Raw genomic sequence first — 96790 nt, 5'->3', positions numbered from 1 at the left:
GCAAGCTGATCGACCTTTCCATGCCGGTCGAGCGCGTCATCGGCGCAGTCAGCAAGCTCGAAGAAGTAGCCGGTTATGTGCTCGCGTGGGAACGCTATGTGCTCGTGGTATCCGACTGTGCCATCGAGCAGGAAGTGATCCGCGAATGACCCGGAAGGCGATGTCCGCCCCCGTGCGGACATCGCCACCAGCCTCTCCTTGCCAAGGATCGTCATGCAGCGCCCGCCTAGAGGAGACGTCCATGCCCGCCACTTTTGCCGCTGCTGAAAGCGAACCGCTCCCCGCTGTCATCGCACGCCTGCACGCGCAAGCATTTTCCTGGCTTGCCGACGCCCTCGATTGTTTCTCGCCGCTGACTGCACCGCAGTCGGAACGCATGTTCGCGCACAAGGCGCTGCTGGAACTGGCGCTGCTGGCGGCCTATCAGCGCCGGCTCGACCCCGCCGGCCAAGCGGCACACACCGATGCCCTCCTTGAGCACATCGATGCCATCGCCACCCAGCCCGCCTATTTCGAACTGGCCGCGCGCGACCATGCCGCCTTGCTGCTCTACGGGCTGACCTATGCCGCCTTGAAGGCCTGCGGGCGGGACCACCCCAGCTACCGCCACGTGCTGGCGCAGAGCCTGCGCACCCGTCATGCACTCAATGCTGAGCGCATTCCCTACCGCCAACTCGACCTGCTGCATTTCCTCACGCTGGCCGAGCTCGACCACGATCTGCCCTCGTTCGCACAGACCTTTCGCTTCACGCTGCTCGCTGGCCGCCCTAACCTCGTCGAACTCTCCGACAGCGACGTCTATGCCATCACTCACGCACTGTTCTATATGACCGATTTCGGCTTGCGGCAGGCCGACTGGGGCATGCCGTTCGATGTCGCCGATGCCGCGCAGCGGATCGAGGCGCTGCTGCGGCACTACATTCAGCTTGGCAACGCTGACCTCGTCGCCGAACTGATCATCTCGCTGGCTTGCCTGGGCATCACCACTTCGCCCCAGATCGAGGCGGGCTGGCGCTGGCTGGCGACGCAGCAGGAGCCGGAAGGTCGCATTGACGGACCTGCCGGCATCATCGATGAAGCACGCTGCGAAGCCGAGCATGGTCTGCCCTATACACGCTGGAAGACGGCCTATCACACCACCATCGTCGCTGCGTTGGCCGCCGCTATGGCCCAACGCGCCCAGAACGCCGACTATCCGCAGAGACAGGCAAGCACAGCGCGCCCCGACACCGCGCCTGATGAGGCACCTTGCCGCGCGGCGCTCGCTTTTCTTTGCGGCAACCTTAACCACGAGGATCTGGCACTGGCCGCGCGTGCCGGTGCCGGGCTCGCCCTCGGCCACGACTTGCCGGCACACCTCCAGCCCGAGCCGCGCATCGCACAGCCAGCACTGCAACAGCTGGCCCGGCGCATCGACGCGGTAGAGGCGCCGCAGCAACTCTGGCAGGACATCGGTGCCGATTCCTGCCTGTTGCTCGCGCTGGTGTTCCAGGCTCATGAGATCGAGTGCGTTGCATTGAACGCCATGCTGTCGGCGGTGGCCGGGCAGATCGGCGACGCGGACCTCGAGGCCTATCCTCAGGCCTGGCCCGCTTGTGCCTTTCTGCAGGGCTTAGGCTGGATCGACCTGCCGCGTACAGCCGCGCCAGCGATCACGGCGGCAGCCGAAACAGACGAATCAGCGCTTGCCTGCGCGCAGCGCCTGCTCGCGCTCACCGGCGGCGATCCCGAGCGCTTGAGCGGCCCGCCCGCCGCGGGCCTCGTCGCACAACTGGCCAGCGGACTCATCGCCAGTTGCAAGGAATATCGCCTTATCGATGCCGCGCAGCTGGTCCGCTCGCTGGTGCTACTGGGTCACGCCAAAGACCCGGTCCTGCGTGACGCCGTTGAGTATTTGCTGAGCCAGCAAACGCCGGCTGGCGCATTCGGCTACTTCGCCAGCAGCGAACAAGAGGCCACGATCGCGGCCATCCGCCTCAACTGGACGCTGGCCGTGCTGTGGGCGCTGGTCGATGCCGATTACCCGCAACACAGCATCAGTCGTCGGTTTGCGCTGACTTGACGCGCCTCGCAGCGGCAACGGGCCTACACCAGCCACCCTGCGCGCGAATACGGCTCAGCCCTTCCAGGTGAAGGGGAAGCGCAATTGCTTGAGGAAGCCGTTGGGCACGTAGTCGCCCAATACACCATAGTTGGACGGCCACAGGCGATCGGACTTCACCGCCGTGCCAAACAGGTAGTCAAGAAAGGAGAAGTGCGCCGAGTAGTTGCGATCGAGCGCTTCCTGGTCCTGGCTGTGATGCCAGTGGTGAAAATTGGGTGTCACGATCAAATAGCGCAAGGGACCCAGGCGCACATTGACGTTGGTGTGGTTGAACACCGCCTGGAAGCCGACGATGACGATATAGACATCGATCACTTCCTTGGAAAAACCGAGAACGAAGATTGGTGCCAGCACCAGCGTGCGAGTGATCACCAGCTCCAGGATGTGCTGACGCGAGCCGGCCAGCCAATCCATGCTCTTGGCGCTATGGTGTACCGCGTGCAGGCGCCATAGCGCCGGGATCTCGTGGTAGGCGCGATGCGTCCAGTACTGCATCAGATCGGCCACCAGCACGATACAGAACAGCGCAGCGAGGAAGGGCATATCGCGTACCCAGGTCTGGATGTCGCCCTGCACCGCCCAGCCGAAGAAGCGATGCACCAGCTGGTTGGTCACCAGCAGGATCAGGCCGACCACCAGATGGTTGACGATGAAATGATGGAAATCGGTCTGCCATTCCGCGCGGAACACCGGCTGCTCGCGGCGCAGCGGAAACAGCTTTTCCAGGAAGATGAAGATCAGGCTGGAGCCGAGCAGATCAAGGATGAACCAGTCGAGCCCGATATAGGCGGAATGCTGCGCGTAGTTGCCCACCGGTACCTTGTGGCCGCCCATCAAGGCGCTGACCGCGACGATGATGAAAGCCGACGCTGACAACCAGCGCACCCGGCCCAACAGGATATTGGCCAGCGCGACGCCGCCGCTGGCGACCATGGACCAGAACAGAAGCTGGCGCATCACGCCGGTGTCGTAGACTTCGCGCAGTTCCGGCGTGGTCAGATACGCCGGAAAGTGAAAGGCCAGCACCCCCAGAAAACACAGGATGCCCAGCATCAGCGCAAACACCCCGGAAGCCACGCCCTTACCCAGATGGATACGGCCGTGCGATTCAGACAGCTTATTGAGTTTTTCGTACATTTTGAGCCCCCTGCTTTATGCCGGGAAACTATCACGAACCCCCATCTCCGTCAGCCCCCGCCCGGCATGGGGCACGGGCCTATCGAACGGAAACCGGCTCCGACCCTTCGTGAAAGTCAGGCTCGCACATTGACTCTGCCCGCGAGGGCCGGATCGCCCCGGCGACAGAAACAGTAGACCGCGGCCATCCCCCCGCCACCGCTCAGCAAGTTGCCTCACTCACGTCTCAGGCGATCTGTTTTGTCATTTCCGAGACGACGGTATGCAAGATGGCTCTGAGACAACGGGACTCGCCCGCCACGGTGGCGGACAAAACCGGGCGCTCATTGGCGATCTGGGCATTTTCAACCTCGACCTCGGTGTACAGAACTTCCGCCTCTTGGAGAATCCGGCTGCGCAGATTTTCCAGCAAGCGTTCGGCCGTGCCTTTTGCCAGATTCAGTGCCGCACCGGCCTCCAGCAGCAGACCGCGGTTGATGTCTCCGAAGTACTGTACACCCAAAATCGGCCAGGCCAATCGGGTTTGCGCGGGCCAGCCCGTTTTGTCGAAGGCCGCAGTGTCATAGCTGGCCACGCTGAGCAGGTCGTAGAACGGCGCCAGTTGCACGCCCTCGTGGGACACCAGAAAGCTTAGATTTTTCAGGTGAGCATCGCTATTGCCAACAAGCACATTGAATACCAGCCAGATAAAGAGCCGAGAGCGCGCCACCGCCGGGCTGCGACAAGCCCGAGCCAGCACCGCCAGATTTTCCATGCTGCCTTGGCTGTATTTGAAGCTGCGGTCCAGCCCCAGCAGCTGGCAGGCGTCGATCACATGCCTGCGTTGCCAGCCCTGCGCGTCGGGTACCCGATCAAAGCGATCAATCAGATAAACCGGCTCGGGCACATAGCGACGGTGAACATCGGGCACGTCCAAGCCCAGTCGCTTGGCCAGGCGCATCACGAACCATTCATTGATTACGGAATGCGGGTAGTCCTCATCCGGGTGATCGGGTTTCAGAATATGCGTGGAAGGCGTAGCGCCAGCGGGTTCAAACAGTGCGCCGTCTTGCAGGACGACGGCCAACTTATGCTGCGCGCCAGCCAGCGACATGCGCTTGATGGCCGCATGCGTCAGTGGTGCCTTGGGCAACTGACGGATGCGTGCTGCCAGGGCCTCATCCGGTAACGGGCGCAGTGGCTCGGCGGCGTGATCCCCCGCATCCGGCGGCAGCAAGGTCACCGACCCCGCCGACTCCGCGCCGTACCAGGCCAGCAAGCCAAAGGCATCTGCCGCATCCAGCTTGGCGTCTTTGGCCAGCAGAAGACGTTGCCCTTCTTCCGGCAGCAGGTTATCGAAATACCATTGCACGGGACGCCGGCTTGCGCCGTCCACCAAGGACGCTGACGCCAACGGAAGATGCGGGCTGAGCGCAAAACCCAGCGGGTTGTTCCGCCAGTCCTCGTCGTATTGGAACTGCCAGAGCCCCGCCACTTCCTGCAAGGTGCCGACCTCTGTCTGATTGATGGACGCCCGTAAAGACCGGCCGTTCATGGCTTGTCCTGGCGGCTGGAGAGGTCGTTCAAATAGGCGGCCACACTATCGGGCACATCCACCACGACTCGGACGCCCAGCCCCTCAAGCACCTGAAAGAGCTTCCCCCATTGCACGGAATCGCTGCCGCGCTCGATCTTGCCAAGGAAGTTCTCGCTGACGCCGATGCTGCCTGCTGCATCGTCCTGGCGGATCTTCTGCGCCTTACGAGTGGCGCGCACCACCTTGCCGATGGCTGCGGCATTGTCGATGGGTATCTTCATGTCAAATCCTCATGCACATGCGGATTCTGCTCCTAAACCGAGTACAGGACAACAAATCCACTCGATCGTGAGGATTTTTATATGGAACTGTTTCCCACTACCAAAATCCTTTCAATTGTGAGGATTTTATGAGGACCACGATAGACTGCCCACCGTGCGCGGAAGGACGATACGTGAGTGACGTAGCGATATGGCTTGGCGCCTGCGCGCAGCAGTGCCTTGCTGTTCCGGGTTGTTGAACACGAAAAATCGCTGCATGCGCGCTCGGCCGGTAGCGACGATCCAGCCCCGCGCAGCCGTGCTATCCCGTGGAGCTTACGCGCTGCCCCGGCAAGGTCCTCCCCTGAGGCTAGGGCGCGTCATCCGCACAATCGCCATTTCTCCCTATTGGAGAATGCGCTCCCAGGACCGAAAACAGGTATTCACAAGATCCCGACGTCCGCGTTCCAGCAAGCATCGGGGCAAACGCTTGCCCGGCGTTCAGGAGAAATGCGATGGCGCTCGATCCCAGCTTCGTCGGTTCCGTGCTCAATGCGTTGCCGCTCGACAAGATGATAGGCGGACCGCTGCAGGCGATGATCACCGCCCAGGTCCAGGCATCCAAGGCCTACGCCGATTTCCTGCTGTCCGTGTGCATACGCGACGGCAAGGCGGTGGCCGTCCAGTTCGACTACGAGGAAACCGTGCTCGACGAAGCGGGCAACGCCCAAGGCGTGCTGCAAAAGACGATGCGCGTGCCCTTGATGGCAGCCGTGGTCCACCCGGTGATCTGTATCGAGGAAGGCACGGTGGATTTTGAATTGACGGTATCGCAGAGCGCAATGGAAAGCCACAGCACCGACGCAGAGGCCGGAATCGAGGCCAAGCTGGGCTGGGGGCCTTTCAACGTGGCGATTCACGGCCGGGTTTCCCACAAGGCGGAGCAGACGCGCAAGACCGATACCAGCGCCAAGTATTCGATCCATACGCGCCTGGCGCGCCAGCCTGCGCCTGAGGCATTGCAACGCGTGATCGACTTTCTCACCGATGCCGCGACCAAGCCCGCGCTGCTGCCGAACAACAAGGATAGGATGCTGCCGCTGCCGGCCACTGTTCTTGGCACCGACAGCCAGACCAGCTCGGCCTCCTGAGCGATGTGGCAGATCTTCCGCAAGCGCCGCGTGCCCGAGCGCGCAAACGCGCCCCTCCAGAGCGCAACGCCTGGCAGCGCGGCGCCTCCGCCGGGCTCGCCCACCGACAGCGATGACGATGGCGGCGACGTCGCCTTCAACGGCATGTCGCTGAGCGATATCACGCGAGGTCTACAACATGCCGCCGCAGCGGCGAACCAGATCGTTGCCCACCAGTACACGGCGGTGTTGCAGCAGTTCTTCGACACGCGCCCGGACGGCTCACTGCAACCCAAGCTCGTGACCATGGCCATGGCAGACGGCCAGGTCCTGATGCTGCCGCTGATTGCACTGATGACGCCGCGCGGCATGGCCATGGAACGGATGCGAGTCGAGCTTTCGGTGCGCACCGACGATACCGCCTGGATCGACGAGGCCCACCATTTCGACGACGCCAGCCACGGTCGCAGCCGCTTCACCGTCTCCATGGCGCCCCGCGGCGGTACGCCGCCTGGTAGCGAGCGTGAACACCGCACCATGGATATCACGCTCGATTTCGTTGCCCTGACGCCGCCGGAAGGGCTGATGCGCATCATCGACGAATATACCAGTGGCATCGTCCCCGCCAACGCGGCCCGCGGCAAACCGGACGGCGACCCGGAGTCCTAGTCGGCCCCCTCCCCCGCGTCTTCACCGTCTTCAACCCAGCACCCACCTGTTTCCACCCCGCTCGCAGCGGTCAGGCGGATGACAAAAGACAGGCATGTATGACTGTCGCCAGGGAAGGAATATCGATTGAACCTGAACAGCGTCGCGGCTCACAAAGGTGCCACCCAATCAGGCAAGCCGCAGCCACGGTGCCCCTTGCGCCATATTCCGCTGCTGGCCGGGCTACCGGACGAGTTCGTCGATTATGTATCGGGCAACGGCCAGATCTGGCAAGGCCAGACGGGGCGGGTGCTGTATCAGCAAGGGGAGCCCGAACAGTTCATCGCCCTGGTGCTCAGTGGCTGCGTCCATCATGTGCTGCAAGGGCCCGATGGCCGGGAAGTGATCCACCGCTGCAGCGGCTACGGCGATCTGCTGGGAGAAACCGCGCTGTTCGATCCCCAAGCCCACAGCAGCTCCGCGTTCGCCGCCGAGCCGTCCCAGTTGCTGCTGCTCCATGCACGCCACTTCGACAGGCTCAATGGCGAAGCGCACTTCCGGCTCAGGGTGCAGCAGCTGTTGTGCAATCGCTTGCGACATGCGCACGAATTCATCGAATCGATCTCGCTGCATCGGCTGGAAGCGAGACTGGCGCGGCACTTCCTGCTGGAAATCGATTGTAAGGGCTGCCTTCAGGATAACGGAGTAGCCATTCCACTCCCCACCAGCCAGAGCATCCTGGCGGCCAGGATCAACGTCAGCAGACCCAAGCTCAATGCCCAGCTCCAGCTCTGGCAGCGACAAGGGCTGATGCTTCGTCGACCGCCTTTGCTGATATTTCACGATCTTGCGCAACTACAGCAGATTGCTCAGCGCGGATAAGCTTTCAATCAGCAAAAGAAAATGCAGAAAAACCTTTACAAGAAAATTGGTAGCAATGTCACCTGAGTAACAGACCACACGATATGACAATTTCATTCTGTGCCTCCCTATGCACGTTTCGTGGAGCGCCAGATGACTCTTCCTCCTGTTGTTCTTCCTTCGACCCTTGCCGATCACGACCATTGCTTTGACCGAGCCTGGCGCAACGTCCACGCCGCGCTGTTGCGACGTGCCCGCCGCCTCAGCATGGGCGACGTCTATCTGGCGGATGAATTGCTCGCCAATACCGCGCTCAAGGTCTTTCTTTATCTGCGCAACGGCCCCGAACGGGTCCGTGATCCGGAAGGCTTCATGTTTCTGGTACTCGACCATGTGTTTCTCGACTGCGTGCGCAAACGGGGCCGGGAGGATCGAGTGCTCGATCGCGAGACGATGATCGATTCCGATTGGGTGATCGATCTGGCGGGCCCCGGCCTGGATCCGGCACAGGCGGTAGCGCTGCAGCAGGAACTCGACCAGCTGGATGCGGCACTGGCTCGCCTCAACCCGATGCAGCGGCAACTGTTCGAAATGCGCTTCGAACAGGAGCTGCCCTATCCCGATATCGCCAGTGCACTCCAGGTCAGCGAGGCACTGGCCAGAAAGCGCGTGGAGCTGCTGCGCAAGCGGCTGCACGGCTTGATGCGGCACGCGTGAGGCCATCGTCGTTCACAGGCAGCGATCCACGGCGTTCCTGTCTGCATGTGCGGCGCCCTCGCCACCGGGCCCGCACCAGTCGTTCAACCGGCCGCAACCACCGAGGAGAGAGGTTCATGGCAGACAACACGCCCGTCAACGCACAGATCACCGATGCAGTCACCCAGACCAATGTGAAGGTCGTGGCAGAGGCGCCGGCCCAGGCCATGGCTGCGCTGTATCAGATCGCCAGCCACTCGGCCGGCCTGTCGCTACAGAACGCGATACACAGCCAACAGGCGCTGAACCAGATTTCCAGCGCCGTCGTTTCCAAGGCCGTGACCATGATTCTCTCGGTCGGCGACAAGACCTGAGCCCTGACTGACCCGCCGCAGCCCGGCGCTCCCTAGGACATCGAGCCATGAGCCTGAAAGACATGCTGTTCGGCAAGCAAGCCGCCCGGGAGCCCGCCAGCCCGGTGGCGCCCGTAGCCACTACGGCCGGCGCGCCGGCATCCGCAGACGCTCCGGCGGCCGAGGCGGCGACACCGGATGCCACGCCCACCCCGGCCACCCCGGCCACCCCGGCCACCTCGCCACCCGCGGCGGCGCCTGCCAGCAAGCCGCCCCCGACCTTGCTCAGCAGCCTCAATCAGCAGCTGGTCCAGGGCCCCGGTGGCTTACCCCCGTCCACCGATGCACTGAACGATCAAATCGTGCAGGCGGTACAGATCAGCAATGCCGAGACGGCGGCCTACGCCGCCAGCCAGATCGCCGTGGCACCCAACATGATGATCACGCAGGCAAGCGGCCTTGTCGCCCAGTCCGCGGCGGCCTACTTCGACGGCGCCAGCAAGATGGCGCTCGCCAGCAAAAGCGTGCTGTTGAAGAACATGACCGAGAAGTTCGCCAAGGAAGACCTCAAGGGCGCGGCCGAGGATGCCCTCGGGGTGCTGCTGACCGATCTGCTGATGGGCACGGCGGCCGCCGTCGCCGCAGCAGCGGGCGCAATCGAGGCGGAATCGGCGCATTTCGCGCTCGATAAGATCGACCAGAGCATCGACAAATATCACAACCTGCTCGATCGCAAGGGCTGAAGGGCGCGCCGTTTGCTTGCGAATGCCGTGTTTCACAACTTGATTTTCGTTTCGTTGTAATGAGGGGCGCCCGGTCATTGCGTCGGCACCCACCCTTACCCCCATAGCCCTTTGGAGAGCACCATGAATGTCGGTGATATCGTATTCAGCGTCGCAACCATCAACGATGAGCGTTCGACCAAACTGCCCCGCGTATTCATCCGCGCCGGCCAATGGCTGAAAATGAAAGTCTTCTCGGGAGGCGAAGCGCCACGCGTCCCCATTGTCCATGCCGCCATCGCGGTGGGAAACAATACCGTGATCGAAAGTGTGGGCGATGGCATCGTGGCCACCAATCTCGCCGACGAGCGCCCGCCCCGTTCCGGGCTGATCTTCACGCCGACCAACACGGCCCTTGGCGACGCGGCGGCTTTCGCGGCGTCGCAATTCTTCAACGACCGGGAAAACAGCAATATCTGCGGTGAATACAGCTGCACCAAGGCCATGCTGTCGGTCATTCGCTCCGGCCCCGGCGGCAATGACCTGATTCAGCGCATCAACGATTCGGTCGCAATTGGGCACCAGTCTTTTTGCTCCCAATTCGTGGTCAATTGCTATGAAATCGGCAACCTCTATATCAGCGCCAATCTCAATCCGCCACCACCGTCGATCTTCAATCAACGCCCAGCCGCGATGACCCCCTATGAGCTGGCCGAGTTCTGCGACAGCCTGGGCAGCGGTTTTCGCTTTGCCGGATTCTGGCAAGACGGCGTGCAGTGCCAGCTTTAGCAGTGGTTCATCTGTGCAAGCCCTGATACACCGGAGCCACCGATGGCATTCACCACGCAAGAACTCGCACAGCAAATGAATCACCCCAATCTTGCCAATTGGGCCAATTCCTCACCGCGCTATCAGCAGCCCTATTTGGCGGGTTTTGCAATGTATTTCAGCAATTTGCAAGACTGGATCACGCAACATGGCGGCGCAAATCCGTTTGGCTGGGAGGACGTAAGCGGATTGACGACCCCGAGCGGCGTGGCGGTCGTGCTGCATGGGCCTGCACAGCGCGCGCCATTTAACGCCGCCTTCGACGATGTGAGGGCCTATCAGAATACGCCCGGCTTTCGCTTGTTCCAGGCCGCCGAAGCGATTCAACGCCTGATTCGCGTATTGCATCTCCTGTAAACCCCGATACCGGCACGACAACGCGGCTGCGGCGCATCCGCTTGCACGTGCCGGCCTTAGTGAAAGGAAGATCATGCAAACCAGCTCCAATGGCATTGCGCTGATCGAGCGCTTCGAAGGCCTGCGCCTCACCGCATACCAGGATGTGGTCGGCATCTGGACCATAGGCTACGGCCATACCGGCAGCGATGTGCATCCCGGCCTCAGCATCAGCCAGATCCAGGCCGCCGCGCTGCTGCAGGGCGACCTGACCCGCTTCGAGGCCGGTGTAGGCCGCGCGGTGACGGTGCCGCTCAACCAGAACCAGTTTGATGCCCTCGTGAGCTTTTCCTACAACCTGGGCCTGGCCAACCTGCAGCATTCAACGCTGCTACGCCGATTGAACGCCGGCCACTACGATGAGGCCGCGCAGGAATTCCCGAAGTGGTGTCGGGCAGGCGGCAAGGTGCTGCCAGGGCTGGTGAAGCGGCGGTCCATGGAGCAGACCTTGTTCCTGACACAGGAACACTGAACCTGCGGCGTACCTCACGCCGATGACGCCCCGCCCCAATCCTGACCACCGCCGGCTTGGAACTCGCGCTCGCGGCAGTTTCAGGCTGGCTGGTACCGCTGCCGCCGACAGCCCTCTGCCGGTACCCCTACAGATACCGGCCATGCCACCCAAGCAGGACGACGGGCCGGGCGTCATCACCCCCACGCGCCCGGAGTGCAGCGTCCCCCATTTGGACACGGCCGTCGACGTTGCTGAAAATGCGGCCGGCGCCGATCTCCGCCGCTGACACGGGCCCTCTTCACAAATGGGCCGCCGCCACGTCCAGACAATGTCCCTGCCTTGCGCAGGATTCCCCGACATCCATCAGGAGCGTGTCCATGCAAGACGATCTGGTTTCCCTTTATGCCGGCCTGCAGCAGCTGCTGGCGCAGTGCCTGAACGAGTGGTCCCATGCACTGGGCCAGTCGGAGCCTGACGGCAGCGACGCCGAGTACGCCCGTCTCGCCCAGGCGCTGGCAACGGCACGCAGCGCGCTGGCACCCATCGTGGCTGAACTGCCGCACGACAACGCAGCCACGAGCGGAGCGCAGCATGTCTGAAGCCGGCCCCGCCCCGATATTGCATCCGGACCTGCAACAGCTGGCCGAGGCTTGGCTGCAGCGGCCGCTGGAAGGCGCGGAGGCGCAGCGCCTGCTCGCCTTCCAGCAAGGCTTGACGCAGCAGGACGCCGGGGCGCAACTGAAGCAACAGGCGGCCCAGACCGTCGATGCCAGCCGCGCCCGGGCGACAGCCAGCGTGCGCGACACCCTGCAAACGATACAGGCCAGCACCGGCCAGGCACTGCAACAGCAGGCCCAGGAGGAAGCGGCGATCCTGAAGCTGGTGGACGGCGCGCGCACGCTGGCCGATCTGCGCCCATCCACGCTGCAACCCGGCGCGCAGCCGGGTGGCGCGCAGATGGTGCTATCGCAGATCGCCGACCGGCTTGCCGGCCTTGCCAAGCAGGAGGTTGAAGCGTGCTTCAACCAGTATTTCGGGCCGCTGTCGCAGGAGCTGCAGGCGGTGATCGCCCGCCTGGCCAAGCAGCAGGACGCTGCCACACCGCCCGCGTCGACCGATCCGGGCCCCGCATCCTGACGTTCACAGCCGGCTTACGGCAGCGTCCCTATCAGCAGCACGGCAACTGCCGTGCCTACCTTCCAGGAGAAACGAGATGGCTTTCCCGACTTCCGTCAACGACCAGATCACCGATGCAGTCACGCAGTCCAACGTCAAGGTGCTGGGCGAAGCGCCGGCCGTGGCGCTGGGCTCGCTGTACCAATCGATGGCCCATTCCACCGGCATTTTGTTCGAGAACGCGGTCTCGGCCCAGCAGCAACAGAACACGCTGACCCAGGCCGCGACCAATATGGGCGTGATCCAGATCTACAGCGTGGACACCATGGCCGGTGCTGCCGGCACCGAAAAGGTGTCGCAGGCCGGCGTCGCCGACAATCTGACCAGCCTGCTCACCGTGCTGAACTCGTTCCGCCGCTAATCGCAACCGGCGGTATGTCTTCCCCCGATCGTATCGCCGCTTGAACTTGGAGATTTCCCATGGCTTACCCCACCGCAGTCAACAACCAGATCACCGATGCCGTCACCCAGACCAACGTCAAGGTACTGGCGGAAGCACCGGCCGTCGCCATCGCCTCGTTGTTCCAGACCATGGCGCATTCGACCGGCATTCTGTTCGAGAACGCCACCTCGGCCCAACAACAACAGAACACGCTGTCGCAAGCCGCTGCCAATACCGGCGTGATGCAGATCTACAGCGTCGACACCATGGCCGATGCAGCCGCGACCGAAAAGGTGTCGCAAGGCGGCGTGGCGGACAACCTGACCAGCCTGCTCTCCGTCATGAACAGCTTCCCGCGCGGCTGATCATTCCTTCCTCCATCTGATCCAGGAGCTCCACCATGAGTTTTCCCACCGCAGTGAACAACCAGATCACCGATGCCGTCACCCAGAGCAACGTGAAGGTATTGGCCGAAGCGCCGGCCATGGCCATGAGCTCGATCTATCAGACCATGGCCCACTCCACGGGCATCTTGTTCGAGAATGCCGTGTCGGCCCAGCAACAGCAGAACACCCTGGCGCAGGCCGCGGCCAATATGGGCGTGATGCAGATCTACAGCATGAACACCATGGCCGGCGCGGCAGCGACCGAGAAGGTGGCTCAGGGCGGCGTTGCCGACAACCTGACGAGCCTGCTCACCGTGCTGAATTCGTTCGGCAACCGCAGCGGCCTGTAACCCATCGGGGTCGAGGCCGCGCGCCCCGGCCCCGCTGTCATCGTGACGCCGCCCTCCGACTCCACCCCACCGCCGCCAGACCCCATACCGGACAACGCATCCGTCCCTGCGGATGCTGGCCTGCGCAAGAGCCCGATCCATCTGCTGTCTGCGCTGGTGATGCTGGCTACCGACCACGCCTGGCAGGAGCTGCTGCCGCAACTGCTCCAGCCCTTGCCCAGGGCCGCCCACATCGGCGTAATACTCGGAGCCAGCGCGCTGGTGTTTGCCATCACCGCCCTGAGCGTGCTGCTGGTACAGCGCTGCATCGAACGCGATGCCTACGGTATTGCACTTGCCAAGGCGGTCGCCATGGGCGTACTTGCCGGCTTGCCCTACGCGGTGGGCACCACCGAGATCGGCCTGGCTTTCGTCGCCTGGGCCGGCATCACCGAGCTGCTGCAACGCGGTAACAAACCCTGAAGGAAATGACCATGACGTATGTAATTTACCTGCTGCGGCTTACCACCACCCTATTGATGCTGGTGGCGACCCTGCCTGGCCTGGCGGCCGAGCGCCTACCCCACCTTGGCACCGATCTCGCCCAGACCTCCGTCTCCGGCCTGTCGTCCGGCGCCTTTATGGCGGCGCAATTCAACGTCGCCTATTCCGGCACGTTGGTCGGCGCGGGCATCGTCGCTGGCGGGCCGTTCTATTGCGCGGGCCTGGGCAATCGCAGCGGCGGCGACCCTTACCTCATCACCGCCACCACCCTTTGCATGAACCCACTGGGCCCGGGCCCCGATGCCAAGCAAGCGCTCGCCTTCGCCCGGCAATTCGCCGCGGCCGGGCAGATCGATGATCCGGTCAACCTGAAGAAACAGCGCATCTACGTGTTCAGCGGCACCGCCGACACCATCGTCAGGACCAAGGTGGTCGATCAGACCCATCGCTTCTACCAGGAAGCCGGCGTGCCTGCGGCACAGCTCAAATACGTCAACAACCTGGCCGCCGGCCACGCCTTGCTGACCAACAACAGCACCGATCCGGCCTGCCCGGCAAATGTCGCGCCCAATATCAACAACTGCAACTTCATGCAGTCGCACGATATCCTGCGACATATCTACGGCGCCCTGAAACCACCAGCAGCGCATGCCGGCGGCCAGGTGCTCGAGTTCGACCAGCGCGAATTCCAGCAAGGCACCGCCAGCAACGGCCTCGCCCCGACTGGCTTTGCCTACGTGCCCAAGGTCTGCGCCCGCGAAACCTGCCGCGTCCACGTAGTGTTCCACGGCTGCACCCAGGAAGCGTCACGGCTCGGCGACCGCTTCTTTCGCACCACCGGCTATAACGAGCTCGCCGACAGCAACCGCATTGTCGTGCTCTACCCGCAGATCCAGAGCAACCCACGGCGTAATCCGAACGGCTGCTGGGATTTCTGGGGCTACACCAGCGCCAGCCCGGCTCAACCCGATTACTACCGCAAAACCGCGCCGCAGATGGCCGCGGTGATGGCCATGCTGCAACGCCTGTCCACCCCCCGCTAGGAGCAGCCACCATGAATGCAAACACACGCAACCCCTATCTGCGCGCCCAACAAGCCACGACGCAATGGTGGCAGGGCTGGCTCGGCCCCCATGCGGCCCCCGCCATTTGGGATGCCGAAGCGTGGAAACAGCTGTTGCGGCAAGGCATCGCCGCCCGTCAGGCCTGGGATGGCGAGCAGGAAGCCCAGTTCGATGCGAACTGGCGCGCGCTGGCCCAACATACCGATCTGGATGGTTTGAGCAATGCCACCGCGCAATGGCGTGACTTGCAGCAGAGTATCTTCGGCGCGTGGTGCCAGCTCTGGCAGACCAGCTTGGCGCTGGCGCAGACCCAGCAGAGCCGCGTGCTGGGCAACCTCGCGCAGTCGGGAAAGTCTTCCGAGCTTGCACTCACGCTGTTCTCGCACCTGGAAGCAAGCCAGCGCGAATGGAAGGAACATGCGAACCAGTGGGGCGAGTTGCTGAACGGCATGGGACCTGCGTATCAGCAATGGCTGCAACAAGCGCTGCAACCCGCCCAGCAATCCGATGCAGCAGATGGCGATCGATGATTGCGCCCAGGCGCAAAAAAACGGCGGGATGATCTCCCGCCGGTTTTTCTTCGACCTGTCAGCGTGAAACGGCTACGCGCTTATTTCAGCGCCGCGACGAAGGATTCATCCTCGAGCAACAAGCTGATGAACTTGCGGAACAGCCCTTCGTAGTTGTTGGCCGCCAGCGGAATGGCCACTGCGCCGACAAAGGACGAGTCCCAGGTGGATTGCGCGGTAAAGTCCTTGGCAAAGCGCTGCTCGCCATCCTTGCTCACCACCACTCGCGCGGAAAGCTTGGCCGAACCGGTACCTATGGCCGGATCAAGATCCGTATCCAGCAAGGTACCGGTGATCGTCGTTGTCGAAGCGGGATCGAAGGAATTGGCCGCCTTCAGCTCTTCAACCAGCGATGCGCGCAGGTATTGGGTGAACGAGCCATCGGTCGGCGCTTTCAGGCTGTTCGCCCCACGCAGCGCAAAGGATTGGTCCCTGCCGGCCGGCAGGTTGGCGTCGGGCGTGAATTCACCGACATTGACCGGGCTGATTTTTGCCGCGCGAAGTCGCATTGTATTGTCGAGGCTGGACTGTGGCGGGCCCATGACGAGTTGGGCACAACCGGTCGTAAGCAAAAGTGAAGCCAATGCCAGCAGCAGCGACAGTTTATTTTTAATGTTCATATGCTTTTTCATTTGAAATTCGGATCTTGAGAAAGGTCTTTAAGGGCGTTGTCGACGACTTGACGCGTCATGGTGCGAGCCGCCGCCTCGAAACTTTCCGAAGGCACTGCATTCTCGGGCGGATTTGCGTTGCCTATCGTGGTATGAATGGCGTGCAGCACTTCCTTGTTGACTGGCTGGCCATCGCCTGCTGGCAAATAGGTCAATTTACAAACATATCCATCCGTCACCACGCTGCCGGCAACACCGAAGGTCAATCCGGTGACAAAGCCCTTGCCTTCCGGGTTGTCAGTCAACGGGATGTTGTTCAATACGATATTCAGCAGCGCACCACCAGCTTGGCCCTCAATGCTGGAAAAAAGCCCGCTGTTCTTGACCTGCTCGGCAACCTGGTCCTTGAGAAAGGACGTTGCCGCAGCATTTGGCGCACCCTTGGTTTGGAACTCAAACTTCAGCTGAACCGGCTGCGGTTGAGCTGCGGGCTTGATATCGCCTGGCTGAATGTCCTGCGTCGCTGTATCGACATAGACGCTTGCACAACCACTCATCAGCACCGTCGCGGCAAGTGCCCCGACGAGCAATGCTCGCTTAAGCATCTGATTTTGAAGAAATTGATTTTTACTCATTGGCCCCCCTTAAATTTTTGAGTAAATTATTTATATGTCATATCGGCTGTCCTTCCGACAGCGTCCGGGATTCTAATACCAAAAACCCGGCATGTCTTTTCCATCAAAGGGGTATTTGGATCCGCTAACAAAAGCCTGTTGCCGGATTGCGCTCACTGGCGGTACACGCGTACTGCCTGCGACCGAAGGGAGTCCGATTTACCGCCTTTCAGGTTGTTTCGCGCGCCTTGCCAGCACCATTGCACTGGGTTTTGTGAACGGCACTTTAGCCATCTTGGAATATCGCGGAAGCCGCCGATCGGGCATCCATAGAGATGTCGATGGATTCGGGCATCAGGCTGGATCCGTCCGCACCGATCTCGCAATGTATTGTGGCGGCCGATTGGCCGGTGACGACGGGCTCACAACCGCTTCACCACCCATTTCAGCCCATCATCCTCCGGGTGCGTATGGATTTCGAAGCCCAGGCGCTTCATGAAATTGAGCATGGTCTTGTTGCTGGCCAGTACCTCGCCTTCGACCAGATCGAGGCTCATGTCGCGCGCTGCGGCGAATAGCGCTTCCATCAGCCGGCCGCCCAGGCCCTTGCCCTGCATATGGTCGGCGATAACGATGGCGAATTCGCAGCTGTCGTAGTCCGGGTTCACCGTAAAGCGCGCGACGCCGAGGATACGTTCGTCGTCCCCCTCGCCCAGCGTGCCCACGAGCGCGACCTCGCGGGCGTAGTCCATCTGGGTGAAACGCGCCAACATCGATTGCGGCAGCGTCTTCAACGTATTCATGTAACGGTTGTAGCGCGTTTCGTCCGAGAGTTCGCGCACGAAGGTCGCCATCATCTCGGCATCTTCCGGCCGTACCGGGCGAATGGTGAGCGGCACGCCGCTCTTCAGTTGGGTGAGCTGCACCATCTGCGACGGATACGGGTGGATGGCCATGTGCTGGTAGCGACGCGCCTTCTCATCGACCGGCGCCACCACGATGCGCGCATCGACCGCGATCACACCCTGCTCGTCCGCCACCAGCGGATTCATGTCGAGCTGCAGTACTTGCGGCAACTCGCATACCAGCTCTGACAGCCGCAGCAGTACGTTTTCAACCGCCTCCAGATTGACTGCCGGCTGGTTGCGGAATGCTTCGAGCATGGTCTTCACCTTGGTGCGACGGATCAGGTTTCGCGCCAGGTATTCGTTCAGCGGTGGCAAGGCTACCGCCACGTCGTTGAACACTTCGACCGCGATGCCGCCGGCACCAAAGGTGATCACCGGGCCGAAGGCGCGGTCGCGCGCCACGCCTAGCATCAGTTCGCGGCCGAAGCGCCGCTGATGCATGGGCTGCACGGTCAGGCCGCGCACCGCGTCACCGAAGCGCTCGCGGGCGCGGGTCAACAGCCGGTTGGCTTCGGCAGCGACAGCGACGAGGCTCTGCAGGTTGAGCACCACGCCGTCGATATCGGTCTTGTGGGTGACGCCCTCGACATCGAGCTTGAGCACGATCGGCAACCCCAGGCCCATGGCTACCGTCACCGCATCGTCCGCGCTGGCGGCGCGCAGCGTCGGCGTCACGGGAATATGGAAGGCGCGCAACACCGCCTTGGATTCGATCTCGTCGAGCGCGCTGCGGCCCTGTGCCAGCACGGTATCGATGATGGTCCGCGCGGTTTCGAGATCCGGCGCTTCCCATTCGCCCAGCGGCGCTGCGGTCTGCAGCAGCAATTGCTGGTTGTACTGCCAGGAGGCCAGCGAATAGAACACCTCGACGCCGTGCTCGGGGGCGTTGAAGCAAGCAGTGTTGGATTTGGCGAGGAGCTTGCGGCTAGCCTCGACCTTGCGCCCGCCAATCCAGGCCAGCAGGATGGGCTTGTCGTTGTCTGCACGCAGCGCGATCATCGTCTCGGCCGTGGCCATATGGTCGGTACCGACCTGGGGCGTGAACACCACGACCACGCCGTCGACCTGCGGGTCATCGAGCACCGCCTGCGTGGCGAGGCGGAAGCGCTCGGCCGACGCATCGCCCAGGATATCGACCGGGTTCACCGTCACCGCCTGCGGCGGCAACAAGGCCTGCAGCCGGGCCTGGGTTTCCGGCGCCAGCGTCGGCAGCTGGATATGCAGATCATGCGCACGATCGACCGCCATCATGCCCGCGCCCATGCCGTTGGTGATGATGGCCAGCCGCCGGCCCTTGGTGCGGTAATTGCCGTTCACCACCCTGGCGGCGATGAACAGCTGGTTGATCGAGCGGATGCGCAACACGCCGGCGCGACGCAGCGCGGCCTCGAACACGTCGTCGCGGCCGATCAGCCGCTCGCTGTGGGTGCGGCCCAGCGCAACCCGGTCGTCATAGCGCCCCACCTTGAGCACCATCACCGGCTTGGTCCGCGAGGCCGCGCGCAGTGCCGACATCAGCATGCGCGCATCGGCCACGTCTTCCAGATAGAGCAGTATGGATTGGGTCTTGGGATCGGAAACCAGGTAATCCAGTGTTTCGCCGACATCGACGTCGGCCTCGGTCCCCAGCGATACCACGCTGGAAAAGCCCACATCGTGCGATTCGGCCCAGTCGAGGATGGCGGAGGCCACCGCCGACGATTGCGACACCAGCGCGAGATTGCCGCCCTTGAGCTCGCCCTGGTAGTGCGCGCCCACCATGCGCGATATCGGCCGAGCCAGACCAAACACGGTGGGGCCGAAAATGCGCAGCCCGTACTGGCGCGCGGTGGCGTGCAGCTGATCGAGCAGCACGCGCGATTTCTCGTCGGTGCCAACGAAATCGCACGACATGATCACCACCGCCGCCACGCCATGCTTGCCGCATTCCTCCACCAGCGCCTTCAAGGTGCGGGTGGGGGTGGTGATGATGGCCAACTCGGGCGCGGGCTTCACCTGGTGCACGTGCTTGACCGCCTTGGCCCCCATGACCACGTCGTGCCGCAGATTCACCGCAGCGAGCTTGCCCGCGTAGCCGCCTTGCAGCAGGTTGGCGAACACGGTCTTGCCGACCGCGCCCTCGGTTTCTGTCGCGCCGATGACCACGATGGACTTGGGATCGAACAGCGGGGTGAGATAGTGCTGTTTCATGGGCGGGCTCGGCGCGGCATACCGCCGCTTCAGGTTTGCATCGATTGTAGCGGGTGCGTGTATCCGATTGGGGCATACGCGCCACGCCATTGCGGCCGATCAAAATCGCACGGCGGATTGCACCAGGCCTTGGCGTCGCCCGTCGTGCACCGACAGCAACGTCGTGGCAAGCAGGACATAAGCACATGGCGTGCCACGACCACCGGACTTATCATCGCCGCCTTCCAGTCTGATCCGACATTGCGGGTTTCACCATGCGCTATCTCGCCGTTATCACCGTTGTCTGGGCGCTGTCGTTCAATCTGATCGGCGCGTTCCTCGCCGGCCGCGTCGACAGCGACTTTGCCGTGCTCACCCGGGTGCTGATCGCGGGCGTCGTGTTCTGGCCCCTGCTACGGCCCGCCGGCACTGCCTGGCAGCGCATGCTGGGCACCGTGGTCTGCGGTGCGCTGCAGTTCGGCCTCACCTACCTGCTCCTGTATCGCTCATTCGGCTACCTGACCGTGCCCGAGGTGTTGCTATTCACCATCTTCACGCCGATCTACATCACGCTGCTGGACGACGCCTTCGCGCGCCGTTTCACCCCGCGTGCCTCGCTTGCCGCGCTGATCGCCATCGCAGGCTCGGCCATCATCCGTTTTGACGGCATCAGCGCGCATTTCCTCGCCGGATTCTTGATGCTGCAGGCGGCCAATCTCTCGTTCGCGTTGGGTCAGATCGGCTACAAGTGGCTGCTGCTGCGCTACCCCAGCACGCGCCCCGCGCACGAGAGCTTCGGCTGGTTCTTTGTCGGCGCCCTCCTGGTCGCGCTGCCCTCGTTCCTGATCTTTGGCAATCCCGCCCGATTGCCCGCCACGGCCACACAATGGAGCATACTGGTCTACATGGGCCTCGTGGCCTCGGCGCTCGGCTTCTTCTGGTGGAACAAGGGTGCGAGCCAGGTCGATGCCGGCACGCTGGGCACCATGAACAATATGCACATCCCGGTCGGCATCCTGCTGCATGTGCTGATCTGGGGCCAGGATGAGAACCTGTGGCGGCTGACCGCGGGAGGCGCGGTGATGGCACTGGCGCTGTGGTTGAACGAGCATTGGCGGCGCAACGTGGCAATGCGCAGAACATAAGCACTTTCTTACAAATTAGAAGATGCAGGATCATGTTTTTGGCAAGCATGGCGCTAGCTTGCCGTTTGTCAGTGTCAAGCTGCGACTAGCGGTTTAGGCTCGCCGCAGTGGCATCGAGTGGCTTTGATTCTTTTTTTCCGCCGCTGCTCGCAATCACGCCACGGATTCCCTCCCCCCCGATGATGCGCTGCTCTGTCCCAGCTTTGCTCGTTGTTTGCCGCTGCCCTGCTGGTCGGATGTGGAGGAGGCAGTGGCGCCAGCGACGAGGTCGGCGCCTCGTCCGCGCCGGCCCCGGGCGAGGGTCTCGTTACCCATTCGGGTTCCTTCACCGAGATTGAAAGCGTGCGCCCAACCCACCGTCACCGCCGCCAACGGCACCCTCACTGTGACCGTGGCCGGGAAGGCATTCCGCTTCGCAGCGGGCGCCCTGCCCGCCTATACCCCGTAAGACACGACGACGGCGGTCCGGCAGGGTTTGTCGGGCCGCGGATCGCCGATATACTTGCCGCCGTTGCCAACGTCACGCTTCGAGGAAGAGATGGATATCAGCAAGATTCCCGCCGGCAAGAACCTGCCGGAAGACTTCAACGTCATCATCGAAATCCCGGCCAATGCGCCGCCGATCAAGTACGAGTTCGACAAGGAAGCCGGCGCCATCGTCGTCGACCGCTTCGTCGGCACCTCGATGTCCTACCCGATGAACTACGGCTTTGTGCCGCACACGCTGTCGCTGGACGGAGATCCGGTGGACGTGCTGGTGTACACCCCGTTCCCGCTGGCCCCCGGCATGGTCATCAAGTGCCGCGCCATCGGCGTGCTGGGCATGGAAGACGAAGCCGGCCAGGATGCCAAGGTGATCGCGCTGCCGGTGGAAAAGATCTGCCCGATGTACAAGCACATCCAGAAGCTGGAAGACCTGCCCGAACTGCTGCTGGCCCAGGTCAAGCACTACTTCGAGCACTACAAGGATCTGGAGAAGGGCAAGTGGGTGAAGGTGACCGGTTGGGGCGACAAGGCCGCCGCCGAGGCCGAGATCGTGGCCAGCTTCGAGCGCGCCAAAAACGCCTGATCGCTGAGCCACGAGAACAAAAAACCCGCGAACAATCGCGGGTTTTTTGTTAGTGGCTCGAGCGAGCCCACGCAGCGTCAATCGATCCCGAATCCCGCCGTCCTTTGCAAAATCGGACCCCGCGTCGCCATTCTGGGAGGCGAACACCGCCAAGTGGGGGAGATGCCCGGAGAACGGGCAACAAAAAGCCCCGAAGATTCAATATCTACGGGGCTTGGAGGGCAATATCGAAGTATTGCGATTTATCCGGTGGTGCGAGCGGAGAGACTCGAACTCTCACGCCTTGCGGCGCTGGAACCTAAATCCAGTGCGTCTACCAATTCCGCCACGCTCGCACAGCGCCGCCACGGGAGGCGTCGCAAAGGAGAGCGATTATAGGGGAAAGGGCTGGCAGCGCCAAACCCTTGTGTGTGAGCGCCGTGGATCCGGGCGTCCTGCTCGCCTGGCACGCACAGCAGCCCTCCATGCTGCGCCCTGACCCCAAGCTTTATGCGATACTGCCAACCTCCTTTCAGGCCTGCCTAGACCTTCCGTGAGCGCCTCTGCACCGCACCCGACCCTGCGCATCCTGCTCGATGGCCAACCCACCGAAACCACGGAACTCGCGTGGTTCGCCCCGACAGGCAGCGCCCTCGATTCCGGCCGGGGACCCGTGGCCGCGCTCCCCGCGGTTGCCCATCTGGTTCTGCTGCTTCCCCCTACCCGCCTCAGCCTGCATCTGGTCACGCTGCCCAAGCAGCCGCCTGCCAAGCTGCGCGCCTTGTTGCCCATGGCACTGGAAGACCGCCTGCTCGCGCCGCCGTCCAAGCTGTGGTTCGGCCTGCACCCGCTGGGTGATGGGCTATGGCAGGTCCAGGTGGTCGAACGCGATTGGTTGTCGGGCTGGCTGAATCTGCTGCGCGGCCACGGCCATACCGTCGACGCCGCTTACGCACTCGCAGACCTGATCGCCGATGATCTATCCGGCTGGCAGCAAGTGGACCTGCCGGGTACCTCCCAGCTGCTGAAGAGCCCCACTGGCGAGGTGATATCTCTGGACGACGCAGCCATAGGCGCTGCATTGACCTCGGGCAGCACCGTGACCCCGCTCCCGCTGGAAGCGGTGTGCGAGCGGCCCTTGCCGCCACGCAACCTGCTGCAGGCGGAGTTCTCACCGCGCCCTGCCTGGCAACCGGACTGGAAGCCGTGGCGCCGGCCTGCCGTGCTGCTCGCGGTGCTGCTGCTGTTGCTCACCGCGCTCAATATCGGCGAGTGGTGGCAATTGTCCCGCCGCGCCGACGCTTTGAAACGTGAAATGCGCCAGACCTTTGCCGCCGCGCTGCCCGGCGTGCCGGTGGTGGACCCGGTGCTGCAATTGCAAAGCCGCTTGCGCGAGGCCGGGGTCAATGAAGGCACCGCTGGTGGCAATACGTTGCAAGACACGCTGCGCCGGATCGACCAGGCCGGTGGCGCCTTGCAACTGGACGCACTGCGCTATGCGGACGGCACACTGGAACTGGTGGTCAAGGGCGATGCCGCCGCGACCCGGGCCCAGCTTAACGCGGCGGGCTTGCCCTTTGAGCAGGTTCAAGGCAACGAAGGACGTGCGCTGTTGCGCCTGCAGGCCCCTCAATGAACGCGATCCAACTCAAGCTCCTCACCTTCTGGCGCGAGCGCAACGCGCGTGAACGACTGTTTCTGACGGTCTGCGGCGCGGTGCTCGCGGCGGCCTTCTGCTACGCCGTGCTCTGGGCGCCGGCGAGCGCCGGCCGCGACAAGCTTGCCCGCCAGGTACCGCAGCTCGAAGCGCAGCTGGCCCAGATGCAGCGCCAGATCGCCCAGCTCAAGGGTGCCAGCGCCCCGCGGGGTAATGGCGATCTACGCGGCAGCGTGCAAGGCGCGATCGCCCAGTCCGGCATCACCGCCGAATTGCGCCCGCTCTCTGCGGATGCACTGCAGATCGTGGCGCCCACCTCATCGTTCGAGCAAGTACTGCTGTTGCTGGACGCGCTGCAAGGCGCCGGCCGGATCGCCAAGCTGGAGGTCAAATCAGCCGGCGCGCCCGGCCAGGTGACCGCCACGCTGGAGTTGCAGCGATGAAATGGCGCATGTCCAAGCTGCGCTGGCTCCTGATCAGCCTCGTGTTGCTGTTTGCCATCGTGCGCCTGCCGGTATCGCTGTTCAGCGGCCTCGTTCCCAAGCCGTGGCAGCTCGGTCTCGTCGAAGGCACGCTGTGGCAGGGCCGGATCGGTCAGGTGGGGGTCAACGGCATGCAGCTGCTATCCGACGTGCGCTGGCACTGGCAGCCCTTGGCGCTCTTGCGCGGCCAGCTGAGCTGGCAGCTCACCACGCGCGATCGGGATCAACCAGGCGCGGCGCGCATCGCGCTGGGCTTCAATGGCATCGAAGCGGAACAGATCGCGATACGCCTGCCCGCGGCACCGCTGTTCACGCTGGACAAGCGCCTGGCTTCGGTGCAGCTTGGTGGCGATCTGCAGATCGATGCGCAGCACCTCTCCGCCAACGACTGGTCCGGTGCACAGCTGCAGCTCTTGCGCGCGCATGCGCTCGTCACGCCACAGGTCAACCCCTTTGGCGACTACCGCGTGACGTTGGGCCGCGACGGTCAGACCCCGACCTGGCAGATCACGCCGATTTCCGGCGTGCTCGCCATCTCGGGCAATGGCCGTATCGATCCGCAACGAGGCCCGCAAGGCGCGCTGACCTTTACCCCGGGGCAAGCCCAGGCTGCGCAGTTCGCGCCGCTGATGAACCTGATCGGCGGCAGCGGCCCATCACGCACGCTGCGGCTCGGTAGCCGGTAACGCATGTTTTTACCCGAGGAGGGATAAGCGATGAAAAAAATCGAAGCCATCATCAAACCGTTCAAGCTCGACGAAGTGCGTGAAGCGCTGTCCGACCTGGGCATTTCCGGTCTGACCGTCTGCGATGTCAAAGGCTTTGGCCGCCAGAAGGGTCACACCGAGCTCTACCGCGGCGCCGAGTATGTGGTGGACTTCCTGCCCAAGACCAAGGTCGAAGTGGTGATCAGCGACGACAAGGTCGATGCCGCCATCGAGGCCATCGTCAAGGCCGCGCACACCGGCAAGATCGGCGATGGCAAGATCTTCGTCACCCCGGTCGAGCACGTGGTACGCATCCGCACTGGCGAGATCAACGAAGAAGCAATCTGAGGTCATCACCACGCGTGAAAAGCCCGGCATCTGCCGGGCTTTTTCTTGTCTACATACCGCCGGCCACGCTCAATGCGTGTCCATCGCCGGCACCGGAATATCGCCCACCGTGCCCCAATTCACCGTCGCATCGGGTTTGCCGCTGCTGTAGTGGAACGACCAGTCCCCACTGTTGATGTTCCAGATCGCCAGATCGACCTTGCGATCACCATTGAAGTCGAAGTAGCCGGATGCCACCGGATTACCATGAAATTCAATTTCCTTAAACCTCAGGTGCCACCAAGCAGCAACGTCAATTTAATTGGCGAATTTAGTTGCACGAGCACGACCCGCTATTTCGAACTTGCGAAGCTGAGCGCTCAGCTTGTCTGCCATAAGCACAATATCTCCGATATAATCCCGAACAAAATCAACTCTAACCATAAGAGTTTGTGTCAAGGGAAACATCAGATAACACGTTTGAAAGAGACCACCTCGCTCATCGCCACAAGAAATAAATACTTAACGCGACCACTCTCTATCGATTCGTAATAAACTGTGTTTAATTTAGGCGACCCATGCTTCGCCACAAGCTGATCGACCACATCGGCACCAAATTCCTTCCGGAGCTCATCAAGCTCTGCGGGCTTCGGCTTGTAAGTCCACAACATCCGAAACCGCCTCAACCCCTGCCCAGCTTGATCAGAAGGCTCTTCGACGAATTCATCTTCTGAATAGATGCTACTCGGAGCATGCGAAAACAGTCGAATTTGACTAGCATTATTTCCCTTAATAGCAATCTCCAACTTCTTCCCCGGACCGACCTGCCAATACATCTCATCATTGCGCGCCTCACTCCAAGGCTGCACATCGGGTATGGTTGCATGCAAGGCAATGGAGCTAACCAAGCCGTCGGTTGAATTGCGAGCATAGCCTTTCAGCCAGGTTTTTTCGGGGATTAGGAGGGCGGTATTGTCGATAGGAATATAAGCAACTCCATTTTTCCTTTTAACAGGATCGGAAAAACGGGGCGCCGCAGAGCGCTCGCACCCGACAACACTCATTATGATCAAGAGCATCGCTACCACGCGGGACACATCACCGCAGAGGCGAGCGATACCATGCCGAGCAGGAAGTTCGTTGACTTTCATGTTTTCCGCAAATAGATAATACATCAATGTCCATTGCACATACGGATAAACCACTGCGGCTCTATCCGTCGATAAACACACTCGAAGTCCTTCCAGCTTTCTGGAATTCGATTGAGCGAAGGAAGTACACGCGCTTTGTATTGAGACGTCGCCACTCCCTCTTTTTCGTGAAATTGATGCTCTCCGGAAAACCCTTTACCTACAATACTTAATGGACCGAACAACACCCCGCTCTCGATGCGGGGCACTTCCGGAAAGAAAATATATTGCTTCCATATCACCCCAAAGCGCAAAGTATTACGGTAATGCCGTCTTTGATCAGTACGATTGGGATGATCGATCAACGGCGTCGTTGCAGCCTGAATACGAAGAGCTCCATATTTATGAAGCAGTTCAAACCCCACCATTGTCGCAACAATTTTCTGTTTCTTGATTGCAGTTTCCACGGAATATGGATTTGGAAGCCAGGGCGTCGAACCTTCGTAATCGACACTATCGATTCCTGCTCGCCTATATAGCTCCAACGTATCGCCATCCTTAAACCAGAACGAGGAGTCCTTGTTTAACTGGCGCGGGTACGTCCGGTAGCGGCGTACGATTTCGACAAAGTCTGCCCGATTCGCCTGGAAATTTTCGATCATTTCCTCATCACTCGGCAATGGATTAAAATAATTAATCCAATAAAACAAACCCAATACCGCCAGCACACTCCACGTGCAAATCCACACCCATTTTTTCCATACGAATTTCGCCATCGATCCTCCTTCTGAATTTCAAGAAATACAATCTCAACAGCCTCGAAAGAGGTCAAGTACAGCCACCATATCGCCGATTAGTTGCCGGCTTATTACCTTTCTTGAAGCTCTGAAATTTTTCCAATCACATGCAAATGCAATCTGCGAAAATCATTGAGATAACGAAACTGAAATCTGTAAAATCCCTGTAACTCCGCGCTTATCGAAAAAGCGGCCGCACACTGATCGTCGGGCTTATGGGCGGAGCTACAGATAACGACCGGCCAAGCAACAAACCCCACTGGAGGCTCCGTCGCGTCATCAATTGTATAGGCGCTATCGTCCCCACGGATCACGAAGCCATCATCGCGCTGTATTTCGAAAGGGTAGTAATACTCAATCAATCCAAGATCCTTTCGAAAGCGAATCCCTGAACGAGAGTGAGAAAGGAAAAATTTCTCCAGGTAGCGCTTTTTGTGAGCAACGTCATTATATATGTAAGGCGGATTAGGGCTACCAAAAAATATTTCGACCATGTTCCGATATGGGTCGCCGTGCCCTTGCATATTTTTCATCAATGGCCATTGTGAGTTTCTCGGGGGCCATGGCAAATGTACGACTATATGATCCCCTACGCCTGCACCACCGTATAGATAGGCAGGAATTTGATATAAATTCCTTGCGGCGCACATCTCTATCACCTGATTCAATGCAACCTCCCAAATCTGCCCTGGTGTCGGCGGGTGTTTTCTGCACTCCGCTGGCCGGAAGCGTTTCCGCTCAGGGCTAGCATTGGTTTGCGGTAGTTCGGGCCCACACCCAGACAGCGCCATGGCAGCCAACAACAAACACAGTCTTACCATTGATATTTTCATCTCAGCCAATTTGCAACAATTAAAAAATACCAATCAACCTCAGTTACGCCTACAAAGATAGACACATCCTGATTTCACGACACCTATTTATCACTCACCAACAACGAAGGCACCTCTCCTTGCCCAAAGATAAATAGATTTGTTATTTGTTCAGCGGCCAGTAAATTACTCAGACCACACAAAAAAAATCAATCATCAACACGAACCCACCCATCACCACAATTGCGCATAATAAAATCATCCCCATTCCCCACCTGCTGCATTGGAAATTTTATATAAACAAGCACGGATCGACATGCTTGAATAGACACGTAGGGAAATCCATCCAATTCACGCAGTTCATTCGCAAAATTCCAATACCCTGGCGGCAAATAGCGCAAGGTGCTACAGCACCCCCGATCCCCCCGAACAAACTCACCTCCATTTGCATACTCATGGAGGTATTTTTTAAATACAGGCTTCAAATATCCGGACTCATCTGCTGCGCGCATAGAGTCAAACATCGCATTAGCCGCCGCCACGACGGCGTCTTCATCCTTCCCGGGATACCCAAAAGGCACAAACAGAAATAATAAGACAACAACAAAAACTGTCAGAGCGAACTTCAAAAATTTCTTAATCATGCTTTACCCGAGAAAGTAGCAATTTGGCTACACGCGAGTATACGCAACCCCGAAAAAACTGAATGCCTTGTAAGAATATCCTCAGTGCGAAGGCAGCGTGCCAAGCAGCGGGCAACCGAGCGGCAAGCAGCAGCGGATCGCCCCGGCTTCGACCTCTATCCGGAAGCAGGTGCCGGCCAGCGGTTCGCCATCGAGGTTCAGGTGAATTTCGTTGGGCGTTTCCAGCATCAGCCAGGGCAGGCGCGCCTGGATGACGCTCTCGCCCTCCTCGCCCTCGATCAGGCGGGACAATAGCGCTGGCAACAGCTCGTCGCCCGCGAGGATGCGCAGGTCGAGCAGGCCGTTGTTCAGCCGTGCCTGCGGGCATAGGCGGTGTCCGCCGCCAGCCTGGCAGCCGTTGCCGATCGCCAGCACTAGGAACTGCCCCTCCCAGACAAAGCCGGGGCCGGTGATGCGGCCGTGGTCGGGCTGGATGGTGCCAAAGCGGCGCAGCCCGGTGAGCAGATAGGCGAGCCCGCCGAGGAGGGCCTTCTGCTCCTCCGGCGTTTCCACCGTCAATTGCGTGCCAAAACCGCCGGTCGCCATATTGAGAAAGGCGCGATCGTTGACGCGCACGGCGTCGATAGCGTGCGGCGGCGCGGTAAGCGCCAGATCAAGCGCCGCGGGGATCTCCAGCGGAATGCCGCAACCGCGGGCGAAATCGTTGGCCGTGCCCATGGGCAGAATGCCGAGTGCCGGCCGCTGCTCGATGGGGAGCTCAAGCAAAGCAGTGGTGAGCTCGTTGGCCGTGCCATCGCCGCCGCCCGCGATCACCGTCGTGGCGCTGGCCCCGCTGGCCTCGGCCAGGTAGCGGGCAGCGTCGCCCGCCTCCCAGGTCACACGCACGGCCAGATCGGCGCCGTGCGCTCGTGCGGACTCGACCGCGGCGCGCAGCGCCGGGTTGTCCGCGGCCTTGCCATTGACGATGAGAAACGCGGTATCGGGCATGACGATCCAGCGGGCGAGACGGGACAATCAGCCTAGCATGGGCCATCCGCCGCGCTTGCGGCAGAAATGCTCAGAACTCCTGCGGATCGACATCCAGCGCCCAGCGCACGCCACGCGGTGCGGCCTCGGCGTAATGCGCTGCAAGCAGCCGCAGGGCCGCTTGCAGCGGCGGGCGGGCGTCGGCACTGATCACCGCATGTGCACGCTCCCAGCCAGCCTTGCGCGCCATGGCCGCCGGCACGGGCGTGGCGACGTGCACCGGGTAGCCCGCCAGCAAGCTGGCCGCCTCACGCAGAAAATCGAGCGCACTCGCCAGTTGCTTGGCTTCGGCACGCAACACGGCCCACGCTGCATACGGCGGCAAGGCGAGCGAGCGGCGCTCGGTCAGCTGGGCATCGGCGAATTCGGCGTAATCGCCAGCAACAAGAGCGTGGTAGAACGGGTGCTCGGCATACATGCTCTGGATCAGCACCCGTCCAGGCTTGCCAGCGCGCCCGGCCCGGCCGGCCACCTGCAGCAATTGTGCGAACAGCCGCTCCTCGGCGCGAAAATCGACGCTGAAGAGCCCCGTGTCGGCGTTCAGCACCACCACCAGCTGCAAGCCGGGGAAATCATGGCCCTTGGCCATCATCTGCGTGCCGACCAGGATATCGGCCTCGCCCGCGTGTACCTGGCGCAGCATCTCGCCCAGTGCGCCACGGCGCCGCGTGCTGTCCCGATCGATGCGCAACACGTTGGCGTCGGGAAACAGCTCGGCCAGGACGGCCTCGACCCGCTGTGTGCCATGCCCCAGCGGCTTGAGATCGTGATTGCCGCAGTCCGGGCAGGCCAGCGGCACGCGGATGTCGTAGCCGCAGTGATGGCAGCGCAGCCGTCGTTCGGCAAGATGCAGCACCAGCTTGGCCGAACAGTGCTTGCAGCTCGAGATCCAGCCGCATTCGTGGCAGGACAGTACGGGGGCATAGCCGCGCCGGTTGATGAACACCAGCACCTGCCCGCTTGCCGCCAGCGTGCTGCGCATTGCCGCCAGCACGTACTCGGAAAAGCCGTCGACCATGCGGGCGCGCTGGATGGGCACCAGCTCGATCTTGGGCGGCATGGCGCCACTGACCGCGCGCTGGCGCAGTGTCAGCAGCCGATAGCGCCCTTCCTGCGCGTTCCGCCAGCTTTCCAGGCTGGGCGTGGCCGAGCCCAGCAGCACCGGCACATCGCGCAAGCGCGCGCGGTAGACCGCGGCATCGCGTGCCGAATAGCGAAATCCTTCCGCCTGGCGATAGGACGGGTCGTGCTCCTCGTCCACCACCACCAGCCCCAGCCGCGGCAATGGCGTGAACACGGCCAGCCGTGTGCCGAGCACGATGCCGGCACGGCCTTCACCCGCAGCCAGCCAGCCGCGTACGCGCTCACCGTCGGCAAGACCGCTGTGCAGGCTGACAATATGCTCGCCGGGAAAGCGGGCGCGAAACCGCGCTTCCAGCTGCGGCGTGAGATTGATCTCGGGCACCAGCACCAAGGCCTGGTGTCCAGCAGCACGGGTGGCGGCTATGGCCTGCAGGTAGACCTCGGTCTTGCCGCTGCCGGTGATGCCATACAGCAGCATGGGACTGTAGCCCTGCGCCGCGTTGACGGCGGCAACGGCAGCCGCCTGTTCATCATTCAGCGCGGGGCTTGCGCTCGGCGCGCATTGCAACGCGACGGCGCTCTGGCGCGTCTGGACGACAAGGCCGCTTTCCTGCCAGTCGCGCACCCAGCGCATCGCGTCGCCTGCCACCGCACGTATCGCCTCGACAGCCAGCGGCTGCGCCAGCTGCAGCGCCAGCGCGCGCTGCTTGTGGGCACGGGGCGACAGCGCGGCCAGCAATGCTTCGACATCCGGCGCCACATAGGCCATCGCGGCTTCAAAGCCCGGCCAGGGCTGGGCCTGGCGGAACGCACCGGGTATTGCGGCAGCGAATACCGCGCCGATCGGGTAGGCATAGTAGTCGGCGCAGAAGCGGCAGAGCGCGATCACATCGCTGGGCAGCGCCGGCATATCACCAGGAATGGACTCGACCGCGCGCAGCTTGGCCACTTGTGGCGTTTCGCCATGCACCGCGAGCACGACGCCAGACAGGGTCTGCCGGCCGAAGGGCACGACCACCCGTTCGCCGACCGCTACCTCGCCCTGCAGCAGCAGGTAGTCGAAGCACTGCGGCAACGGCACATCGAGCGCCACGGTCACGTAGCGCTCGGTCAGCATCGCGCTGCCCTGCGAGGCGCATACGGGCCGGAAAAACAGGGGCGGATCGGTGCAAAAACAGGCATGGGTGGCGGCTACATCAGCGTATCAACAACTACCCACAACTCTTGTGGATAAGTTTGTGAGCAATCTGGCGATATGTGCCCCCATGCCCTGTGTTTTCAAGGTAGGGGCTAGATTGCCTATTTTTTAAACCAAGATTTTTATCTTTTAAAAATCAATAACTTACAAAAAACACACCATTGCTGTGCTTTTTTGCGCTGATCGCTTGACAAGCCAAAAAAGCGCCATTCGGTGTTGTGCATAACTTACAAGACACATCGATAGCCACACACTAACTCCGGCCGCTAAGCGCTTGTTTTGCAGCGTTTTAGCGTTTTCTGCTGTTTTAGCGCTGGTAAGACTTCGATTGCGCGTGCACGGCGGCAACGAGGGCTGCCACATGCTCCGGCGGCGTGTACTGGTTGATGCCATGACCCAGGTTGAACACGTGGCCGCTGCCATGACCGAAGCTGGCCAACAGGCGCGCCACTTCCGCCTCGATCGCGACAGGCCGGGCAAACAACGCGTTGGGGTCGAAGTTGCCCTGCAACGCCACCCGATCCCCCACCCGGGCGCGCGCCTGGGCAAGATCAACGGTCCAGTCGAGGCCCACCGCATCGCAGCCGGTGTCGGCGATATCCTCCAGCCATAGCCCGCCGCCCTTGGTGAACACGATCACCGGCACGCGCCGGCCATCCGCCTCGCGCGTCAGGCCCGCCACGATGCGGCGCATATAGGCCAGCGAGAATTCCTGGTATTTGCCATAGGGCAGCGCACCACCCCAGGTATCGAAGATCTGCACCGCCTGCGCGCCCGCGGCAATCTGCGCGTTCAGGTACTGGGTGACGGCGATGGCGTTGATTTCAAGCACCCGGTGCAACAGCTCGGGCCGATCGTACATCAGCGTCTTCACCCGGCGAAAATCGCTGGAACTGCCGCCCTCGATCATGTAGCAGGCGAGCGTGTACGGGCTGCCGGAGAAGCCGATCAGCGGCACCCGGCCGTTCAGCGCGCGGCGGATGCTGGCCACCGCATCGAACACATACTGCAACTCGGCCATGTCCGGCACCGCCAGCGCCTGGATCGCCGCCTCGTCGTGCAAGGGGCGCTCGAACCTCGGGCCCTCGCCCTCGGCGAAATAAAGCCCCAGGCCCATCGCGTCGGGCACGGTGAGGATGTCGGAAAACAGGATGGCCGCGTCGAGCGGGAAGCGCTCCAGCGGTTGCAGCGTCACCTCGGTGGCAAGCTCGGTGTTCTTGCACAGCTGCAGGAAGGAGCCGGCCTGTTTGCGCGTGGCGCAGTACTCGGGCAGGTAGCGCCCGGCCTGGCGCATCAGCCAGACGGGGGTGTAGTCGGTAGGCTCACGCAGCAGCGCGCGCAGGAAGGTATCGTTTTGCAGAGTAGTCATGGTATTTCCAAGCCGCCGGCTAGGCCGGCGGCACAGTTGGATCAGGCCAGCGCCCAGCGCCCGTCGCCAAGGCAATCGAATTGACGGTTATGGAAGGCACGCAGCGTGGAGCGGTGTCCGACGCTGATCACGATGCTGTCCGGTAGCTGCTCGACCAGCGCCTGATACAGTGCGGCCTCGGTCGCCTCATCCAGCGCTGAGGTCGCCTCGTCCAGCACCAGCAGCTGCGGACGCAACAGCAAGGCGCGGGCCATGGCGATCCGCTGCTGCTCGCCCAGGCTCAGCGTATGCGACCAGTTGTCCGCCTCGTCCAGCCGGCCAGTCAGCCCGGCCAGCCGCACGGTATCGAGCAGCACGGCCAACCGAGCGGTATCCGCCACCGGTGCGCCCGGATAGCACAGCGCATCGCGCAGCGTTCCGAGCGGCAAGTAAGGTTTTTGCGACAGGAACAGCACCTGCTGCGGATAGGCCAGCGCCCCCCGAGCATAGGGCCAGATGCCGGCCAGCGCGCGCAGCAGCGTGCTCTTGCCCACGCCAGAGGGGCCCTGCACCAGCAAACGCTCGCCCGGTTGCAACTGCAAGGTCACGTCGTCCAGCAACAACGTCTCATCGGGCTTGGCAATACGCAGCCCGCTGACGCGCAGCGTCGTCGCATCCGGCGCGGGCACCAGCACCGGCAAGGTTGCAGCCCGGGCCAGACCTCGCTCGAACAAGGAGAGCCGGTCGATCACCGCCTTCCACACAGCCAGCGTGTTGAAACTGGAAATGATGAACTCGAGTGCGTCGTACACCTTGCCAAAGGCGTTGACGATCTGCATCAGACCGCCAAGCTGGATTTCCTTGGCGAAGTATCGTGGTGCGGCCACCAACATCGGGAAAATGATGGCCAGTTGCCCCCAAAACGAAGTGAACCAGGCCAGCCGTTTTTTCATCCCGATCAGCAGCAGGAAGTTGTCGACCACGGCGGCAAAGCGACCGCCCAACGTCACCGCCTCCTGCGGCTCGCCGCGATAGAAGGCGATCGATTCGGCGTTCTCGCGTACGCGGATCAGCGCAAAGCGGAAATTGGCCTCGCGCCGCTGCTGTTCGAAATTGAGGCCAACGAGCGGCTTGCCGATCCAGATAGTGAAGCCGGTGCCGACGATGGCATAAACAATTGCCACCCACACCATGTAGCCTGGAATCACCACCTCGTTACCCGCCAGCGTAAAGCGCAAGGGACCGGATAGTGCCCACAGAATGGTGACAAAGGAAACCAGTGTGACCACCGAACGCAGGAGCCCGAGCGACAGCCCCAGCGACAGGCCGACGAACTGGTCGACGTCCTCGGCAATCCGCTGGTCCGGGTTGTCGGTTTCGCGATCGGTCAGTTGCAGCCGGTAATAGCTTTGTCCGGCCAGCCAGCGCCGGTTGAAATCGGCAGTGAGCCAGCGCCGCCAACGAATTTCCAGCAGCTGCTGCAGATAGCTGGCGTAAACGGCTATCACGATGTAGATCGCAGCCAGCCACGTAAACTTGTTGATCGCACCCCAAAACCCCTGGGTATCACGGTTCTGCAAGGTGTTGTAAAACACGTTGTACCAAGCATTGAACTGCACGTTCATGTAGACAATGCCCAGGCTGAGCGCCACCACGGCGGCCAGCAGCGCCCACGCCCGCCACTTTTCTTCGGATACCCAGAACGGTTTGGCAATCCGCCAGAAATTTCGGAACAGCTCACGCTTGCTGATGCCTTGTGCGTCGTCCATGCGTCTCCCCTATTCAGAACAACGGGCGATCTCGTCGCCCGTTGCGTCTTATCGCCATCCGATGTGGCTTACTTGCACGGCTTCTGTGTCCAGCCCTTGCCACCGCGCCGGCACTTCCAATCCTGGCTCACGCTGTCGACCACCCAGGCCTTGCCCTCGAACGACAGCGTGAACTTGAAGCGCTGGCTGGCCATGGCGTCGTCCTTCAGACCCTTCATCTCGACATCCAGCTTCACATGCTGGAAATCGTCGCCCTTGGCCTGCTGCTGGATCGCCAGTTGCTGGTAGGAAGCGATGCCACGCTCGTCGGCAACATGATCCTTCAGGTAGCGAAACGCCACCTCGACCGGCGTCTGACCGATTTCACCACGATGGATCACGGGTCGCGGCTTGCTGGCCACGGCTTCGGCGGTTGCAACGTCTTCAGCGCATGCCCCACCCGCCAACAGCGCGGCAAACAATACGACGGCGTAACGGTTCATGCCTGCTCCTTGGCCCAGGAATCCTTGAGCGTGACGGTACGGTTGAATACCGGCTTGGCGCCGGGCTGGTGATCATGGCGGTCGGTGACGAAGTAACCGAGGCGTTCGAACTGGAAGCGCGATTCGACGGCGGCATCCCGCACGCAGGGTTCGACGTAGGCGGTGATGGTCATGAGCGATTCGGCGTTGATGAACTGCTTGAAATCGACGTACTGGCCATCGTCGCCGCGCACTGCATCCGGGCGCGCCACAGTGAACAGTCGATCATACAGCCGCACTTCGGCCTCGATCGCGTGCACGGCCGAGATCCAGTGGATCACGCCCTTGACCTTGCGGCCGACCGGGTTCTGACCCAGTGTGGCCGGATCAATCGAGCACTTGAGTTCGATCACGCGGCCTTCGGCATCCTTCACCACGTCGTCGCACTTGATCACGTAGGAGTAACGCAGCCGCACCTCGCCACCCGGCGTCAGCCGCTGCCAACCCGGCGGCGGCACTTCGGCGAAATCTTCGCGCTCGATGTAGATCGTCGGCGCGATCGGCACGTCACGCTCGCCGAATTCCGGATGATGCGGATGAAACGGCGCGGAGCGCGAGCCGGTCACGCCCGGCTCGAAGTTGGTCAGCGTCACCTTGATCGGATCGAGCACCGCGATCACGCGCGGACTGGCCGCTTCCAGCGTCTCGCGCACCGCGCCTTCCAGCGACGAGAAGTCGACCACGTTCGGCGTCTTGGAAACGCCGGCGCGCTCTGCAAACAGGCGGATGCCTTCCGGGCTGTAGCCGCGGCGGCGCATGCCGCTGATGGTGGGCATGCGCGGGTCGTCCCAGCCGGACACCAGCTGCTCATCAACCAGTTGTTTCAACTTGCGCTTGGAGGTGACAACGTACAGCGTTTCCAGCCGCGAGAATTCGATCTGCTGCGGGTGGTGGCCGAGGCTGATGTTGTCGAGCACCCAGTCATACAGCGGGCGATGATCCTCGAACTCCAGCGTGCACAGGCTATGGGTGATGTCTTCCAGCGCATCGGAAATGCAGTGGGTGTAGTCGTACATCGGGTAGATGCACCAAGTGTCGCCGGTCTTGATGTGGTGCGCGCGCTTGATGCGGTAGATCACCGGATCGCGCAGGTTGAGGTTGGGCGAAGCCATATCGATCTTCAGGCGCAACGTCCTGCTGCCATCGGCGAATTCGCCGGCCTTCATCCGGCGGAACAGATCGAGGTTCTCCGCCACCGTGCGATCGCGATACGGGCTGTTCTTGCCCGGTTTCTGGAAGTCGCCGCGGTAGTCGCGCATTTCTTCGGCATTGAGCTCGCAAACGAAGGCCTTGCCGGCGCTGATCAGCTCTTCGGCGTAGTCGTAGAGTTGCTGGAAATAATCGGACGCATGGCGCACCTCGCCGTCCCAGGCAAAACCCAGCCAGCGCACGTCGGCCTCGATGGCGGCAGCGTATTCGTCCTCTTCCTTTTCCGGATTGGTATCGTCCATGCGCAGGTTGCAACGCCCCTGGTAATCGAGCGCGATACCGAAATTGAGGCAGATCGACTTGGCGTGGCCCACATGCAGATAGCCATTGGGCTCAGGCGGGAAGCGCGTGACAACGCTGGCGCGTTTGCCCGACGCGAGATCGCCGTCGATGATGTTGCGGATGAAATTGGACACGACCGGAGCGTGGTCAGCGGAAGGGTTCTTTGCCATGCGTGCGAGTATGGATGGAAAGCCAAACCGCGATTGTAGCGGAAACCCCCACGCGCTTGGGCGCAGGGGCAGGATGTCCGCCTGTCATGCCGCAGGAATTCACCAACGGGGGCGGGTCTAAGCTCACAGCACACCCGAGCCGACTGGAGGCTGACCATGAAACTCGTTGACTACGGACACCTGTTCACCTCGACCCATCAAGGCTGGGACACGCTGCGCGCGGCCCACCCGGACCGCCAATCCGTGCTCTACAGGCTGGTACTGCCGCTTTCCCTGCTGCCCGCCTTGATGATTCTCTACGCCGGCTTCGTCAACGGCGTGATGTACGCGCCCACGCTATCCCTCACGGGCTGGATGCTGATCGCTGCGGTGTTTCTTGCCGCGGAACTGGGCACCGTCACGCTGATGGGCTGGATCATCCATCAACTCACCGCGCGCCATATGAGCGAGGGTGATTACGACGGCAGCTTCCTCCTGGCCGCCGTCGCCGCCGTGCCGATGTGGCTGTCCTCGCTGACGCTGTTCGTACCGAACCTGCCGTTCAATATCGCCTGCGCGGTGCTGGGCCTGATCGCTGCGTGCGCGCTGGTCTACCACGGCTTGCCGACCATGGTAGGCGAACATGATCAAGCAGAGCTGCGCGACACCACCTACCTCGTAATGTGGATGGGGGCAGGCGCCTGGGCGGTGCTCAGCATGCTGATCCTGCTGTTGATGCTGGCGGGCTGAGGCAAGCGGCCCATCAAACCAATGAGGCGACCAACTGGTCGCCTTTTTTTTGCCGTGGGCTCCGCCTAAATATCCTGCCCTTCCGGAATGCCATCGTGCGATCTGGCCGGCGGCAGGATCAGGTTGAGCACGATGGCCAGCACGCTGACGAGCCCCACGCCGGCAAGGCTGAAATCGCCCAGCTTCAGCGTCAGCCCGCCGATGCCGCAGGTGAGCACCACCGAGACAATCACCAGGTTGCGCGGCGCCATCAGGTCCACCCTGGCATCGATCAGCGTCTTGAGACCGATGCTGGCGATGGTGCCGAACAGCAACACCATGATCCCCCCCATCACCGGCAGCGGAATCGAGGTGAGGATGGCATTGAACTTGCCGAAAAAGGCCAGGGTCACCGCCAGCACAGCCGCCCAGCTCATGATCACCGCGTTGAAATTGCGGGTGATCATCAGCGCGCCGGTCACTTCGGAATAAGTGGTGATCGGTGGGCCGCCGACGAGGCCGGCGAAACAGACCCCGATGCCATCGCCCGACAGCGTGCGGTGCAGGCCAGGCTGCACCGTGTAGTCCTGGCCGGTTACCTTGCCCACTGCCATCACCGCGCCGATATGCTCGATGGTCGGCGCGATCGCCACCGGCAGCATAAAGAGCGCGGCGGCCCAGTTGACCTGCGGCGCCACCCAGTGTGGGAAAGCAAACCATGGCGCAGCCATCACGCCGCTCACGTCGACCACGCCCAGCGCCGCAGCGGCAATGTAGCCGACGATCACACCGGACAGGATGGGCACCAGCCGCAGCATGCCACCGGCGAATACCGCCACGATGATCGTGGTGGCCAGCGAGATCGCAGCCAGCAACAACGACGTTTCATAAGGCACCAGCTGCTTGCCGCCGCCCTGCCCCATCGCCATGCCCGATGCCGCCACGGCGACCGACAGGCCGATCACCATGATCACCGGCCCGATCACCACCGGCGGCAACAGCTTGGTGATAAAGCCCATGCCGCGCCACTTGATCAGCCCAGCCACGATGAAATACATCAGCCCGGCCACAATCAGCCCGAACTGCGTCGCACCCTGCCCCCAGGCCTGCATGGCGACGATGATGGGGCCGATGAAGGCAAACGACGAGCCAAGAAAGATCGGCACCTGCCGCCCGGTCAACCACTGGAACACCAAGGTGCCCACCCCCGCCCCCAACAGCGCCATCGCCGGATTGAGCCCGGTGAGCAGCGGCACCAGCACCAGCGCGCCGAAAGCGACGAACAGGATCTGCGCCCCCGAGATCGCCTGCTTCAGGATTCCGAACATTTCAATTCCTTTATTATTTGCTCAGGCGCGCCGATCAAGGCCGGTGCGAGCGCAGTCAGGAAGGAGCAGCAGCGCAGTCCTCCGGAATGGACATGCGGTCCATGAGGACCGAGCAGCACACGACGCCGCCATGACCACGCGCAGCCCGGAGCTTCATTTGGTGCCGAAGATTTTGTCACCCGCGTCGCCCAGCCCGGGAATAATGTAGCCATGCTCGTTCAGATGACTATCGAGCGAAGCGGCGTAGAGCTGGACATCGGGATGCGTCTCGGTCACACGCTGCACGCCCTCGGGTGCAGCCACCATCACGACGGCCTTGATATGCAGGCAACCCTTGCGCTTGAGCATGTCTATGGTCGCCACCATCGAGCCGCCAGTGGCCAGCATCGGATCGATGATCAGCGCGAGCCTGTCGTCGAGACGATCGACGAATTTCTCGAAATACGGCTCGGGCTGCAGCGTTTCTTCGTTGCGCGCAAGGCCCACCACGCTGATCTTGGCCGATGGCACCAGATCGAGCACGCCGTTGAGCATGCCCAGGCCCGCGCGCAGGATGGGCACCACGGTCAGCTTCCTGCCCTTGATCTTCTGCACCTCAACCGGGCCACACCACCCGTCTATCGTCCTGCTCTCCAGCGCCAGATCGCGCGTGGCCTCATAAGCCAGCAACCGCGCCAGCTCCTCGGTCAGCAGGCGGAACTTGTTGGTGCTGATATCGGCCTCGCGCAGCAACGCGAGCTTGTGCTGAACCAGGGGATGGTCGACAACGGTGACGGTCATGGCGGCTCTCTTGCATTCAGGCTAAACCCTCGCATTCTAGTCGCCGCAATCTGCCGCGCCATTGGCGAAAATCAGTAACTGCCCAGATCAGTGCGGTCGTGGACGCGGGCGCAACCTCGGCCTGCGGTCGGGCTCACCGTAGACATTGTTCAGATTGCCGGGCCGACAGAACTCGGGATCGCGATCCGGGTTGTCGGCGCTGCAATTCTCGGTCATGGGTGCATCGGGATCGACCCGTTTTTGCGCGCTGGCGGGCGGCGGCTCGGGCAGCGGCGTCGCCGTCGGCTCGGGCTGCGCCATCCCTTGCGGCGTTGGCGTTGGCCGATAGCCGGTGGCTTCAGATACCGAGCCCGGTTGGAACTGCAAGCGTGAACCGGAACAAGGCTGGTCGGAATAGCTGACCTTGCCGTCGGCCTCGCGGCATTTGTAGACCTCGGCGACGGCATCGGTCGTCGCCACGATCAGCAGCAGTACGAAGAGCAGCTTCATGATTTTCTCCACCGTACATTCGGCATATTCCACCTTCCAGTCAGCCGAGTTTGGCGCGGCGCGCACATCGCCATAGCATCCCTTACAAACAAAGCTGACGAGATCAGATCGCGCGCCGCGCCCCATGGCTGCCGACAAGTCAGCGCACCAGCGAAGAAACATATGAACCCACTGCCGCTGCTCGACCCGCAACGCGTCGCAACGCTGGAGAACGACGCTCACGCCCGCCCCACGCTGTATCGCACACGAACCGCACTGGTGGCGGCGGCCGGTTACGCCTCGGTGGCGCTGCTGCTCGTCGTCGGACTCACCGTATTTAGCATAGGCACTTCCGAGAGCCGCATCGTGCTTGCGCTCGCAGGCCTCGCCTTTATGCTGGGCGGAATCTACGTGGTGCTGAGCTGCTTGAGCCAGCAGGCTGCGGCACCGGAAGGTCGCCCGATCCGCGAGGGCGAAGCACCGGAGCTGTTTCGCACGCTGGAGAAACTGCGGCGCAAGACCGGCGCGCCAGCGCCTATCGCCGTGCTCGTGGACAACGGCTATCGCGCCACGCTGATCGAACGGGCGCGTTTCGGCCCATTTGGCGGCTACCACCACTATCTGATCATCGGGCTGCCACTCTTGCTGTCGCTCTCATCCAGCGAACTCGCGGCCGTGCTCACCATGGAACACGGCCGCTTCTGCGCGCGCCAGGGCAGGCTGGCGCTCTGGGTATGCAGACTACGCCACCTGTGGAACCAGCTCTACGCGCGGCTGCAGGAGGAAAACGGCGTACTCGGCGAATTCGTCGCCCGCTTCTACCTGTGGTACATCCCGCACTTTCAGGCCTATGCCCTCGCCTTTGCCCGTGAACAGGAAACCAGCGCCACCGAGCGCGCCGCAGCAGTGATCGGCAGTCAGGCCACCGCCAGCGCGCTGACCAAGCTCACGCTGTTCGGCCGCTTCTACGAGGAGCACTACTGGCCGGCATTCTGGCGCCAGGCCGATCATCGTACCGACCCGCCCTGTGGCCCGTATGCCGGGCTGGCGGAAGGATTCCGCCAGGGCGAGCGAGTATGGCGCAGCCGGCGCTGGCTGAAGGAAGCGCTGGCGCGCAAGCCCGAATACGACGACCCCGATCCCGGCCTGCGCCAGCGACTGGCACAACTGGCGCAGGACGCGCGCCCGTCCGCGTGGCCGCGGCAAAGCGCTGGCGCAAAATGGCTGGGCTCCACCTTACCCAAGCTCGTTGCCGAGTTCGACCGTGAATGGCTGGCGCTCAATCGCCAGCACTGGCAGGCGCGCTACCGCACCGCGAGACAGGAAGACAGCGAACTGGCGACGCTGCGCCTCATGAGTCCCGATACGCTGGAAGATACGCAACTGTGGCGCCTGGCCGAGCTCACTCATACCCGCCACGGCAGCGCCCAGGCGCGGCCGCTCGTCGAACGCACGCTCACTCGCCAGCCCGAACACGACAAGGCACGCTTCCTCTACGGCCGCATTCTGCTTGAAGCCGGTGAGGAGCGCGGCTTGGCAATGCTGGAAGAATCGATGCGACAAAACCAGCAACGCGTCGACGAAGGCATGGGCTACTGCGAACGCTATCTGGAAAAACGTAGCCGTCGTCATGACCTCGATGCGCTATGGGCAAGACTGGGTCACTACCACGGCTGGCTGGACGCGATCTGAAGCCATCTTTCCGTTCGGCCACAGCACGCGATAAAAGCAGCACTGGCGCAATGGCGCCGGTGCCGTATAATGCCCTCACAAACGCGATCCGAAGCAATGATCCTGCCCCAACCAGGGTGGGCATGAGATCGCAAACCTACGTCTCCAGTCCGTAATTCAAACATTGATCGTCGCCAGACTGGCGCTCGCTATCGAGCATGCGACGATACAGACGGAATATTTATGTCCTTTTCTTCTCTCGGCTTAAGCGAGGCGCTGGTCCGCGCTGTCACCGAAATCGGTTATACCGAACCCACCCCCATCCAGACTCAAGCCATTCCGGCCATCCTGGGTGGTGGTGACCTGCTCGCTGGTGCCCAAACCGGTACCGGCAAGACAGCCGGCTTCACCCTGCCCTTGCTGCAACGCCTCTCCGAGCACCCCCGCGAGGGCGAGCCCAAGATCCGCGCCCTGATCCTCACCCCGACGCGCGAGCTCGCAGCCCAGGTCGAGGAAAGCGTGCGCAACTACGGCAAGCACGTGAAGCTCAAATCGATGGTGATGTTTGGCGGCGTATCGATCAATCCGCAGATCGAAAAGCTGAAGAAGCGCATCGATATCCTGGTCGCAACGCCGGGCCGCCTGCTCGATCATGTGTCGCAAGGCACGATCGATCTCTCCGCCATCGAGATCCTGGTGCTCGACGAAGCCGACCGCATGCTGGACATGGGCTTCATCCACGACATCAAGAAGGTGCTGGCGCTGTTGCCGCAAAAACGCCAGAACCTGTTGTTCTCCGCTACGTTCTCCGACGAGATCAAGGAGCTGGCCGACCGCCTGCTGGACAACCCGGCGCTGATCGAAGTCGCGCGCCGCAATGCGACGGCCGATTCCATCGCGCAGAAGGTCTACCTGGTCGACCGTGACAAGAAGCGTCAGCTCCTGGCCCACCTGATCAAGCAGCACAACTGGTTCCAGGTGCTGGTGTTCACCCGCACCAAGCACGGTGCCAACCGTCTGGCCGAGCAACTGGCCAAGGACGAGATCCCGGCACTCGCCATCCACGGCAACAAGAGCCAGGGCGCGCGCACCCGTGCCCTCTCCGAATTCAAGACCGGCACGCTGCAGGTACTGGTGGCCACCGATATCGCCGCACGCGGCATCGACATCGACGAGCTGCCGCACGTGGTCAACTACGAGTTGCCCAATGTGTCGGAAGACTACGTGCACCGCATCGGCCGTACCGGTCGTGCCGGCGCCGAGGGCGAGGCGATCTCGCTGGTCTGCGTCGACGAATTCAAGCTGCTGTCCGACATCGAAAAGCTGATCAAGCGCGAATTGCCCCGCGTCACCCTCGAGAGTTTCGAGCCTGATCTCACCGTCAAGCCGGAACCGATCCAGAATGGTCGCAACAGCGGCGGCCAACGCCAGGGTCGTGGGCAGCCACGCCAAGGCGGCGGCCAGGCACGTCAACAGGGCCAGGCGCGCCAGGGCGAGCCGCGTCAGAGCAACGACAACGGCCAGCAGAATGGTCAACGCCAACAGGACGGCCAGCGTCGCCAAGGTCAAGGTCAAGGTCAGGGCCAGAAACAAGGCGGCAAGCCACGCCAGGGGCAAGGTGGCCAAGGCCAACAAGGTCAAGGCCAGCCGGGCAACAAGCCGCGCCAAGGGCAAGGCCAGAGCAAACGCCGTGACCAAGGGCAAGGCGGCGCCCAGGGCCAGCAGCAACCCAAGGGCAATGTCGCACCGCGCCAGCACGACAGCTCGGTCTGGGACGAGCGCCAGCCTTCCAGTAACGAGAATACGCCGGTCGCCGCGCTGTTCTCCGTGCCCCCGCGCCGCAGCGGCGGTCGCCACCACTGAGCCCAGGGCAGTTCTCACGAGCCTATTCGTCCAACCGCGCCCGGCCTGTTCCGGGCGCAGTCCCTCGTACAGGAGCGTCGAGTGCGTTACGAACATCTCATCCAGATCAATGACCTGAGCGACCCGCTCGCCATTCCGCTGAGCCTTGAGTCCTTGTGGCAGGGACTGCTGCACCGCGCGCGCCAGCCGCAAGACTTCCTGCATCACATCGAGGGTGTGAGCATCCGGGATGAGCGCGACGGCTATTTCGAGCGCGAGATCGATTTTGGCACCATGCGCGTGATCGACCATGTGACGTTCACGCCGCAACAGCGGATTCATTTCGCGACGCAGGCCAGTGCCCACCACGGCGCCAGCAGCCTGACCGTCACGATAGAACAGCCGCAAGCCGGGGCCTTGTTCGTGCGCTTCGCCTATGACACGGCCCTGCCCGAGCAGGGAATGAATGAACGCGACGATGGCTATTACGCCGACTACGTGAAATCGGCCTATCGCGAGGCCGATATCGACGCCATCCGCCGCATCCGCGAACTATTCCAGCAGGGATCGCTGCACTAGCCGGACTGCCGCGCAAGCGGACCAGCCGCATCCAGCGGCGGCGATCCGATCTGCCAGTGTGGCCACCATCCATCGTCACCGGCCAGATCCGCATTCATAGCAATGCCAAGCCAGGCCACCAGCACCCCCTCAAGGTAGAGCAGCGGTGTAGCAATGCGCTGCCAGGGCGGCACCCCAGCCTCCTGGCACAATTGCTTCAACGCCCGGCTCGGACCACCCGCCACCACGCGCATCCGCTCGCCCCCACGACGCGGCCGCAGTTCCAGTGTGGCACCGGCGAGCACCTCTTCCCGTACCCCAGCGCCACGACGCCAAGTCAGTGTGCCACCCCATTCCGGCACCCAGTGCGCTTGTGCTTGCTCGAAGCCCAACACCACCGTCCCGCCGGACACCCCGTGCGGTGGAACCACATACAAGGCGCGCCGATAGCCACGCAAGGTGAGATCGCGCCAGGACCAGCTCAGGGTGTCTGCCTTGGCCTGGTGCAGCAACGCGTCAAAAGCCCGCTCATCGGGCTGGGCACCGAGCTGCCGCAGCCAGCTGCGCAGCGCGTGACGGGCACGCAGCTCGCCCAGCGTCGCTGCGGTTGCCAGCTCAAACCCACCCAGGCGATTCAGACAGGTGGCGACGTCGACCCTGCCAAGCTCGGCCAGCAACGCCTCGGCCTCCGCAGCATGTCGCGCCACCCGCGCAAGCCCCGCATCGAGTGCGGGAAAGCGGGCCCGCAACGCCGGCATGCCGGCAAGGCGCAGGTAGTTGCGATCGTAAACCGGATCGGTATTGCTCTCGTCTTCGACCCAGCTCAGTTGGTGGTCCGCCGCGTAGGCGGCCAGTTCGGCGCGCGACGTATCGAGTAGCGGCCGCAGCAGCGTCAACCCGGGGCGCAGCAGGCGCGATTCGGGCATCGCGGCAAGACCCGCCAGGCCCGCACCACGCGCGGCGTTAAAGAGTACCGTCTCGGCCTGGTCGTCGCGGTGGTGGGCCAGCAGCAGCGCATCGGCGTCGCAATGGGCAAACTCTGCGTAGCGCGCGGTGCGGGCGCCCGCTTCAACGCCGCCCCCCGCCCGATCGACCTGAACCCGGGCAATCCGGCAGGGCACGCCCAGCGAGGCGGTAAACGACGCGGCGAAATCGGCCCATGCGTCGGCACGGGGCGACAGGCCGTGGTGCACATGGAGCGCGCTGAGCGCTAGCCCAAGGCGCGGGGTGAGCCCGGCGAGCAGATGCAGCAGGACCATCGAATCGAGCCCGCCGGAAAAGCCGACGCAGATGCGCCGGGCGGCCGGCTGGCGGGCAAGGCAAGCCTCGATACGCGCCGCGAGATCAGACGGCGGCAACTTCCTTGAACTTGCCATAGCTCATCAGCCGTTCGAAGCGCGTGTCGAGCAGCTCGTCGATCGATTTTTCCTGCAGGGGCTTCAAGGCATCGGTGATGGCCTTCTTCATCGAGGCCATCATCTGTGCGTGATTGCGGTGGGCCCCGCCGACCGGCTCGCTGATCACCTTGTCGATCAGGCTCAGCGTTTTCAGACGCGACGCGGTAATGCCCATGGCCTCGGCTGCGTCCGGCGCCTTCTCGGCGGTCTTCCACAGAATGGAGGCACACCCTTCCGGCGAGATCACCGAATAGGTTGAATACTGCAGCATCATCACGGTGTCGGCGACGGCAATCGCCAGCGCCCCGCCCGAGCCGCCCTCGCCGATCACCGTGGCGATGATGGGCACGCGCAGCTTGGCCATCTCAAAAAGATTGCGGCCGATCGCCTCGGATTGGCCGCGCTCTTCGGCGCCAATCCCCGGATAGGCACCCGGGGTGTCGATAAAGGTCAGCACCGGCAGATTGAACTTCTCGGCCAGCTTCATCAGCCGCAGCGCCTTGCGATAGCCCTCGGGGCGCGGCATGCCGAAGTTGCGGTACTGGCGATCCTTGGTGTCGCGGCCCTTCTGATGGCCGATCACCATCACGCTCTGACCGTTGAAACGGGCCAGGCCACCGACTATCGCAGCGTCATCGGCATAAGCGCGATCCCCGTGCAATTCCTCGAAATCGGTGCACAGCGCGTTGACGTAATCAAGCGTGTAGGGCCGCTGCGGATGGCGCGCCACTTGCGAGATTTGCGCGGAGGTCAGCTTGCCGTAGATGGTCTTGGTCAGCTCCTGGCTTTTCTTTTCCAGGTGGCCGATCTCGACCGAGATATCGACAGCCGAATCATCCTGAACGAAGCGCAGTTCTTCGATCTTGTTCTCGAGCTCAGCAATGGGCTGCTCGAAATCCAGAAATGTGGTCTTCATGCCTCTGTTCCCTGCCCGGCGGCAAAAATTGAACCGCAACGGCATCGGCGAAAAATCAGCGCATCATACAGCAAGCCCCGAAGCGCCCCAAGACCGCCGGCCGCCGTCTGCACGGCTCGAGTGCGCCGAGCGATCAAGCGACGTTGCGGAACACGATGTCCGCCTGCAGGCCCGTCTTTTGCAAACCCAGGCGCGAGCGCGCATTGAGCACCAGCGGGGAAACGGTGTTGGCACGGATACCCCCATCGGCTTCCGGCCGGGCCAGGATCAGCAGCAGCGTGACCTCATCGCCCGCTTGCAGATCGATCAGCGCACATTCGTCGTCCGTGAGCTGAATCTGGTAATTGACGCCGAGCAATTCGCTCGATACCACGCTCAGTACCAGATCCGCCTCGTCCAGCGACTGCAACCACAGTACCTTGGGATCGGGCTTGTCTTCATGCAGCAGCTTGAAACGCTGGCAATGCTCGAACCCGGGCAAGCCGCGCGGAAAGGTGAGTACGGTGTTGGGATCAATCTGGATTTCGCCGAAGCGGGTGTGTACGGTTTGCATGCATGCTCCTCGCTCGCGAGCCGGCAGGCCGCGCATTAGAATACGCTAAGGATAGCGAATGCCTCGCCCGAGCCAAAGTGCCGCAGCGTCGACTGTATTAGTCTGAACTGATAAAACACTGATTCATTAAAGTTTTCGCGACGCTTGCCGATAGTAGGCATAATTTCGTTTCAACAGGCTCAGGCGCCCCACCCGCGACCAGAGGTAGTCCCATGAAAATCGATCCATCCTCAGGCAAGAGCACGCTGGCACCGGCCCCGCGCAGCGGCGAGCGCGTCACTGCGCCCGCCAGCACGCCGACCTCTGGCGTTCCCAGCGATAACGTCACGCTGAATCCACTCGCCGCGCAAATGGGCGAAGGGAGCGAAGGCGCAGGCTCGTTCGATGCGGCGCGCGTGCAATCGATACGCCAGGCCATCGCCGACGGCCGCTTCCAGATCCGCCCCGAGGCCATTGCCGACAAGCTGATCGCCAGCGTCGAGGAACTGCTGCGTGATTGACACCGTGGCACCGGGTCGCCCGCAGCTGGCGGCCTTGCTCGCCGATCTCGAGCAGGCGCTGAACCGCTTTAACGCGCTGCTCGAAGAAGAAGAACAGGTACTCACCCTGGCGCGCATCGATGCGCTGTCGCAACTGACGCAGGACAAACTCACCGCCAGCGGCCAGCTCGAAGCCCGTTTCCAGGCCTTTCGCGCCTTTGCCGAATTTTCCGGCATGCCACTCACCCCGCCCCACCTGCTCGACGAAGCGCTGGCTGCCTACGATGCCGAGATCGCCGCGCAGTGGCAACGCATCCGCGCACAAAGCCAGGCCGCCAAGGTACGCAATGCCAGCAACGGCCGGCTGATCGATACCCGGCGCAATCTCAATGACCGGCTGATCGCAGAACTTGCGCAGACGCGCGAGACGCCGCAGCTCTATGGCGAAGACGGCCGCGTGCGCTCGCTCGGTGGCGGCTCCGCCTTCGACAAGGCCTGACGCTCGTCACCTAGTTCGCCACGAACAGCGTGCGTCCGCCCTCGAAGCGATCGGCGAAATAGCGTTTCTCCAGCGTCTCCACCTTGATCTTGCCGCCGCTCGATGGCGCGTGGACGAAACGCCCGTCACCCAGATAGATGCCGACATGCGAGAACGGCCGCCCCTGCGTGTTGAAGAACACCAGGTCGCCCGCCGCCAGTTCGGCGCGCGCAATCGGCCGTGCCAGCCTGGCGATCTGCGCCGCGTTGTGCGGCAGGTTCACCCCCACCGCGTTCTGGTAGATGAAACGCACCATACCGCTGCAATCGAGCCCCGCTTCCGGATTCTTGCCACCGAACTGGTAACCCACGTCCAGGAGGCCCAGTGCATACAGCAACACTTCCTGGCGCTGCGCCGAATCGACGGTGATCTGGCTGATACTGGGCGTAGTGGTAGATGGCTTGGGCTTGTTGGCGGTACGGACAGGCTGACTGCTGCATGCGGCAAGCAGCAATGCCGACAACAACCAGAGCAGGCGTGGATGCATACGATCTCCTGTGCACGATCACCGTGAGATCGGCCGGATCTTGCGGGACTTGAGCCCAAGCGGCAACCCGACAAGCGGTGCCAACCCGCTTGCCCTAGGCTGCGTTGATGATGGCGGATTCCAAGGAGATACCGATGAAGACCCTGCTCAGCCTCTTCCTGCTGCTCGCCGCCGTGCCAGCGCTGGCCGACGACAACCTGCGCTGCGGCAATCTGCTGGTGCAGGTGGGCGACAGCACCAGCCGCGTGCTCGAGCGCTGCGGCACGCCGCAGGCACGCAGCACCAGCATCGAGCCGGTGTTCGCGACCAACCGCCGTGGCGAGACTGACCAGGTCGGCAGCGTCGAGGTGCAACGCTGGAACTACGATCGCGGTAGCAACCAGTTCGCCGCGCGGCTGCGCTTCGAGGATGGCGAACTCAGGCGCATCGATTTCGACGACTAGCCGGCTCCAAACGGGGCGGGCACACCGCCCCGCCCTTGGTCAGCGCTTGAGCTTGAGACCGGCCAGCGCAGAAGCCATGGCGCCCTGCGCCTGCGGCTCGCGCGACACCGCCTTCTGCTGCGCCTTGCTGGCCGGCGCGCGCGCCATATCGCCACTGCCACCATGCTCGCGTGCGCTGTCGGTCAGCCGCATGGTCAACGCCACGCGGCGGCGCTTGATGTCCACTTCCAGCACCTTGACCTTGACCACGTCGCCCGCCTTCACCACCTCGCGCGGATCTTTCACAAAGCGGTTGGACAGCGCCGAGATATGGACAAGGCCATCCTGGTGCACGCCGATGTCGACGAAGGCGCCGAAGTTGGTCACGTTGGTGACCACGCCTTCGAGCACCATGTCCGGCTGCAGGTCCTTCAGATCCTCGACGCCATCGGCAAAGCTAGCCGTCTTGAACTCGGGGCGCGGATCGCGACCGGGTTTTTCCAGCTCGGCAAGGATGTCCTTCACCGTCGGCAGGCCGAAGCGCTCGTCGGTGAAATCGGCCGGCTTCAGTTGTTTGAGAAAGCCGGCGTCGCCGATCAGCGCCTTCACGTCGCGCTGTACCTTGGCGATGATCTTCTCGACCACCGGATAGGCTTCCGGGTGCACGCTGGAGGCATCGAGCGGATTCTTGCCGTTCATCACGCGCAGAAAGCCCGCTGCCAGCTCGAAGGTCTTGTCGCCCAGGCGCGGCACCTTGAGCAGTGCCTTGCGATCGGCAAAAGCGCCGTTGGCGTCGCGATACTGCACGATATTGGCAGCCAGCGTGCTGGTCAGCCCCGACACGCGCGCCAGGAGCGCGGCGGATGCGGTATTGAGATCGACGCCGACCGCGTTCACGCAATCCTCGACCACCGTATCGAGCGAGCGCGCCAGCTCGCCCTGGTTCACGTCGTGCTGGTACTGGCCGACGCCAATGGCCTTGGGCTCGATCTTGACGAGCTCGGCCAGTGGATCCTGCAAGCGGCGGGCGATCGATACCGCTCCGCGCAGGCTCACATCGAGCTCGGGGAATTCACGTGCCGCCAGCTCGGACGCCGAATACACCGATGCACCAGCCTCCGAGACGACAAGCTTGGTCAGCTTGAGCTCGGCGTACTTCTTCATCAGCTCGGCGGCGAGCTTGTCGGTCTCGCGGCTGGCGGTACCGTTGCCGATGGCGATCAGCTCGACCTTGTGCTTGGCGCACAGCGCCGCCAGCACGGCAATCGATCGATCCCAGTCATTGCGCGGCTCGTGCGGATAGATGGTTGCGGTATCGACGAGCTTGCCGGTGGCATCGACCACCGCCACCTTCACGCCGGTACGCAGGCCAGGATCGAGCCCCAGGGTCGCCCGCGGCCCAGCCGGTGCGGCCAGCAGCAGATCCTTGAGGTTGGACGCGAACACCTTGATCGCGTCGAGCTCGGCGCGCTCGCGCACGCCGGTGACGAGCTCGGTTTCCAGGCTGAGGAAGATCTTGGCGCGCCAGGCCAGGCGTACCGTGTCGGCCAGCCAACGATCTGCCGGGCGCCCCTGATTCTCGATGCCGAAGCGCTTGGCTATCCTCAGTTCGCACACATTGGGGCCAACGGGCTTGGTCGCCGGGTCGAGCTCATCCGGCAACAGCAGCGCCAGATTGAGCACGCCTTCGTTGCGACCACGCAATACCGCCAGTGCGCGGTGCGATGGCATCTGGGAGAGCAGTTCGTCGTAATCGAAATAGTCGGAGAACTTGGCACCCTCTTCCGCCTTGCCCTCGACCACCGTCGTCTTCACCACACCGTGCTTGCCGAGATAGTCGCGCAGGCTGCCGATCAGTTCGGCATCTTCACCAAACTGCTCCATCAGGATGGCGCGCGCGCCATCGAGTGCGACCTTGGTGTCCGCCACCTGCTCGTTCAGGTAAGCACTGGCGGCCTCTTCCGGCACCCGGTGCGGATCCGCGAGCAGACTCTCAGCCAGCGGCTGCAGGCCGGCCTCGCGCGCGATCTGGGCGCGGGTGCGGCGCTTTTGCTTGTACGGCAGATAAAGGTCTTCCAGCCGCTGCTTGTTGTCGGCGGCCAGCAGCTCGGCGCGCAGTTCGGGCGTAAGCTTGCCTTGTTCGTCGACGCTGGCGATCACCGAGGCACGGCGGTCTTCCAGCTCGCGCAAATAGCGCAGCCGCTCCTCCAGGTTACGCAGCTGGGTGTCGTCGAGCCCGCCGGTCACTTCCTTGCGATAGCGTGCGATAAAGGGCACGGTTGCCCCCTCGTCGAGCAGGGAGATGGCGGCGGTCACTTGCGCCGCGCTGGCGGCGATTTCGGTCGCGATACGTTGAGCAATCGGGGGCAACATGGGCTCAGTGTCCTTGCTTGGCAGCGATCAGCGTCAACAGTTGCAGCACCGCCAGCGCTGGTAGCCGCGTGTTGTCGGCCACGCTCCACAGCGATACGCCACGGCCATCGTCGGCGAAGCGCAGGCGGCTCACCCAGACCTTGTCGCCGCCGACCGCATCCTGGCTCGCCGCGATACCGGCCTCGCCGGCCACCTGCAACAGAAACACGCGCTCGGCAGCCTTGAGCGCCTCAACGATGGCATCGGGCGCCACTGCGGCGGCAAAGCGCAGCGACACCGCCGCGCCGTGGCCGAAGAAATGCGGCGTACGCACGCAGGTGACGTCGACCGCACAATCACCGGGCAGTTGCTTCTTCAACAGCGCCAGCGCAGCCCGTTCTTCCGGGGTGTTGCCGGCCTCATCCGGCGTGCCGTAACCGCCCAGCAGGTTGTAGGCGATGCGCTTGCTGTAGAGCTGGCTCGGGTGTTCGGTCTGCGCGAACAGCGCGCGGGTCTGGCCGGAGAGCTCGTCGACCCCCGCCGGCCCCTCGGTCGAGACCGCCAGCATGCCAGTCGCGGCCACACTGACCACCGCACCGAGCTCGGCCAGCGGCGCAATCACCGTAGCGAGTTGCTGCGCGAATGGATCGGGCAAGGACAGCACCTGGCCGCGTGCCAGCTTGCCGCCCGCGGGCACCGCGCCCGTCAGGTCGATCACCAGCACGCCAGCGTCGGCGGCGGCCTTGAGCACGTTGCCCGCATCGGGTACGCAATTGACCAGCACCGGCGCCAGCGTCCAGTCGTAGCCGTCGACTTCCAGCTCGGGATAGTCGTCACCGCGGAACTCGATCAGGCCGGGTTCCTCGGACAAGGTGAGCGGGTAAAAGGCAGGCAGACGCAAGGGGCTGTCGGCGATCACGTCGAGCAGCGCCTGGGCCAATGCGGTATCGCCCCCCAGGAGGGCGAGGTTCAATGCGGACATACGGCGACTCCAAAATGCGAACAGGGCGCGATCGGCACCCTGGAATGGTGCAATTGTAATGGATGTTGCCGCGGATAGGCCGCACTACAATCAATGCACGCTGATCCCAGGCTGCTGCCATGATCGAGCTCGATCCCCCTACCCGCCGCATGCTCCCCTGGCTCGTCGCCATCGGCTTCTTCATGCAGACGCTCGATTCGACCATCCTCAACACCGCGCTACCGGCCATGGCGCGCGGCCTGGGCGAGAGCCCGTTGCGCATGCAATCGGTGATCATCGCCTACATGCTCACCGTGGCGCTGTTGATCCCGGCCTCAGGCTGGCTGGCCGATCGTTTGGGCACGCGCCGGGTGTTCATGAGCGCCATCGTGCTATTCAGCGGCGGCTCCTTGCTGTGTGCGGCCTCGCAGACGCTGGGGCAGCTGGTGGCCGCGCGCGTGGTGCAAGGCATGGGCGGCGCGCTGCTGCTGCCGGTGGGGCGGCTCGCCATCCTCAAGGCCTTTCCCAAGGACCAGCTGCTGCGCGCGCTCTCTTTTGTCACCGTACCCGGCCTGATCGGTCCATTGGTCGGTCCGACGCTGGGCGGCTGGCTGGTCGAGGTGGCCAGCTGGCACTGGGTATTCCTGATCAACATTCCGGTCGGCGTCGTCGGCTGCTTCGTCACCGCCCGCTTCATGCCCGAGTTGATCGGTGGCGAGGGCCGCTTCGACTGGCCCGGCTTTCTGCTGTTTGGCGCCGGCATGGTGCTGGTTTCGCTGTCGCTGCAAGGCCTGGGCGAGCACGCGTTGCCGCTCGCCACCTCGATGGTGCTGCTGTTCGCCGGGCTCGCCGCCATGGCCGGCTACTGGCTGCATGCGGCACGCGCGCCCACGCCGCTCTTTTCCATGCAGCTTTTTCAGATCCGCACCTATGCCGTCGGGGCGCTTGGCAACCTGTTTGCCCGCTTGGGCAGCGGCGCGATGCCGTTCATGACGCCCTTGTTCCTGCAGGTGGGTCTGGGCTTTGCGCCGACCAAGGCGGGCCTCTTCATGGTGCCGACCGTGCTGGGGGCCATGCTGTCCAAGGCCTTGGTCGAGCCACTGGTGCGGCGCCTGGGTTATCGCCGGGTGCTGGTCGGCAATACCTTGCTGCTGGGGGTGATGATCGCCAGCTTCGCGCTGATTGGCCACCAGACCCCGGCGTGGCTGCTGATCGCGCAGCTCTCGGTGTTCGGCGTGGTCAATTCGCTGCAGTTCACCGCGATGAACACCCTGACGCTGGGTGATCTCGGGCCTGATACCGCCAGCAGCGGCAATGGCCTGCTGTCGGTGATCATGCAGCTGTCGATGAGCCTGGGCGTCGCGGCGGCGGCGGCGCTGCTCGCCGGGTTCAGTGACCACGGTATCGCGCCGAACCCGGACAAGGTTCTCGGCGCGTTCCAGGCCACCTATATTTGCGTCGGCGTGCTCTCCATGCTCGCCGCGCTGATCTTCCTGCAATTGGCGCACGGCGAAGGGGATCACGCGCGCGTCGCCCCCGTCGCCACCGACTGACCACCGCAAAACGCGGCCACGCTTCGAAAGGAGGACTTCATGCCCCAGGTCTACGTTTATCTCGCCCCCGGCTTCGAGGAAGTTGAGGCGATCACCATCGTCGACGTGCTGCGCCGCGCCGATGTCACCGTCCGGCTCGTCTCGCTGACCGAGGAGCTCGCCGTCAAGGGCGCGCACGACATCGTGGTCCAGGCCGACCTGCCGTTCACCAGGGCGGACCAGGTGGTCGACGCGGCTATCCTGCCCGGCGGTGGCCCCGGCACCCAGTACATGCTCAAGAGCCAGCCACTGATCGACGCACTCAGGCAGTTCCGCCGCGCCGACAAATCGGTGGCGGCGATCTGCGCCGCACCCATGGTGCTCGCCAAGGCCGGTATCCTCGCCGAAGTGCACTCGACCTGCTTCCCGGGCTGCGAGCCGCAGCTGACCGAAGGCGGTGCCATCGTCACCGCCTACAACGTGGTCAAGGATGGCGCGATCACCACCAGCCGCGGTCCGGCCACGGCCGGCCAGTTCGCGCTCGAACTCGCGCGCCAGCTGGTCGGCGGGGACAAGGCCACCGAAGTCGGCCGCGCCATGCTCTACCTGTAAGGGCAGTGTGATGACGCTCGACGCCTACGCGACCTTCGTCGCCGCCTCGCTGGTCCTGCTGCTGGGACGGCGGCTGGTCGCCGCCACGCCACCATTGCGCACCTACAGCATTCCCGAACCCGTTGCAGGTGGGCTGATCGTCGCGCTCAGCTTGCTGGCGTTGCGGCAATGGGGCGGGGTGGTCGTCGAATTCGATACCGGCATGCAGGGCACGCTGATGCTGGCGTTCTTCGCCACCATCGGTCTCTCGGCCAACCTGGCGCTGCTGGTACAGGGCGGCCGGGCGCTGGGGCTGTTCCTCGCGGTGGTGGTGGGCCTGCTACTGGTACAGAACACGATAGGCGTCGCCCTCGCCACCCTACTGGGGCTCGACCCCTTGATCGGCTTGATTGCCGGCTCGATCACGCTCTCTGGCGGGCACGGCACCGGCGCCGCCTGGGGCGCCGTATTCAGCGAACGCTATGGCCTCACTGGCGCCACCGAGCTGGCATTGGCTTGCGCCACCTTCGGCCTGGTGCTGGGCGGGCTGATCGGCGGACCGGTGGCCCGCCACTTGGTCAAGCGCACACGTGGCCCTGAGGCGGTGCTCAGCGCCGAGGAAGCACCGACCGGCTTCGAGCAGCCCGATGCGGTGCGTCTGATCACGGCGCCGGCCATGATCGAAACCCTGGCGCTGATCGCCGTCAGCCTTTCCGTCGGCAAGGCCCTGGCCGATCTGCTGCACGGCTCGCCGCTGGAGCTGCCCGCCTTCGTCTGCGTGCTGTTCGTCGGCGTGCTGCTGCGCAACGGACTGCAGGCGCTGGGCTGGTACTCGGTGTTCGACCGGGCGGTCTCGGTGGTCGGCAACGTTGCCCTCTCACTGTTCCTCGCCATGGCGCTGATGTCGCTGCGCTTGTGGGAGCTGGCCGAGCTGGCGTTGCCCATGCTGGTGCTGCTCACGGCCCAGGCTGCGGCCATGGCCGCCTACGCGATCTGGATCACCTTTCGCGCCATGGGCAGCAACTACGACGCGGCCGTGCTCGCCGCCGGCCACTGCGGCTTCGGCCTCGGTGCCACCCCGACAGCGATCGCCAACATGCAGGCCATCACCGAGCACTTCGGACCTTCGCACCTCGCCTTTATGCTGGTCCCCATCGTCGGCGCCTTCTTCATCGATATTGCCAATGCGGTGGTGATCAAGCTGTTTCTGGCGGTGGTGGGGTAACGCTGGGCAGATTCAAGCCTGCCAATGAATCCGCTCTACGCTCTTTGCCATGAAGGTGATGGCGCCCGCTCCCCCCTCGAAATCAGCAACTTCAACACCGATATGCTCCAACCCGTCGGCAGAGAGATCGTAAAAGACCATACCCCCAGTTGAATACGGGAAACCCGATTCGATTTGCAGATTGACCGGTCGCCAAAATCGCAAAGCAACTGGTTCATAACCAACTCGTTCCAAACGCAAATCCAGGTATGAGTCGTTCGGCTCAAAGAGATCAACGTGGTATCTCAGGTCCACCAGCACATAGAGGTGTGGTGACTCCAGAACGGGGTGTGGTTTCGGCATTGGAGGTCGTTAAGTCAAATAGGCGCTCTGATGGCAGGTCACGTTCAGCGCTTCACCAGCTCATACACCGTCTTGCCCCGCAGCTTGAAATGCTCGGCCGCGTGATAGAGGTTCTCCGAGTGGCCGACGAACAGCAGGCCGTCCGGCTTCAGCAGCGGGGCGAAGCGCTGCAGGATTTTCAGCTGGGTGGGCTTGTCGAAATAGATCATCACATTGCGGCAGAAAATCCCATCGAATGGGCCGCGCACGCTCCAAGTGGTTTCTACCAGGTTGAGCCGGCGCAAAGAGATCATGTCGCGCAGCTCCTGCTTCACCTGATAGCGGCCGTCGAGCTGCTTGTCGAAGAAGCGACGCACGCGGGCCGGATCGAGCTTCTGGACTTCATCGCCGCTGTAAATACCGCTCTTGGCGATGTCGAGCACATGGGTATCGAGATCGGTGGCAATGATCTTCACCGGCGGGCGCAGGCTGTCGAACGCCTCGCAGGCCGTGATCGCCATGCTGTAGGGCTCCTCGCCGGTACTGGAAGCCGAGCACCACAGATTGAGCGTGCCGGTGCCGCGGTTTGCCTTGAGCAAGTCCTGCAGGATGGGAAAGTGATGCGCCTCGCGAAAAAACGACGTGAGATTGGTCGTCAGCGAATTGGTAAACAGCTCGAATTCACGGTGATCGCCCCGCTCCAATACCTGCAGGTACTCATTGAAGGTTCGCAGGTTGAGCGCCCGCAAGCGCTTGGCCAGCCTTCCGTACACCATGTCGTGCTTGGTCGGCGCCAGCGAGATGCCGGCGTAGTCGTAGATTTTCTTGCGTATCTTTTCGAAATCCTGCTCCGTGAACTCGAACTCGCGGAAAGAGGGATTGAGCATGACGTGGGCCTCGACGGTAGGCTTACAGCATAGCCGCTATTGATGACGCCGGGCAGAGCCCCACTCGGCCAGCCTCGTCGCGTAGTCCACCGGCACGGCCAGCGCGCGGTGGCCCCCGTGTTCCAGCAGCCGGTTGAGCCGCGCCAGCCGCTCCAGCAACGCCGGCCTGGTGTCAGCTTCAGCCGTGGCCAGCTGCAAGGCCAGCTCGACCGCATCGCGGTGGGTTTCCAGCTCCGGAGGCAGATAGCCGCTGTTCTTCAGCACCCGATAGGCGATGCGCTGGTGTTCAGGCACCAAGAGGTCGATCTCGTCGGCAGGCAGCGGCTGGCCGATGCCGGGCAAGTTGTCGAAGGCCCCGTCGCGCTGGGCTTCGGCGATACGCCGTTCAGCCAGTTCGGTGACCCACCACATGGCGGCCTCCCATGCTACAAGCCCAATTCCTGCCAGATCGCATCGACGCGCGCCGTCACGGCCGCATCACGCGTGATCACCCTGCCCCACTCGCGATTCGTTTCGCCGGGCCACTTGTTGGTGGCATCGAGCCCCATCTTGCCGCCCAGGCCCGAAATGGGGCTGGCGAAATCGAGGTAGTCGATCGGCGTGTTCTCCACCAGCACCGTATCGCGCACCGGATCCATGCGCGTGGTGATCGCCCAGATCACCTCCTGCCAGCTGCGGGTGTCGACATCGTCGTCGACCACCACGATGTACTTGGTGTACATGAACTGGCGCAGAAAGGACCAGACGCCGAACAGCACCCGCTTGGCGTGGCCCGGGTACTGCTTCTTGATCGAGACGATGGCCATGCGGTAGCTGCAGCCTTCCGCCGGCAGATAGAAATCGACGATCTCGGGAAATTGCTTTTGCAGGATGGGCACGAACACCTCGTTCAGCGCCACGCCCAGCATGGCGGGCTCATCCGGCGGCTTGCCAGTGTAGGTGCTGTGGTAGACCGGATTATCGCGGTGCGTGATGCGCTGAATTTCGAAGACCGGGAACCAGTCCTGCTCGTTGTAGTAGCCGGTATGGTCGCCATACGGGCCTTCGAGCGCGTGCAGGTAGCCGTTGACTTCCTTCAGCGGCACCCCGTGCTCGGAAACGCCGCTGAAACCGAGCTCACACGGGGCGATCACGCCCTCCAGCACGATCTCGGCAGTGGCCGGCACCTGCAGATCGCTGCCGATGCAGCGGGTCAACTCGGTCTTGCCGCCGCGCAGCAGGCCGGCGAACTGGTATTCGGACAGCGTATCGGGCACCGGCGTGACCGCACCGAGGATGGTGGCCGGATCGCAGCCGAGCACGACGGCGATCGGGAATACTGTGCTGGGGTGCTGCTTGGCATGCTCGCGAAAATCGAGCGCGCCGCCGCGATGCGCCAGCCAGCGCATGATCACCTGGTTCTTGGCTATCACCTGTTGGCGATAGATGCCGAGGTTCTGCCGGCGCTTAGCTGGCCCGCGCGTGACCACCAGGCCCCAGGTGATCAGCGGCGCCACATCACCCGGCCAGCAGTGCTGCACCGGGATGGTCGCCAGATCGACATCCGGCCCTTCGATCACGTTCTGCTGCACCACGCCCTTCTTCACTTCCTTGGGCGCCATGGCGAGCACCTGCTTCAAGAGCGGCAGTTTGTCCCAGGCATCCTTGAAACCCTTGGGTGGCTCGGGCTCCTTGAGGTAGGCCAGCGTCTGGCCGATCTCCCGGAGGGCGCTTACCTCCTGCGCGCCCATGCCCAGCGCAACGCGACGCGGCGTGCCAAAGAGGTTGCCGAGCACCGGCATGGTGTAGCCACGAACGCTGTCGAACCAGATCGCCGGGCCCTGCGCGCGCAGCGTGCGATCGCAAATTTCGGTCATCTCCAGCACCGGAGAGACGGGTGTCGCCACGTGCTTGAGTTCGCCCAGCGTTTCGAGTTGCGCACAGAAGTCGCGCAGGTCGCGGTATTTCATCGCGGATCACTTGTACGGGAAGGCCGCCAGTTTAACGCGGCACCAATGAAAACGCCCGCTAGAGCGGGCGTTGCTGAGCGTGACCGAATCAGGCCGACAAGGTCATAGAGACGCGATAGCTTGCGCCCGGCGCGAGTTCGATCGCGTTGTCGAACACGTCGCCACGCTCGACGCAGACAAAGCCAACATGGTTGCCCTCGCCCACATCCGCCATCTTGGCAGCGTGATCCCACGGGTTCCAGACCACGGCACTCCTGGTATCGCTGTCGATGCGGATGGTGTTCTGCTCATTGGCGATGGTCTGTACCGCCGGTACGTCGAGATAGACGCGATCGGTGGGGCCGTCCAGCACCAGCACACCGTCTTGCTGGTGACGGCTATTGGCGCCGCCGATGGTATTGATATAGGTGGCGCCTTCCAGGCCACCGATGCGCGCAGTGGCGACATCGGGAACGGCGAAATAAGTGTGGAATGCGCTGGCGAACCTGATGGACACATCGCCCTTATGCTGGCAATCGAGCGCCAGCGTCAGCGCGCGGCCCACGGTCACGGTCAGCGTGTAGGCGAAATCATGCTCCCACAGCGCACGCGTGGCGTCGCTCGGCACCAGGGTGAGCGTGAGGCGGGTGCTGCCGTCATCCAGCGTTTCGGCTGCGCCAAGCTGCCAGTCGTTACTGCGGGCGAAGCCGTGCGCCGGCTTGCCATCCGGGTGACCGCCGAACCACGGCAGGCACAACGGGATGCCGCCACGGACGGCCTTACCTGGGTTGAATGTAGCCTTGGGCGACAGCCACAACAGATCGGCACCGCCCTTGGGCACGAACGACACAAGATGCGCACCTTGCAACGTCAGCACCGCACGGCCCAGCGCATTGTCGACGACGATCAGCGGCAGCCCCACGCCTTCGCCACCATATAAAGCACCGCTGTTGACGATCGAGACGCCGGTCACGTCGCTCAGACGGGAATCAAATGCGGATAGCTGGGTCACGGCGAAACTCCTTGTTGCGGGCAAAAACGTTATTGTAGAGCAAACCTTACAAATGGGCGCACGCCCCGGTCGCTAAACAATATGAGCAAAGCCTTCACACGCGCTCATTCACGTTCTTGCCAGCGCGAAAACCATTTGAACAGCCGGCGATAGGCATCGGCGGCGGCTTCCGGGTTGGGCCCCAGCGTCACGCCCTGGCCCGGATAGCGCCCCGCGGGCACGTCGTGGCGAACGCGCAGCTCGCTGCCTGGCACGTCGAACTCGTGGTAGGTGAGCGGATAGCCGACCAGATGCAGCATACCCTCGTTCTCACGCTCCGCCAGCTCGCGGCAAGGCTCGATCTGGCTCCAGTCATCCGATTCACCCGACAGCATCAACGTGGGCACCTTGGCGCGGTAATTGCTATCGCGCAGCAGCGCGTCGCAACCGGGGTAGAACGCCGCGGCGACGACCAGGCCCTCGGTACTACGCCCGGCCAGTACCAGCGCCGCCGAGCCGCCATGCGCCCAGCCCACCACGCCGACGCGCTCGCCGTCGACTTCGGGCCGCGCGCGCAACCAGGCGATCGCCCATTGGGCGTCGTCGGCGCGCCGGGCGACGGTCACCTTTTGCCTTGCCGGCGCCACCGTGCATTGCTCGCTCAGGCCGCGGGCGGAAAAGCTGTCCGGAATCAGCACCGCGTAACCCAGTTCCTGAAACAGGCCCGCCATATGCGCGTAGCGCGGATTGAGCTGGCCGCGACGGCGCATGCCGTCGCAACTATGCAGCAGCACCACGGCCGGCGCGGCGACAGCACTGTCAGGGGGAGCCAGATACTCGGCACGCAACTTCGCGCCGCGCGGACCCGCAATGGAAACCGGTTCGGCCTGGGCGGAGAGACTGGCCAGCAGCAAAAGCCCCCAGGAGCAGGAGCGGGAAAACAGGCGCATGTGGAAAATCAGAGAAAACTGAATGAGGGGGCAGGCCGCACTTTAGCACAGCCCATGTACTCGGGCTTGGCAGCGCGCGCTGCCTCGGCTAAATCGTAGAATACCGGACCGGGGCACACACCATGAGCGACACGCTACGCTGCGAGATCAGTCACGATGTCGCCACGGTGACGCTGGCACGAGCCGAGCGCAGCAATGCCTTCAACGACGTGATGATCGCCGAGCTGACCTCGACGTTGGCGGCGCTGGCCCAGAACGGCAAGCTGCGTGCGCTGGTGCTGCAGGCCGACGGCACCCACTTTTGCGCGGGGCTCGACTACGGCTGGTTGTTGCGCGCCTCGGAAGCCGACCAGCACCGCAATTTCGAGGACGCCCTCTCCCTCTCGCGCCTGCTGCAGCTGCTCGATCGCATGACCATTCCGACCATCGCCTGCGTGCAAGGCTGCGTGCTCGGCATTGGCGTCGGCCTCGTCGCCTGCTGCGATCTGGTGGTGGCGCAGCGCGACAGCCATTTCCAACTCGCCGAAGTCCGCTTCGGGCTGGTGCCTGCGGTGACTGCGCCCTATATCCAGGCACGGCTAGGACGCTCGGCGATGCGGCGTTATGTGCTCACCGCCGAAACCCTGCACTGCGACACCGCGCAGCAACTGGGGCTGATCCACGAGCTGGTCGACGATGCGACAGGGCTGGCGCAACAACGCGACGCTTGGCTGAACGTGCTGGCCCGCAATGGCCCGCAAGCGATGGCGGCGGCCAAACGGCTGCTGGCCGCCATCGAGCACCGCCCGATCGACGATACGCTGATGTCGGACATCGCCCATCGCATTGCGCGCCTGCGCACGCGACCCGAAGCGCAGGAAGGCATCGCGGCCCATCTGCAGGGCCGCAGGCCAGGGTGGATGAGTGGCGAGTAGGATTCAGCGCAGCGGCGGGTGAGCCCCGGCGCCGAAGCGCTCACGCTGCTCCTGCCACTGGGCCTCGGCCACGGTCAGTAATCGCAACGCTGGCACCGGAGTGCAAACGGGGGATTTCGGAGCAAGCTTGGCTTGACCGTCGATATTGGCCCGCATCGTGTTCGGGCCGGAGGACATGTCGTAGACGTATTGCATGGTGAGCCCCCCGAGTCGCTCCTAACGGAGCTGAATGCTTACGACTCGAATATCGGCCGGGTCCGACATAAATTCAATCCCGTTCGTCACCATGAAAAAAGCGACAGTCAAGCTGTCGCTTTTTTGGTCACAGATGCCGCGTTTTATTCGGTGGCAGGCTGGGTACGGTATTCGACCTTGATGTTCTTCTTCAGGTCCTCGATGTACCTGGCCACTTCGACCTGCCCATACATCTGGCCCAGTTGATCACCCATGCGCTTGGCGGCATCGCCCACCAGCGCGGGCGCCGGCTTGGCCGCAACCACCTTGTAGATCACGTAGCCATTGCCCGACACCACCGCGCCGACGTAGGCCGGCAGCTTGGCCGCATCGGCGCGAAACAGCGCCTTCAGCGTATCGGGCGCGACGCCCGGTTCACCCAGACGCCCCAGGGTCTTGGGCTCTGCCCAGGTCAGCGCAGGAGCTTGGCCGGCCTGCAGTGCGGCCAGCTGCTTGGCGCCCTCGGTGGCGGCGACCTTCTCGGCCTTCTCGCGCTTGAGCTTGGCCTCGATATCCGGTGTGACGGTGGCAAGCGGCGTCTGCGCCGCCGGCTTGTATTCCAGCACCCGCACCGAAACCAGCACGCCTGGAGCGACCTCGACCGGTTCGGAGTTGTGCTTGGCTTTGAGGACATCCTCGCTGAATGCAGCCTCGGCCAGCCGTGGATTGTTCAGCTGCGGATCCTGCGCACCCTGGCGCGTGATCCAGCCGCTTTGCTGCACCTGCAGCTTGAACTGATCGGCGGCGGGCTTGAGGCTGTCCGCGTGGTTGTAGACGAACTCGCCGAACTGGCCGGCTTGCTCCGCGTATTGCTTCTCGGCCCGCTCGCTCTTCAGTTGCGCCACGATCTGCGGCTTCAGCTCGGCAAAGGGCTTGGCCTTGATCTCGTCGACACGAATGATGTGGTAACCGAAGTCCGTTTCCACCGGTTCGCTGATCTGACCTTGCGGCAATTTGAGCGCTGCGACCTTGAACGGCTCGACGAAGTTGGTTTCGGCATTCACCCAGCCCAGGTCGCCACCGTTGGCAGCCGAGCCCGGATCCTTGGAATACTGCTTGGCGAGCTCGGCGAATTTCGCCGGATTGGCCTTCAGTTCCTGCACCAGCTTGTCGGCTTGCACCTTGGCCTGTTGCTTGACTTCCAGCTTGGCATCCTTGGCGGCCTCGATCAGGATGTGCGCAACCTTGCGCTCCTCGCCGGCCAGCGTCTGCTTGTTGTCGTCGAAGTACTTCTGCACTTCGGCGTCGCTGGGCTGCAGCTGATCGGCAATCGCCTGCTTGGACAGCACCACATATTCGACGCGCACCATCTCGGGGGCACGGAATTGTGCCTGGTTGCTGTCGTAGTATTTCTTCACTTCGTCCGCGGCAACGGTGGCAGTCGCGACAAAGTCGTCGGCCTTGATCATCGCCACCTGCAACTCACGCGTTTCGCCGACCAGCTTGGCCAGTCGGGCCAGCGAGGCCCGCGACAGGATGGTGGTGCCTGCGTAGGCCCCCAGGAGCGAGCGCGCCATGATGCTGTCGCGCACGCGCTGCTCGAACTGGGCCGAAGTCATGCCCTGTGCGGCCAGCATCTCCTGATAGCGCTTGGCATCGAACTTGCCGTCGACCTGGAATTCGGGCACCCGGGCGATCGCCTGCTGCATCTGCGCCATGCCGGCATTCAGGTTCAGTTGCTTGGCCGACGCGAGCACCAGTTTCTGCTGGACCAGCTGCTCGACCACCATGGGTTTCATCTCGTTGGAGATAGGCTGGCGATTTGTGGCTTCGGCGATGTCGAAATCGGTGATGCGCTGATCTCCGACCTTGGCAAGGTAAGTGCCATCGTCGTTCATTGCGCTGTAACCCGTCAGGCCGACGCCGATCACCAGGCCCAGCGATACGAGGCCCAACACCACCTGCACCAGTGTTCTATTTTTTTGGACGATATCAAACATGAAAACCGCTGCTCCACGATCCGATTTTGGCGGCAGCTATCATGCCAGAAGGCGAACGCGCTGTGTTGGCTCGTCGGCGTGGATGCGCGGCAAAACAAAAACGCCAAGCATTTCTGCTTGGCGTTTTTGACTAAGCTGGCGGAGCGGACGGGACTCGAACCCGCGACCCCCGGCGTGACAGGCCGGTATTCTAACCAACTGAACTACCGCTCCGTTGAGAGACAGCGATTCTAGCAGCTTTTCAGAAGTTTGCAACAGTATTTCGTCGCGCTGAATCTTTGCTGAAGCACTGTGGTGGGTAGTAGTGGATTCGAACCACCGACCTCCTGCGTGTGAAGCAGGCGCTCTAACCAACTGAGCTAACCACCCTGGGTCTTTGTCGCCTCGTTACCTTGGCGACGAAAGACAATTATTGTACTGCATCTTTCAGGGATTTGCCAGCCCTAAATTTCGGTTGTTTGGCGGCATCGATCTTGATGGTTTCGCCGGTGCGCGGATTACGGCCGTTGCGGGCTTCACGTTCAGCAACATAGAAAGTGCCGAAGCCGACCAGCGTCACTTCGTCGCCCTTCTTCAGCGCAGCGGATACTGCCTCGATGGTGGCGTCTAGCGCCTTGGCGGCGGCAGCCTTCGACAGGCCTGCGGATTCGGCGATAGCGTCGATGAGTTCGGATTTGTTCACTTACGTCCCCTTTGGTTCTGGTTGGATAGGTCCGGTCGGCCGATTGCCAGAGCTTTATAGCAAGCGGCAAAAAACCGTGTCAACTAATGCTTGGTTGGCGGTGTTGCTGTTTCGGCACCAGCTTCCGCCGGGGTTTGCGCGGCAACGACCTCCGCGCCCTCGGCTTTTACCACTGGTTCGGGCTGGCGCGCGAGCGCGTGACCCAGCACCTGGTCGAACCACTTGACCGAATGAATGGCCAAACCACGCTTCACGTTGTCCGGAATTTCAGCAAGATCCTTGACGTTGCCTTCCGGAATCAACACATGCTTGATCCCTCCCCGGTGTGCCGCCAGCAGCTTTTCCTTGAGGCCGCCGATGGGCAGCACCTCGCCGCGCAGCGTGATTTCGCCGGTCATCGCCACATCGCAACGCACCGGAATGCCAGTGAGAATAGAAGTGACTGCGGTGGCGATGCCAATGCCGGCCGACGGGCCGTCCTTGGGCGTGGCGCCTTCGGGCAAATGGATATGGATGTCGTTCTTTTCGTAGAACGCCGGATCAATACCGAGCGGCTCAGCACGCGAGCGCACCACCGATAGCGCGGCCTGGATCGATTCCTGCATCACCTCGCCCAGCTGGCCGGTCTGGATCATCTTGCCCTTGCCCGGCAGCTTCACCGCCTCGATGGTCAGCAGCTCGCCACCTACCTCGGTCCAGGCCAGGCCAGTCACCTGGCCAACCTGGTTCTGCTGTTCGGCCACGCCGTACTCGTAACGGCGTACGCCCAGATATTTGTCGAGGTTCTTCGGCGTAACGGTCAGCTTCTTGTCGGAGGGCTTGAGCATCAGGTTCTTAACCACCTTGCGGCAGATCTTGGCCACTTCGCGATCGAGGCTACGCACACCAGCCTCGCGCGTGTAGTAGCGAACGATGTCACGCACGGCACCTTCGTTAATCAGCAGCTCGCCGTCTTGCACGCCGTTGTTCTTCATCTGCTTGGGCACGAGGTATTTGAGCGCGATATTGACCTTCTCGTCCTCGGTGTAACCCGACAGGCGGATGAGCTCCATCCGGTCCAAGAGTGGCGCCGGGATATTGAGCGAGTTGGCGGTCGCCACGAACATCACATCCGACAGATCGTAGTCGACTTCGAGGTAATGGTCGCTGAACGCATGATTCTGTTCGGGATCGAGCACTTCCAGTAGCGCCGAGCTCGGGTCACCCCGGAAGTCCGCACCCATCTTGTCGACTTCGTCCAGGAGGAACAACGGGTTCTTCACGCCGACCTTAGTCATGCTCTGCAGGATCTTGCCCGGCATGGAGCCGATATAGGTGCGGCGATGACCACGGATCTCGGCTTCGTCGCGCACGCCGCCGAGCGCCATGCGCACGAACTTGCGGCCGGTAGCACGGGCGATCGATTCACCGAGGCTGGTCTTACCAACGCCGGGAGGGCCAACCAGGCACAGAATGGGCGCCTTGAGCTTCTCGACACGCCCTTGCACCGCCAGATACTCGACAATGCGCTCCTTGATCTTGTCGAGGCCATAGTGATCGGTATCGAGGATGGCCTCGGCCTCGGTCAAATCCTTGCAGATCTTGGATTTCTTCTTCCAGGGCAGACCGATCAGCGTATCGATGTAGTTGCGCACCACGGTGGCTTCGGCACTCATCGGGCTCATCATGCGCAGCTTCTTGAGTTCGCCGTCGGCCTTTTCGCGCGCTTCCTTGGTCATGCCGGCCGTCTTGACGCGCTTTTCCAGATCGTCGAGCTCGGCGTTCTCGTCGATTTCGCCCAGCTCCTTCTGGATCGCCTTGACCTGTTCGTTCAGGTAGTACTCGCGCTGGCTCTTTTCCATCTGCCGCTTCACGCGGCCGCGGATGCGCTTTTCCACCTGCAGGATGTCGAGCTCGGTTTCGAGCTGCTTCAAGAGGTGCTCCATGCGGCGGCGCACGTCTTCCATCTCGAGCACGGCCTGTTTCTGCTCGAGCTTGAGCGGCAGGTGGGCGGCGATGGTGTCGGCCAGGCGCCCGGCCGATTCGATCCCCGACAAGGAGGTCAGGATCTCGGGCGGAATCTTCTTGTTCAGCTTCACGTACTGATCGAACTGGCTGAGCAGCGCGCGACGCATGCCTTCGGCCTCGGCACCGGCATCCTCGTTCGGATCATGCGGCAGCGCGTCGGCGCGCAGATAGCCTTCGTCCTCGATCAGTGCATTCACGGTGGCGCGCTGCACGCCCTCCACCAGCACCTTGACGGTACCGTCGGGCAGTTTCAGCAGTTGCAGCACGGAAGCTGCCGTCCCCACCGAGTAGATGTCGGCCATGGTGGGCTCGTCTTTCTGCGCATTGGTCTGCGCGACGAGCAGGATATGTCGTCCCTCTTCCATGGCCGCCTCGAGCGCGCGGATCGACTTGGGTCGACCGACGAACAGGGGAATCACCATGTGCGGGAACACCACCACATCCCGTAACGGCAACATCGGGAAACGAGCAGGCTCGCTGGGCAGAACTTGGGATTCGGACATGTGGATGACCTGGTGAGTTGGTATAAGCCGTCGCATTGGGGGCGACGTCCACGCAATGATGTGGGCTGGACAGGCGAAATTCAACGCTGGCGAGGAGACGGTCCGCTCGACGCCACAGATGATTCCGCCCGCGCAGGGCGGGCGGATCGGTCAGAATCAGGCTGCTGCGCTTTGGTCCGGCTCGGTCAGCACCCGTTGCGGTGGCTGATTGTCGGTAATGGTGTCCGGACCAACGACGACACGGGCCACACCTTCGAGCGCCGGAAGTTCGTACATGGTATCGAGCAGGGCCGACTCCAGGATGGAACGCAGCCCACGGGCGCCGGTCTTGCGGTCCATCGCCTTCTTGGCCGCGGCCGCCAGTGCGTCGGACGTCACTTCGAGTTCGACGCTCTCCAGTTCAAACAGCTTCTGGTATTGCTTGACCAGTGCGTTCTTCGGTTCGGTCAGGATGGTGATCAGCGCGGCCTCGTCGAGCTCGTCGAGCGTGGCGATCACCGGCACGCGACCGACGAACTCGGGAATCAGGCCAAAGCGGATCAGGTCATCGGGCTCGACCTGATGCAGCATCTTGCCAACGCTGCTCTTCTCGTCCTTGGCCTGCACCTCGGCGCCGAAGCCTATGCCGCCCTTGACCGAGCGGTTGCGGATGATCTTGTCCAGCCCTTCGAACGCGCCGCCAACGATGAACAGAATATTGGTGGTATCGACCTGCGGCATCTCGTGGTTGGGATGCTTGCGCCCGCCATGCGGCGGTACCGAGGCGATGGTACCCTCGATCAGCTTGAGCAGCGCCTGCTGCACGCCCTCGCCCGACACGTCGCGCGTGATCGACGGGTTCTCGGACTTGCGGGCGATCTTGTCGATCTCATCGATGTAAACGATGCCGCGCTGCGCCTTCTCGACGTCGTAGTCGCATTGCTGCAGCAGCTTGGCGATGATGTGCTCGACATCCTCGCCGACGTAGCCGGCCTCGGTCAGCGTGGTCGCATCGGCAATGACGAAGGGCACGTCGATCATCTTGGCCAGCGTCTGTGCCAGCAAGGTCTTGCCCGAGCCAGTCGGGCCGATCAAGAGGATGTTGGATTTGGATAGCTCGACATCGCCACCGATCTTCTGGCCCTTGGTCGCCAGCCGCTTGTAGTGATTGTACACCGCCACGGCGAGGATCTTCTTTGCGCGCTCCTGGCCGATCACATACTGATCGAGCACCTCGCGGATCTCGGTCGGCTTGGGCAGTTTCTTGCCGCCCGGTGTCTGCGCCTCGGCCGTCGGCAATTGCACGGCTTCATCCTTGAGGATGTCAGTGCAAAGTTCGATGCACTCATTGCAGATGAACACCTGCGGGCCGGCGATCAGCTTGTTCACTTCGTGCTGGCTCTTGCCGCAAAACGAGCAATACAACAGTTTTTCGTTGGACTTGTCGGTCATGGCCATCAGCCCCGTGGTGAGGCGGTAACAAATGCAAAAGCCGCCAGCGCGTCGCTGGCGGCGCGTAATACGATGCCTGCGGTCAGCCTGCCATCCGCGACTGCAGCACCTCGTCGACCAGGCCGTAATTCTTGGCTTCGTCGGCGGAGAGGAAGTTGTCGCGATCCGTATCGCGCTCGATGACTTCGAGCGGCTGACCGGTGTGCTTGGCCAGCAGTTCATTCAACTGGCGCTTGGTCTTCAACAGCTCGCGGGCGTGGATTTCGATATCCGACGCCTGGCCCGCCAGACCGCCGATCAGCGGCTGGTGGATCATGATGCGCGAGTGCGGCAGCGCGAAGCGCTTGCCCTTGGCACCGCCGGACAACAGGAACGCCCCCATCGACGCCGCCATGCCGACGCACAGCGTCGAGACGTTCGGCTTGATGAACTGCATGGTGTCGTAGATCGCCATGCCAGCCGTCACCGAACCGCCCGGCGAGTTGATGTAGAAATGGATGTCCTTGTCCGGATTCTCGCTTTCCAGGAACAGGAGCTGGGCAACGACCAGGTTGGCGGTCACGTCATTGACGGGGCCAACCAGGAAGACGACCCGCTCCTTCAGCAGACGCGAGTAGATGTCGTAAGAGCGCTCACCCCGGCCGCTCTGCTCGATCACCATGGGGATGTAACCGAGGTTCTGCGGGTCGAATTCCGATCGTTGCATGTCAGTTCCTGTGTAGCGGCATTAGCCTTGTTGCTGGCCCATCAGCTCGTCGAAAGCCACTGCCTTTTCGTGCGCCTTGGCCTTGGAGAGAACGAACTCGACCACATTGTCTTCCAGCGCCATCGATTCCGGGCCTGCAAGACGCTCACGCTTCTCGAAGTACCACTTTACGACGTCCGCCGGATCTTCATAATTCTCCGCCAGATCCTCGATGATGGCCTTGACCTGTTCCGGCTTAGCTTCGAGCTGGTTCTGCTTCACCAGTTCGGCCAGCACGAGGCCGAGGTGGACGCGGCGCTTGGCCTGCTCTTCGAACATCGCCGGCGAGAACGGTACCAACTTGGGATCGATACCACGGGCTTTCAAGTCGCCCTGGGCCTGTTCGGCCAGACGATTGATCTCGAAGCCGACCAGCGCACGCGGCAGCTCGACGGGCGCTGCGGCAATCAGCGCGCTCATCACGCTGTCCTTGGCGCGGGCCTTGAGGCGCAGACGCACCTCGCGCTCCAGATTCTTCTTCACCTCGGCACGCATCTTGGCGACATCGCCATCGGCAATACCCAGTGCGGTGGCGAAGTCGGCATCGACTTCCGGCAGCTTGGGTTCGGCGACGTTCTTCACGGTGATCGCGAACACGGCGGTCTTGCCGGCAACGTCCTTGCCTTGGTAGTCCTCAGGGAACTTGACCTCGACATCCTTGGTTTCGTCTTCCTTCATGCCGCGGATGCCGGTTTCAAAATCAGCCAGCATCTGGCCCTTGCCCAGCAGGAAGGCATAGTTTTCTGCGGCACCGCCCTGGAACGGCTCGCCATCGATGGTGCCCTTGAAGTCGATGATGACGCGGTCTTCGTCCTTGGCTGCACGCTCGACGCGCTCGAAGCGCGTGCGCTGCTTGCGCAGGATTTCCACCGTCTTGTCGACTTCGGCCTCGCCCACGGTCAGCGTCGGCTTTTCGATCTCGACGCCGGACAGATCACCCACCGCGACTTCCGGATACACCTCGAAGGTGGCGATGAAGTTGAAATCGCCCTCTTCGCCCGGGGCATCGGACGGGGCAAAGCGCGGGAAGCCCGCAACCTGCAGTTGCTGCTCCTGTACGGCCTGGCCAAAGGAGCGCTCGACGGTTTCACCCAGCACTTCTTCCTGCACGCGGAAACCGTGTTGCTGCGCCACGATGTTCAGCGGCGCCTTGCCCGGGCGGAAACCCGCGATCTTGGCCTGCTTGGCGACCTGCTTCAGGCGCGCATCGACCTTCTTGCTGACTTCATCGCGCGGAATCGAAAAGCTGAGACGGCGCTCGAGACCGCTCAGGGTTTCCAGTTGGGTTTGCATCGTTATCGTCCTTCACACTGAATGGAATCCGCAGGCGGCTGCGGCGCTTGCCCGGGCTGAACGCACCCATGGGCAAAGCGGTTGGAATGAGGTCATACCCCAGACAAGGCAGAACACAAGACGGCGCAGCAGAGGCTATTGCCCGCAGCGCTCACATGGCGGCGCGATCGACACGCCCATGGCACCCCACCTTGCCGGAATGACGGCAAGCCATAGAGGATAACCGAACGCCTCGGCAAAGGCCAACTTCAGCGCCAATATGCAGCCGACAGGCGCGCGTTCATTGCAGTCCCAGCGCCCGCGTGCCCTAGCAAACGGACACGCATCACGCCCAAGCGCCGCGCCGCCCGCGCCTCAAGATCACGATTCAGTTAACGACCATGGCGCGCAGCGTGGTTCTGGGCATGGCCTCGACCCTCGCAGCGACAATGGGCTCCTGCTGTTGCATCGGCTCCTGCGCCGCGCAGGCCAGGCGATGGCGCATCTGCCCGATCGAGGTGACGGTGCCCGCGCCATCGCAGCACACGAACAGTCCTAACCATTTGCTCGCCTGCAGCTGCCGGGCAGGCTCAAACCCACGCAGCTCACGCGCGCTCAGCAAACGGGAGCCCGCCAACCCCGGCTGCACCAGTTTTTCCAGCACCCAGAACGGAACACCCGATTGGGTGCGCTGTACTTGCGCCGCTTCGGTCAATTTGAATCGCATGGCCAGCCCCAAAAATGAACGATTGTTCTATATAATGCACAAGGCATTGCGCCTCGTCCAGAACATTCGTTCACTTTGATCGAAATCCGGGATGGGAAAAGCAGCATGCGTATTGCGGAGACCGGGGACAGGCTCCCGCCCCCAGGAACCGGTAGATCGAGCAGTACTGTGCCTTGCCTTTGCAGACCGGTTTCGTGCCGGCCCGGATGACGTCGGTCCGATAAAGCCTCAGTCGGGTTTGACCGGCACCAGCTTCAGTTCCGGGCAGCTGCCGTAGACCCCCCCGCGGAACAGGGTGAATTTCCCCTTGGCGTGCGGACCTGCCCACTCGCCGTCGATATGCCCGGCAGGCACGAGCGCGAACTCGCCGCGCCCATTGCCGAGGTAATCGAACCCCAATCGCCAGATGCCGTCTTGCTTGCGCCCCTGCAGCGTTACCGGCGTCAAGCCCTTGCACGCAACACCGAAACGCCCACTGGCGCTGAAAACCTGGTCCGAGGCGCTATCGATGCGATCGATGATCAGCGCCCAGCTGCGCCTGTCGTATCCCAGCGACGCCCAATAATCGCCGACGAAATCCGCCGGCTCCACGGCCCAGGCCGACGCCGTCGACAACAGCAACGGCCCGATCATCGCCCATAATTTCATGCGCCCCCTCCTCCTCCTTCTGGCTTCGCGGCGCCCCTTCCTAAGGAGGCACTGACTGACAAACCGTGCCATCCCGCGCAGCCCGATTGCAATCCGGCATTGATACCTTACACGCCACGCGCTCGCAAGGATCAGCCACGAACGTCGCCCCGGAGTGCCTCATTGCGTACCAAGGCAAGACCGACCAGCTCCCCCAGGGAATCAGTCAGCATGCCAGGGCGTGGCACGGCGGCGAACCTGCCACCCCATACCCGCAGCTCTTGGCCATGCCGACCGGTTAGCCAAGCGGCGCAAGTTCACGCCGCTTCCCCGCGCACGGGACGGGCTCGCTATACTGCGGGGCTTGTGATTTAGGCCACCGGAGTTTTCATGTTGTCCTGCCTTCGCCGTTTCATCCGTCCCTTGCTAGGTAGCGTCACTGCCCTCGCGCTGTTCATTCCAGCCTCGCAAGCCGGCGCCGCCGACCAGGCCAACGCATTTGCGCGCACCCATTTGTGGCGCATAGACAAGGCGGGCATGGCGCCCTCTTGGCTGTTTGGCACCATACACGTTGCCGATCCCAAGGTGACCACGCTATCTCCTGCGGTGCAGGAGGCATTTTCCAGCGCGGAACGCGTCGCGACCGAATTCCGTCTGGATTTCGGCGCCTTTATGGAAATGGCCAAGGCGGTGCTGCTGCCTGAGGGCGAGAGCCTCGCGGACAAGCTCGATGCGCCCCATTACCAGCGCCTGGTCGCCGCGCTTGAAAAGCGTCAGTACCCGGAAGCCGCGGTCCGTCGCTTCAAGCCCTGGGCCGCTGCGATGTTCATCGCCACACCGACGCACGAAACCGGGCAGTTGCCGCTCGATCTCAAGCTGACCAAGGAAGCGGTCGAGGGCGGCAAATCCTACGATGGCATCGAAACCATCGCCGAGCAGCTGGCTGTGTTCTCCGACATGCCCGAAGACAAGCAGCTCATCCTGCTCAAATCGCTGATCGACCAGCAAGGCTCACTCGCCAGCGAACACGAAAAACTGATCCAGCTGTATGTTGCCCGGGATTACGCCGCGATGCAGGCCTTGTCCGACCCCAGCAAGGATCCGATGATGAAAGGCCTGTCGGCCAAGGATCGCGCCTACTTCATCAACTGGCAGCAAAAAACACTGCTCGATGAGCGCAATACGGTGATGGCCCAGCGCATCGCCAAGGTCCTACCCCAGGGCAATGCCTTCTTCGCAGTCGGCGCGCTGCACTTGCCGGGCAAAAATGGCCTGGTCCAGAAGCTGCGTGACGCCGGTTACACGCTGACGCCGCTCGATCTACCCGCCAAGTAAGCCGTCCAGGAGTTGTCGATGCACTATCGCTTGCTGCCCGCGTCCGACCTCAAGGTCTCGTCGCTGTGCCTGGGTACCATGACCTTCGGCGAGCAGAACTGCGAAGCCGACGCCCACACCCAACTCGATCGGGCCGTGGGTGCCGGTATCAACTTCATCGATACCGCCGAGATGTACCCAGTACCGGCCAAGGCCGAGACGCAGGGGCGCACCGAGTCCTTCGTCGGCAGCTGGCTGGCGCGGCAGCGGCGCGACAGCATCGTGCTCGCAACCAAGGTCTCCGGGCCACAGCGTGGCATGCCGTGGATACGCGGCGGACCCCAGTTCGACGCCGCGCAGATCGTCGCCGCCTGCGATGCCTCGCTGGCACGGCTGCGCACCGATTACATCGATCTGTACCAGCTGCACTGGCCCGCGCGGCACGTGCCGATGTTTGGCGACACCTATTTCGATCCGGCCAAGGAGCCCGCCGACGTTCCATCCGTGTACGAGCAGCTCGACGCGATGGAGCGGCTGGTCAAGGCAGGCAAGGTGCGCTACGTGGGGCTATCGAACGAAACGCCGTGGGGCGTGATGGAGTTCCTGCGGCTGGCGCGCGAGCACAATCTGCCACGGCCGGTGACGATACAGAATGTGCTCAACCTGCTGAATCGCGGATTCGAGCACGGCCTGACCGAGGTATGCCATCGCGAACAGGTGGCGCTAATGGTGTACAGCCCGCTCGCCTTCGGCCTGCTGTCCGCCAAATACCAAGACAATGCGCAAGCCGAGGGGCGGATGACGTGCTTTCCGCAATTTGGCGTGCGCTATCGCAAGCCATATGTCGAAGCGGCGATCACCGCCTACGCGACGCTCGCGCGCGCGCATGGCCTGACGCCGGCGCAGCTGGCGCTGGCCTGGGTGCAGAGCCGCTGGTACGTCGCTTCGACCATCATCGGCGCCACCACCTTGGCGCAACTCGACGAGGATCTGGGTAGCGTCAGCATCAAGCTGTCCGAGGAGTTGCAACAAGCGGTGGAAGCCATCCACGCTCGCTGCCCCAGCCCGGCACTGTAAGCGTGTTCAGCTGCGAAACATGAAATACACCGCGCCAACGAGGCACAACCCTGCCCACAGATAATCGAGCTTGAACGGCTGATTCATGTAAAACATGGCGAATGGCATAAATACCGCCAACGTGATCACCTCCTGCATGATCTTCAGCTGGGCTAGCGAATACACCGTATAACCGAGACGGTTGGCCGGTACCTGCAACAGGTATTCGAACAGCGCAATGCCCCAGGACAGCAGGGCCGCAGCCCACCACGGCTTGCTGTTCATGTGCTTAAGGTGACCATACCAGGCGATGGTCATAAAGACGTTGGATGCGACAAGCAACAGCGGCGCAGCGAGGCCAGGGGGCAGGTTCATGGCGGAACGGGGCAAGGGTTTGCTAGAATTCGGCAGTTTACGCAGAACCGATACCCATCGGCATTGGATTTGGGGCGCTTGTTTATGAAATTTCGCGGTACCTTGCACCTGGTTTTGCCCCTGCTGCTGAGTGGCCTTGTTTACGCAGGCGAAACCGACGATATCCGCCACTTGGTGCAGGAACGGGAATATAGCGCGGCGCTGGAACGGGCCGACCGCTTTCTCGCCAAGTCGCCCAAGGATGCCCAGGTGCGCTTTCTGCGCGGACTGGCACTGGCCGAACTCGGTCGCAGCAACGAGGCGATCAAGGCCTTCACCAGCCTGTCCGAGGACTACCCACAGCTGCCCGAGCCGTACAACAACCTGGCGGTGTTGTATGCGCAGCAGAACCAGCTCGATAAGGCCCGTGCCGCGCTGCAGTTATCGATCCAGACCAACCCCAGCTATGCCATCGCCCACGAGAACCTGGGCGACCTGTACGCGCGGCTCGCCTCGCAAGCCTATGACAAGGCGCTGCAGATCGAAGGGCAGAACCGTCAGGTCGCCACCAAGCTGACCCTGGTGCGCGAGCTGTTCAGTGGCAGCGCGGTGGCACCGTCGCGCCCGGCCGTCGTTGCCGCCGCCCGCGCGACACCCACGCCGGTCAGGCTGGCCGCGGTGACGCGTGCACCCCAGCCGACGCCGCTGCCCACACCCAAGCCCATACCGACGCCGCCCCCCAAGCCCACGCCGCAACCGACACCAACGCCGGTGATCGAAGTGGCGGACCGCGCCGTCGAAGGCGCCTCCCGCGCCGTCGAAGCCTGGGCCGATGCGTGGTCGCGTCAGGATTTCGACCGTTATGTCGGCGCCTACTCGAAGAAGTTCGCCACGGCCGGCTGGGTCGCCGAACGTAAGCCACGCGTGCTGGGGCCCAAGGAAATCAACGTCAGACTCAGCGCGATCAAGGTCACGCTGGAAGGTGACGATAGAGCCATCGTGCGTTTCCGCCAGAGCTACAAGTCCGACCGGCTCTCCAGCAACACCAGCAAGACGCTGGTGCTGGAGAAATCGGGCAGCCGCTGGCTGATTGTGGAGGAGCGCATCTAAGTGGCGATCAAGCGCGTACTACCCTGGGCCAGGCTGCTGCTGTGCTTCGTACTGCTGGTGTTCTTCACCCCGGCGGCACAGCCGCGGCTGACCCCGCCCTGGCAATCCCCCCACGTCTTTGCCTTCGATGCGCCCGGTGTCGTGATTCAAGGCTCGCCGGAAGAAATGATCGTCGCCACCATTGATGCGGTGCGCGCCGGTCGCATGGCCGATGCCCGCGCCACCGTCGATGCGCTACTGGTCAAGGAGCCCAACTATCGCCTGGCCCATCTGGTGTCGGCCGATCTCTACGCGATGCGTGCGGCGCCATTGGCCAGCCTTGGCGGCGGTGCCATCGGCCCCAGCGACCGGCTCGATGATCTGCGGCGCGAGGCGCAGGTACGGCTGTTGCGCAGGGCCGACCCGCCACCGCTGGACAAGCTGCCAGCCCAGTTGCTGGTGCTGTCACCGCGCCAGAAGCATGTGGTACTCGTCGACGCCGAAGCGTCGCGCGTCTACCTGTATGCCAACGACAATGGCGTGCCACGGCACGTGACCGATTTCTACGTCACGGTGGGCAAACTCGGCACCGACAAGCTCAAGGAAGGCGACCAGCGCACACCGTTGGGCGTCTACTTCGTCACCAGCCATATGGACCGGCCGCAGCTCGACCGGATTTACGGCAGTTACGCCGATCTCTATGGTGTCGGCGCCTGGCCGATTTCCTACCCGAACGAGCTGGACCGGCGCGAAGGCCGTACCGGATCGGGCATCTGGCTGCACGGCAGCCCGGCCGAGACCTATGCGCGGGCGCCGCAAGCGTCCAATGGCTGCGTGGTCCTCACCAACGACGATATGCAGAAGCTCGCCCAGTGGCTGACGCCGGGCGAAACGCCAGTGGTCAATGTGGCACACGTGGAATGGCTGAGCCGCGCAGCGTGGCAAAGCCGGCACGACGCCGCGCTCGCCACACTGGAGAACTGGCGCAACGCGTGGCAGAACCGCGATACCGACCGCTATCTCGGCTTCTACGACGATGAGTTCCGCAGCAGCGAAGGCCAGGATCTGCCCAGCTGGCGACGCCAGAAGACCCAAGTGAATTCGGGCAAGAACTGGACCGAGGTGAAGCTCGATGATGTCAGCATCTTCGTCACCGGCAACGAACGCCCGATGTGGGTCGCAACCTTCAACCAGGTCTATCGCAGCGACACCTTGAACAACCAGATGCGCAAGCGTCTGTACTGGCGCCCGGACGGCGGCACCTGGAAAATCCACTGGGAAGGCCCGGCCCGCGCAGGCTGATCGAGCGAGCCCCCAAGCAAACGCCCCGCAATGCGGGGCGTTTTGTCTGTGGCACAGTCCGTGCGCCTTAGAGCGACAGACCGCCCGTGACCTCGATGGCAGCGCCATTGATATAGCTGGCGTCGTCGCTTGCGAGGAAGGCGTAGACGTTGGCGATTTCCTCCGGCTGGGCCAGGCGCTTCATCGGCACGCGCTCTTCCATCGCCTGGATGACCTTCTCGGGCATTGAATCGAGGATGGGCGTTGCGACAAATCCCGGGCAAACGGCGTTCGAGCGTATCCCCTTCTTGCCCAGCTCCTTGGCCCAGGTCTTCACAAAACCAATCACGCCGAACTTCGCCGCTGCGTAGTTGGTCTGGCCGAAGTTGCCATAGAGTCCAACCACAGACGATGCGTTCAGGATCACGCCGCCGCCCTGCTCGATCATGGTGTCGACCACGGCGCGCGCACAGTTGTAGACCCCTTTGAGGTTGATATCGATGACACGGTCGAATTGATCGTCGGTCATCTTGTAAAGCTGCGCATCGGCGACGATACCGGCATTATTGACCAGTACATCGATACGATTGAACTGCCGCTTGACGCCAGCCACCATTTCGCCGATCTGTGTCTTGTTGGTGACATCGACGATGAAGCCGATGGCTTCGGCCCCCTGGGCCACGATCTCGGACACCACGCGGTCGACCCCTTCGCGATTCACGTCACACACCACGACGCGTGCGCCCTCAGCGGCAAACTTCAACGCGGTCGCGTGGCCAATACCACTGGCAGCGCCAGTGATGATGGCTACCTTGTTCTTGAGTCGCATGTTTGATCCCCATGACTAGCACGACATTGCACGGTGCAATGTCGAATTCGTTGTAAGCATAGGGAGAATTGTGCGGCGCAGCAACTATTGCTGCACAGCAACAGACGCCCGGCATCGCCAGGGCAAGGCGGGCAAAATCAGGAGATCGGGGGCAGGTTCTGTTCGATCAGCGTGCGGCAATCGACGATTTGCAGATCGTTGTCGCGAGCGAAGGCCAGCAGGAACGCGAACACGCGCGGATCGATCTGTTCAAGCTGCTTGTCAACGGCAACGCAGCGCACGTTGTCCATCAGGATGGGGCGTACATAGGGTGCGTAGGACAGCTTTTGATCAAAGCCGAAGGTAGAGAGTATGCCAGAGAGGCGCTCTGCCCAGTCGCTGGGGCGAAACACGCGTCCGTTGCTGGTGAGACCCTGGATGATGATTTCGTATGGGTTGCAGATCATGACAACGACGCGGCCTGAGCAGGGTGTCCTGGTTACCTAAACACGGCCGGATTATAACACCGGCCCTGCTGCACCGCCCACAAAACGTTTGAAACGGCGCGTCACGAGAGCGGCAGGACTTGCCAGTGATGACGGCGACAAGAATAATGTTCGTTTTTCAATTCTAAGAGAGTAGCCTGCGGCAGCCCTACGCCCGGCCAGCACCTTATGCGCCATTATTTGCAATTCAAGGATTTCACCCGCGACGAGTACGAATACCTGTTCGAGCGGGCCAAGAAGCTCAAGGCACGCCTCAAGGCAGGTCAGCTGTACCAGCCCTTTGTCGGTCGCGTGCTCGGCATGATCTTCGAGAAGTCCTCGACCCGAACCCGTGTCTCGTTCGAGGCCGGCATGGCGCAATTCGGCGGCCACGCGATGTTCATGCAAAGCAAGGATACCCAGCTCGGTCGCGGCGAGCCGATCGAGGATGTCTCCAAGGTCATCAGTCGCATGGTCGATATCGTGATGGTACGCACCTTCGAGCAATCGATCATCGAGCGCTTTGCCGAGAACTCGCAGGTGCCGGTGATCAACGGGCTCACCAACGAATACCACCCCTGCCAGATCATGGCGGACATCTTCACCTATATCGAACACCGCGGCCCCATCACCGGCAAGACGGTGGCGTGGATCGGCGACTCGAACAACGTCAGCCGCACCTGGCTGCAGGCCGCCAAAATCTTCGATTTCAAGCTCAACCTCGCCTGCCCGCGCGGCTACGAGATGACGGTGCTGGACGGCGAGACCTACGGCAAGGATCACTTCGAGCAGTTCCACGATCCCTACACCGCTGCGCGCAATGCCGACATCGTCACCACCGATGTGTCGACATCGATGGGCTACGAGCGCGAAACACTGCAGCGCAAGAAGGATTTCATCAACTACAAGGTCTCGGAAAAGGTCATGCTGCAGGCCAAGGCCGATGCCGTGTTCATGCACTGCCTGCCGGCGCACCGCGGCGAGGAAGTCGATCCGGAAGTGATCGACGGCGCCCAATCCATCGTCTGGGACGAGGCCGAGAACCGCATGCATACGCAAAAGGCGCTGATCGAGTACTTGCTGCTCGGCCGCGTCGAGGACTAATCCACCACCATGAGCACGCCGTGACCCTGTTCGGCATCACCGATCTCGCCACCTATGCACTGGGCACCCTCATCATCATCCTGATGCCGGGGCCCAACTCGCTGTTCGTGCTGACGACGGCCGGTAAGCATGGGACGCGTGCCGGTTTTGCCGCGGCGGGCGGCGTGTTCTGTGGCGATCTGGCGCTGATGCTGGCAGCAGTGCTGGGCGTCGCCTCGTTGATGCACGCCTACCCGGTCGCGTTCGACCTCGTGCGCTACCTGGGCGCTGGCTACCTCGCCTGGCTGGGCATCAAGTTGCTGCTGGCACGCGCGAGGCCGACCAGCCAGCAGGAGGCACCCAGCGCGCCGACACCGCATCAGGCCTTCAAGCAGGCGCTCGGCATCTCGCTCGTCAACGTCAAGGCCATCCTCTTTTTCATGGCCTTCTTCCCGCAGTTCGTCGATCCCGGCTACCCGCATGTGGCGCTGACCTTCGCGCTGCTGGGTGGCATCGTTCAGGCCTTTTCCATGGCCTACCTCTCCGTGCTCATCCTCGCCAGCAGCCAGATTGCGCGCCGCATCGCAGCCCGACGAGGGCTGGCGAGCCTGGGCAGCCGGACCACCGGCCTGCTGTTCGTCAGTTTCGGCCTCAGGCTCGCCGTCGACCGCTGAACACCATCTAGACCGGCGCAGCGCCAGTAAGCGACGGTCGCAGGAACACACTGGCTTATCTCTTGGGGAACTCCATGTCTGATGTGAAAAAAGTCGTGCTTGCCTACTCGGGCGGCCTTGATACCTCGGTCATCCTGAAGTGGCTGCAGGACCAGTACCAATGCGAAGTCGTCACCTTTACCGCCGACCTGGGCCAGGGTGAAGAGCTGGAGCCGGCACGCCAGAAGGCGCTGAAGTTCGGCATCAAGCCGGAAAACATCTACATCGACGACGTGCGTGAGGAATTCGTGCGCGACTTCGTGTTCCCGATGTTCCGCGCCAACACCGTCTACGAAGGCGAATATCTGCTCGGCACCTCGATCGCGCGTCCGCTGATTGCCAAGCGCCTGATCGAAATCGCCCGAGAAACCCGTGCGGATGCCATCAGCCATGGCGCCACCGGCAAGGGCAACGACCAGGTTCGCTTCGAACTCGGCGCCTACGCGCTGATGCCGGAAGTGAAGGTCATTGCGCCGTGGCGCGAATGGGATCTGCTGTCGCGCGAAAAGCTGATGGCCTACGCCGAAACCAACGGCATCGAAGTGGACATGAAGCACAAGAACGGTGGCGCGCCGTACTCGATGGATGCCAACCTGCTGCATATCAGCTTCGAAGGTCGCCACCTGGAAGATCCGAAGGCCGAGGCCGAGGAAAGCATGTGGCGCTGGACGGTGAGCCCGGAAGCGGCGCCCGATGCCGCCGAATACGTCGACCTGGAATTCGAGCAGGGTGATGTCGTTGCCATCAACGGCGTACGCCTCAAGGCGCACGAAGTGCTGGCCAAGCTCAACGAGCTGGGCGGCAAGCACGGCATCGGCCGGCTCGACCTCGTAGAAAACCGCTATGTCGGCATGAAGAGCCGCGGCTGCTACGAAACCCCGGGCGGCACGATTCTGCTCAAGGCGCACCGCGGTATCGAATCGATCACGCTCGATCGCGAAGTGGCGCATCTGAAGGACCACCTGATGCCGCGCTACGCCGAGCTGATCTACAACGGCTACTGGTGGAGCCCGGAGCGTAAGGCATTACAGGTGCTGATCGACCACACCCAGGGCTATGTGAACGGCTGGGTACGCCTGAAGCTGTACAAGGGCAGCGTATCGGTCGTGGCGCGCGATTCCAAGGACACGCTGTTCGACCAGACCATCGCCACCTTCGACGATGATGGCGGCGCGTACAACCAGGCCGATGCGGGCGGTTTTATCAAGCTCAATGCGCTGCGCATGCGCATCGCCGGCAAGAAGGGCCGATAAACTTGCTGCACGGCTCAAGGGCTGCGTTGCGTGCTCGCTCACCCTCGGGCCGTACTACAAGTACTGTCCCGAGTACTCGCTGCGCGGCGCCTTGCCCTTGAACCGTTCGCGGCGTTTCTCCCTGATCGTTTGAACACCACCGACCATGCTCGACGCCTTAGCCCACATGTCCGAAGAGACCTTCACCACGCTCACGGTGTCGGTGTTCTGCACGGCGCTGATCGCCTACATGGGCTTCATCATCTACAAGCTCGCCAAGGACTCCAAGGCCGGCAAGTACGGCACGCTGGTGCTGTTCTTCGTGCTGGGCTTTGGCATGTTCGGCTTTATCGTCAAGACCATACTCACTGAAGTGCTGCAAAAATAAGCGGCACCCCACTGGAAAACATCATGAGCCAATTCGACAACGTCTCCGTCATCAAAGAAGCCAACGTCTACTTCGACGGCAAGTGTGTCAGCCATACCGTCATCCTCGCCGACGGCACCCGCAAGTCGGTCGGCGTGATCCTGCCGTCCAAGCTCACCTTCGGCACCGGCGCGCCGGAAGTCATGGAAGTGCTCGCCGGCAGCTGCAATGTCACGCTCAAGGGCGAAAGCGCCAGCAAGACCTATGCCGCCGGCACGTCGTTCGACGTGCCCGGTGACTCCAGCTTCGATATCGAAGTGACCGACACGCTGCATTACGTCTGCCATTTCGGCTAAGCCTGCCTTCCGGCCGCCCGCAGCGGCCGGATCAGGCGCCGAGGAGCTCTGCATGGACGCGAACTATCCGAGATTGATGGCTGCGTACAACCGCTGGATGAACCAGCGGCTCTATGCAGCCTGCGACCAGCTCGACGACACCACGCGTCACGCCGACCTCGGCGCCTTTTTCAAATCCATCCACGCCACGCTCGACCACCTGGTCTGGGGCGATACCATCTGGCTCGATCGTTTGCAGCAACAGCCGCTGCTCCCGGCCACCGCCAGCACCCTGCTCTACCCGGATTGGAGCGAGCTCAAGGTGGCGCGCGCCGCGCTCGATGAGCGGTTGGTCGACTGGGCCAACGGCATCGACTCCGCGTGGCTGATGGAAAGCTTCAGTTTCACCAGTCGCGTCTACCAGCGCGACTTCACCCAGCCGCGCTGGGTATTCGTCACCCAGCTCTTTAACCACCAGACCCACCACCGCGGCCAGCTGACCACGCTGCTCGCGCAGCTCGACATCGATTTCGGCATCACCGATCTGCCCATGCTGCCCGAGCTCGCCGATCCACACTGGCTTGCCTGAAGGAGCCCTCATGCCCTCGTTCGATATCGTCTCCGAGATCAATGAAGTCGAAGTCCGCAATGCGCTCGAACAGACCAACAAGGAAGTCGGCAACCGCTACGACTTCAAGGGCTCTGATGCCCGCATCGAGCAGTCCGACAAGGTGCTCACCGCCTTTGCCGACAGCGAATTCCAGCTCGACCAGGTGAAGGAAGTGCTGGTGAACAAGCTTGCCAAGCGTGGCGTCGACATCCGCTGCCTCGATGAGGGCAAGGTCGAAAAGGTGTCCGGCAACAAAGTGAAGCAGGTGCTGACGGTAAAGACCGGCGTCGATTCGGACCTCGCCAAGCGCATCGTCAAGCTGATCAAGGATTCCAAGATCAAGGTCCAGGCGGCCATCCAGGGCGATGCGGTGCGCGTCTCCGGGGCAAAACGCGACACCTTGCAAGAAGCCATTGCCCTGGTGCGCAAATCGGTCGACGATTTCCCGCTGCAATACCAGAATTTCCGCGACTGACAAATAAGCGATGCCATGAACTGGTCCCCGCGCCAAACGACGTCCATTACCGTCTTTATGATGCTGTTTGGCCTGGGCATGCTGGCCATCCTGGGTTTTCAGGTCAGCAGCTCCTACCGGGCCGAGGTGGCACGGGTACGCAACCAGACGGACAACCAGGCGCAACTCTTGGCGCTCAAGCTCTCGGGCACGCTGCGCGAGTTCGACCTGGTGCTGGGCGATCTGGCCGACCGGGTCGATCCTGAGGCCCTATGGGCTTCGCCAGAAGCCGAAGCGCTGCTCACCGCCAAACTGAAACAGCTGCCGCAGGCCGATGCCATCCAGTTGCTCGATGCCGCGGGGCAGCTGATCTCCCAGGTCGGCAGCGCCGATATCGCCCCCGTTCCGGGTAATGTGCTGGAAGCACTGGCCCATCCGCAGCACCTTAACCGCGCGTACACCCACGTCGACGGAAAGAATGGGCTGGTGCTGGCTCGCGGCATCAGCGCCGGCGATGGCCGTTTGGCCGGCGTCGTCGTGGCCCACCTGCCCGCGACCTATTTGCAACACGAGCTCGGCGAAGCCCGGATCGAACCGCATGGGGTGGTGCAGTTGCTCGATCGCAGCGGCGCCATGATCGCCGCCCATGCCCGCTCCGCCGTCGCCATCACCGCCGATAGCGCGCTGATGGCGCGGCTCTACGCCGGCAAGTACACCGACGGCGCGGCGCAGGCCCAGCGCGGCGGTGGCAATACGGTGCTGGCGAGCTATCGCCAGGTCGGCAGCACCACGCTCTTTGTCGTGGTCGGCGCATCGTCGCTCGACTACCTGGCGCGCTGGCGCACCAGCACGCTGTACTTCCTGTTCGGTGGCGGCCTGCTGCTGGCCATGGCACTGACGATGATGTATTTCTTCTGGCGCTCGCACCGGCTGGCACGCCATCTCAAGCAGAAGGAAGCGCGGCTCAATATCAGCGAATCGCGCTTCCGGCAGATGATCGAGACCATTCCGGTCGCGCTGATACTCGCGCGCGAGCCCGAACACCTGATCACCTACATCAACCAGCAGGGCGCGCGCACCTTCAATATTCCGCAAGCTGGCGCCTTGTCACTGCGGGCCTTCGATTTCTACGCCAGCAGCGACGACTTCGCCGAGCAGTTGAAGGCGGTGCGCGAAGCACTGGGCATACGCAATGTGGAAGTGCGGCTGCGGCGCTGGTCCGGCGAGGTGTTCTGGGCCAGCCTGTCGATGTCCAGCGTCGAGGTCGGCGAGGAGCGCACGCTGATGATTGGCGTGTCCGACATCACCGAACGCAAGCGGCTTGAGCTGGAACTGAAGCGCCGCGCCACCACCGATGGGCTGTCTGGCCTTGCCAACCGCGCGCACTTCATGGAAGTAGCCAATCAGGAGTTGCTGCGCGCCCAGCGCTTCAACCGGCCGCTGGCGCTGTTGATGGTCGATATCGATCACTTCAAGCGCATCAACGACACCTACGGCCACGATGTCGGCGATCTGGCCATCAAGGCCGTGGCGAGGTTGACCGAAGGCGCGCTGCGCGACGTCGACCTCGTCGCGCGCATGGGCGGGGAAGAGTTCGCCGCGCTGCTGCCGGAAACCACGCCGGACCTGGCCCGCGCGGTTGCCGAACGGCTGCGTCAGCGCATCGAGGCGAATGTGGTGAAGCTGGAGAACGGTACCGAGGTTCGCTTCACCGGCAGCATCGGCATCAGCGCGCTGCGCGACGAAGATCACCTGGTGGACGACCTGCTCAAACGCGCCGATGTCGCGCTGTATCACTCCAAGCACCAAGGCCGCAACCGCGTTTCCGTCCACGACGAGATGATCACGGCTTCTTGATCATCATCAAGCCGGCCGGTTCATGTCTATTGCATGCTGGCTCCAGTACCCAGTCTGGAGACCACCGTGGAAAACACGCCGCTTGAAACCCTGTTTACCTCACACATCGGCCTACTCAGCCTGTTCACCATCGGTTTTATCGTCGCCATGGCAGCCTATCTCTGCCTCTATGTACGGCGCCACGTGAAAGAAGACACGGCCGCCCATGAGCGCGAACTGAACCGGCAGTAAGGCGACGGCCCATCCGTCACCGCGGACTTGTTCAAAGGCGCTACCGGCCGACGGGATGCCACGCCCAGCGAGGCGCTGATGCGCGAGCACCCGCGTGCCGTGCGCGGCAAGGCGCTAACGTTCACCGCGATCGAGCAGGTAGAACCTCTCCTTCGCCTCGTCGCCACGTCGGGTATCGTTCCACACCGTCATCACGCCCGGCGGCACCTTCCCCTGGTGCAATTGCCAGCGGCAGTTTCGGGCCTGGTTACGATGCACCGGCAGCGTGGAGAAATAGTCGAGCGAGACCACCATTGCGGTGGCCACCTGGCTGACATCGATGCACCCGGCGCGCCCTTGCATGGCAACGACGAGCGAATCAGACACACCGCGATAGCTCTTGCTCTGATCGAGCCAGGGCAACCATAAACCGATCAAAACCCCCCAGACCAGCGTGGCGCCACACGCCCAGTTGGTCACCGCCAGCCGCCCGAGCGGGCGCTTGCGCGCGATCACGCGATACCAGCTCACCGAAATCGCCAGCGCGAACAGCAGCCCCAGCCATGCGATCTCGCGCGTGCCATCCGGGTTGAACTGGGCCAGGCGGCGCGTCACGCCACTGGAGAGTCCCAGCTGCAGCGCACCCCACGCCAACCACAATGCGGCAGCGGTCAGTCCGAAGGTCATCATGCCGAACCAGTTCAACGCCGACGCCGCTCCACGCCGCAGCACATCCACGCCAGGGACGGCCAGCAAGGAAAGCGGCACCAGCAGGGGCAGCAGCACGTAGTCGCGTACATCGCCGGCGGCGGCGAGCCAGAGCACCATCAGCGCTGCCATGCTGGCCGGCAGTATCACGCCAGGCTCGCGCCATTGGCGGCGACTGGACCAGCCCCCCCAAGCCGCCAACGGCAAGGCCGGCCAGGCAAACCAGATGACGGTGGACAGGAAAAAGCCCAGGCCGTGGAACAGCGTGAGTTGTGCCAGTCCACCAAACGGCCCCAGCGCCTCGTAATCCAGCCATCGGCTCAGTGCGGCAGGGCTGAACTGATGCAGCCACAGCGCCCAGACCGCGACCAGCGGCAATGCCAGCACCAGCGCCGTCACCAGCGTGACCGCGTACGACGCACGGCGCCACGGCTTGAACACGATCAGGATCAGCGCCGAACTCAAGGCCAGCAGGAAGTCCGCCCAATTGGTACCGAGCAGCAGCGTGAGCCAGGCAAGGCCCAGGATCGCACCCGCCAGCAACGGCTGGCGTTGCGAATGCGCCAATGCAAATGCGTGCCAGGAAAAAGCGGCCACCGTCAGCACCTGCGGTGCCAACTGGTGCCCCCAGATGATGAGGCCGATACAGCCGATCAAGACCAGCACGCCCACGCGCCCCTGGCGGCGGCCATACAACGCGCGGCCGGCCAGCCCCAAACCCCACAGCGCCAGCGCCATCCAGACGCCGGTCGCGAGGCGAGCCGCATCGTGGATCGGCAGCCCGAGCTTGGACAGCGGCCAGGCGATGATGGCGGCGCTCCAGTAATACAGCGGCGCGAACTCCAGGTAACTGACGTCGGCAAAGCGCGGCAGCACCCAGTAGTCCTGCTCGACGAAGCGTTTGACCACCGCCGCAGTTTCCAGCTCTGCCGGCTTCCATGGGTCGTGGCCAATCAGCCCCGGCAGCAGCCAGACGAGGCAGAGCACGATCAACAGCCAAGGCTTCTGCTGGGGGATTTCCGGCGCGGGCGTTGCGGACTGGGGAACGTAAGTCAGCATGGCGTATTCCAGGGTGCGACAGGCGCAATTATCGCTCAAAGCGCCACGGTGTCAGGGTCACAGGCAACAAAAAAGGCAGCGAAGAACGCTGCCTTTTTGCCACTGCAACAACAATTACTTGTTGCTGCTGTACATGCCGTACTTGCTGCGGAACTTCTCGATACGGCCAGCGGTATCGACGATCTTCTGCTTGCCGGTGTAGAACGGGTGCGATTCGCTCGACACGTCCAGGCGCACGACCGGGTATTCCTTGCCATCGGTCCACTTCATGGTTTCCGCGCCGCGAGCCTTGAGGGTCGAGCGGGTCAGGAATTTGAAGTCGACGCTGGCGTCGTAGAAGATCACTTCGTTGTAATCGGGATGGATGCCGTCTTTCATTGCTTTTCCTTGAGGGTACGCATCGGGATTGTGCCGACGCAAAAACGCGATTATTGCAGATGCAAAAGCCCGCCGCAAGGGCGGGCTACCGGCCACACCGGATTTCAGCGACGCATCGAATCGAAGAAATCCGAATTGTTCTTGGTGGCCTTGATCTTGTCCTGCAGGAATTCCATCGCATCGAGGTCATCCATCGGATAGAGCAGCTTTCTGAGCACCCAGATTTTTTGCAGCTGGTCTTGCGGGATCAGCAATTCCTCACGGCGGGTGCCGGAACGATTGATATTGATCGCCGGGAAGATCCGCTTCTCGGCCATGCGGCGGTCGAGGTGGATTTCCATATTGCCCGTGCCCTTGAACTCCTCGTAGATCACGTCGTCCATGCGCGAGCCGGTATCGATCAGCGCCGAGGCGATGATGGTGAGGCTGCCGCCTTCCTCGATATTGCGCGCCGCGCCGAAAAAGCGCTTGGGGCGCTGCAGCGCGTTGGCATCGACACCACCGGTCAGCACCTTGCCAGAGGCCGGCACCACGGTGTTGTAGGCGCGCGCCAGGCGCGTGATCGAGTCGAGCAGGATGACCACATCCTTCTTGTGCTCGACCAGGCGCTTGGCCTTTTCGATCACCATCTCGGCCACCTGCACGTGGCGGGTCGCCGGCTCGTCGAAAGTCGAGCTGATCACTTCGCCACGTACCGAGCGCTGCATCTCGGTCACTTCCTCGGGGCGCTCGTCGATCAGCAATACGATCAGCACCACTTCCGGGTGGTTGGCGGTAATCGCATGCGCGATATTCTGCAGCATCACGGTCTTGCCGGACTTGGGCGGCGCCACCAACAGTGCGCGCTGGCCCCTGCCGATCGGCGCGATCAGATCGACCATGCGGCCGGTGACGTTCTCGGTGCCCTTGATGTCGCGTTCCAGATGCATACGCTCGTTCGGGAACAGCGGCGTCAGGTTTTCGAACAGGATCTTGTTCTTGCTGTTCTCGGGTGGCTCGCCATTGACCTTATCGACCTTGACCAGCGCGAAGTAGCGTTCGCCGTCCTTGGGCGTGCGAATCTCGCCTTCGACTGTGTCGCCGCTGTGCAGATTGAAGCGACGGATCTGCGACGGGCTGACATAGATGTCGTCCGGGCCGGCGAGATAGCTGGTATCGGGGCTGCGCAGAAAGCCGAAGCCATCGGGCAGCACTTCCAGCGTGCCATCGCCGAAGATACTCTCGCCTTTCTTGGCCTGATTCTTCAAAAGCGCGAAGATCAGGTCCTGCTTGCGCATACGGTTGGCGCCTTCGATTTCGGCGCCCATCTCGACAAGCTGGGTGACGTGATAGTGTTTCAGATCGGACAAATGCATACGGGTCTGCCGGGTTGGCGCTGCGAACGCAGGGGGACTTGGGGGAAGGTGTGCAGGACGGAGAACCCGCCCATACAGATGAATGGCCAAAGCCTAACCAAGCAAACGGGCCGCTGTCAATCCAGCGGCCCGCATCATGCCTGAAACGTGCGTGAATACCACACCGGCCAGCGCCGGCACGCCATCACAGATTGCTATCGAGGAAGGCGGTCAGCTGCGACTTCGACAGGGCGCCGACCTTGGTCGCCTTCACTTCGCCGCCGGTGAACAGCATCAGCGTCGGGATTCCGCGAATGCCGAATTTCGGCGGCGTAGCCTGATTTTCGTCGATATTGAGCTTGGCAACGGTCAGACGACCGGCATACTCGCCTGCGACTTCATCGAGGATGGGGGCGATCATCTTGCAAGGACCGCACCACTCGGCCCAGTAGTCGACCAGCACCGGGCCTGCGGCCTTCAGCACCTGGTCTTCGAAACTGGCATCGGTCACATACACAATTTGGTCGCTCATCACATTCTCCGGTTTGAGGGGGCCGCGGGCGATCGGCGGCCATGGGTTTTCAGTGGGGGCATTTTATCGGCTTTCAACGTTGCCCCGGCAAAAACGATTCAATCGACTCGATAGTTGCTGCGCACAATCAAATCACAGCGCGGCATCGACCGCGTCGGACAAGCGATCGACCGCAGTGATGACCATGCCCTCGATCGGCTGGCGTGGGCGGTTGGCCTTGGGCACGATGGCATGGGTGAAGCCGAGCTTTGCCGCCTCTTTCAGGCGCTCCTGGCCGCGCTGCACCGGCCGCACTTCGCCCGCCAGGCCCACCTCACCGAACACCACCAGCTTGTCCGGCAAGGGTTTGTCCTTGAGCGAGGAAACGATCGCGAGCAGCACGGCCAGATCGGCCGCCGGCTCGTTGATGCGCACGCCGCCCACGGCATTGATGAACACATCCTGATCGAAGGCCGCAATGCCGGCATGGCGGTGCAGTACCGCCAGCAGCAATGCCAGCCGGTTCTGCTCCAGCCCCACGGTCAATCGCTTCGGTTGCGGCGAATGGGCGTCATCGACCAGCGCCTGCACTTCGACCAGCATGGGCCGCGAGCCTTCCTGGGTAACCAGCACGCAGGAGCCAGCCACCGGTTCAGCGTGCTGGCTGAGGAACAATGCCGAAGGGTTCGAGACTTCGCGCAGGCCGCGATCGGTCATCGCGAATACGCCCAGTTCGTTCACCGCGCCAAAACGGTTCTTGATCGCGCGGATCAGGCGGAAGCTCGAATGCGTATCGCCCTCGAAATAGAGCACGGCATCGACGATATGCTCGAGCACGCGCGGCCCCGCCAGCGCGCCTTCCTTGGTCACATGCCCGACCAGCAGGATGGTGGTGCCGGTGCGCTTGGCAAAGCGGGTGAGCTGCGCCGCGCACTCGCGCACCTGGGCCACACTGCCGGGCGCACTCGTCAACACCTCGGTGTACACAGTCTGGATCGAATCGATCACCGCCACCTGCGGCGCTTCCCTTGCCAGGCTGGCGAGGATCTTCTCCAGCCCGATTTCGGCCATCAGCGCCACCGGTGCGGTTTCCAACTGCAGCCTTCTCGCGCGCAACGCGATCTGCTGCGGCGATTCCTCGCCCGAGACGTAAAGCACCTTGTGCGCCTGCGCCAGACGCGTGAGCGCCTGCAGCAGCAAGGTGGACTTGCCGATGCCAGGGTCGCCACCGATCAGCACCACGCCGCCCGGAACCAGGCCGCCGCCGAGCACCCGGTCGAGCTCAGCCATGCCGGTTGCGGTACGCGGCAGCTCGGCCGTTTCGACTTCGTGCAGCTGCCGCACCGCGCCGTCGGCAGCCAGCGACTCGAATCGGCTGCCCTTGCTCTCGGCAACGCCCTCGACGAGCGTGTTCCATTCACCGCAGCCGGGACATTGGCCTTGCCATTTGGTGGAGGTGGCGCCGCAGGATTGGCAACTGAAAAGGGATTTGACTTTGCTCATGGGCGCCATGATACCGGTGTGGGCAAGGCCGCCCAAGCGGGTCGCGCCCATGAAAAAACCCGGCCGCAGCCGGGTCGTCTCCCAGTGAAGAACTCAGATGTACTGGAACAGGCTGAGATTTTGCACCTTGGAAAAGCTGGTGCGGGCCGCCTCGAGCAACGTCTGGTTCTGCGCGAAATCGCTGATCGCCTGCGCCCAATCAAGATCCTGCAGCTTGGACAGCGTCTGGCTGTACTGCAGGTTGATGTCCTCGTTGGTGTTGCGTACCGATTCGGTCTCGTTCATCCGCGAGCCGATCGACGCCTGCGTGGTCAGCACGTTGTCGAGCGAGTTCGACAGGTTGGCAATCACGTTGTTGAGCTGATTCTGGAACGTGGCCTGCCCGGTGCCGGTGCCATCGGTCTTGTAGCTCTTGAGCGCGCTAGAGAGATCCGCCAATACGGTGAACACATCGCGGTTGGTACTGGCTTCCAGCGAGAAGGTATCGCCTGTCTTGGGCGTGCCCTCGATGCTGGTCTTCACGCCAAAATCCCAACCGGCGATCAGTGGCGTGGTCTCACCGGGCAGCTGGCGGAACTCGATGTCGCCATTGCTGGTATAGCTGCGCGGATAGGGATTGACGCCCGGCGTGGCAGGCCGAGGGCCGCCGTTGTAGTCATAGCCGTCGACCATCGAAAAGTTGTAGTTTGGGTTGGCCGAACCGTCCGGCAACGTCGCCCTGTCGTCGATGATGTCGTAGTTGATCAGGGGGTCGCCCGTGGGATCGGTCGGATCGGGGATCGAATTGAACTCGATGCGGAAGTCCTGCACGTTGGCGGCATTGGCCCACTTGGTCGGATCCAGCACTTCGCCCATGCTGATGATGCCCGAGCCGGTATTGGCCACGTTGGCGCCGGTAGCGAAGGTCTTGTTGCCGTTCTTGATCTGCTGAAACACTTGCGATCCGGCCTCGGACACCGGAATCGCGCGCGCATCGGAAATTTGTACGCGACGTTGCCCCTGATCGCCGTTGTAGGTCACGTTGCCGAAGGTGCTTTCGGTAAACGGCTTGGTATCGCCGCGAAAGCCGGAGAACAGATAAGTCCCTTCGCCATCGGTACTGTTCACGAGGCCCATCAGTTCCTGATAGCGGCCCTGCAACTCGGTTTCCAGGATGGCCTTCTCGTTCGCGGCCAACGTCGGGTTGCCGGCATTGATCGCCAGCTGCTGCACGTTCTGCACCAGCGTGGTCACCTGCTGCAGCGTGGTTTCCGTCATGCGCAGGGCGGAATCGGCGCTATCGGTGTTGGTCACATACTGCTCGTTCTTCGATTGCGCCTGCGACACCGACAAGGCGCGTGCCGACGCGATCGGATCATCGGACGGCGTCAGGATACGGCGGCCGGTCGAGAGCTGGTTCTGCAGCCGGGCCTGGTCGGACATATGCTTTTGCAAGCCCGATACACCCAGGTTGTAGATAGTGGAAGTGGCGACACGCATGATATTTACTCCTCAGCCTTACGCGATATTGGCGATCTGATCGAATGCTTCCTGCGCGATCTGGATCACCTTGCTCGCAGCCACATAGGCCTGCTGGTAACGCAGCAGGTTGGCAGCCTCTTCATCGAGATTGACGCCAGCCCCGTTGTCACGCGCCGTTTCCGCCTGCGCGAGCACGATGTCCTGGGCCTTAGACATCACGGTGGCTTCGTTGGTCTGTATGCCTATGGTCGATACCATCTGGCCATACGATTCCTGATAGGTCGCAGTGCCGCCGTTCAACATACGGTTGCTCTGCAGCGCGCCAAGCGCCAGTGCATTGCGGTTATCGGCCGTGCCGCCGATATTTTGATCGACCGTGATCACATCGCCGACCGCCGGCTGGCCGTCGAGCTTCATGCTCCAGCCGTTGAACGCCACCGTCATGCCGGCGGTATAGACCTGCGGCGCACTGGTCACGCCGGTCACGCTATCGGTGATGGTGAACATGCCCGGTGCCGTGAACTGCAGGGTAACCGGGTTCTTCAACGCCGGATTGACTGCTGCGCCCGTCGTGGTGGTCGGCGGCGTGTCGACCAGTGGCTGGGTGATGGTCAGATTGCCGGTATTGGTACTGGCGAGCCTGCCGGAGATCGGTGCCGCCGTGGCGACTTCACGCGGATCGGTGATCGACACTTCCAGTCCGCGCACCATGCCCTCCAGCGGCTTGATGGTGAAGCGATCGCCCGCGTTCATCGTTCCGCTCTGGATATTGATGGCCAGGCCATCCACCCCCACCACTCCCGCGGCGACCTGGGCCGGCGTGAACACCGTCTGCTGGCGATCGGACAGGCGCGTCAGCACATACTGCGCGCCGTCGAACGCGAACTCGTAGTTGCTGGTGGTGAGCTGGCCGATATCGCTGATATAGCCACCCAGCGTTGCGTTGCCGGTGTTCTGGGTATTGCTGTTGACGAGGCCCAGCGCAGGAGGGAACGAGAAACTGGTGCTACCCACGCCCGCCGGCGCACCCGCGGTCAATTGCACGGTAACGCCCAGGCCGGAGAAACCGGCCGTCATCTGCGCCGGCGTGATGTTGACGGTCTGGTTGTCCGACAGCCGGGTCAGGATGTATTGCGCGCCGTCATAGTCGATCGCGTAGTCGGTGGTCGGCACATTGCTGCTGGGCACCGAGACATTGATCGTCGCCCCATTGAGCGTGGTCGAAAACGAGTTGGCCGCCGGGAACGAGAAGAAATCGGTTCCCAGGTTGCCATACAGATCCTGGCCGGCGCTGTGCTGCATGTTGAAGCTTTGCGCAAAACCGAGCGCCACCTGCGCCAGGTTATTACGTGCCAGATCGAGCGATTGCGAACGATACGAAAGCAGGCCCTGCAGCTTGCCACCGACAAGCTGGCTCTCGGGCAGGTATACGGTATTGCCATTCTGCTTGTAGACCACCGAGAGGCGCGACGGGTCGTCACGCGACGGCTCGGCGGCAAGCTCGAAGCTATTGCCGCCAACGACCAGGTTCTGGCCGCTGCCGATGAAAACATTGAGCGTGCCATCGCTTTGCTGGATGGTGGTGGCCTTGACGAAAGTGTTGAGCTCCTTGATCAGCGCGTCGCGCTGGTCCAGCAAATCGTTGGGCGGCTGACCGGACGCGCCCTGGATGGCGATCTGCTCGTTGAGCTGGGCGATCTGCTTGCCCAGCGCATTGATACTGCCGACGGTGTCGGCGAGTTCGCCATTGAGTGCGGAGAGGCTTTCAGTCAAGCGCTGGTCGAACACCTGGAAACGGTTCACCAGCGTCTGTGCGGAGGCGATCAGCGCCGAACGCGACGGCGTGTCGGATGGCTTGGTCGACACGTTCTGCACCGCGCTGAAGAAATCCTGCAGCGCAGGCGACACGCCCGCACTCGGATCGGCGACGATGTTGTCGATCTCCTGCAGATGCGACAAATAGGTCTGCAGATAACTGGCCGACGACTGCGCGGTCTGGACCTGCCGGGTCAGGAACTGGTCGTACACGCGCTGGATGCTGTCGACCTTGACCCCGAGGCCGGTAAAGCCACTGCCGGTGAGCTGCGGGTATGGCGCGCTCTGCTTCAGATACTGGCGCGAATAGCCGGGGGTATTGGCGTTCGAGATATTGTGCCCGGCCGTGATCAGGCCCAGATTGGCCGCGTTCAGACCCGAAACACCGATGCTGAAAACACTCGATCCCATGATGTACTCCAGTTGCCAGCCGCCGCCTTAGGCGAGCGCGGCCGAACCATTCAGTTGACGTTGAATCAGGGCGGCAACGCCCGCGAATTTGCGCGCATACGCAGGATCGGTGGCATAGCCCCCCGCCTGCAGCGCGGCGCCGTAGCCAACCGCGTTGTCGCCCTGTGCCAGCGCCGCCTTGTACTGGCGCTTGATCAGCCCGGCGTAGTCGTTGAACGCCGCCTCGTAGCTGTCGTAGGCGCGGAAGGTCTCGACGCGCTTTTGGGGCACGCCGTTCACGTATTCGGTGGTGGTGATATCGACGGTTTTGCCCGGCCAATCCTTGCTGGCCTTGATGCCGAACAGGTTGTGGCTATCGTTGCCCGCCGCATCGCGAATCGGCTGGCGGCCCCAGCCGGTTTCCAACGCCGCGTGCGCGGTCAAGAGATGAGGCGCCACGCCCAACTTGTCGGCAGCGGCATCGGCGGCACCAGAAATGCGGTTCAGGAAGTCGCTGACACCACCAGAAACAGCGGCAGCTTTTGCCGTTACGGCAGATTTCGCCGCCGCCAGCGCGGCCTGGCCAGCGCTTGCAGCAAAGGGCTGTTCAAACAGTTTCAGGCCCTGGCCGGTACTCTGGCGCAGCAAGGCCGGGTTGGCCTGCACCTCGATCTGCCGCAGGATGGAGTCGGCCAGACCCGTCGCACCGGCGCGGGACATGGTCTGCGCCAGCTGCTGGTCGTACATGCCGCGGAACAGGTCGGTACTGGAGCTCGTGAACTCGTCGTAGCTGGGCGTGGCCTCGCGCATCGACTTAATCATCTGCTGTACCAGCAGCGATTCGAACTGGCGCGCCACTTCGCGACTGGCGGCCTTGGCATCTTGCTTGGCGAGCATGCGCATGCCATCTGCGCTGCGCACGTCGGCGGCGAAATCTCGCAAGTTCTGGCTATTCGGGGTGGAGAGCATGGTGCGGCACTCTGCTGGGGACTGCCCCTACTCCAGCAAGAGCCGTGCCAGCGCAGAAATGCACGCGGGCCACCCGTTCGGCCCATGCAAAACGGCGCCGTGGCGCCGTTTTTTTACTCCACAACCAGACTCAGATGATTTCGAGCTGGGCCTTCAGACTGCCGGCCGCCTTCATCGCCTGCAGAATCGCGAGCAGATCCTGCGGGGTGGCACCGACGGCATTGAGCGCACGCACCACGTCACGCAGATTGGAGGCCTTAGGCAGGCGTACCACACCGCCGCCGTCCTCCTGGATGTTGATATCGGCATTCTGCACGCCCGCCGTGACACCGGTGCCGAGCGGATTGGGCTGCGAGATCTGATTGTTGGCGGCGATGGTCACCGTGAGGCTGCCGTGCGAAATGGCACAGGGCTCCACCGTCACCGCCTGGTTCATCACCACGGAGCCGGTGCGCGCATTGATGATGACCTTGGGCGCTGCCTCGGGCGTATTGACGTCGATGTTTTCCAGCCGGGAAATGAAGGCCACGCGCTGGTTGTTATCGAACGGCGCGCGCACCTGGATCACCCGGCCATCAAGGGCGGCGGAAACCGGGCCCAGCGCGCCATTGATCGCACCAACGACACGGCTGGCCGTGGTGAAATCGGTCTGCAGCAACTCCAGCTGCACGAACTCGCCCTGCCCCAGCGCATTCTGCACCGCGCGCTCGACCGTGGCGCCAGCCGGGATCCGGCCCGTGGCCAACTGGTTGATCTGGGTGCTCGAGCCACCGGCTGCGGCGCCGGCACCGGCCACGACCACATTGCCCTGCGCCATCGCGTAGATCTGGCCGTCGGCACCCTTGAGTGGCGACAGCACCAGCGTGCCGCCGCGCAGGCTCTTGGCGTTGCCGATCGACGAGACGGTCACATCAAGCGGCTGGCCCGGGCGCGAGAAGGCCGGCAACGTCGCCGTCACCGTGACCGCGGCCACGTTCTTCAACTGCAGGTTGTTGCCATTGGGCACCTGGATGCCCAGGTTACCCAGCATGTTGATCACCGATTGCACGGTGAACGGCGTCTGCGTGGTCTGGTCACCGCTGCCATCAAGGCCCACCACCAGGCCATAGCCGACCAGCTGGTTGGGCCGCACGCCGGCGATGCTCGCGAGGTCGCGGATTTTCTCGGCCTGCGCCGCAGTGGCGGCAAGCAGCAGCGTCGCTGCCAGTATCCAGGTTCGCATGTTCACCCCTATCAGAACGGCATCACGTTGAGGAAGAAACGCTGCAGCCAGCC

At 62.7% G+C, this 96790-nt stretch carries 102 protein-coding genes and 3 tRNA genes (1 of these 105 cut by a window edge); 48 read left to right on the top strand and 57 right to left on the bottom strand.

The features are described 5' to 3' along the window. The first annotated feature begins 241 nt into the window (after positions 1–241). On the top strand, positions 242–2062 hold the full coding sequence (locus NLI84_RS09905; RefSeq protein ID WP_255989928.1) for a DUF6895 family protein: 1821 nt from the start codon (positions 242–244) through the stop codon (positions 2060–2062). 54 nt (positions 2063–2116) lie between these two features. Here the strand turns inward: NLI84_RS09905 and NLI84_RS09900 are convergent, their stop codons facing one another. The 3 genes from NLI84_RS09900 to NLI84_RS09890 all read right to left on the bottom strand — a co-directional run bounded on the left by NLI84_RS09900 (position 2117) and on the right by NLI84_RS09890 (position 5038). After that, a complete protein-coding gene (locus NLI84_RS09900) occupies positions 2117–3241 on the bottom strand; it encodes a sterol desaturase family protein (RefSeq protein ID WP_255989927.1) in 1125 nt (374 codons plus the stop codon). 226 nt (positions 3242–3467) lie between these two features. Continuing rightward, positions 3468–4775 (bottom strand): HipA domain-containing protein, encoded by a 1308-nt coding sequence (locus tag NLI84_RS09895; RefSeq protein WP_255989926.1) that lies wholly within the window; start codon positions 4773–4775, stop codon positions 3468–3470. Beyond that, entirely contained in the window at positions 4772–5038 is a 267-nt protein-coding gene (locus NLI84_RS09890; protein ID WP_255989925.1) for a helix-turn-helix domain-containing protein, read from the bottom strand. The genes NLI84_RS09895 and NLI84_RS09890 overlap by 4 nt, the downstream gene beginning before the upstream one ends. A 494-nt stretch (positions 5039–5532) precedes the next feature. Between NLI84_RS09890 and NLI84_RS09885 the strand changes: the two genes are divergently transcribed. From NLI84_RS09885 to NLI84_RS09805, 17 genes are all read left to right on the top strand, one after another. After that, positions 5533–6168 (top strand): DUF2589 domain-containing protein, encoded by a 636-nt coding sequence (locus NLI84_RS09885; RefSeq protein ID WP_255989924.1) that lies wholly within the window; start codon positions 5533–5535, stop codon positions 6166–6168. A 3-nt stretch (positions 6169–6171) separates the two neighbouring features. Beyond that, complete coding sequence (locus NLI84_RS09880) at positions 6172–6816, top strand: DUF2589 domain-containing protein (RefSeq protein ID WP_255989923.1); 645 nt, start codon at positions 6172–6174, stop codon at positions 6814–6816. Between the two features lie 126 nt (positions 6817–6942). Beyond that, positions 6943–7677 carry a Crp/Fnr family transcriptional regulator gene (locus NLI84_RS09875; RefSeq protein ID WP_255989922.1) on the top strand — a complete coding sequence of 245 codons (735 nt, stop codon included), beginning with the start codon at positions 6943–6945 and terminating at the stop codon, positions 7675–7677. Positions 7678–7797: 120 nt separating this feature from the next. Then, on the top strand, positions 7798–8373 hold the full coding sequence (locus NLI84_RS09870) for an RNA polymerase sigma factor (protein ID WP_255989921.1): 576 nt from the start codon (positions 7798–7800) through the stop codon (positions 8371–8373). A 116-nt stretch (positions 8374–8489) separates the two neighbouring features. Then, positions 8490–8726, top strand: coding sequence for a RebB family R body protein (locus tag NLI84_RS09865; RefSeq protein WP_255989920.1), 237 nt, complete (start codon positions 8490–8492; stop codon positions 8724–8726). A 47-nt stretch (positions 8727–8773) separates the two neighbouring features. After that, complete coding sequence (locus NLI84_RS09860) at positions 8774–9448, top strand: hypothetical protein (protein ID WP_255989919.1); 675 nt, start codon at positions 8774–8776, stop codon at positions 9446–9448. A 123-nt stretch (positions 9449–9571) separates the two neighbouring features. Next, entirely contained in the window at positions 9572–10216 is a 645-nt protein-coding gene (locus NLI84_RS09855; protein ID WP_255989918.1) for a hypothetical protein, read from the top strand. 42 nt (positions 10217–10258) lie between these two features. Then, entirely contained in the window at positions 10259–10612 is a 354-nt protein-coding gene (locus NLI84_RS09850) for a hypothetical protein (protein ID WP_255989917.1), read from the top strand. 73 nt (positions 10613–10685) lie between these two features. Next, positions 10686–11123 (top strand): lysozyme, encoded by a 438-nt coding sequence (locus NLI84_RS09845; RefSeq protein WP_255989916.1) that lies wholly within the window; start codon positions 10686–10688, stop codon positions 11121–11123. 359 nt (positions 11124–11482) lie between these two features. After that, a complete protein-coding gene (locus NLI84_RS09840; RefSeq protein WP_255989915.1) occupies positions 11483–11704 on the top strand; it encodes a hypothetical protein in 222 nt (73 codons plus the stop codon). Next, on the top strand, positions 11697–12242 hold the full coding sequence (locus NLI84_RS09835) for a hypothetical protein (protein ID WP_255989914.1): 546 nt from the start codon (positions 11697–11699) through the stop codon (positions 12240–12242). The genes NLI84_RS09840 and NLI84_RS09835 overlap by 8 nt, the downstream gene beginning before the upstream one ends. A gap of 76 nt (positions 12243–12318) precedes the next feature. Beyond that, positions 12319–12642, top strand: a complete 324-nt coding sequence (locus tag NLI84_RS09830; protein ID WP_255989913.1) for a RebB family R body protein — start codon at positions 12319–12321, stop codon at positions 12640–12642. A 59-nt stretch (positions 12643–12701) separates the two neighbouring features. After that, positions 12702–13028 carry a RebB family R body protein gene (locus tag NLI84_RS09825; RefSeq protein WP_255989912.1) on the top strand — a complete coding sequence of 109 codons (327 nt, stop codon included), beginning with the start codon at positions 12702–12704 and terminating at the stop codon, positions 13026–13028. Between the two features lie 35 nt (positions 13029–13063). After that, positions 13064–13399 (top strand): RebB family R body protein, encoded by a 336-nt coding sequence (locus tag NLI84_RS09820; protein WP_255989911.1) that lies wholly within the window; start codon positions 13064–13066, stop codon positions 13397–13399. 42 nt (positions 13400–13441) lie between these two features. Next, the gene (locus tag NLI84_RS09815; RefSeq protein ID WP_255989910.1) at positions 13442–13861 is read left to right on the top strand and encodes a hypothetical protein; all 420 of its coding nucleotides are present in this window, start codon (positions 13442–13444) and stop codon (positions 13859–13861) included. 11 nt (positions 13862–13872) lie between these two features. Continuing rightward, positions 13873–14925, top strand: coding sequence for an extracellular catalytic domain type 2 short-chain-length polyhydroxyalkanoate depolymerase (locus tag NLI84_RS09810; RefSeq protein ID WP_255989909.1), 1053 nt, complete (start codon positions 13873–13875; stop codon positions 14923–14925). Between the two features lie 11 nt (positions 14926–14936). Then, on the top strand, positions 14937–15476 hold the full coding sequence (locus tag NLI84_RS09805) for a hypothetical protein (RefSeq protein WP_255989908.1): 540 nt from the start codon (positions 14937–14939) through the stop codon (positions 15474–15476). Between the two features lie 80 nt (positions 15477–15556). Here NLI84_RS09805 and NLI84_RS09800 read toward each other — a convergent pair whose 3' ends face one another. The 3 genes from NLI84_RS09800 to NLI84_RS09790 all read right to left on the bottom strand — a co-directional run bounded on the left by NLI84_RS09800 (position 15557) and on the right by NLI84_RS09790 (position 19838). Next, positions 15557–16135, bottom strand: coding sequence for a hypothetical protein (locus NLI84_RS09800; protein WP_255989907.1), 579 nt, complete (start codon positions 16133–16135; stop codon positions 15557–15559). Between the two features lie 8 nt (positions 16136–16143). Beyond that, positions 16144–16761 carry a hypothetical protein gene (locus NLI84_RS09795; protein WP_255989906.1) on the bottom strand — a complete coding sequence of 206 codons (618 nt, stop codon included), beginning with the start codon at positions 16759–16761 and terminating at the stop codon, positions 16144–16146. A gap of 401 nt (positions 16762–17162) precedes the next feature. Continuing rightward, on the bottom strand, positions 17163–19838 hold the full coding sequence (locus NLI84_RS09790) for a bifunctional acetate--CoA ligase family protein/GNAT family N-acetyltransferase (RefSeq protein ID WP_255989905.1): 2676 nt from the start codon (positions 19836–19838) through the stop codon (positions 17163–17165). A gap of 254 nt (positions 19839–20092) precedes the next feature. Here NLI84_RS09790 and NLI84_RS09785 point away from each other — a divergent pair, with 254 nt between their 5' ends. Continuing rightward, positions 20093–20962 carry a carboxylate/amino acid/amine transporter gene (locus NLI84_RS09785; RefSeq protein ID WP_255989904.1) on the top strand — a complete coding sequence of 290 codons (870 nt, stop codon included), beginning with the start codon at positions 20093–20095 and terminating at the stop codon, positions 20960–20962. A gap of 538 nt (positions 20963–21500) precedes the next feature. Next, on the top strand, positions 21501–22031 hold the full coding sequence (ppa, locus tag NLI84_RS09780) for an inorganic diphosphatase (RefSeq protein WP_255989931.1): 531 nt from the start codon (positions 21501–21503) through the stop codon (positions 22029–22031). Positions 22032–22281: 250 nt separating this feature from the next. Here ppa and NLI84_RS09775 read toward each other — a convergent pair. Next, positions 22282–22366 (bottom strand) — tRNA-Leu (locus NLI84_RS09775). Between the two features lie 197 nt (positions 22367–22563). On the opposite strand from NLI84_RS09775, the gene gspL reads away from it, so the two are divergent. The 4 genes from gspL to NLI84_RS09755 are packed head-to-tail and all read left to right on the top strand — an operon-like array spanning position 22564 to position 25204. Further along, complete coding sequence (gene gspL, locus NLI84_RS09770; RefSeq protein WP_255989903.1) at positions 22564–23646, top strand: type II secretion system protein GspL; 1083 nt, start codon at positions 22564–22566, stop codon at positions 23644–23646. Beyond that, positions 23643–24110 (top strand): type II secretion system protein M, encoded by a 468-nt coding sequence (locus tag NLI84_RS09765; protein WP_255989902.1) that lies wholly within the window; start codon positions 23643–23645, stop codon positions 24108–24110. Before gspL ends, NLI84_RS09765 begins: the two co-directional genes overlap by 4 nt. Continuing rightward, positions 24107–24835: a type II secretion system protein N gene (locus NLI84_RS09760; RefSeq protein WP_255989901.1), complete on the top strand. Its 729-nt coding sequence runs from the start codon at positions 24107–24109 to the stop codon at positions 24833–24835. The genes NLI84_RS09765 and NLI84_RS09760 overlap by 4 nt, the downstream gene beginning before the upstream one ends. Before the next feature lie 30 nt (positions 24836–24865). After that, positions 24866–25204 carry a P-II family nitrogen regulator gene (locus NLI84_RS09755; protein ID WP_255989900.1) on the top strand — a complete coding sequence of 113 codons (339 nt, stop codon included), beginning with the start codon at positions 24866–24868 and terminating at the stop codon, positions 25202–25204. Positions 25205–25273: 69 nt separating this feature from the next. Here NLI84_RS09755 and NLI84_RS09750 read toward each other — a convergent pair whose 3' ends face one another. The 11 genes from NLI84_RS09750 to NLI84_RS09700 all read right to left on the bottom strand — a co-directional run bounded on the left by NLI84_RS09750 (position 25274) and on the right by NLI84_RS09700 (position 37172). Beyond that, positions 25274–25441 (bottom strand): hypothetical protein, encoded by a 168-nt coding sequence (locus NLI84_RS09750; RefSeq protein WP_255989899.1) that lies wholly within the window; start codon positions 25439–25441, stop codon positions 25274–25276. A gap of 209 nt (positions 25442–25650) precedes the next feature. Beyond that, positions 25651–26334, bottom strand: a complete 684-nt coding sequence (locus tag NLI84_RS09745; RefSeq protein ID WP_255989898.1) for a hypothetical protein — start codon at positions 26332–26334, stop codon at positions 25651–25653. A gap of 23 nt (positions 26335–26357) precedes the next feature. Continuing rightward, positions 26358–27089: a hypothetical protein gene (locus NLI84_RS09740; RefSeq protein ID WP_255989897.1), complete on the bottom strand. Its 732-nt coding sequence runs from the start codon at positions 27087–27089 to the stop codon at positions 26358–26360. Between the two features lie 92 nt (positions 27090–27181). Next, positions 27182–27643 carry a hypothetical protein gene (locus NLI84_RS09735; RefSeq protein WP_255989896.1) on the bottom strand — a complete coding sequence of 154 codons (462 nt, stop codon included), beginning with the start codon at positions 27641–27643 and terminating at the stop codon, positions 27182–27184. Positions 27644–28131: 488 nt separating this feature from the next. Beyond that, complete coding sequence (locus NLI84_RS09730; RefSeq protein ID WP_255989895.1) at positions 28132–28566, bottom strand: hypothetical protein; 435 nt, start codon at positions 28564–28566, stop codon at positions 28132–28134. Between the two features lie 81 nt (positions 28567–28647). Then, entirely contained in the window at positions 28648–29553 is a 906-nt protein-coding gene (gene yegS / locus NLI84_RS09725; protein WP_255989894.1) for a lipid kinase YegS, read from the bottom strand. 70 nt (positions 29554–29623) lie between these two features. Beyond that, positions 29624–31792: a primosomal protein N' gene (locus NLI84_RS09720; RefSeq protein ID WP_255989893.1), complete on the bottom strand. Its 2169-nt coding sequence runs from the start codon at positions 31790–31792 to the stop codon at positions 29624–29626. 388 nt (positions 31793–32180) lie between these two features. Then, on the bottom strand, positions 32181–33242 hold the full coding sequence (gene hemE / locus NLI84_RS09715; RefSeq protein ID WP_255989892.1) for a uroporphyrinogen decarboxylase: 1062 nt from the start codon (positions 33240–33242) through the stop codon (positions 32181–32183). A 41-nt stretch (positions 33243–33283) separates the two neighbouring features. Next, entirely contained in the window at positions 33284–34990 is a 1707-nt protein-coding gene (locus NLI84_RS09710) for an ABC transporter ATP-binding protein/permease (RefSeq protein WP_255989891.1), read from the bottom strand. A 68-nt stretch (positions 34991–35058) separates the two neighbouring features. After that, on the bottom strand, positions 35059–35472 hold the full coding sequence (locus NLI84_RS09705) for a hypothetical protein (RefSeq protein WP_255989890.1): 414 nt from the start codon (positions 35470–35472) through the stop codon (positions 35059–35061). Next, on the bottom strand, positions 35469–37172 hold the full coding sequence (locus tag NLI84_RS09700) for a glutamine--tRNA ligase/YqeY domain fusion protein (RefSeq protein WP_255989889.1): 1704 nt from the start codon (positions 37170–37172) through the stop codon (positions 35469–35471). The genes NLI84_RS09705 and NLI84_RS09700 overlap by 4 nt, the downstream gene beginning before the upstream one ends. Positions 37173–37328: 156 nt before the next feature. Here NLI84_RS09700 and NLI84_RS09695 point away from each other — a divergent pair, with 156 nt between their 5' ends. Next, positions 37329–37901 carry a Yip1 family protein gene (locus NLI84_RS09695; protein ID WP_255989888.1) on the top strand — a complete coding sequence of 191 codons (573 nt, stop codon included), beginning with the start codon at positions 37329–37331 and terminating at the stop codon, positions 37899–37901. A gap of 65 nt (positions 37902–37966) precedes the next feature. Here the strand turns inward: NLI84_RS09695 and NLI84_RS09690 are convergent, their stop codons facing one another. The 3 genes from NLI84_RS09690 to NLI84_RS09680 form a co-directional block, all read right to left on the bottom strand. Continuing rightward, positions 37967–39208, bottom strand: coding sequence for a uracil-xanthine permease family protein (locus NLI84_RS09690; protein WP_255989887.1), 1242 nt, complete (start codon positions 39206–39208; stop codon positions 37967–37969). Between the two features lie 153 nt (positions 39209–39361). Next, complete coding sequence (upp, locus tag NLI84_RS09685) at positions 39362–39988, bottom strand: uracil phosphoribosyltransferase (RefSeq protein WP_255989886.1); 627 nt, start codon at positions 39986–39988, stop codon at positions 39362–39364. Positions 39989–40075: 87 nt separating this feature from the next. Beyond that, positions 40076–40477: a DUF4124 domain-containing protein gene (locus tag NLI84_RS09680; protein WP_255989885.1), complete on the bottom strand. Its 402-nt coding sequence runs from the start codon at positions 40475–40477 to the stop codon at positions 40076–40078. Positions 40478–40639: 162 nt separating this feature from the next. On the opposite strand from NLI84_RS09680, the gene NLI84_RS09675 reads away from it, so the two are divergent. The 3 genes from NLI84_RS09675 (at position 40640) to NLI84_RS09665 (ending at position 44548) form a co-directional block, all read left to right on the top strand. Then, positions 40640–42148: a M48 family metalloprotease gene (locus NLI84_RS09675; RefSeq protein WP_255989884.1), complete on the top strand. Its 1509-nt coding sequence runs from the start codon at positions 40640–40642 to the stop codon at positions 42146–42148. 222 nt (positions 42149–42370) lie between these two features. After that, positions 42371–43990 (top strand): DEAD/DEAH box helicase, encoded by a 1620-nt coding sequence (locus tag NLI84_RS09670; protein WP_255989883.1) that lies wholly within the window; start codon positions 42371–42373, stop codon positions 43988–43990. A gap of 81 nt (positions 43991–44071) precedes the next feature. Beyond that, entirely contained in the window at positions 44072–44548 is a 477-nt protein-coding gene (locus NLI84_RS09665; RefSeq protein ID WP_255989882.1) for an SRPBCC family protein, read from the top strand. Here NLI84_RS09665 and tilS read toward each other — a convergent pair. From tilS to fliW, 3 genes are all read right to left on the bottom strand, one after another. Further along, positions 44545–45885: a tRNA lysidine(34) synthetase TilS gene (gene tilS / locus NLI84_RS09660; RefSeq protein ID WP_255989881.1), complete on the bottom strand. Its 1341-nt coding sequence runs from the start codon at positions 45883–45885 to the stop codon at positions 44545–44547. The two genes, NLI84_RS09665 and tilS, sit on opposite strands and share 4 nt — an antisense overlap. Then, on the bottom strand, positions 45872–46840 hold the full coding sequence (locus tag NLI84_RS09655) for an acetyl-CoA carboxylase carboxyltransferase subunit alpha (protein ID WP_255989880.1): 969 nt from the start codon (positions 46838–46840) through the stop codon (positions 45872–45874). Before NLI84_RS09655 ends, tilS begins: the two co-directional genes overlap by 14 nt. Positions 46841–46973: 133 nt before the next feature. Further along, entirely contained in the window at positions 46974–47393 is a 420-nt protein-coding gene (gene fliW, locus NLI84_RS09650; protein ID WP_255989879.1) for a flagellar assembly protein FliW, read from the bottom strand. A 212-nt stretch (positions 47394–47605) separates the two neighbouring features. Here fliW and flgM point away from each other — a divergent pair, with 212 nt between their 5' ends. Together flgM and NLI84_RS09640 are read left to right on the top strand one after the other, a co-directional pair. Beyond that, on the top strand, positions 47606–47893 hold the full coding sequence (gene flgM, locus NLI84_RS09645; protein ID WP_255989878.1) for a flagellar biosynthesis anti-sigma factor FlgM: 288 nt from the start codon (positions 47606–47608) through the stop codon (positions 47891–47893). Beyond that, positions 47886–48371 carry a flagella synthesis protein FlgN gene (locus tag NLI84_RS09640; RefSeq protein ID WP_255989877.1) on the top strand — a complete coding sequence of 162 codons (486 nt, stop codon included), beginning with the start codon at positions 47886–47888 and terminating at the stop codon, positions 48369–48371. Before flgM ends, NLI84_RS09640 begins: the two co-directional genes overlap by 8 nt. Before the next feature lie 10 nt (positions 48372–48381). Here NLI84_RS09640 and NLI84_RS09635 read toward each other — a convergent pair whose 3' ends face one another. Beyond that, positions 48382–48897, bottom strand: a complete 516-nt coding sequence (locus NLI84_RS09635; RefSeq protein WP_255989876.1) for a C40 family peptidase — start codon at positions 48895–48897, stop codon at positions 48382–48384. A gap of 134 nt (positions 48898–49031) precedes the next feature. Here NLI84_RS09635 and NLI84_RS09630 point away from each other — a divergent pair, with 134 nt between their 5' ends. After that, positions 49032–49340: a DUF2845 domain-containing protein gene (locus NLI84_RS09630; protein ID WP_255989875.1), complete on the top strand. Its 309-nt coding sequence runs from the start codon at positions 49032–49034 to the stop codon at positions 49338–49340. A gap of 39 nt (positions 49341–49379) precedes the next feature. Here NLI84_RS09630 and NLI84_RS09625 read toward each other — a convergent pair whose 3' ends face one another. Then, entirely contained in the window at positions 49380–51692 is a 2313-nt protein-coding gene (locus NLI84_RS09625) for a Tex family protein (RefSeq protein ID WP_255989874.1), read from the bottom strand. 4 nt (positions 51693–51696) lie between these two features. Next, entirely contained in the window at positions 51697–52653 is a 957-nt protein-coding gene (locus NLI84_RS09620; protein WP_255989873.1) for an Asd/ArgC dimerization domain-containing protein, read from the bottom strand. 119 nt (positions 52654–52772) lie between these two features. Between NLI84_RS09620 and mdtD the strand changes: the two genes are divergently transcribed. From mdtD to gltS, 3 genes are read left to right on the top strand one after another with little or no spacing between them, the layout of a single operon-like run. Then, a complete protein-coding gene (mdtD, locus tag NLI84_RS09615; protein ID WP_255989872.1) occupies positions 52773–54185 on the top strand; it encodes a multidrug transporter subunit MdtD in 1413 nt (470 codons plus the stop codon). A 39-nt stretch (positions 54186–54224) separates the two neighbouring features. After that, positions 54225–54776, top strand: a complete 552-nt coding sequence (locus NLI84_RS09610; protein WP_255989871.1) for a DJ-1 family glyoxalase III — start codon at positions 54225–54227, stop codon at positions 54774–54776. A gap of 10 nt (positions 54777–54786) precedes the next feature. Beyond that, on the top strand, positions 54787–55980 hold the full coding sequence (gene gltS / locus NLI84_RS09605) for a sodium/glutamate symporter (protein ID WP_255989870.1): 1194 nt from the start codon (positions 54787–54789) through the stop codon (positions 55978–55980). Between the two features lie 12 nt (positions 55981–55992). Here the strand turns inward: gltS and NLI84_RS09600 are convergent, their stop codons facing one another. From NLI84_RS09600 to NLI84_RS09575, 6 genes are all read right to left on the bottom strand, one after another. After that, the gene (locus NLI84_RS09600; RefSeq protein WP_255989869.1) at positions 55993–56322 is read right to left on the bottom strand and encodes a hypothetical protein; all 330 of its coding nucleotides are present in this window, start codon (positions 56320–56322) and stop codon (positions 55993–55995) included. Positions 56323–56366: 44 nt separating this feature from the next. Next, a complete protein-coding gene (locus tag NLI84_RS09595) occupies positions 56367–57188 on the bottom strand; it encodes a CheR family methyltransferase (RefSeq protein WP_255989868.1) in 822 nt (273 codons plus the stop codon). Between the two features lie 36 nt (positions 57189–57224). Then, positions 57225–57599: a DnaJ family domain-containing protein gene (locus NLI84_RS09590; RefSeq protein ID WP_255989867.1), complete on the bottom strand. Its 375-nt coding sequence runs from the start codon at positions 57597–57599 to the stop codon at positions 57225–57227. A gap of 14 nt (positions 57600–57613) precedes the next feature. After that, positions 57614–59137 (bottom strand): 4-hydroxy-3-polyprenylbenzoate decarboxylase, encoded by a 1524-nt coding sequence (gene ubiD, locus NLI84_RS09585; protein WP_255989866.1) that lies wholly within the window; start codon positions 59135–59137, stop codon positions 57614–57616. 88 nt (positions 59138–59225) lie between these two features. Next, positions 59226–60128 (bottom strand): D-hexose-6-phosphate mutarotase, encoded by a 903-nt coding sequence (locus NLI84_RS09580; RefSeq protein WP_255989865.1) that lies wholly within the window; start codon positions 60126–60128, stop codon positions 59226–59228. Between the two features lie 104 nt (positions 60129–60232). Beyond that, complete coding sequence (locus NLI84_RS09575) at positions 60233–61057, bottom strand: dienelactone hydrolase family protein (RefSeq protein ID WP_255989864.1); 825 nt, start codon at positions 61055–61057, stop codon at positions 60233–60235. Between the two features lie 122 nt (positions 61058–61179). On the opposite strand from NLI84_RS09575, the gene NLI84_RS09570 reads away from it, so the two are divergent. Beyond that, entirely contained in the window at positions 61180–61971 is a 792-nt protein-coding gene (locus NLI84_RS09570) for an enoyl-CoA hydratase-related protein (RefSeq protein ID WP_255989863.1), read from the top strand. Between the two features lie 3 nt (positions 61972–61974). Here the strand turns inward: NLI84_RS09570 and NLI84_RS09565 are convergent, their stop codons facing one another. The 11 genes from NLI84_RS09565 to NLI84_RS09515 all read right to left on the bottom strand — a co-directional run bounded on the left by NLI84_RS09565 (position 61975) and on the right by NLI84_RS09515 (position 72160). Beyond that, entirely contained in the window at positions 61975–62166 is a 192-nt protein-coding gene (locus NLI84_RS09565; RefSeq protein WP_255989862.1) for a hypothetical protein, read from the bottom strand. Positions 62167–62309: 143 nt separating this feature from the next. Beyond that, positions 62310–64145, bottom strand: coding sequence for a peptidyl-prolyl cis-trans isomerase (locus tag NLI84_RS09560; RefSeq protein ID WP_255989861.1), 1836 nt, complete (start codon positions 64143–64145; stop codon positions 62310–62312). 136 nt (positions 64146–64281) lie between these two features. Continuing rightward, positions 64282–64358, bottom strand: a tRNA-Asp gene (locus tag NLI84_RS09555). Between the two features lie 79 nt (positions 64359–64437). After that, positions 64438–64514: transfer RNA gene (locus NLI84_RS09550), tRNA-Val, on the bottom strand. A gap of 40 nt (positions 64515–64554) precedes the next feature. Next, positions 64555–64827, bottom strand: coding sequence for an HU family DNA-binding protein (locus NLI84_RS09545; protein ID WP_255989860.1), 273 nt, complete (start codon positions 64825–64827; stop codon positions 64555–64557). Between the two features lie 83 nt (positions 64828–64910). Then, entirely contained in the window at positions 64911–67337 is a 2427-nt protein-coding gene (gene lon / locus NLI84_RS09540) for an endopeptidase La (protein WP_255989859.1), read from the bottom strand. 156 nt (positions 67338–67493) lie between these two features. Then, positions 67494–68768: an ATP-dependent Clp protease ATP-binding subunit ClpX gene (gene clpX, locus NLI84_RS09535; RefSeq protein WP_255989858.1), complete on the bottom strand. Its 1275-nt coding sequence runs from the start codon at positions 68766–68768 to the stop codon at positions 67494–67496. A gap of 82 nt (positions 68769–68850) precedes the next feature. Beyond that, positions 68851–69474: an ATP-dependent Clp endopeptidase proteolytic subunit ClpP gene (gene clpP / locus NLI84_RS09530; RefSeq protein ID WP_255989857.1), complete on the bottom strand. Its 624-nt coding sequence runs from the start codon at positions 69472–69474 to the stop codon at positions 68851–68853. Between the two features lie 21 nt (positions 69475–69495). Next, on the bottom strand, positions 69496–70806 hold the full coding sequence (gene tig, locus NLI84_RS09525; protein WP_255989856.1) for a trigger factor: 1311 nt from the start codon (positions 70804–70806) through the stop codon (positions 69496–69498). Between the two features lie 367 nt (positions 70807–71173). Further along, on the bottom strand, positions 71174–71512 hold the full coding sequence (locus NLI84_RS09520; RefSeq protein ID WP_255989855.1) for a hypothetical protein: 339 nt from the start codon (positions 71510–71512) through the stop codon (positions 71174–71176). A 228-nt stretch (positions 71513–71740) separates the two neighbouring features. After that, entirely contained in the window at positions 71741–72160 is a 420-nt protein-coding gene (locus NLI84_RS09515; RefSeq protein ID WP_255989854.1) for a hypothetical protein, read from the bottom strand. Between the two features lie 369 nt (positions 72161–72529). Here NLI84_RS09515 and NLI84_RS09510 point away from each other — a divergent pair, with 369 nt between their 5' ends. Both NLI84_RS09510 and NLI84_RS09505 read left to right on the top strand, forming a co-directional pair. Next, positions 72530–73474, top strand: coding sequence for a TraB/GumN family protein (locus NLI84_RS09510; protein WP_255989853.1), 945 nt, complete (start codon positions 72530–72532; stop codon positions 73472–73474). A gap of 18 nt (positions 73475–73492) precedes the next feature. Continuing rightward, positions 73493–74530: an aldo/keto reductase gene (locus NLI84_RS09505; protein WP_255989852.1), complete on the top strand. Its 1038-nt coding sequence runs from the start codon at positions 73493–73495 to the stop codon at positions 74528–74530. A gap of 6 nt (positions 74531–74536) precedes the next feature. Here the strand turns inward: NLI84_RS09505 and NLI84_RS09500 are convergent, their stop codons facing one another. Beyond that, a complete protein-coding gene (locus NLI84_RS09500) occupies positions 74537–74884 on the bottom strand; it encodes a DMT family protein (protein ID WP_255989851.1) in 348 nt (115 codons plus the stop codon). Between the two features lie 84 nt (positions 74885–74968). On the opposite strand from NLI84_RS09500, the gene NLI84_RS09495 reads away from it, so the two are divergent. After that, the gene (locus NLI84_RS09495) at positions 74969–75973 is read left to right on the top strand and encodes a L,D-transpeptidase Cds6 family protein (protein ID WP_255989850.1); all 1005 of its coding nucleotides are present in this window, start codon (positions 74969–74971) and stop codon (positions 75971–75973) included. Beyond that, complete coding sequence (locus NLI84_RS09490; protein WP_255989849.1) at positions 75974–77254, top strand: L,D-transpeptidase family protein; 1281 nt, start codon at positions 75974–75976, stop codon at positions 77252–77254. A 67-nt stretch (positions 77255–77321) separates the two neighbouring features. Here NLI84_RS09490 and NLI84_RS09485 read toward each other — a convergent pair whose 3' ends face one another. Then, complete coding sequence (locus NLI84_RS09485) at positions 77322–78062, bottom strand: beta-ketoacyl-ACP reductase (RefSeq protein WP_255989848.1); 741 nt, start codon at positions 78060–78062, stop codon at positions 77322–77324. Positions 78063–78199: 137 nt separating this feature from the next. Further along, positions 78200–78508, bottom strand: coding sequence for a DUF3579 domain-containing protein (locus tag NLI84_RS09480; RefSeq protein WP_255989847.1), 309 nt, complete (start codon positions 78506–78508; stop codon positions 78200–78202). 207 nt (positions 78509–78715) lie between these two features. Here NLI84_RS09480 and argF point away from each other — a divergent pair, with 207 nt between their 5' ends. From argF to NLI84_RS09435, 9 genes are all read left to right on the top strand, one after another. Next, complete coding sequence (argF, locus tag NLI84_RS09475) at positions 78716–79630, top strand: ornithine carbamoyltransferase (protein ID WP_255989846.1); 915 nt, start codon at positions 78716–78718, stop codon at positions 79628–79630. Between the two features lie 20 nt (positions 79631–79650). Then, on the top strand, positions 79651–80283 hold the full coding sequence (gene leuE, locus NLI84_RS09470; protein WP_255989845.1) for a leucine efflux protein LeuE: 633 nt from the start codon (positions 79651–79653) through the stop codon (positions 80281–80283). 74 nt (positions 80284–80357) lie between these two features. Then, the gene (locus tag NLI84_RS09465) at positions 80358–81575 is read left to right on the top strand and encodes an argininosuccinate synthase (protein WP_255989844.1); all 1218 of its coding nucleotides are present in this window, start codon (positions 80358–80360) and stop codon (positions 81573–81575) included. Between the two features lie 166 nt (positions 81576–81741). Next, positions 81742–81942 (top strand): DUF2788 domain-containing protein, encoded by a 201-nt coding sequence (locus NLI84_RS09460; RefSeq protein ID WP_255989843.1) that lies wholly within the window; start codon positions 81742–81744, stop codon positions 81940–81942. A 23-nt stretch (positions 81943–81965) separates the two neighbouring features. Then, a complete protein-coding gene (gene ppnP, locus NLI84_RS09455; RefSeq protein WP_255989842.1) occupies positions 81966–82277 on the top strand; it encodes a pyrimidine/purine nucleoside phosphorylase in 312 nt (103 codons plus the stop codon). A gap of 52 nt (positions 82278–82329) precedes the next feature. Next, a complete protein-coding gene (locus tag NLI84_RS09450) occupies positions 82330–82845 on the top strand; it encodes a DinB family protein (RefSeq protein ID WP_255989841.1) in 516 nt (171 codons plus the stop codon). A 10-nt stretch (positions 82846–82855) separates the two neighbouring features. Next, the gene (locus tag NLI84_RS09445; RefSeq protein ID WP_255989840.1) at positions 82856–83341 is read left to right on the top strand and encodes a YajQ family cyclic di-GMP-binding protein; all 486 of its coding nucleotides are present in this window, start codon (positions 82856–82858) and stop codon (positions 83339–83341) included. Positions 83342–83356: 15 nt separating this feature from the next. After that, positions 83357–85177 carry a sensor domain-containing diguanylate cyclase gene (locus tag NLI84_RS09440; protein ID WP_255989839.1) on the top strand — a complete coding sequence of 607 codons (1821 nt, stop codon included), beginning with the start codon at positions 83357–83359 and terminating at the stop codon, positions 85175–85177. A gap of 33 nt (positions 85178–85210) precedes the next feature. Beyond that, positions 85211–85408, top strand: coding sequence for a DUF3149 domain-containing protein (locus NLI84_RS09435; protein ID WP_255989838.1), 198 nt, complete (start codon positions 85211–85213; stop codon positions 85406–85408). A 114-nt stretch (positions 85409–85522) separates the two neighbouring features. Here the strand turns inward: NLI84_RS09435 and NLI84_RS09430 are convergent, their stop codons facing one another. The 10 genes from NLI84_RS09430 to NLI84_RS09385 form a co-directional block, all read right to left on the bottom strand. Further along, positions 85523–87154 (bottom strand): ArnT family glycosyltransferase, encoded by a 1632-nt coding sequence (locus NLI84_RS09430; RefSeq protein ID WP_255989837.1) that lies wholly within the window; start codon positions 87152–87154, stop codon positions 85523–85525. A 114-nt stretch (positions 87155–87268) separates the two neighbouring features. Then, entirely contained in the window at positions 87269–87532 is a 264-nt protein-coding gene (locus NLI84_RS09425; RefSeq protein WP_255989836.1) for a type B 50S ribosomal protein L31, read from the bottom strand. Between the two features lie 104 nt (positions 87533–87636). Beyond that, positions 87637–88887, bottom strand: coding sequence for a transcription termination factor Rho (gene rho / locus NLI84_RS09420; protein WP_255989835.1), 1251 nt, complete (start codon positions 88885–88887; stop codon positions 87637–87639). Between the two features lie 184 nt (positions 88888–89071). Beyond that, a complete protein-coding gene (trxA, locus tag NLI84_RS09415; RefSeq protein WP_255989834.1) occupies positions 89072–89398 on the bottom strand; it encodes a thioredoxin TrxA in 327 nt (108 codons plus the stop codon). Positions 89399–89530: 132 nt separating this feature from the next. Next, entirely contained in the window at positions 89531–90880 is a 1350-nt protein-coding gene (radA, locus tag NLI84_RS09410) for a DNA repair protein RadA (RefSeq protein WP_255989833.1), read from the bottom strand. 93 nt (positions 90881–90973) lie between these two features. Beyond that, positions 90974–92359, bottom strand: coding sequence for a flagellar hook-associated protein FlgL (gene flgL / locus NLI84_RS09405; protein WP_255989832.1), 1386 nt, complete (start codon positions 92357–92359; stop codon positions 90974–90976). A gap of 18 nt (positions 92360–92377) precedes the next feature. Further along, complete coding sequence (gene flgK, locus NLI84_RS09400; RefSeq protein ID WP_255989831.1) at positions 92378–94567, bottom strand: flagellar hook-associated protein FlgK; 2190 nt, start codon at positions 94565–94567, stop codon at positions 92378–92380. A gap of 27 nt (positions 94568–94594) precedes the next feature. Then, complete coding sequence (gene flgJ, locus NLI84_RS09395; protein WP_255989830.1) at positions 94595–95515, bottom strand: flagellar assembly peptidoglycan hydrolase FlgJ; 921 nt, start codon at positions 95513–95515, stop codon at positions 94595–94597. A 130-nt stretch (positions 95516–95645) separates the two neighbouring features. Then, the gene (locus tag NLI84_RS09390) at positions 95646–96737 is read right to left on the bottom strand and encodes a flagellar basal body P-ring protein FlgI (RefSeq protein ID WP_255989829.1); all 1092 of its coding nucleotides are present in this window, start codon (positions 96735–96737) and stop codon (positions 95646–95648) included. A gap of 11 nt (positions 96738–96748) precedes the next feature. Next, a protein-coding gene (locus NLI84_RS09385; RefSeq protein WP_255989828.1) for a flagellar basal body L-ring protein FlgH crosses the window boundary here: on the bottom strand, positions 96749–96790 show its final stretch. It continues 636 nt past the right edge of the window; the window shows 42 of its 678 coding nt (coding positions 637–678); the start codon falls outside the window, past its right edge; the stop codon is at positions 96749–96751.

This window comes from Chitinolyticbacter albus (assembly GCF_024437655.1).
Classification (GTDB): Bacteria; Pseudomonadota; Gammaproteobacteria; order Burkholderiales; family Chitinibacteraceae; genus Chitinolyticbacter; species Chitinolyticbacter albus.
Note: the sequence above shows the minus strand (reverse complement) of the source record. Positions and strands in the feature narration are given on the sequence as shown.

Bases quoted from the DNA above. Each gene is read 5' to 3' on its own strand.
- NLI84_RS09905 (WP_255989928.1), top strand. From the start codon at position 242: ATGCCCGCCACTTTTGCCGCTGCTGAAAGCGAACCGCTCCCCGCTGTC.
- NLI84_RS09900 (WP_255989927.1), bottom strand. From the start codon at position 3,241: ATGTACGAAAAACTCAATAAGCTGTCTGAATCGCACGGCCGTATCCAT.
- NLI84_RS09895 (WP_255989926.1), bottom strand. From the start codon at position 4,775: ATGAACGGCCGGTCTTTACGGGCGTCCATCAATCAGACAGAGGTCGGC.
- NLI84_RS09890 (WP_255989925.1), bottom strand. From the start codon at position 5,038: ATGAAGATACCCATCGACAATGCCGCAGCCATCGGCAAGGTGGTGCGC.
- NLI84_RS09885 (WP_255989924.1), top strand. From the start codon at position 5,533: ATGGCGCTCGATCCCAGCTTCGTCGGTTCCGTGCTCAATGCGTTGCCG.
- NLI84_RS09880 (WP_255989923.1), top strand. From the start codon at position 6,172: ATGTGGCAGATCTTCCGCAAGCGCCGCGTGCCCGAGCGCGCAAACGCG.
- NLI84_RS09865 (WP_255989920.1), top strand. From the start codon at position 8,490: ATGGCAGACAACACGCCCGTCAACGCACAGATCACCGATGCAGTCACC.
- NLI84_RS09860 (WP_255989919.1), top strand. From the start codon at position 8,774: ATGAGCCTGAAAGACATGCTGTTCGGCAAGCAAGCCGCCCGGGAGCCC.
- NLI84_RS09855 (WP_255989918.1), top strand. From the start codon at position 9,572: ATGAATGTCGGTGATATCGTATTCAGCGTCGCAACCATCAACGATGAG.
- NLI84_RS09850 (WP_255989917.1), top strand. From the start codon at position 10,259: ATGGCATTCACCACGCAAGAACTCGCACAGCAAATGAATCACCCCAAT.
- NLI84_RS09845 (WP_255989916.1), top strand. From the start codon at position 10,686: ATGCAAACCAGCTCCAATGGCATTGCGCTGATCGAGCGCTTCGAAGGC.
- NLI84_RS09840 (WP_255989915.1), top strand. From the start codon at position 11,483: ATGCAAGACGATCTGGTTTCCCTTTATGCCGGCCTGCAGCAGCTGCTG.
- NLI84_RS09835 (WP_255989914.1), top strand. From the start codon at position 11,697: ATGTCTGAAGCCGGCCCCGCCCCGATATTGCATCCGGACCTGCAACAG.
- NLI84_RS09830 (WP_255989913.1), top strand. From the start codon at position 12,319: ATGGCTTTCCCGACTTCCGTCAACGACCAGATCACCGATGCAGTCACG.
- NLI84_RS09825 (WP_255989912.1), top strand. From the start codon at position 12,702: ATGGCTTACCCCACCGCAGTCAACAACCAGATCACCGATGCCGTCACC.
- NLI84_RS09820 (WP_255989911.1), top strand. From the start codon at position 13,064: ATGAGTTTTCCCACCGCAGTGAACAACCAGATCACCGATGCCGTCACC.
- NLI84_RS09810 (WP_255989909.1), top strand. From the start codon at position 13,873: ATGACGTATGTAATTTACCTGCTGCGGCTTACCACCACCCTATTGATG.
- NLI84_RS09805 (WP_255989908.1), top strand. From the start codon at position 14,937: ATGAATGCAAACACACGCAACCCCTATCTGCGCGCCCAACAAGCCACG.
- NLI84_RS09800 (WP_255989907.1), bottom strand. From the start codon at position 16,135: ATGAACATTAAAAATAAACTGTCGCTGCTGCTGGCATTGGCTTCACTT.
- NLI84_RS09795 (WP_255989906.1), bottom strand. From the start codon at position 16,761: ATGAGTAAAAATCAATTTCTTCAAAATCAGATGCTTAAGCGAGCATTG.
- NLI84_RS09790 (WP_255989905.1), bottom strand. From the start codon at position 19,838: ATGAAACAGCACTATCTCACCCCGCTGTTCGATCCCAAGTCCATCGTG.
- NLI84_RS09785 (WP_255989904.1), top strand. From the start codon at position 20,093: ATGCGCTATCTCGCCGTTATCACCGTTGTCTGGGCGCTGTCGTTCAAT.
- ppa (WP_255989931.1), top strand. From the start codon at position 21,501: ATGGATATCAGCAAGATTCCCGCCGGCAAGAACCTGCCGGAAGACTTC.
- NLI84_RS09765 (WP_255989902.1), top strand. From the start codon at position 23,643: ATGAACGCGATCCAACTCAAGCTCCTCACCTTCTGGCGCGAGCGCAAC.
- NLI84_RS09760 (WP_255989901.1), top strand. From the start codon at position 24,107: ATGAAATGGCGCATGTCCAAGCTGCGCTGGCTCCTGATCAGCCTCGTG.
- NLI84_RS09755 (WP_255989900.1), top strand. From the start codon at position 24,866: ATGAAAAAAATCGAAGCCATCATCAAACCGTTCAAGCTCGACGAAGTG.
- NLI84_RS09745 (WP_255989898.1), bottom strand. From the start codon at position 26,334: ATGAAAGTCAACGAACTTCCTGCTCGGCATGGTATCGCTCGCCTCTGC.
- NLI84_RS09740 (WP_255989897.1), bottom strand. From the start codon at position 27,089: ATGGCGAAATTCGTATGGAAAAAATGGGTGTGGATTTGCACGTGGAGT.
- NLI84_RS09735 (WP_255989896.1), bottom strand. From the start codon at position 27,643: ATGAAAAATATGCAAGGGCACGGCGACCCATATCGGAACATGGTCGAA.
- NLI84_RS09730 (WP_255989895.1), bottom strand. From the start codon at position 28,566: ATGATTAAGAAATTTTTGAAGTTCGCTCTGACAGTTTTTGTTGTTGTC.
- yegS (WP_255989894.1), bottom strand. From the start codon at position 29,553: ATGCCCGATACCGCGTTTCTCATCGTCAATGGCAAGGCCGCGGACAAC.
- NLI84_RS09720 (WP_255989893.1), bottom strand. From the start codon at position 31,792: ATGCTGACCGAGCGCTACGTGACCGTGGCGCTCGATGTGCCGTTGCCG.
- hemE (WP_255989892.1), bottom strand. From the start codon at position 33,242: ATGACTACTCTGCAAAACGATACCTTCCTGCGCGCGCTGCTGCGTGAG.
- NLI84_RS09710 (WP_255989891.1), bottom strand. From the start codon at position 34,990: ATGGACGACGCACAAGGCATCAGCAAGCGTGAGCTGTTCCGAAATTTC.
- NLI84_RS09705 (WP_255989890.1), bottom strand. From the start codon at position 35,472: ATGAACCGTTACGCCGTCGTATTGTTTGCCGCGCTGTTGGCGGGTGGG.
- NLI84_RS09700 (WP_255989889.1), bottom strand. From the start codon at position 37,172: ATGGCAAAGAACCCTTCCGCTGACCACGCTCCGGTCGTGTCCAATTTC.
- NLI84_RS09695 (WP_255989888.1), top strand. From the start codon at position 37,329: ATGAAACTCGTTGACTACGGACACCTGTTCACCTCGACCCATCAAGGC.
- NLI84_RS09690 (WP_255989887.1), bottom strand. From the start codon at position 39,208: ATGTTCGGAATCCTGAAGCAGGCGATCTCGGGGGCGCAGATCCTGTTC.
- upp (WP_255989886.1), bottom strand. From the start codon at position 39,988: ATGACCGTCACCGTTGTCGACCATCCCCTGGTTCAGCACAAGCTCGCG.
- NLI84_RS09680 (WP_255989885.1), bottom strand. From the start codon at position 40,477: ATGAAGCTGCTCTTCGTACTGCTGCTGATCGTGGCGACGACCGATGCC.
- NLI84_RS09675 (WP_255989884.1), top strand. From the start codon at position 40,640: ATGAACCCACTGCCGCTGCTCGACCCGCAACGCGTCGCAACGCTGGAG.
- NLI84_RS09670 (WP_255989883.1), top strand. From the start codon at position 42,371: ATGTCCTTTTCTTCTCTCGGCTTAAGCGAGGCGCTGGTCCGCGCTGTC.
- NLI84_RS09655 (WP_255989880.1), bottom strand. From the start codon at position 46,840: ATGAAGACCACATTTCTGGATTTCGAGCAGCCCATTGCTGAGCTCGAG.
- fliW (WP_255989879.1), bottom strand. From the start codon at position 47,393: ATGCAAACCGTACACACCCGCTTCGGCGAAATCCAGATTGATCCCAAC.
- flgM (WP_255989878.1), top strand. From the start codon at position 47,606: ATGAAAATCGATCCATCCTCAGGCAAGAGCACGCTGGCACCGGCCCCG.
- NLI84_RS09635 (WP_255989876.1), bottom strand. From the start codon at position 48,897: ATGCATCCACGCCTGCTCTGGTTGTTGTCGGCATTGCTGCTTGCCGCA.
- NLI84_RS09630 (WP_255989875.1), top strand. From the start codon at position 49,032: ATGAAGACCCTGCTCAGCCTCTTCCTGCTGCTCGCCGCCGTGCCAGCG.
- NLI84_RS09625 (WP_255989874.1), bottom strand. From the start codon at position 51,692: ATGTTGCCCCCGATTGCTCAACGTATCGCGACCGAAATCGCCGCCAGC.
- NLI84_RS09620 (WP_255989873.1), bottom strand. From the start codon at position 52,653: ATGTCCGCATTGAACCTCGCCCTCCTGGGGGGCGATACCGCATTGGCC.
- mdtD (WP_255989872.1), top strand. From the start codon at position 52,773: ATGATCGAGCTCGATCCCCCTACCCGCCGCATGCTCCCCTGGCTCGTC.
- NLI84_RS09610 (WP_255989871.1), top strand. From the start codon at position 54,225: ATGCCCCAGGTCTACGTTTATCTCGCCCCCGGCTTCGAGGAAGTTGAG.
- gltS (WP_255989870.1), top strand. From the start codon at position 54,787: ATGACGCTCGACGCCTACGCGACCTTCGTCGCCGCCTCGCTGGTCCTG.
- NLI84_RS09600 (WP_255989869.1), bottom strand. From the start codon at position 56,322: ATGCCGAAACCACACCCCGTTCTGGAGTCACCACACCTCTATGTGCTG.
- NLI84_RS09595 (WP_255989868.1), bottom strand. From the start codon at position 57,188: ATGCTCAATCCCTCTTTCCGCGAGTTCGAGTTCACGGAGCAGGATTTC.
- NLI84_RS09590 (WP_255989867.1), bottom strand. From the start codon at position 57,599: ATGTGGTGGGTCACCGAACTGGCTGAACGGCGTATCGCCGAAGCCCAG.
- ubiD (WP_255989866.1), bottom strand. From the start codon at position 59,137: ATGAAATACCGCGACCTGCGCGACTTCTGTGCGCAACTCGAAACGCTG.
- NLI84_RS09575 (WP_255989864.1), bottom strand. From the start codon at position 61,057: ATGCGCCTGTTTTCCCGCTCCTGCTCCTGGGGGCTTTTGCTGCTGGCC.
- NLI84_RS09570 (WP_255989863.1), top strand. From the start codon at position 61,180: ATGAGCGACACGCTACGCTGCGAGATCAGTCACGATGTCGCCACGGTG.
- NLI84_RS09565 (WP_255989862.1), bottom strand. From the start codon at position 62,166: ATGCAATACGTCTACGACATGTCCTCCGGCCCGAACACGATGCGGGCC.
- NLI84_RS09560 (WP_255989861.1), bottom strand. From the start codon at position 64,145: ATGTTTGATATCGTCCAAAAAAATAGAACACTGGTGCAGGTGGTGTTG.
- lon (WP_255989859.1), bottom strand. From the start codon at position 67,337: ATGTCCGAATCCCAAGTTCTGCCCAGCGAGCCTGCTCGTTTCCCGATG.
- clpX (WP_255989858.1), bottom strand. From the start codon at position 68,768: ATGACCGACAAGTCCAACGAAAAACTGTTGTATTGCTCGTTTTGCGGC.
- clpP (WP_255989857.1), bottom strand. From the start codon at position 69,474: ATGCAACGATCGGAATTCGACCCGCAGAACCTCGGTTACATCCCCATG.
- tig (WP_255989856.1), bottom strand. From the start codon at position 70,806: ATGCAAACCCAACTGGAAACCCTGAGCGGTCTCGAGCGCCGTCTCAGC.
- NLI84_RS09520 (WP_255989855.1), bottom strand. From the start codon at position 71,512: ATGCGATTCAAATTGACCGAAGCGGCGCAAGTACAGCGCACCCAATCG.
- NLI84_RS09515 (WP_255989854.1), bottom strand. From the start codon at position 72,160: ATGAAATTATGGGCGATGATCGGGCCGTTGCTGTTGTCGACGGCGTCG.
- NLI84_RS09510 (WP_255989853.1), top strand. From the start codon at position 72,530: ATGTTGTCCTGCCTTCGCCGTTTCATCCGTCCCTTGCTAGGTAGCGTC.
- NLI84_RS09505 (WP_255989852.1), top strand. From the start codon at position 73,493: ATGCACTATCGCTTGCTGCCCGCGTCCGACCTCAAGGTCTCGTCGCTG.
- NLI84_RS09500 (WP_255989851.1), bottom strand. From the start codon at position 74,884: ATGAACCTGCCCCCTGGCCTCGCTGCGCCGCTGTTGCTTGTCGCATCC.
- NLI84_RS09495 (WP_255989850.1), top strand. From the start codon at position 74,969: ATGAAATTTCGCGGTACCTTGCACCTGGTTTTGCCCCTGCTGCTGAGT.
- NLI84_RS09485 (WP_255989848.1), bottom strand. From the start codon at position 78,062: ATGCGACTCAAGAACAAGGTAGCCATCATCACTGGCGCTGCCAGTGGT.
- NLI84_RS09480 (WP_255989847.1), bottom strand. From the start codon at position 78,508: ATGATCTGCAACCCATACGAAATCATCATCCAGGGTCTCACCAGCAAC.
- argF (WP_255989846.1), top strand. From the start codon at position 78,716: ATGCGCCATTATTTGCAATTCAAGGATTTCACCCGCGACGAGTACGAA.
- NLI84_RS09465 (WP_255989844.1), top strand. From the start codon at position 80,358: ATGTCTGATGTGAAAAAAGTCGTGCTTGCCTACTCGGGCGGCCTTGAT.
- NLI84_RS09460 (WP_255989843.1), top strand. From the start codon at position 81,742: ATGTCCGAAGAGACCTTCACCACGCTCACGGTGTCGGTGTTCTGCACG.
- ppnP (WP_255989842.1), top strand. From the start codon at position 81,966: ATGAGCCAATTCGACAACGTCTCCGTCATCAAAGAAGCCAACGTCTAC.
- NLI84_RS09450 (WP_255989841.1), top strand. From the start codon at position 82,330: ATGGACGCGAACTATCCGAGATTGATGGCTGCGTACAACCGCTGGATG.
- NLI84_RS09445 (WP_255989840.1), top strand. From the start codon at position 82,856: ATGCCCTCGTTCGATATCGTCTCCGAGATCAATGAAGTCGAAGTCCGC.
- NLI84_RS09440 (WP_255989839.1), top strand. From the start codon at position 83,357: ATGAACTGGTCCCCGCGCCAAACGACGTCCATTACCGTCTTTATGATG.
- NLI84_RS09435 (WP_255989838.1), top strand. From the start codon at position 85,211: ATGCTGGCTCCAGTACCCAGTCTGGAGACCACCGTGGAAAACACGCCG.
- NLI84_RS09430 (WP_255989837.1), bottom strand. From the start codon at position 87,154: ATGCTGACTTACGTTCCCCAGTCCGCAACGCCCGCGCCGGAAATCCCC.
- NLI84_RS09425 (WP_255989836.1), bottom strand. From the start codon at position 87,532: ATGAAAGACGGCATCCATCCCGATTACAACGAAGTGATCTTCTACGAC.
- rho (WP_255989835.1), bottom strand. From the start codon at position 88,887: ATGCATTTGTCCGATCTGAAACACTATCACGTCACCCAGCTTGTCGAG.
- trxA (WP_255989834.1), bottom strand. From the start codon at position 89,398: ATGAGCGACCAAATTGTGTATGTGACCGATGCCAGTTTCGAAGACCAG.
- radA (WP_255989833.1), bottom strand. From the start codon at position 90,880: ATGAGCAAAGTCAAATCCCTTTTCAGTTGCCAATCCTGCGGCGCCACC.
- flgL (WP_255989832.1), bottom strand. From the start codon at position 92,359: ATGCGTGTCGCCACTTCCACTATCTACAACCTGGGTGTATCGGGCTTG.
- flgK (WP_255989831.1), bottom strand. From the start codon at position 94,567: ATGGGATCGAGTGTTTTCAGCATCGGTGTTTCGGGTCTGAACGCGGCC.
- flgJ (WP_255989830.1), bottom strand. From the start codon at position 95,515: ATGCTCTCCACCCCGAATAGCCAGAACTTGCGAGATTTCGCCGCCGAC.
- NLI84_RS09390 (WP_255989829.1), bottom strand. From the start codon at position 96,737: ATGCGAACCTGGATACTGGCAGCGACGCTGCTGCTTGCCGCCACTGCG.